The organism is Paenibacillus sp. FSL H7-0357 (assembly GCF_000758525.1).
Taxonomy (GTDB): Bacteria; Bacillota; Bacilli; order Paenibacillales; family Paenibacillaceae; genus Paenibacillus_AQ.
The window spans coordinates 2,017,698-2,133,040 of sequence record NZ_CP009241.1; the positions used below are offsets into that span (position 1 = coordinate 2,017,698).

At 50.5% G+C, this 115,343-nt stretch carries 81 protein-coding genes, 1 pseudogene and 1 other annotated feature (2 of these 83 cut by a window edge); of the genes and pseudogenes, 68 read left to right on the forward strand and 14 right to left on the reverse strand.

Features of this window, described 5'->3' with window-relative positions; genetic code table 11:
- Together H70357_RS08895 and H70357_RS35795 are read left to right on the forward strand one after the other, a co-directional pair.
- Positions 1–1,093 carry the end of a GH36-type glycosyl hydrolase domain-containing protein gene (locus tag H70357_RS08895; protein WP_038588071.1) on the forward strand. It extends 1,376 nt beyond the left edge of the window, so 1,093 of the gene's 2,469 nt are visible here — the last part of the coding sequence; its start codon lies off the left edge, out of view; it ends in the stop codon at positions 1,091–1,093.
- A gap of 102 nt (positions 1,094–1,195) precedes the next feature.
- Positions 1,196–1,435 carry a hypothetical protein gene (locus H70357_RS35795; protein ID WP_156130838.1) on the forward strand — a complete coding sequence of 80 codons (240 nt, stop codon included), beginning with the start codon at positions 1,196–1,198 and terminating at the stop codon, positions 1,433–1,435.
- A gap of 38 nt (positions 1,436–1,473) precedes the next feature.
- Here the strand turns inward: H70357_RS35795 and H70357_RS08900 are convergent, their stop codons facing one another.
- On the reverse strand, positions 1,474–2,334 hold the full coding sequence (locus H70357_RS08900) for an AraC family transcriptional regulator (protein ID WP_038588074.1): 861 nt from the start codon (positions 2,332–2,334) through the stop codon (positions 1,474–1,476).
- A gap of 447 nt (positions 2,335–2,781) precedes the next feature.
- Positions 2,782–3,912, reverse strand: a complete 1,131-nt coding sequence (locus H70357_RS08905; RefSeq protein ID WP_038588077.1) for a glycoside hydrolase family 88 protein — start codon at positions 3,910–3,912, stop codon at positions 2,782–2,784.
- Positions 3,913–4,181: 269 nt separating this feature from the next.
- On the opposite strand from H70357_RS08905, the pseudogene H70357_RS08910 reads away from it, so the two are divergent.
- The 11 genes and pseudogenes from H70357_RS08910 to H70357_RS08955 all read left to right on the forward strand — a co-directional run.
- Positions 4,182–6,851: pseudogene (locus tag H70357_RS08910) on the forward strand (endo-1,4-beta-xylanase); the annotation flags it as partial.
- Complete coding sequence (locus H70357_RS37085) at positions 6,817–7,089, forward strand: S-layer homology domain-containing protein (RefSeq protein ID WP_379145442.1); 273 nt, start codon at positions 6,817–6,819, stop codon at positions 7,087–7,089. The pseudogene H70357_RS08910 and the gene H70357_RS37085, both read left to right, overlap by 35 nt.
- A 150-nt stretch (positions 7,090–7,239) precedes the next feature.
- The gene (locus tag H70357_RS08915; protein WP_038588080.1) at positions 7,240–8,868 is read left to right on the forward strand and encodes an S-layer homology domain-containing protein; all 1,629 of its coding nucleotides are present in this window, start codon (positions 7,240–7,242) and stop codon (positions 8,866–8,868) included.
- 128 nt (positions 8,869–8,996) lie between these two features.
- Complete coding sequence (locus tag H70357_RS08920; protein ID WP_038588083.1) at positions 8,997–10,040, forward strand: LacI family DNA-binding transcriptional regulator; 1,044 nt, start codon at positions 8,997–8,999, stop codon at positions 10,038–10,040.
- Between the two features lie 79 nt (positions 10,041–10,119).
- A complete protein-coding gene (locus H70357_RS08925) occupies positions 10,120–12,534 on the forward strand; it encodes a hypothetical protein (RefSeq protein ID WP_038588085.1) in 2,415 nt (804 codons plus the stop codon).
- 240 nt (positions 12,535–12,774) lie between these two features.
- A complete protein-coding gene (locus H70357_RS34240; RefSeq protein WP_052091925.1) occupies positions 12,775–14,184 on the forward strand; it encodes an extracellular solute-binding protein in 1,410 nt (469 codons plus the stop codon).
- A gap of 34 nt (positions 14,185–14,218) precedes the next feature.
- Positions 14,219–15,196: a carbohydrate ABC transporter permease gene (locus tag H70357_RS08935; protein ID WP_052091926.1), complete on the forward strand. Its 978-nt coding sequence runs from the start codon at positions 14,219–14,221 to the stop codon at positions 15,194–15,196.
- Entirely contained in the window at positions 15,196–16,074 is an 879-nt protein-coding gene (locus tag H70357_RS08940; RefSeq protein ID WP_052091927.1) for a carbohydrate ABC transporter permease, read from the forward strand. Before H70357_RS08935 ends, H70357_RS08940 begins: the two co-directional genes overlap by 1 nt.
- 20 nt (positions 16,075–16,094) lie before the next feature.
- The gene (locus H70357_RS08945) at positions 16,095–22,508 is read left to right on the forward strand and encodes an S-layer homology domain-containing protein (RefSeq protein ID WP_038588088.1); all 6,414 of its coding nucleotides are present in this window, start codon (positions 16,095–16,097) and stop codon (positions 22,506–22,508) included.
- Between the two features lie 542 nt (positions 22,509–23,050).
- The gene (locus H70357_RS08950; protein ID WP_038588091.1) at positions 23,051–23,407 is read left to right on the forward strand and encodes a hypothetical protein; all 357 of its coding nucleotides are present in this window, start codon (positions 23,051–23,053) and stop codon (positions 23,405–23,407) included.
- 446 nt (positions 23,408–23,853) lie between these two features.
- On the forward strand, positions 23,854–24,408 hold the full coding sequence (locus H70357_RS08955; protein WP_038588093.1) for a GNAT family N-acetyltransferase: 555 nt from the start codon (positions 23,854–23,856) through the stop codon (positions 24,406–24,408).
- A 130-nt stretch (positions 24,409–24,538) separates the two neighbouring features.
- Here the strand turns inward: H70357_RS08955 and H70357_RS08960 are convergent, their stop codons facing one another.
- On the reverse strand, positions 24,539–24,814 hold the full coding sequence (locus H70357_RS08960) for a hypothetical protein (protein WP_038588096.1): 276 nt from the start codon (positions 24,812–24,814) through the stop codon (positions 24,539–24,541).
- Position 24,815: 1 nt separating this feature from the next.
- Between H70357_RS08960 and alaS the strand changes: the two genes are divergently transcribed.
- From alaS to H70357_RS09025, 13 genes are all read left to right on the forward strand, one after another.
- Complete coding sequence (gene alaS, locus H70357_RS08965; protein ID WP_038588098.1) at positions 24,816–27,449, forward strand: alanine--tRNA ligase; 2,634 nt, start codon at positions 24,816–24,818, stop codon at positions 27,447–27,449.
- Between the two features lie 393 nt (positions 27,450–27,842).
- Positions 27,843–28,118, forward strand: coding sequence for an IreB family regulatory phosphoprotein (locus tag H70357_RS08970; protein WP_036696603.1), 276 nt, complete (start codon positions 27,843–27,845; stop codon positions 28,116–28,118).
- Complete coding sequence (gene ruvX / locus H70357_RS08975) at positions 28,115–28,531, forward strand: Holliday junction resolvase RuvX (protein WP_038588101.1); 417 nt, start codon at positions 28,115–28,117, stop codon at positions 28,529–28,531. The genes H70357_RS08970 and ruvX overlap by 4 nt, the downstream gene beginning before the upstream one ends.
- Positions 28,532–28,544: 13 nt before the next feature.
- The gene (locus tag H70357_RS08980; protein WP_038588104.1) at positions 28,545–28,853 is read left to right on the forward strand and encodes a DUF1292 domain-containing protein; all 309 of its coding nucleotides are present in this window, start codon (positions 28,545–28,547) and stop codon (positions 28,851–28,853) included.
- A complete protein-coding gene (locus H70357_RS08985; protein ID WP_038588108.1) occupies positions 28,846–29,154 on the forward strand; it encodes a DUF1292 domain-containing protein in 309 nt (102 codons plus the stop codon). The genes H70357_RS08980 and H70357_RS08985 overlap by 8 nt, the downstream gene beginning before the upstream one ends.
- 172 nt (positions 29,155–29,326) lie before the next feature.
- On the forward strand, positions 29,327–30,373 hold the full coding sequence (mltG, locus tag H70357_RS08990) for an endolytic transglycosylase MltG (protein WP_231578398.1): 1,047 nt from the start codon (positions 29,327–29,329) through the stop codon (positions 30,371–30,373).
- A 130-nt stretch (positions 30,374–30,503) separates the two neighbouring features.
- Positions 30,504–31,436: a peptidase U32 family protein gene (locus H70357_RS08995; RefSeq protein WP_038588111.1), complete on the forward strand. Its 933-nt coding sequence runs from the start codon at positions 30,504–30,506 to the stop codon at positions 31,434–31,436.
- A 266-nt stretch (positions 31,437–31,702) separates the two neighbouring features.
- Positions 31,703–33,034, forward strand: a complete 1,332-nt coding sequence (locus tag H70357_RS09000) for a peptidase U32 family protein (RefSeq protein WP_038588114.1) — start codon at positions 31,703–31,705, stop codon at positions 33,032–33,034.
- Positions 33,035–33,293: 259 nt separating this feature from the next.
- Positions 33,294–35,513: a methyl-accepting chemotaxis protein gene (locus H70357_RS09005; RefSeq protein WP_038599062.1), complete on the forward strand. Its 2,220-nt coding sequence runs from the start codon at positions 33,294–33,296 to the stop codon at positions 35,511–35,513.
- A gap of 249 nt (positions 35,514–35,762) precedes the next feature.
- The gene (locus H70357_RS09010) at positions 35,763–37,646 is read left to right on the forward strand and encodes a sensor histidine kinase (RefSeq protein WP_038588116.1); all 1,884 of its coding nucleotides are present in this window, start codon (positions 35,763–35,765) and stop codon (positions 37,644–37,646) included.
- A gap of 16 nt (positions 37,647–37,662) precedes the next feature.
- Entirely contained in the window at positions 37,663–38,970 is a 1,308-nt protein-coding gene (locus H70357_RS09015) for an ABC transporter substrate-binding protein (RefSeq protein ID WP_081965748.1), read from the forward strand.
- Between the two features lie 45 nt (positions 38,971–39,015).
- A complete protein-coding gene (locus H70357_RS09020; protein WP_038588122.1) occupies positions 39,016–40,080 on the forward strand; it encodes a LacI family DNA-binding transcriptional regulator in 1,065 nt (354 codons plus the stop codon).
- Positions 40,081–40,109: 29 nt separating this feature from the next.
- Complete coding sequence (locus H70357_RS09025) at positions 40,110–40,895, forward strand: class I SAM-dependent methyltransferase (RefSeq protein ID WP_038588125.1); 786 nt, start codon at positions 40,110–40,112, stop codon at positions 40,893–40,895.
- 481 nt (positions 40,896–41,376) lie between these two features.
- Here H70357_RS09025 and H70357_RS09030 read toward each other — a convergent pair whose 3' ends face one another.
- The 3 genes from H70357_RS09030 to H70357_RS09040 are packed head-to-tail and all read right to left on the reverse strand — an operon-like array spanning position 41,377 to position 44,735.
- Entirely contained in the window at positions 41,377–42,549 is a 1,173-nt protein-coding gene (locus H70357_RS09030; protein WP_038588128.1) for a glycoside hydrolase family 130 protein, read from the reverse strand.
- Entirely contained in the window at positions 42,549–43,763 is a 1,215-nt protein-coding gene (locus H70357_RS09035; RefSeq protein WP_038588131.1) for an AGE family epimerase/isomerase, read from the reverse strand. The genes H70357_RS09030 and H70357_RS09035 overlap by 1 nt, the downstream gene beginning before the upstream one ends.
- Before the next feature lie 21 nt (positions 43,764–43,784).
- Positions 43,785–44,735 (reverse strand): glycoside hydrolase family 113, encoded by a 951-nt coding sequence (locus H70357_RS09040; RefSeq protein ID WP_038588134.1) that lies wholly within the window; start codon positions 44,733–44,735, stop codon positions 43,785–43,787.
- A gap of 278 nt (positions 44,736–45,013) precedes the next feature.
- On the opposite strand from H70357_RS09040, the gene H70357_RS09045 reads away from it, so the two are divergent.
- The 8 genes from H70357_RS09045 (at position 45,014) to H70357_RS09080 (ending at position 55,651) form a co-directional block, all read left to right on the forward strand.
- Positions 45,014–45,787 carry a response regulator transcription factor gene (locus H70357_RS09045; protein ID WP_038588137.1) on the forward strand — a complete coding sequence of 258 codons (774 nt, stop codon included), beginning with the start codon at positions 45,014–45,016 and terminating at the stop codon, positions 45,785–45,787.
- A gap of 332 nt (positions 45,788–46,119) precedes the next feature.
- Positions 46,120–47,490 (forward strand): extracellular solute-binding protein, encoded by a 1,371-nt coding sequence (locus H70357_RS09050; RefSeq protein ID WP_038588140.1) that lies wholly within the window; start codon positions 46,120–46,122, stop codon positions 47,488–47,490.
- Between the two features lie 158 nt (positions 47,491–47,648).
- A complete protein-coding gene (locus tag H70357_RS09055; protein WP_038588143.1) occupies positions 47,649–48,530 on the forward strand; it encodes a carbohydrate ABC transporter permease in 882 nt (293 codons plus the stop codon).
- A 5-nt stretch (positions 48,531–48,535) separates the two neighbouring features.
- On the forward strand, positions 48,536–49,369 hold the full coding sequence (locus tag H70357_RS09060; RefSeq protein WP_038588146.1) for a carbohydrate ABC transporter permease: 834 nt from the start codon (positions 48,536–48,538) through the stop codon (positions 49,367–49,369).
- 73 nt (positions 49,370–49,442) lie between these two features.
- On the forward strand, positions 49,443–50,465 hold the full coding sequence (locus H70357_RS09065) for a glycoside hydrolase family 130 protein (protein ID WP_038588149.1): 1,023 nt from the start codon (positions 49,443–49,445) through the stop codon (positions 50,463–50,465).
- 123 nt (positions 50,466–50,588) lie between these two features.
- Positions 50,589–51,551 carry an acetylxylan esterase gene (locus tag H70357_RS09070; protein ID WP_038588152.1) on the forward strand — a complete coding sequence of 321 codons (963 nt, stop codon included), beginning with the start codon at positions 50,589–50,591 and terminating at the stop codon, positions 51,549–51,551.
- 50 nt (positions 51,552–51,601) lie between these two features.
- Complete coding sequence (locus tag H70357_RS09075; RefSeq protein ID WP_052091929.1) at positions 51,602–53,671, forward strand: methyl-accepting chemotaxis protein; 2,070 nt, start codon at positions 51,602–51,604, stop codon at positions 53,669–53,671.
- A 174-nt stretch (positions 53,672–53,845) separates the two neighbouring features.
- Positions 53,846–55,651: a peptidoglycan D,D-transpeptidase FtsI family protein gene (locus tag H70357_RS09080; RefSeq protein WP_156130839.1), complete on the forward strand. Its 1,806-nt coding sequence runs from the start codon at positions 53,846–53,848 to the stop codon at positions 55,649–55,651.
- Here the strand turns inward: H70357_RS09080 and H70357_RS09085 are convergent.
- On the reverse strand, positions 55,612–56,805 hold the full coding sequence (locus tag H70357_RS09085) for an AI-2E family transporter (protein ID WP_038588158.1): 1,194 nt from the start codon (positions 56,803–56,805) through the stop codon (positions 55,612–55,614). The two genes, H70357_RS09080 and H70357_RS09085, sit on opposite strands and share 40 nt — an antisense overlap.
- Positions 56,806–57,061: 256 nt before the next feature.
- Here H70357_RS09085 and H70357_RS09090 point away from each other — a divergent pair, with 256 nt between their 5' ends.
- Positions 57,062–58,441 carry a polysaccharide deacetylase family protein gene (locus H70357_RS09090; protein ID WP_038588161.1) on the forward strand — a complete coding sequence of 460 codons (1,380 nt, stop codon included), beginning with the start codon at positions 57,062–57,064 and terminating at the stop codon, positions 58,439–58,441.
- Positions 58,442–58,616: 175 nt separating this feature from the next.
- Positions 58,617–59,447 (forward strand): methyltransferase domain-containing protein, encoded by an 831-nt coding sequence (locus tag H70357_RS09095; RefSeq protein WP_038588164.1) that lies wholly within the window; start codon positions 58,617–58,619, stop codon positions 59,445–59,447.
- Positions 59,448–59,576: 129 nt separating this feature from the next.
- On the opposite strand, the gene H70357_RS09100 is transcribed toward H70357_RS09095, so the two are convergent.
- Entirely contained in the window at positions 59,577–62,033 is a 2,457-nt protein-coding gene (locus H70357_RS09100; protein ID WP_052091930.1) for a pectate lyase family protein, read from the reverse strand.
- Positions 62,034–62,288: 255 nt separating this feature from the next.
- Between H70357_RS09100 and H70357_RS09105 the strand changes: the two genes are divergently transcribed.
- The gene (locus H70357_RS09105) at positions 62,289–63,167 is read left to right on the forward strand and encodes an AraC family transcriptional regulator (RefSeq protein ID WP_156130840.1); all 879 of its coding nucleotides are present in this window, start codon (positions 62,289–62,291) and stop codon (positions 63,165–63,167) included.
- A 345-nt stretch (positions 63,168–63,512) separates the two neighbouring features.
- Positions 63,513–64,790 (forward strand): IS110 family RNA-guided transposase, encoded by a 1,278-nt coding sequence (locus H70357_RS09110; protein WP_038585209.1) that lies wholly within the window; start codon positions 63,513–63,515, stop codon positions 64,788–64,790.
- A 922-nt stretch (positions 64,791–65,712) separates the two neighbouring features.
- Here H70357_RS09110 and ilvD read toward each other — a convergent pair.
- The gene (ilvD, locus tag H70357_RS09115) at positions 65,713–67,398 is read right to left on the reverse strand and encodes a dihydroxy-acid dehydratase (protein WP_038588170.1); all 1,686 of its coding nucleotides are present in this window, start codon (positions 67,396–67,398) and stop codon (positions 65,713–65,715) included.
- A gap of 547 nt (positions 67,399–67,945) precedes the next feature.
- On the opposite strand from ilvD, the gene H70357_RS09120 reads away from it, so the two are divergent.
- The 8 genes from H70357_RS09120 to H70357_RS09155 all read left to right on the forward strand — a co-directional run bounded on the left by H70357_RS09120 (position 67,946) and on the right by H70357_RS09155 (position 79,026).
- The gene (locus tag H70357_RS09120) at positions 67,946–68,899 is read left to right on the forward strand and encodes a glycoside hydrolase family 43 protein (protein WP_038588173.1); all 954 of its coding nucleotides are present in this window, start codon (positions 67,946–67,948) and stop codon (positions 68,897–68,899) included.
- Between the two features lie 449 nt (positions 68,900–69,348).
- A complete protein-coding gene (locus tag H70357_RS09125; RefSeq protein WP_038588176.1) occupies positions 69,349–71,094 on the forward strand; it encodes an extracellular solute-binding protein in 1,746 nt (581 codons plus the stop codon).
- Positions 71,095–71,105: 11 nt separating this feature from the next.
- Positions 71,106–72,005: an ABC transporter permease gene (locus H70357_RS09130; protein ID WP_038588178.1), complete on the forward strand. Its 900-nt coding sequence runs from the start codon at positions 71,106–71,108 to the stop codon at positions 72,003–72,005.
- A 15-nt stretch (positions 72,006–72,020) separates the two neighbouring features.
- Complete coding sequence (locus H70357_RS09135) at positions 72,021–72,956, forward strand: carbohydrate ABC transporter permease (RefSeq protein WP_038588181.1); 936 nt, start codon at positions 72,021–72,023, stop codon at positions 72,954–72,956.
- 55 nt (positions 72,957–73,011) lie between these two features.
- Positions 73,012–74,799, forward strand: coding sequence for a glycoside hydrolase family 2 protein (locus tag H70357_RS09140; RefSeq protein ID WP_038588184.1), 1,788 nt, complete (start codon positions 73,012–73,014; stop codon positions 74,797–74,799).
- Between the two features lie 23 nt (positions 74,800–74,822).
- Positions 74,823–76,571, forward strand: coding sequence for a glycoside hydrolase family 2 protein (locus H70357_RS09145; RefSeq protein ID WP_038588187.1), 1,749 nt, complete (start codon positions 74,823–74,825; stop codon positions 76,569–76,571).
- A gap of 37 nt (positions 76,572–76,608) precedes the next feature.
- Entirely contained in the window at positions 76,609–78,033 is a 1,425-nt protein-coding gene (locus H70357_RS09150; RefSeq protein ID WP_038588190.1) for a family 43 glycosylhydrolase, read from the forward strand.
- A 45-nt stretch (positions 78,034–78,078) separates the two neighbouring features.
- On the forward strand, positions 78,079–79,026 hold the full coding sequence (locus H70357_RS09155; RefSeq protein ID WP_038588192.1) for an ArsR/SmtB family transcription factor: 948 nt from the start codon (positions 78,079–78,081) through the stop codon (positions 79,024–79,026).
- 201 nt (positions 79,027–79,227) lie between these two features.
- Here the strand turns inward: H70357_RS09155 and H70357_RS09160 are convergent, their stop codons facing one another.
- The gene (locus H70357_RS09160; RefSeq protein WP_038588195.1) at positions 79,228–80,268 is read right to left on the reverse strand and encodes an acyltransferase family protein; all 1,041 of its coding nucleotides are present in this window, start codon (positions 80,266–80,268) and stop codon (positions 79,228–79,230) included.
- A 193-nt stretch (positions 80,269–80,461) separates the two neighbouring features.
- Here H70357_RS09160 and H70357_RS09165 point away from each other — a divergent pair, with 193 nt between their 5' ends.
- The 4 genes from H70357_RS09165 to mgrA all read left to right on the forward strand — a co-directional run bounded on the left by H70357_RS09165 (position 80,462) and on the right by mgrA (position 83,917).
- The gene (locus tag H70357_RS09165) at positions 80,462–81,202 is read left to right on the forward strand and encodes an alpha/beta fold hydrolase (RefSeq protein WP_038588198.1); all 741 of its coding nucleotides are present in this window, start codon (positions 80,462–80,464) and stop codon (positions 81,200–81,202) included.
- A 41-nt stretch (positions 81,203–81,243) separates the two neighbouring features.
- Positions 81,244–82,011 (forward strand): HAD family hydrolase, encoded by a 768-nt coding sequence (locus tag H70357_RS09170; protein ID WP_331281755.1) that lies wholly within the window; start codon positions 81,244–81,246, stop codon positions 82,009–82,011.
- Between the two features lie 34 nt (positions 82,012–82,045).
- Positions 82,046–82,783, forward strand: coding sequence for an NAD-dependent protein deacylase (locus tag H70357_RS09175; RefSeq protein ID WP_038588204.1), 738 nt, complete (start codon positions 82,046–82,048; stop codon positions 82,781–82,783).
- A 129-nt stretch (positions 82,784–82,912) separates the two neighbouring features.
- A complete protein-coding gene (gene mgrA / locus H70357_RS09180) occupies positions 82,913–83,917 on the forward strand; it encodes an L-glyceraldehyde 3-phosphate reductase (RefSeq protein ID WP_038588207.1) in 1,005 nt (334 codons plus the stop codon).
- A gap of 587 nt (positions 83,918–84,504) precedes the next feature.
- Here the strand turns inward: mgrA and H70357_RS09185 are convergent.
- Entirely contained in the window at positions 84,505–85,371 is an 867-nt protein-coding gene (locus H70357_RS09185; RefSeq protein WP_038588210.1) for an AraC family transcriptional regulator, read from the reverse strand.
- Positions 85,372–85,593: 222 nt separating this feature from the next.
- On the opposite strand from H70357_RS09185, the gene H70357_RS09190 reads away from it, so the two are divergent.
- The 13 genes from H70357_RS09190 (at position 85,594) to pulA (ending at position 103,668) form a co-directional block, all read left to right on the forward strand.
- The gene (locus H70357_RS09190) at positions 85,594–86,772 is read left to right on the forward strand and encodes a galactokinase (protein WP_038588214.1); all 1,179 of its coding nucleotides are present in this window, start codon (positions 85,594–85,596) and stop codon (positions 86,770–86,772) included.
- Position 86,773: 1 nt separating this feature from the next.
- Positions 86,774–87,763 carry a UDP-glucose 4-epimerase GalE gene (galE, locus tag H70357_RS09195; RefSeq protein WP_038588217.1) on the forward strand — a complete coding sequence of 330 codons (990 nt, stop codon included), beginning with the start codon at positions 86,774–86,776 and terminating at the stop codon, positions 87,761–87,763.
- Positions 87,764–87,859: 96 nt separating this feature from the next.
- Positions 87,860–89,440 (forward strand): UDP-glucose--hexose-1-phosphate uridylyltransferase, encoded by a 1,581-nt coding sequence (locus H70357_RS09200; protein WP_038588220.1) that lies wholly within the window; start codon positions 87,860–87,862, stop codon positions 89,438–89,440.
- 171 nt (positions 89,441–89,611) lie between these two features.
- Positions 89,612–90,775, forward strand: coding sequence for an iron-containing alcohol dehydrogenase (locus H70357_RS09205; protein ID WP_038588224.1), 1,164 nt, complete (start codon positions 89,612–89,614; stop codon positions 90,773–90,775).
- Positions 90,776–91,006: 231 nt separating this feature from the next.
- On the forward strand, positions 91,007–91,543 hold the full coding sequence (locus tag H70357_RS09210; protein WP_038588227.1) for an NfeD family membrane protein: 537 nt from the start codon (positions 91,007–91,009) through the stop codon (positions 91,541–91,543).
- The gene (locus tag H70357_RS09215) at positions 91,543–93,120 is read left to right on the forward strand and encodes a flotillin lipid rafts scaffold protein FloT (RefSeq protein WP_052091932.1); all 1,578 of its coding nucleotides are present in this window, start codon (positions 91,543–91,545) and stop codon (positions 93,118–93,120) included. The genes H70357_RS09210 and H70357_RS09215 overlap by 1 nt, the downstream gene beginning before the upstream one ends.
- A 74-nt stretch (positions 93,121–93,194) precedes the next feature.
- On the forward strand, positions 93,195–93,905 hold the full coding sequence (locus H70357_RS09220) for an ABC transporter ATP-binding protein (protein ID WP_038588230.1): 711 nt from the start codon (positions 93,195–93,197) through the stop codon (positions 93,903–93,905).
- Positions 93,898–95,511: a hypothetical protein gene (locus H70357_RS09225; protein WP_038588233.1), complete on the forward strand. Its 1,614-nt coding sequence runs from the start codon at positions 93,898–93,900 to the stop codon at positions 95,509–95,511. The genes H70357_RS09220 and H70357_RS09225 overlap by 8 nt, the downstream gene beginning before the upstream one ends.
- Before the next feature lie 124 nt (positions 95,512–95,635).
- The gene (gene glcT, locus H70357_RS09230) at positions 95,636–96,508 is read left to right on the forward strand and encodes a glucose PTS transporter transcription antiterminator GlcT (protein ID WP_038588235.1); all 873 of its coding nucleotides are present in this window, start codon (positions 95,636–95,638) and stop codon (positions 96,506–96,508) included.
- 251 nt (positions 96,509–96,759) lie between these two features.
- On the forward strand, positions 96,760–98,814 hold the full coding sequence (gene ptsG, locus H70357_RS09235) for a glucose-specific PTS transporter subunit IIBC (protein WP_038588237.1): 2,055 nt from the start codon (positions 96,760–96,762) through the stop codon (positions 98,812–98,814).
- A gap of 98 nt (positions 98,815–98,912) precedes the next feature.
- Positions 98,913–99,188, forward strand: coding sequence for an HPr family phosphocarrier protein (locus tag H70357_RS09240; protein WP_038599075.1), 276 nt, complete (start codon positions 98,913–98,915; stop codon positions 99,186–99,188).
- Entirely contained in the window at positions 99,181–100,893 is a 1,713-nt protein-coding gene (gene ptsP, locus H70357_RS09245; protein ID WP_038588239.1) for a phosphoenolpyruvate--protein phosphotransferase, read from the forward strand. The genes H70357_RS09240 and ptsP overlap by 8 nt, the downstream gene beginning before the upstream one ends.
- A gap of 381 nt (positions 100,894–101,274) precedes the next feature.
- Positions 101,275–103,668, forward strand: a complete 2,394-nt coding sequence (gene pulA, locus H70357_RS09250; protein ID WP_038599078.1) for a type I pullulanase — start codon at positions 101,275–101,277, stop codon at positions 103,666–103,668.
- Between the two features lie 108 nt (positions 103,669–103,776).
- Here the strand turns inward: pulA and H70357_RS09255 are convergent, their stop codons facing one another.
- A complete protein-coding gene (locus H70357_RS09255) occupies positions 103,777–105,378 on the reverse strand; it encodes a sensor domain-containing diguanylate cyclase (protein ID WP_038588241.1) in 1,602 nt (533 codons plus the stop codon).
- Between the two features lie 608 nt (positions 105,379–105,986).
- Positions 105,987–106,275, forward strand: a binding site (T-box leader).
- A gap of 57 nt (positions 106,276–106,332) precedes the next feature.
- Here H70357_RS09255 and pheS point away from each other — a divergent pair.
- The 3 genes from pheS (at position 106,333) to zapA (ending at position 112,246) form a co-directional block, all read left to right on the forward strand.
- The gene (pheS, locus tag H70357_RS09260; protein ID WP_038588242.1) at positions 106,333–107,367 is read left to right on the forward strand and encodes a phenylalanine--tRNA ligase subunit alpha; all 1,035 of its coding nucleotides are present in this window, start codon (positions 106,333–106,335) and stop codon (positions 107,365–107,367) included.
- Positions 107,368–107,428: 61 nt separating this feature from the next.
- Positions 107,429–109,873 carry a phenylalanine--tRNA ligase subunit beta gene (gene pheT, locus H70357_RS09265; protein WP_038588244.1) on the forward strand — a complete coding sequence of 815 codons (2,445 nt, stop codon included), beginning with the start codon at positions 107,429–107,431 and terminating at the stop codon, positions 109,871–109,873.
- 201 nt (positions 109,874–110,074) lie between these two features.
- A complete protein-coding gene (zapA, locus tag H70357_RS09270; protein ID WP_038588247.1) occupies positions 110,075–112,246 on the forward strand; it encodes a cell division protein ZapA in 2,172 nt (723 codons plus the stop codon).
- 202 nt (positions 112,247–112,448) lie between these two features.
- Here the strand turns inward: zapA and H70357_RS09275 are convergent, their stop codons facing one another.
- Positions 112,449–112,841 carry a cupredoxin domain-containing protein gene (locus H70357_RS09275; RefSeq protein WP_038588250.1) on the reverse strand — a complete coding sequence of 131 codons (393 nt, stop codon included), beginning with the start codon at positions 112,839–112,841 and terminating at the stop codon, positions 112,449–112,451.
- Between the two features lie 298 nt (positions 112,842–113,139).
- Between H70357_RS09275 and H70357_RS09280 the strand changes: the two genes are divergently transcribed.
- Entirely contained in the window at positions 113,140–114,210 is a 1,071-nt protein-coding gene (locus tag H70357_RS09280) for a GGDEF domain-containing protein (RefSeq protein WP_052091934.1), read from the forward strand.
- Positions 114,211–114,293: 83 nt separating this feature from the next.
- Here the strand turns inward: H70357_RS09280 and H70357_RS09285 are convergent, their stop codons facing one another.
- Entirely contained in the window at positions 114,294–114,641 is a 348-nt protein-coding gene (locus tag H70357_RS09285) for a phage holin family protein (RefSeq protein WP_038588253.1), read from the reverse strand.
- A 140-nt stretch (positions 114,642–114,781) separates the two neighbouring features.
- On the opposite strand from H70357_RS09285, the gene H70357_RS09290 reads away from it, so the two are divergent.
- Positions 114,782–115,343, forward strand: the beginning of a protein-coding gene (locus tag H70357_RS09290) for an endonuclease MutS2 (protein ID WP_038588256.1). It continues 1,808 nt past the right edge of the window; 562 of the gene's 2,370 nt are visible here — the first part of the coding sequence; its start codon is at positions 114,782–114,784; its stop codon lies off the right edge, out of view.

A 115,343-nucleotide genomic window follows, 5' to 3' on the forward strand; every position in this document is an offset into this window, starting at 1 on the left:
CGGAGATGCCGCTTTTCTGGAGGCCAAACTGCCTTATTATGACGGCGGCGAAGGCACGGTATATGAGCATTTGAAGGCAGCGATTGATTTTACGGCGTCGAAGCTGGGGCCTAACGGCTTCCCGCTGATGCTGCGCTCGGACTGGAACGACCAGCTGTTCCGCGTATGCCGTGAGGGGCGGGGCGAGAGTATCTGGACGGCGATGCAGCTTGGAACGGTGCTGCTGCGTATGGTTGATCTTGCGGCCGCCGCCGGCCATCCGGAGCATGCCGCTCAGTATGAAGCCATGTATGAGGCGCAGCGTAAACGGGTCAACAGCATCGGCTGGGACGGGCAATGGTTCCGGCGGGCCATTATGGACGACGGCCGGTTCCTCGGCAGCGATGAACACGACGAAGCCAAAATCTGGCTCAATGCCCAGACCTGGGCCACGTTGTCCGGCATGGCGGACGAGGATAAGGGGCTGCGGGCGATGGACAGCGTCCGCGACATGCTGGACACGGAGCTCGGCATCAAAAAAATCCATCCTTCCATCACCAGCTTTCCTGATCCTGCCGATCCTTTGACCAATTACAACAAGGGGACGGGGGAGAACGGAGCCGTATTCTGCCACGCTAACACTTGGGCTATTATAGCTGAATGTATGCTGGGCCGGGGAGATTTGGCCTACAAATATTACCGCCAGCTGCTGCCGAATGTGGCTATGGATAAGGCTGGCTTATGGCGGTACAAAGCAGAGCCTTACGTCTATGCCTCCAACCTGTTCGGGCCGGAGTCTGACAAGTTCGGCCTCGCCAACGTGTCCTGGCTAACCGGAACGGCTGCATGGATGTATGTCGCCGCCACCCAGTATATTCTGGGGGTGAAGCCGGTGATGAACGGCTTGTCCATCGACCCCTGCATTCCCGCAGATTGGGAAGGTTTTACGGTGAAGCGGCGCTTCAGAGGCTGTGTCTATGACATCACCGTTACGAACGTAAGCAAGGTCTGCAAAGGCGTCAAACAAATCACCGTTGACGGAGAACGGGTGGAGGGCAACGTCCTGCCGCCGTACCCTGGACGCTCGTCCGTCAAGGTTGAAGTTATTCTGTAGCAGCCGCTGGTCTTCTCTAGCAGCAGGGGGATGCCGCTGTGGTTGATCTTTTCGGTTCCAATCTGGGCATTGTATTAGCGCTGAGGTCTGAGGAGCCGTTATTTGTGGAAAAGAGGCATGGCGTGCAGCGTCGCGGACTGGAAAGACGTTATTTCGCCGGAGAGCAGCAAACAGCGTGTGAAAAGTGATTATAACGTCACTGGTGCCCGCAAGCACCGGAAATGTGCCGAATATCTGCAAATAACGGCTCTGGTGTCCGAATCAGCTAGAGCAGGCGAAAATCGCCCCTTAGTGAAATGGTTGCTCATCACTTCCATTTTACCAAGGGGCGATTTTTTGTGATTATTAAGAGATTGTGTGATCCAGCCTATGGTAGGGCTTCAGCGGATGCTCTTTCTATATTGGTCTGGTGAAATTCCTTTGATCTTTTTGAACATCTGGCTGAAATATGACGGGGAAAGATCGCCCACCTCCACAGCAATCTCCTGAATGGATTTACCGGTATTGGCCAACAGCATGCAAGCCTCTCTTACACGCCGCTGAATCAAGTATTCGGACAGGGTGATGCCGGCATGTTGCTTGAACAAATGTGAAATGTGGTAAGGCGACAGATGCAAACTGGCAGCCAGCGTTTCGAGGCTGAAGGGCTGCTTGTAATGTTCGTCCAGCCAGTCGGTAATCCGTTCGACATGTGAGCCTCCACGCGTCTGGATGGGATTGTCTTCGGTTTGGACACCGGACACTTGTTTTTGAAGCAAACGCATCAGCTGAAGCATCAGGAATCCGGTATCTTCTTCTTTGTTTGCGGCAGAATCATTTACGGAATGATGTAATTCCTCCAGCAAATCCAGAATCGGAGTATTATTCATGGCGTAGAAAACCGGCCTCTGCAGAGTGCCCTTCCACATGTTCCGGAAAAACTTCTCCAGGAAAGGAAAAGCGGTAAGATAATGCTCCAGAAAACTGGGGTCAAAGGTCAGATTGGTCCGAATATAAGAACGGTTGGGGGCCGGAGGAACCATCACTTGGTGCAACTGATAGGGCTGGAACCAAACCAGCGTATGATCCTGAATGGGGTAGGTCTGATTCTCCACCATGATTTCTCCATGACCGTTATATATGTACAATATTTCAATTCCCCTGTGCGCGTGAAACCAATGGGATTCCTCATCTTCATATTTATACTTGTACATCAATAGACCGGGTTCAAGCCCTTTGGGCGTATGATCGTTCCTGTTCATGAAACGCTCCCTTGCAACCATTTTTACTTACAGTATAAATAGCAGGCGATGAAAAATAAAATATATAAATTGAATTTAAGGATTTCCCATTTTGGCGAGGACGTAACTACGGTGAATATTTGGACTTCCGGCCGCTGTTGTCGTAAGAATTTCTTGATTTAACTCGCTATATGCGGTGGAAATCCGGTGACTGGTTATGCTTCCGAAGCGAGCTTTCCTACGGAAAGCTTTCAGGCGGTCGCTATCGCTCCTACAGTTCCAAAATCCCCCTCCGCTACTTTTGCCTTTTTTTGTGTAGTTATTAAGTTCATTCTATATAGTTTAATAAAAGCGTCAGCAATCCATATTGCACATCAAACCGGCAGAGCTCCGATGGGGAGCCTGCCGGTTTGCGATTACATATACGGTTGTAAGGTTGATTTATCTTATCCGGTGCCCAAATTCACTTTAACGTTCGTACCAATATCCCGGAATTCCTTGCTCCAGCCGCAGCAGCGCTTCCAGGAAAAAATAGTCGCCCCAGATCATGAAATTATCGGGAGACGAATTTCCCCTGACGGAATAGGAACCATGCCTCAGAAAACCTTCCTCAGTCTGACTGCCTTGTGTGAAATAGCGGTTCACCAGGGAATCTATAGATTTGTGGACCGCTTCGTCAAGGAATGCCCGATCCGGATCATCTTCCGGCAAGTGTTCAAGCAGCTCAAGGATACCGCACACAAAGATAGCGGAAGCCGAGCTGTCGCGGGGTGTGTCCTGCTCTTGCGGAGCATCGAAATCCCAGTACGCAACATGATCCTCCGGGAGCTGCTCCAGAAAATAACGGGCAAGCCGTTTTGAGGTATCCAGGAAATAAGGTTCTTTGAGATGGCGGTAAGCTAAGGCAAAGCCATACACACCCCACGCCTGTCCCCGCGACCAAGTGGAACCGTCTTGAAAACCCTGTTCAGTTCCTCCGCGGATGGCATTTCCAGTTACCTGATCAAAATAAAAAGTATGGTAGGAAGAGTCATCTCCCCTCACCAGAAACCGGCGGCTTTTCTCAGCCTGAATGCTGGCGCAGTCGGCATAGCTGCGGTCCCCGGTCTGGTCAGTAGCCCAATAGAGCAGGGGGAGATTCATCAGGCAGTCAATGATAATCCGGCCCCCGTTGGCATCATCGCCTTCTGGTCCCCAGGCTTGAAACAGCTGCGGGGCAGACCGCCAGCGTTTCATCAGAATATCGGCAGCCTGCAGCGCCAGCAGACGGGAATCTTCATCCTTATCGACAATCCAGCGGGCCTTCGCGGACAACGAATATAAAAAGCCGATGTCATGATGATCGAGTCCCTGTTCAGCCTCCAAGCGTTTTTTGAGAGAGTCCACACTTTTGATGGCTGCAGCATGAATCTCCGGGTCCTTGCTGTATTCGTAGCTCAGCCATAATATCCCGGACCAGAATCCTTCCGTCCAGCTGGTATGGTCAGTTAAATGATATTTGCCGTCCCCAAGGCTTACGATGGGAAATTGGTCTCCAAAGCGCTTGATGTTAAGACGGGTGGTGGCCAACGTTTGTTCAATCGCCGATTTCCAGTTCATAATAACCTCCATAGTATCGCTCAATTGTTCTTATGTTTATTATAAGCCAATCATTTTGTTGATTTGTTGTGCAAGTTCTTAGGTAAGTTGCGGATTAAGCGCAATTCAAATGATATATAAAAAGTACGGTACAATCTTTAATTTAGAGTAAGACGCACTTTTTGCATTATGCTACGATTTGGAGTGAGAAAGGGGGCGGCTTTCCATAGTTGTAAGCGCTTAACTTGTCTAACCCAAATTCATACAGAGGAGTGCAACGCATGAGTAAAATGATTAAACAGGTCTTCTCGTTAGTACTGGCGGCGAGTCTGCTTATTCCGTTAGGCTGTCTTGCTCCGGTTGCGCAAGCTGCAACACCGAAACTGGAAGTAACGAAAACGGTTTATCACGAAACCTTTGCGGCCGGTGCAGGCAAAGCTGTTCAATCCGGAGGTGCCAGCCTGACGGCTGTCACCGGCAAGTCTTTTGCAGGCAATGCAGACGGAGCGGCATTATACGTAAGCAACAGAGTAAACAACTGGGACGCGGCTGATTTCAAATTCAGCGACCTCGGCCTGGAAAACGGAAAAACCTACACGGTGACTTCAATTGTTTATGTGGATGCAAATGTGAATCTGCCCACCGGCGCGAGTGCAGCACTTCAAACTGTGAACAGCTATGGGAATTATGCGGAAGTGAATTTTGAAGCGGGCAAAGCCGTCACCCTGACTAAGGAATTTACCGTCGATACAAGCAAAGATCAGGCCTTGCGCATGAACTCCAACAAAGCAGGAGCCGAGGTTTCTTTCTATATCGGAGACCTCCTTATCACCGAGAAAATCGCTTCGGACGGTGGAGAAGAGCCGCCTAGAGAACCGGCTTTACCGTTCACTGCCATCACCTTTGAGGATCAGACTACCGGCGGTTTTGGAGGCAGAGCCGGGACTGAGAAGCTGACTCTTACAGATACAGAGAATCATACCGAGGGTGGTTCCTTTGCCTTGAAAGTAGAGGGCAGAACAGCTACGTGGCATGGGCCGTCCTTGCGTGTGGAGAAGTATGTGGACCAGGGCAGCGAATATAACATTTCGGCCTGGGTCAAGCTGATCGAACCCGCAAGCTCGCAGCTGCAGCTGTCCACGCAGACCGGGAATGGAAGCAGCGCGAATTATGTGGCTCTATCCCCCAAAACAATCAGTGCCAGCGACGGTTGGGTTAAATTTGAGGGGAGCTACCGTTATAACAGTGTGGGCGGCGAATATTTAACCATCTATGTTGAAAGCGCCAATAACGCAGCAGCATCTTTCTATATCGACGACATCCATTTTGAGAAAACAAGCACAGGTCCAATCGCCATACAAAAGGACCTGATTCCTGTAAAGACTGCCTATCAAAATGATTTTTTGATCGGCAACGCGATAACAGCCGAGGATCTGGAAGGCCTGCGGCTGGAGCTGCTTAAAATGCATCACAATGTCGCTACCGCAGGAAACGCGATGAAACCGGATGCGCTGCAGCCGGCGAAGGGCAATTTTACCTTTGACGCTGCGGATTCCATGGTTGCTAAGGTACGGTCTGAAGGGATGTTGATGCATGGGCATGTGCTGGTATGGCATCAGCAATCCCCCGTGTGGATGAATACGACAAAGGATGCGGAAGGTAATAGCCTTCCCTTGGGGCGGGACGAAGCGCTCGCAAATCTGCACACCCATATTAAAACGGTCGTGGAACATTTCGGTGACAAGGTGATCTCTTGGGATGTCGTGAACGAAGCGATGAGCGATAATCCGGGTAATCCGGCAGATTTGGAAACCTCGCTGCGTGAATCCCCTTGGAAGAGTTCCATTGGCGCAGATTATGTGGAGCAGGCCTTCCTGGCGGCAAGAGAAGTGCTGGACCAACATCCAGATTGGAATATCAAGCTGTACTACAACGATTACAACGAAGATAACCAGAATAAAGCGGCAGCCATTTATAACATGGTCAAAGCTATCAATGATAGGTATGCGCTTACACATCCGGGGAAACGCCTCATCGACGGCGTCGGCATGCAGGGGCACTACAGTGTCAACACCAATCCCGAAAACGTAAAGCTGTCGCTGGAGAAGTTTATTTCCTTAGGCGTAGAAGTAAGCATCACCGAGCTTGATATTCAGGCTGGGAGCAACAATCAGCTTTCCGAGAAGCTTGCGAATGCCCAGGGCTATTTATACGCGCAATTGATGGAGCTCTTCAAAACTCACGCCGCAAATATAGAGCGCGTTACCTTCTGGGGCTTGGACGACCATACGAGCTGGAGAGCTTCTGCTAATCCGTTATTATTCGATAAGAACCTGCAGGCCAAGCCGGCTTACTACGGGGTTATCAACCCCGGTAAATTTATGGAGGAGCATAAACCTGATTCTACCGGCGCAAACCAATCCACCGCTGTTTATGCTTCACCTGTAGTTGACGGGACGGTTGATGCTGTCTGGAGCAAGGCGGCGGAGTTGCCGGTAAATCGGTACCAGATGGCGTGGCAGGGCGCGACCGGAGTGGCCAAAACCCTCTGGGATGATCAAAATCTGTATGTTTTGATTCAGGTCAGCGACGCGCAGCTGGACAAGAGCAGTAAGAACGTATGGGAACAGGATTCCGTCGAAATCTTCCTGGATGAAAACAATGGGAAGACGACGTTCTATCAAGACGATGACGGACAGTTCAGAGTCAACTTTGACAACGGGACTTCCTTCAATCCGGCTGGGATCGCTGGCGGATTCGAATCATCAACCAAGGTTACCGGAACAAACTACACAGTAGAAGTGAAGATTCCGTTTAAAAAAATCTCAGCAAGCAACGACAAAAAGATCGGTTTCGACGTACAGATCAATGACGCCAAAGACGGGGCCCGGCAAAGTGCTGCCGCATGGAATGATACAACCGGCAATGGATATCAGGACACCTCTGTTTACGGTGTGCTTACGCTTACGGGTAAACCTGGCCAATCGAACGAGGGCGGCAACAGTAACAATAACAACAGTAATAACAGTAACAGTAGCAACGGATCAACTCCACAGACCGGAAACGTATGCCCGAGACAGCCTGGCGGATCTGGTGAAATTCGGAATTGTGAGCGGCAAAGACGGCAAGCTTGCACCGGACGATACGCTCACCCGCGCTGAAGCGGCAGTTATTGTGTACCGCATTTGGAATCTGTAACCTGTATTTACAGCTTTCAGCCTAAACAGCCAGCCGCCGGAAAATTTCCGGTGACTGGCTGTTTTTTGCTGTGATTTACCAGTATTTCATCAATGAATATAGATTCTATCTTTGATACAATTCTAAAATTGATGTCATAGGAGGAATCACGTGAAGGCCATATTAGGTAGATTCATAATAGCGGCAGCCGCTGTCATTTGCTCGACAAGCATGTTTTGTCAGCATATATTGGCCGATGGGCGGCTGCCTTTTGATGATATAAACACAAGCTATGCCCAAAAAGAGATCATAGATTTATATAATAAAAAGCTTATTACAGGAACCTCGTTGACGAGTTTCTCACCAGCAAAGTCTATGACCAGAGCAGAATTTATTACTGTGCTGGAACGTTTGCTAAAGCTTGATCCAGTGGCTAGTCCAGTAACCGCTTTTACAGATGTAGTAATGAATGAATGGTATTACGGTCCGATTCAGGCGGCTGTTCAGCTGAACCTGGCAAGTGGTACCTCGGAGACTACCTTTGCACCTAAGAGAGCTGTTACAAGACAAGAGGCAGCTGTTTGGATGGCTGGTGCATTGCAACAAACGAACGGCAAATCCACTAATCTGACAGTATATAAGGATAGTAATCGTATTGCTGCTTGGGCTGGTAATTCTGTTGCTGCCGTTAGTAAGCTAGGATTAATGAAGGGCGATGAAACAGGATATTTTCGTCCAACGGATGCAATTACCAGGCAGGAAGTAACTGTACTTATTTATCGGGTGCTGCAAAATAAAAGCTGGGCCACAGAGCTTGAGAACGAGCCAAAAAAACATATTGTTATTGGCTGGCAGTATGGACAAACAACCGCAGAGTATAAGAGCACTATTCTGAAATCGAATGTGAACATCTTATCTCCACGGTGGTACTTTGTAGGGGGAACTGGGATTGTAACGGATTCAACAGAAATCTCGCTTGTTTCGTGGGCAAAGACGAAGGACAAAGAAATTTGGGCGATGGTCGGTAACCGGTCCGATCAAGAAGCTACTCATCTAATGTTATCTAGCATAACAGCAAGAAATACTGCAATAATCCAATTAGCAGCGATGGTAAGTAAATATGGCATTGATGGGCTAAATATAGATTTTGAGAATATAAAGGCATCGGATCGAAAATATTTGACAGCTTTTATTGCTTTATTAGCAGAAAGATTGCATGGCGTTAATGCTACGTTGTCTATAGATGTATCGCCTGATCTTGGTACGGATTGGACAGAGGCATTTGACTACGCTGCGCTTGGGGAACAAGTGGATTATGTAGTAATGATGGGCTACGATGAGCATTACGGTGGAAGTGTCAATCCAGGCTCTAATGCTTCGCTACCCTATATCACAAACGCACTCGAAACCTTGCTAAAGGTTGTATCAAATGACAAGGTCATATTGGCACTGCCATTCTATAACCGGGACTGGATGTTAAAGCAAAATGGAACAGTTTCATCCTCCGAATTCATTACGTTCACTGAGCAAAATCAGAGGATCAATACCTATTCGATGAAACCGCTATGGAATGAATCATTGGCTCAATATGTTGCCGGCTATACGAACAATGTTATGCAACACATGATTTGGATTGAGGACGGGCGCTCGTTAATTGCCAAATATCATTTTGCTGTTACTAAAAATTTAGCGGGAGTGGCCTACTGGTACATAGGCGGGGAAAGTCCGGATATTTGGACAAGCATGAGTAATGCGGAGAAATATTACGGTTATTCCTTCTTAAACAATACAACCCCTTGATTCATCTAGGGGTTTAGACTTGACGGAAATCTCTTGCCTACTGATAGTTTCGTATGGTATATTCTAGGTGTCATTTAACAATCTAAACGTTTAACATAATGTTTGCGGCATAGAATAGGAGAATTACAATGAGCAAAACCAGCATTAAGCATATCGCTGCTAAAGCCAATGTTTCGATTGCTACAGTCTCCTATGTGCTTAATGGTACCCGCAATGTCCGTCCAGAGACGCGTCAGCGAGTAGTTGAAGCCATTGAGGAGCTGAATTACAAACCTAACGATATTGCCAAGAGCCTCAAGCTCAACCGTACGAATACGATCGGTGTTATCGCAGAGGATGTGACGGTGTTTAATGCACCCGAGATTATCGATGGCATCAATGATTTTGGCGATCGGCATGATCTGCATATTTTGCTGGTCAATCTTCGTCTAAATAAACGTATCGGCCGTAATTTTGCTGATATAGAGGCATACCGGAAGTACGCCTCCAATGCCGTGTCCGAGCTGCTCAGCAAGCAGGTGGACGGGATTATCTATATCGGTGTACATACCCGTGACTTAACCGGACTAATCGATGCAGACGACAAACCTATTGTATATACCTATGGTTATACACGGGACGACATTTCCATACATTATAACGACGAGCAGGCTTCGTATGAGGCTATGTCCCATCTGGTCGCGAAGGGTCATAGCAGAATCGCGGTCATTAGCGGGCTGATGGATTCCATTCCGTCCAGACAGCGGCTGAACGGTTATTATCGGGCGATTACTGACTTTGAACTGCCCTTTGATCCTTTATTGATCAAGATGGGGGATTGGGAGCGGGAATCCGGATATCGCCTGACCGGCGAGCTGTTATCTCTGCCGGAGCCGCCGACGGCTATCCTCTCTATGAATGATGTTATGGTGGTAGGGGTATTGCAGGCAGCCGACGAAAGAGGCGTTAAGGTTCCGGAGGACTTGTCGGTGATTGGCTTCGATAACCGGGAATTCAGCGATTATCTGCGCCCGCGGATTACGACGATGGAACTTCCGCTGCACGAAATGGGCTATCAGGCCATAGAGAGCTTGTACAATGTGATCAATGGGAATGAATCTGCGCCCCTGATTATGCCGGAATGCCGGTTAATCGAGCGGGACTCTGTAGCTGCTGTAAACGATGTGAGATAAAGCCGATGTCTCACATCATATTTTTTTCATTTATCTAAACGTTTAGATTATAAAGCAGGACGCGAAAGAGGTGATGGCGATGATGTTTCTCAGCAATGCAAAATACAGAATGGAGCTTAGTGCCCGGGGAGCCATGCAGTCCCTGGTGATGCAGGAAGATCCCGCCGCAATGAACTGGGTGGTTGATCCCGCTTATCTGCAACAGGCAGGGTACGAAGACGAGGATAAGCTGTTCGGGGAATGGACGCTCGAACTGAATGGGAAGATCATACACAGTGTGGATCTTAAGCCGAGGGTGATCCAGGAGGGAGAGCATCGCGCTACTGTTGAGTTTGATGCTTTTCCGGTAACGATCCGCTTCGTGTACACACTGGAGGAGGAGCGCTTCAGGTGGAGCATCGAATTGTCCAACCGCTCCGCACAAGCTGTACGGATTAACGGGCTGCATGTATGGTTCTCGCTGGCCTATATCATGTTCAGGGATGAGAACGTGCTGCGGAATATGCGTGAATCGTGTGCAGTGTTCACTCATCTGGGCGGAGACTTCACCAAGTTCGCCGCTATCAGGCGCAGCAATGAGGCGCCGCACTTGGGTATTTATCAGACTGGGGGCAGAACAGTCACGGCAGGCTCCTATTGCCGTTATAGTAACCGCTTTCTTGAGCAGGTATCCCCTTCCTTGGACGGCTTGCTGTATCATCGGCTGTCGCTGGTGGAGGATGGGGCTTCAATGCCCGACTCAGCAGCTGCGGATTGGATCTATGGTAACGCTTACCATACACTGGATCTGGAGCCCGGGCAGACTTCCAGCTGGGAGTATGTATTTCTCCCTTGCCAGGATCAGGATGATTTCTACCGCCAGGGAGCCGCGTTTGGCCACCCGCACTGGAGCTATACGTCTGTGCTGACACAGGGCGGAATCTTCCAAGCTGAGGTTGGGATAACGCAGGAACAGTCTATACGTGAAATCTGCCTATTCAGCGCTCCACCGGGAACGGAGGAGCTCCGCCGCGAAGACATTACAGATCAGGCGATTCCGGTAATAGGAGAAAATGGCAGGTACACACTTACGCTGCTTCGTCCGGCGCCCGGTGAGCATAAGCTGGAGCTGGTGCTTGAAGACGGACGCAGCGACATCCTGGTGTGGAACGTGCTGGAGCCGATCGACATTATGCTGGAGAAACGGGCAGAATGGCTGGTAGCCCATAGCTATGGAAGCGCAGATGGAGTGGAACGCCCCTACGCGTTCCGTCCCTTGTCCAATCAGGGAGAATCACTTGGCAAGCTGACCTTCCTGCTGATGAAGAACAGCATGTCGGCTGCAGTGCCGGAACAGGTTGCGAAGGCCGAGGCTGCTGCAGTGCTGGATATGAAGCTCCATTGGTTCGAGGAGGGCGATTTCACTCGGCCGCGCCCCTTGTATGGAGGGTTCTACCGGATTTATGATCTGGATTATATTGCGCATGTTTTCTACCTGCTGTCGAGAATGGATGCTGCGCTGCTGAGGCTGCATCCGCCACGGCTTTATCTGGAGTGGGCTGCCGAAGTGATATGCCTGCGTCTGAACCCGGACTGCCATTCCAGGCAGCGAGAGAAGGACGAGGCAGGGCTGAACGGCATTTTCACTCTATATATTCGGGATTTGCTGCAGGCACTTGAGGAGGAGGGACTTGCGGAATGGCAGGGGCAATTGCAGCAGTTATGGGAGCGGTTCGGCCGGAATCTGCAGACAGAAGTACAGCAATACGGCGGGGCAATTACAGAGCACTTCTATGATAACGCAGGGTTCGGACCTACCTGTGAAACGCTGTGCCATCTTGGGAATCTGGACGAAGCGGAACGTTACGGACAGCTGATTCTGGCGAACATCGGGTTCAGTAATGACTACAGGGTTCAGAACCCGGACCGCTGGTGGGAAGCCCTCTCTTCCATGATCCATTCCTTATGGGGGGGATTGGTGTCCGGCTCGGCCCGGGTTGCCTACGAGCATTTGGGCAATCCCGAATATTTGGAGGCGGCTTACCGTTCTACAATGGCCGTGTTCAATTGTTATGACTGGAATGTGCGCTCCACTCCGCGCCGCCTGCAGCCGGGAGAGGCGGCCTCAACTTACAGTGTGGCTGCACCTAATCTGAATATGCCGGAGCTGTCGAGGAACAGGTTTGGACAGTCGGTATTTGTAGCAAGCAGTGATCCGTTATTCGCTTCGCTGTTCTCCACTGTATCCGGAGATGATTGGGACATGGGTGAAGAACTGGTTGCCTACTTATTAGGCTTTGGGACAACCGCCTATCTCTATAGAGACAGCAGCGGCAAGCTGCGTTGTGTTAATGGTTATGTTACCGAGGAGACGGACGGCTGGACAATTACGAGTTATGCAGCGTACCCTTCCAGATACCTGCTGCTTGAAGACAAGGTGGGTTTCCGCTCCGGGCAAGGCCGGCTGCAGCGCCAAGTAAGACTTCAGGGCGGCGTCTTCAGCGCTTGTCCATAATCGCCGGCAGGAGCGGCAGAATGGGACAGGCTACTTAACGGACAAAACCCGTGAAGCTTTTAGATTAAACGTTTAACTTAGTATAATCGAAATAAATATAGGTGAACTTGGAAAATCGACATTAGGTAAAGGAGCAGCGAAGGGGAAGGCCAAGTCTTCTCCGCAGTTGCGCAGAATACCTAAATGAAAAACTCACAAGTTCATTTTATATAGATTTAAAAGAAAAGGGAGGCAACAAACATGAAGTTTGGTAAACGCACTCTGGTTCTATCACTGGCATTAACAATGGTCTTCGCTTCACTGGCCGGCTGTTCGGGGAATGGAGAGAAAAACACGGGCAACACTGCCGCCAAAGCCACAGAAAAAGCCGCGAATGATAAGGGAGGTACGTCCGGCAAGGATATCACGCTTGAACTGTTGTATTGGGGCGATGACGCGCAGAAGAAGCTGGTGGAAGAGGCTGCAGAGAAATATACAGCTGACACTGGAGTTAAGATCAATGCGCAAGTGCTGCCGGCGGACGGAACCTTTGATACTTTCATTCAGACCCGCCTAGCCTCCGATCAATTGCCGGATATCAGCTACATGGGCGAGGGGGATATTCAGAAGTACAATGAAATGGGCATTCTCGAAGACATTAGTGATTTGCTTGCTGATGGTTCAATACCGGAGAAATTGGCAGCGATTACAATCCATTCTCCGGAGCAAAAAGTTATCGGTGTCGGCCTCTCCAACCAACTGGAGCTGCTGTACTACAGTAAAGCAAAGTTCGATGCTGCGGGCATCGCCTATCCGCCATCCAAGGTTGAGGATGCCTGGGATTGGGACACCTTCGTGAGCAATGCCAAGAAGCTGACCACTGATACCAAAGGCAAAACGGCCGCAGATGAGGGGTTCAACGCTTCATTGACAGAGAATTACGGCATCGGGTTTACCGCGGGACGTGAGTTCCATCACTTCTGGGCAGCCAATGCGAACGGAGGCGGTATTGTATCCCCGGACGGCAAGGAGTTTCTGTGGGATTCGCCCAAATCGGTTGAGGGTATCCAGAAGCTGGCCGATCTTATCAACAAGGACAAGGTAGCCTCGCCCTTCAATTATTCATGGACTACCGGCGCCGGTTCGGTCATTGATGCGCTGAGCGGCGGCTATGCGATGGCGGTCAGCGGCTCGTGGGATTTGGCTAACATCAAAGGCAATGATGATATCGGTGTCGGCGTGTTGCCAAAGATGGAACAAGCCGTAACGATGAACGCAGGTGCTCCACTGGTAGTTTACAATACGTCCAAGCATATTGAGGAAGCTAAGAAATTCTACGCTTACATGGTTAACCCGGAGAATGCCCTGGATCTGCTCAAGAGCGGAGCATGGCTGCCTAACCAAGCCGACTGGTACACCGACCCTGCCCTCATTGAGAAGTGGACTGCCGATCTTCCGGCAAGTGCCAAAGAAACGATTCTCAGTTATTCCACAACCAAGGATTCCATTGCACAGTGGCCTGCTTATTATGTTCCGGCCTATCTTAAGATGAATACAGAATACGAGAAATCCATCGACAAGGCGCTGACCGGTCAGAAGAGTGTCAAGGACATCTACGATGAGATTATGCCAACGATTAAGAAACTGTGGGAAAGCGGAAAAGTTTCGTAATTAAAGCTTATTTTCAAAGAGAGGGCTATGGCTTATGAATCCAGAGAGCAAGACCGGTACGGCACCCAACTATGTTAAAAAGCCTGCCAAAGGCGCCACCAAGGAAGCGGTAGCCGGATATTTATTTGCAGCACCCGCGATTATCGGCTTTTTGGTGCTGACCCTGTATCCGATGTTAGCCAGCTTGTTCTACAGCTTTCACAAAATCACGGTGATGAGCGGCGGGCAGGTGATGGAATGGATCGGGCTGGACAACTTCAGATATATTTTCAGCAATCCAAGCTCCGAGTTCAAAAAATCGATCACGGTCACCCTGATTTACGCTTTTATCAACGTAGCGCTTGTTATTGCCTTCTGTCTGTTGGTCGCGCTCTTGCTGAACCGCAAGTTTCTCGGCAGAAATATGCTGCGGGCGGTCTTCTTCCTGCCCTCAGTCATTCCGATGCTGGCGACCACGATTGTCTGGCAGATGCTGCTGCAGAATCAGGCCAAGGGCGGTTTGGTCAACTGGCTGCTGCTGCAGCTGGGTATAGCGCCTTTAGACTTCCTGACAGACCCTGTGCGGATCTTCGAGACGTTGTTTATTATGAGCTTGTGGACATGCGGGGGCACGATTGTTGTCTTCATTGCTACCTTGCAGGACGTTCCCGGTGAACTGCTGGAGGCGATCGAGATGGACGGGGGCAATGCCTGGCACAAGTTCCAGAAGGTCACCTACCCGACGATCAAGCCAGTACTCTTTTTCCAATTGATTATGTGCATGATGACCTCTATCCAGATTTATACCCAGAGTGTGGTGTTGTCCAGAAACGGTGCACCGGACCGGATGACTTATTTCATCAACGTTATGATTTATGATCATTCCTTTGTGCAGGTGGGGATGCGCGGGCTGGCGTCTGCCGAGGCTTGGGTCGTCTTCCTGATCACATTGGTCATTACGGTTATTTTGTTCTATTTCCAGGGCGCGCTCAAGAAGGATGATTCGATGGGCAAAAGAAAGAGGGTGAGATAATGGCTGTATCTGCGACTGTAAAATATTCAAGTCTTAAGAGAGCAAAGAACAAAACAAAAGCGGTGAACGTCATACTCATCCTACTCTCTTGCCTGCTCGCTTTGGTATTTGCCTTTCCGCTTTATTGGCTGCTGCGCGGCGCATTCGTTAACCATTCAGAGATTCTGGCGCGCCCGCCAGTATTTATCCCCAGTGAGCCGGGCTTTGATAATTTCCGGCTGGGGCTTGAGCGCATCCAGTTTCTGCGGCAGCTCTGGAACTCAGTCTCAATTGTGGTGCCTTATGTAATCGGAACAGTGCTGACCACGAGTTTTGCCGGTTATGCTTTTGCCAAGCTGCGGTTCCCGCTGCGCGGGATGTGGTTCGTGCTCGTAATCAGCACCATGATGCTGCCAAGCGCTGTAACCCTGCTGCCGCAATATTCCCTGTATACCTCCTTGGGACTGGCCGGCAAGCCAGCACTTATTATTCCCGCATTTTTCTGCGCAGGCGGCAATGCATACTTTGTCTTTTTGCTCCGGCAATTTTTCACGACCATTCCGCTTGAACTCAGTGAAGCGGCTAAGATTGACGGTGCGGGTTATTTCCGCATTTACTCCCGCATCATGCTGCCGCTCATTCGTCCGGCAATGATTGTTGTGGCCCTGTTCAGCTTCATCAACTGCTGGAATGAATTTTTCTATACGATGATTTATTTGAAGACAGAAGCGGATTATACACTGCCAATGGGTTTGTATATTGTGAACGGAATGCGCATTCCGAACTATGAACAGGTTATGGCGCTCGCTCTGATCGTTACGGCTCCCTGCCTGGTGTTCTTCCTGATTGGCAACAAATATTTTGTGGAAGGTATTGCGTTGACAGGAATCAAGGGATAAAAAGGAGGAGACAACAAGTTATGAGAAAGACTAAGCGGTCAGGGAAGGCTTGTGTGGCAGCGCTTTGCGCTGCCGTAGTCCTAAATGGCGGGATCGTCCCGGCATCGGCGAATTATACGACAGATTTCGATCATAAGGGTGTAGGAACCGATTACGGGAAACCGGAGTGGAAAGTGGGTAACATCACTACCCCGGAAGGAATTGATTTCAGCAAAGCTACCGTCGGGGAAATGATGCAGACGATTGAGGATTTTGACTTTGATGCCTTTAAGAAAGATAATGCCGATCTGCCCTGGCTGGATTCATTGCTCGTGAACGAAGGCGTGATTCCTGATGATAATGGGAATGATGATGCCAGCGCCAATACATTGTTCAGCAGGGGCAGCGCCCTGTACATGAAGACACAGGACAACTCGAAGCTGGGTTTTGCCGGGAGTGTGTATTATGCGGATACGTTGAACCAGGATGTTATGTATACGCTCTCTCTTTCGACGGGAGAGGTTACGGAGGATCAGTCTGCCCGGAAAAATTATCCCAGCCACGAGAACCAAACCTACCGTAGCGGGGAACTGGAGATTAACCAGCGCAAATTTATTACGAATGATAACAGTGCAGTAACACTGCTGGAATTCAAGAATCCCACGGCAAGCGACATCCAGTTGACACTGAAGGTCAAATCTCCGTTTGTATCCAGGGCAGAAGGGGAGGAGTTGATCGGTGACCGGGTAGCGGCTCCGCTGATGATCGGGAAGTCCGGCCAAAAAGTTGTGAAAGCGATGTCATATGTGGATGTTCATCTTAGCGGAACCGGACTTACTCCTGCCGGGAATGAGCTGGTCAGAGAGATTACCGTTCCTGCGGGCGGGACGCTTGACCAGAAGGTGGTTATGGGCTGGCTCGCGGATGAAATTCCCGGCTCCAAGACGCAGTATGAGGAGTTCAAGTCTGCGCCCGGCAACAATGAGGCCTTTTCCACCCAGGTGAAGGAGTACAACGAGTGGTGGGCGGATAATATCCCGTACATTGATGTCCCTGATGAAAATGTGAAAAAAGTGCTCTATTACCGTTGGTGGTGTAACCGCTTTAATATCCTGGATGCCAACATTCCCGGCAATGACTGGCAGTTCCCGATGAATATGGAGGGTGTGCTTGGCTACAACAACGGTATCACGGTCAGCGTGCCGTGGGCGCTGCAGGATCTGAAATGGCTCCGTGATCCGTCCTATGCCTATGGGACCTGGCTGGCGCAGGGCGAATATTCCGAGAACAAGAATTACAAGAACAACCCCGGGCGGCCCAATATCTGGACCTGGGATATGATGCAGAACAGCTCGCAGGTAGGCTGGGAAGCATACAAAATCTATGGTGGCGGTTCGGAAATCCTGAAGAAATTCGCTGATTTCTCAGCCAATGACGTGACCGGCACACTGGCTCATTTCAAGGGCAATGATCCGAATCTCGTCTATTATAACCACGGCCCGATGACTGGAAATGACGGTGACACCGTCTCCATGCACTGGAACGGCAACGGCAACAATGCCCGCCTGGACGGCTCTGCGACTACTTATGGCAATGCAGTGGCCACAGCCCAAATGTATAAACAGCTGGGGGATACGGCGAATGAGACCCGGATGAATGAAACTGCCGGGAAGATTCAGAGTACAATTTTGAACGATATGTGGTTCGACGGTAAGGATTTTGACGGAGACGGCAAAGCGGATACGAACGGTGAAGGCAGCTTTTTGCATAAAAAGGTTGTCGGTAAAGAGGATGTGTTCAACCCGTGGCGCGATAACAACATGTTCGTCTTCAACTTCGGCGTTGTGCCGACAGAAGGACAGGAGGGCTTTCAGGCTAAATATTTGACCCAGCTGACCGATTACGCGGATCCTGATTATTATCCGATCTTTCCGTTCTTCACAGCGGATCAGAACAGCATTATGAAACGGGTGGAGGATTTCAAGAATGGCAAGACGGATGCCTTCGGCACCGACCAGTTCGCCTGGTGCAACTTCGGCAACTACATTAATACTGTCCGTGCTTCCTTGCGCCATTACCCTGTGGACAATATTAACAGTGATACTTACAAGACGTTGTTCGACTGGGGTGCATGGCTGCATACGGTGGAGACGGGCAATACGGATCACCTCGATTCCAATGAATTCTTCTGGCTGGAGGACTATTTCTTCGGAACGCCGTGGACAAAGGAGAATCCTCCGAACCCGAGCGGCAAAATGGTGCGGGCTTGGATTCACCACGATACGCTGGGCATGATGAATTACACCGTACTGGAGGATATGGCAGGTCTTCAGCCGAGAACGGACGACAAGATCGAGCTGTGGCCGATCAATGTCGCATATGACCATTTTGCGGTAGACAATGTGCGGTATCATGATGCGGATCTGTCGATCGTCTGGCAGGACCCTAAGGTATATACCGGGGACAAAAAATTGCCTTATCAAGACATTCCGTCCGGCTTCTCGCTGTTCATAAACGGTGAGCTTGTGATGACCACGAATGAAATGTCACATATTATTTATGATACGGCGACTGGCAAGGTGGAAATGCCTAAGGGTGATGTTGCCGGAGCGGTTGGTGACAATTCTAAGACGCAAGTGTTGTTTGAAAAAGGCAGCGCTACCCCTCTAGCCAAGGCTGATGATACTTCACTGGCAACGAATGCAAAAACGGTGGATATGTTCAACAAGGCAGGCGTTGATATTGTCAATGGTGGTGAGAATCTGGCCGCTGCTGCCGGAACGACGATCGAATCGACTTATATCGAGAGCGGTTCAAGTATTAAAAGCTTGGCGGACGGCTCGACGATAGCTTCTATTGACCACACGTCCAACACAGCTCTGTTCGGCGGTACGCCGAATCCTGCCGATACGGTCACGTTCAATTTTGACGCCACCAAGCCCGTAGACAATGTGAAGGTCTATTTCTACAATAACCGTCTCCTGGATGGCTACGGTACACCGCAGACGTTCGGTGTCGAGTATCTGGAGGCGGACGGCATAACCTGGAAGCCGGTGAAAGGGCAATTCCGATACCCGGATGTTGTGGCCTCCAACTATAACAATGTGGAGTTCGAGAAGGTTAATACGACAGCGATTCGTGTCAGTGTGACCCATGCACTCGAACTTGCAACAGGGATCAAAGAAATTCAAATCTACAATAACGGCCTGACGGTTACGCCAGCAGTAAATCAGGCACCGAAGGTAACGGTAGATACCCCGGTAAGAGTGCAGCAGGATGAACTGCTGGCTGTGGTTCCCCAAATTTACGATGACGGTCTGCCTGGCGGCAAGCTGACCTATCAATGGGAGAAAATATCCGGTGATGGCGAGGTCGAAGAGGGTGCGCTCGATCAGGCTGTTTTGAAAGCCACCTTCAAGACTGTAGGTGAATATAAGTATCAGTTGACCGTCAGTGATGGAGACAAGCAAACGGTCATAGAAGTTCCTGTGTCCGTGTTCATAGCAACGGCTGAACTGGCCGATATGGTTGCGAAATTCGCAGACCGGGATTCGGCGCAAGGGAAAATTGTCCGGAATTCCGGCGACTTCACACCGGAATCCTGGCAGCAACTGCAGACCGCATTAACTGCGGCTAAAACATTACTGAGCAAAGGCAACTACACTCTGGATGAAGTAAAGGCTACTACCGACCAATTGCGTATAGCCGTTAGTACTCTCGGCTACAGAAATGCGGCGCTGCTGGCTGTGCCGAGCGCTTCATACACCTCGGCCTGGGAGTCGGTGTATGCGGTTAACGACGGATATATTCCGCTTTTCTCTACTGGTTTAGGTGATAATACAATAGAAACACAGTACGGCAACTGGGGCGGATCAGGGGACAATCAATGGCTGCAATATACCTGGAAGCAGAAGGTAAGCCTCTCCGGCAGCTCGATATATTTCTTCGATGACGGCGGCGGCGTGCAGGTACCAGCTGATTACAGCCTTGACTATTGGGATGAGGCAGCCGGTAAATTTGTCCCTGTCACCAACCTGAGTGAGAAGGGCAAGGAGAAGGACAAATTTAACGATGTAACCTTTGATAAGGTGGAAACGGATAAGCTGCGGCTGACGCTGGTTAAACAATCTGCTAGTGTTTTCACGGGAGTCAAGGAATGGCGCGCGATCTCGGCCAAGCCGGAGGGAGAAACGCCCGATCCGGGCACATTCGGCAAAATTGTAAGCATAGAGCAGGTTGCCGTAAATACGACGATAGGGGTAGTTCCTGCACTGCCGTCCAAAGTATTGGTAACTTATGCGAATGGGAATAAGGGCATGGCAGATGTGCAGTGGGAGGATATTCCGCTTAACAAGCTTACGATTGCTACAGACTTCATGATTTCCGGCAAGGTTGCCGGAACAGAGCTATCAGCAAGCTGCCGTATATTTGTGAAGTATGACAAGACAAGATTGAAGACTGCTATTGATACGGCTGCAGATCCGGCGGTGAATGAAGAGAACTATACCGCTGCGCCGGGGCAGTGGGAGACGCTTCATGCCGCATTGGCAACGGCTCAAGCTGTGTACGAGAACGGGGCTTCGACCGAAGGTGACATTAATGCTGCTTATACAGCTTTAAAAGCGGCCTTTGAAGCGCTGCAGCCGGTGGAAGGCCGCAATGCGCTGATCAGCGGAATCACGATTCCCGGCGGCATTGTCGATCAGGTAGCGAAAGAAATCATCGTGCCGGAGACGACTACGCTGACAGAATTGAAGGAAGGGCTGCAAGTTCCGGCAGGCGTAACCTTTGCCGTATATGGAAGTGACGGCATAACCGTTGCAACGGAGCTCCAGACCGGATACAAGGTGACCGTAACGGCTGTGGACAAAACGACGAACCGGACGTATACACTGACGTTGGCTTTCGTAACTCCGCCGGTGATCACGACTGGTCTTGAGGCGAAGCTGAAGGAAGTGCTGGAGCTGGAACAGGGGCTGTATACACCGGACAGCTGGACGGCGCTCCAGAAGGCTGTAGCCGCTGCGGCTGCGCTGCTGGAGAGCGGAACGGCTGACCAGGCGGGAATCGACGCCGCGTTAAGCAGGCTTGCGGCGGCGGTTGCCGGTCTGCAGCGGCTTCCGGCGGCAACGCCATCAGCAACGCCGCTGCCTTCGGCGACACCGACACCTACGCCGGGAAATCCGGCATCCGGGTCCGAGACATATGTTCCGACGCCGAAGCCTTCGCCAAGCGCGGCGCCGACAGCAGCACCTGCTGCCGTAAGCATAGGCAGCATTGTGCTGCATCCGGTGGCCGGAGCTGACGGAACGGTCAAGACAGTGCTGACAGCCGGGAATATTGAAGCTGCAGCCAAGGGAATAACAGACGGCAGGTTGACAGTATCCATTAAAGCGGCGGCAGGCGTGAAGCAGCTTTCAGTTGAGCTTCCATTGCAAGCGCTCATGGGAGCACAAGCTGTGCGCACAGTCAAGATTGAGACTGGAGCGGCGGACATTCTATTGAACGAGAGTTTCCTGAAAGTCTATGCCGACGGGAAGAGTAATAAGCTTGAGATTTCTGTCAGCGCTATAGATCCGGCAGGCTTACCGCTGCAGGCAAGCGCGCTGCTGGGAGTGAATGTGCTCAGCGATTTCGGACTGAGTGTTGACGGGACTGCTGTTCCGGCCTCCGTACTGAAGGCGAAGGGCGTCAAGCTCGCGTTGCCGTACACGTTGAAGCCGGGGGAGAACCCGAACAAGGTAGTGGCCTATTATCTCAATGATAAGCGCGAGCTGGAAATTGTGAAGAGCGGCAAATACAACGCCGCTGCCGGGAGACTGGAATTCAATCTCAACCGGAGCGGAAGTTACGCAATACGCTACTCGAATGTTTCATTTAAGGATATTGCAACTGCAGCCTGGGCAGTGGACAGCATCGAAGCACTCGCGGCCAGAGGAGCTATCCAAGGAACAAATGCGGATAACTTTAATCCCTCAGGCAACGTCACCCGTGCAGAGTTCATCAAGATCCTGATGAATGCGTTCGACCTGGTTGATGAGTCAGTCGTAAGCACATTTACAGATGTGAAGCAGGGTGCCTGGTATGCCGGAGCGGTTGCCAGCGCCCAGAAGCTGGGCATTGTTAAGGGGAAGCCGGACGGCACCTTCGGACTGAATGAGGAGATTACCCGTGAGGAAATGGCCGTCATGCTGCATCGTCTGACACAGCTTGCAAGCGTTTCGTTGAGCGGTGCGGCGAATGCCGGTGTCAATGCTAATATCAGTAACAATGCTGCCCCTGTGTCATTTTCTGATCTTGATCAAGTGTCATCCTACGCGGCTGATGCCGTGGAAGACATGAGCAAGAGCGGAGTGATTGGCGGAATGCCGGACGGCAAGTTTGCCCCGGACAGCCAGGCCACAAGAGCTCAAGCAGCAACAGTTATCTTCAGGCTGCTTGGGCAAGCTCAATAACGGGCATAGGGAACCCATAATGCAGTTGCTAGAATACGAGGACTCAAGCGTCCAATGAACTATGAACTAAAACTCGAAGTCGGGTAGTTCCCCCTACCCATAATTTATTAAACCAAAGCAGCCAATGACCAAAAAGACAGACCAGGGATTCTCCATTAACGGAAGAATCGCTGGTCTGTTATCTTTTTATGGTCTCTTTTTAATAACAGGACTGTCTCGTTTCTCAAAAAATCCACTTATGGGACGGTCCGCTTTAGCCTTTAATATGGTCGAGACGACAGGATTTGAACCTGCTGCCTCTTACTCCCGAAGTATGGGGCGGGGGTCTTTTGGTGTGTTATGGGGTCTTGTATAGTGTTAACCAGAGTAAATATAAAGCTTATATTGCTGCTGAGAACTAAGATGTGTTATTCAGTATTATCGGCGTTACTACATAATTACTACATGTACTACATTGGGATTATCAGTCTTTTGCTATATCATGACGTTGTATCCGTGTATCCGAATTCAGGGTATAATATTGAACAAAGGAGTTGATGAGCATGTATCTGGAATTAAAGGATAAGAGCGGTAAAGTGTATCGTTCTTTTATGAATGACCGTCAGAAGCCTGTAATTGTAATCAATGACACAGAATATGAAGTGTTCGAATTAATCCAGTCTCAGGACAACTCAGATGCTCTTTCGGCTGCGCAAATTGCTGAGCTTGATGCTGATCCTGAAATTGCAGAAATGATCCGAGAGTCCAAACGGGATATTATGCATGGTTCAATAATTTCTTCTAAGCAAATCGGTCAGGAAAGTTGTTTCCGTCAAAAACTTATAAAGACACTTACTATATTCGTATTGATCGTTATATCGTTTCCTATGAGCCATCTGAGGATGGCTCTACATACATAATTACTGCCTTTAAGCATGGAAGAGAGAATAGGAACCATTGACACCAACAGCAATACTTCAAATGTAGTGCTATTTTACTATGGGCGCGAAAGGTTGCTTTCTTTGAAAATATTTTAGTATTGTGAATTCATTTGTAGAATTTATAAGCTATATAAAATGAACTAAATAAGTACAAAAAAGGGCAAAAGTAGCGGAGGGGAAATTTGGAACTGTAGGAGCGATAGCGACCGCCTTTGTCACCGGATTTTCACCGCATATAGCGGGTACAATCAAGAAATTCTTACGACAACAACGGCCGGAAGTCCAAATATTCACCGTAGTTACGTCCTCAAACAAATGGGTAAATATTACATTAAATCTATATATTAGAGAAATATTTGGAGTGGGTTAATTTGGGCATTTGTATAACATAGAAGTGTTATTTTAATATAGAGGTGATTTTTACAATGGCTAGGACTAATCAGTTAACCATACATACGCTCACTCAAGGCGATAGACGACTTGTATCTCAGCTTTTTAAATCTTCAATTTCAGATGCCTTCGAAAAGGAGGGACTGGGGCATTTGCAGGAGGACATTCAACATGAAGTTGACAATAAAAAACAAATGGTTGATGCCTTTCTGAACCCGGCGAATACGGATATATACTTCCTTGTTGCCAAAATAGATGGGACGGTTGTCGGCACGATTTCATTTGCACCCTGCGACGAGGATATTCGCTCATGCACCGGAAATCAACTTGATGATGTGGGAGAGCTAGGAAGCTTATACGTTTTGCCAAGCTATCAGGGTCTCGGTGTAGGCTCGACGTTGATTAAGGAACTGATGGCATATCTAAGAAAGCAAGGGATTGAGCAGTTTTGCCTGGACAGTGGCTACCAACGTGCGCAGGCAAAATGGCTGCAGAAATTTGGCAAGCCGTATAAGGTGGTTAAGGATTATTGGGGACCGGATTCGGTTCACATGGTTTGGTTATGCAAAGTCAGCGATTATACAATATAGACTGGGAAGTTTCCATCAGCCGTTTGCCCTCCGAGATTGACAGATTTAGGGGCGCTGGCTATACTTGAAATGTCAAAATGCAAATCGGATAAAACGTTGATGAAATGAAGTACGCCGGAGCATGGCTCCCTCAGAGAACGGATTCCGTTACGATTACAATCGTAATGGCTGCGAGAATCCGGAAGACAGACCGGCGGAAAGCTGATTTCGGAGTGCGGGGACAATCCCGCCGGGGGGCGCCCGTTAACAGCCGCGACAAGGCGATCGCCAGCAGTTGTCCCATGCATATGGGCAGGGCGATAACCAGGGTGGTACCGCGATAATAATCGTCCCTGAATTCATTCAGGGGCGTTTTTGTGCATTCCGGCAGAAGTGCCGAATTAATGATAAGACGGGAGCTGTACATGATGAAAGCAAGTGAAATCCGTTCCAAATGGCTGCAGTTTTTTGAGAGTAAAGGCCACAAAATCGAGCCCAGCGCATCGCTGGTGCCCCATAATGACCCTTCGTTACTGTGGATTAACGCCGGTATGGCGCCGCTGAAGGCTTACTTCGATGGCCGGGAGATTCCTGAGAATCCCCGCCTGGCCAACTCGCAGAAATGTATCCGCACCAATGATATTGAGAATGTGGGCAAGACGCGCCGCCACCACACGTTCTTTGAAATGCTGGGGAACTTCTCCATCGGCGACTACTTTAAAGAAGAAGCGATCACCTGGGCTTGGGAGTTCCTGACCGGCAAGGAATGGATCGGCTTTGATCCGGAGCGCATTTCCGTGACGGTGTACGCCGAGGATGAAGAAGCCTTCAAGCTGTGGAATGAAAAGGTAGGACTGCCTGCAGAACGCATCATTAAGCTGGGAGATGAGAACTTCTGGGATATCGGCGAAGGCCCATGTGGACCTTGCTCAGAGATCTTCTACGACCGCGGTGAAGCTTACGGCAACGACATGAGTGATCCGGAAATGTATCCGGGCGGGGAAAATGAGCGTTGGCTCGAAGTGTGGAACCTGGTGTTCTCACAGTTCAACCATAACAAGGACGGCAGCTATACACCGCTTCCGAATAAGAATATCGATACCGGAGCGGGTCTGGAGCGTCTGGCTTCCATCCTGCAGGATGTCGATTCCAACTTCGACACGGATCTGTTCCAGCCGGTAATCCAGAAGACGGCGAAGCTGGCCAAAGTTACCTATAAAGACAACTTGGAGCAGGATATCGCACTTAAGGTGATTGCTGACCATATCCGTACCGTTACTTTTGCAGTAGGCGACGGAGTGCTTCCTTCCAATGAAGGACGCGGTTATATTATCCGCCGTTTGCTCCGCCGTGCGGTCCGTTACGGCAAGACGCTGGGTCTGGATCGTCCGTTCCTGTATGAGCTGACGGAAACCGTCGGTGAGGTTATGGGTGTGTACTATCCATCCATTGTAGACAACCGGGAGTATATCGCTAAAATCATCCGTACGGAAGAGGAGCGTTTCCACGAAACCTTGTCCGACGGTCTGGCCATTCTTGGCGAGCTTACCGCCAAAGCAAAGACGGAAGGCCTTGCTGCCATCGCTGGAGCAGATGCCTTCAAACTTTATGATACGTACGGCTTCCCGTTTGACCTTACGGAAGATTTTGCTTCCGAGCAAGGACTTACTGTTGACCGTGAAGGCTTTGATGCCGCGATGCAGGAACAGCGTGACCGGGCCAGAGCTGCCCGCCAGGATGGAGCCAGCATGAAGATTCAGGGCGGCGCGCTTGCTGAGCTGACGGTTAAAAGTGAATTTGTTGGTTATAATGACTCCGTAACAGAGTCAAAAATACTTGCTATTGTTGTCGGCGGTGAACTTGTCGATACAGCCGGTGAAGGTACCGAGTGCCAGGTGATTTTGGAATCAACACCGTTCTACGCCGAAAGCGGCGGACAGGTCAGTGACACCGGCCTGCTTACCGGAGGCTCTGTCACTGCCAAGGTAACCGGATTGTTCAAAGCACCGCATGGCCAGCATGTTCATCTGGTTACTGTTGAAGCCGGGGAGCTGAAGGTAGGCGAGAGTATCCGCGCGGAAGTAAACCGCGAGCAGCGCGAGGATATCGTGAAGAACCATACGGCAACCCACTTGCTGCATAAAGCGCTCAAGGAAGTATTGGGCGGCCATGTGAACCAAGCCGGGTCTTTAGTAGAAGGCGCACGTTTGCGTTTTGACTTCTCGCATTTCGGCGCAATTACGCCGGAGGAGCTGAGTGATATTGAGCATCGCGTAAATGCTCAAATCTGGCGCGGCCTGGATGTCGTGATCGAGAGCAAGCCAATTGAAGAAGCAAAAGCAATGGGGGCAATGGCCCTATTCGGTGAGAAGTACGGCAATGTGGTACGTGTCGTTCAGGTGGGTGACTACAGTCTTGAACTGTGCGGCGGCTGCCATGTGTCCAACACCTCGCAAATTGGAATCTTCAAGCTGGTCAGCGAGAGCGGCATCGGCTCCGGCGTACGCCGGATTGAAGCTGTTACCGGCCGTTATGCTTATGAGTTCACGGAGAGCCAGCTTGATCTGCTGAAGCAGTCAGCAGGCTTGCTGAAATCCTCCCTGAATGATGTGCCGAAGCGGATTGACGCGCTGCATGCCCAGGTTCGTGAGCTTTCCCGCGAGAATGAGTCACTGCAATCCAAGCTGAGCGCTACCTTTGCGGCAGAGCTGACAAGCAGCGTGAAGACAGTGGGCGGCGGTACACAGCTGCTGGCTGTTGCTGTTCAAGCCGGCAATATGGATGCCCTGCGCTCCACGGCCGATGAATTGAAATCCAAGCTGCCTGATGCTGTACTTGTGCTGGGTGCAGCGATGGACGATAAGGTCAACTTTGTAGTCGCAGTACCTCAGGAGCTGGTGAAGAAAGGCTTCCATGCCGGCAAGCTGGTCAAAGAGGTTGCTGCGGTATGCGGCGGCGGCGGCGGTGGACGGCCGGATATGGCCCAAGCCGGCGGTAAAGATGCCTCCAAGCTTGGCGAAGCACTCGTTAAGGCTGAAGAGCTGGTAGCTGCACTGGCGTAAACATCAGGCTACAGGGGTTCCCAAGGTAGCTGTCAACTAACATTAAGGCAGATCAGCCCTAGGCTGATACGCTGCCTGCGAACAAGGTAAAAGCATGTGAGACAGAGAAGCAGCGGTACTGAGTGCTCCATATCAGTGCCGCTGCTTTATTCAAAAAAATAAAAAGTTTTGAATTTTTGCGAATATTCGCCTTTCATGGTATTCTGCAATAGCTTAAAAGCCAAAAAAATCTATATTAATGTAGATAAAATGCCAAAAAAAGCGTTATTATTGTGGCAGGATTTCCTCGTTGGGGCATGAATATGTTATGATGAAGGCAGCAAGTAAGCTGTACAGCAGCAACTTTGCGAAGCTGCCCTTTTAGGGTGATTTTGCAGAAGGAAGGTGTCACAAATGGACTCCATGGACAAAACGGTTAAATTCAATGTGAAGGGCGATGAAAAGGAAGCTTCTCCTCAGGAAATCTTGCTCGCCGTATACGACGCGCTCGTGGAGAAAGAATATCATCCGATCAATCAGATCGTTGGATATCTTCTTTCCGGAGATCCGGCTTACATTCCGCGCCATAACAATGCGAGAAGTTTGGTCCGGAGGAAAGAACGTGATGAGCTGATTGAGGAACTGGTCCGTTTCTACCTTGCCAATCATCGGGTGGATCAGCCGAAATGAAGAAGCTGGGTCTGGATTACGGCGACCGTAGAATCGGAGTCGCCACAAGCGATATTTTCGGATGGACAGCCCAGGCTCTAGAGACGATTGAGCGCCGCGGAAACGGGAATGAGTTCGAACGGATCCGCGAACTGGTGAAAGAGCACGAAATTGGAGAAATTGTGGTTGGGCTTCCGAAAAATATGAATGGCTCAGTTGGACCGCGTGGTGAAATCTGTATAGAATTCGCCGGCCAGCTGCGGGAACAACTCGAATTACCCGTACACCTTTGGGATGAGCGTCTGACGACAGTATCCGCTGAGCGGGTGCTGATTGAAGGAGACGTCAGCCGGAAGAAACGCAAAGGGATTGTGGACAAAATGGCCGCAGCCTTGATTTTGCAAAATTTTTTGGATGCTAACAGTAAAAGGTGAGGGGTGCGCGGATATGACAAACGAGCAGATCGGCCAAGAAGAAGAACCGGAAATTATCTATATTCCCGATGAGGAAGGTAATGAAGAGGAATTTGAGGTCATCATGAAGTTTGAAGTCGACGGTTCGGATGCAAAGTATATGATGGTGGTTCCACTCGATTCCGAGGATGAAGAGAGCGATGAGGTGTATGCGTTCCGTTACGAGGAAGATGGTGACGACCTGCAGCTCTTCATGATCGAGAATGACGAAGAATGGGCCATTGTTGAAGAGACTTTCAATACTTTGGTAGACGAATTGGACGGAGGAGCCGAGAATGACTGATTTTTCCGCCGAACAAGCGGTATGGACATCTAAGCTCAAAGAAGTATACGGAGAAACAGTGGAACTGGAAGACGAGCAGGGTAAATCTTCCGTTTACGATATTATTGCCGAGTTTGAAGTCGGTGACCGCGCATATGCGGTGCTGACCGGTTCCGGAAAAGACGCGGAGCAGGAGATTCTGCGGATTGTAGTTTCGCCTGACGGTCTTCCGGAGCTGGAGAGCATCGTTGACGATGAAGAGTGGGAAGATATTTCCGAGCTGTACGATGAGCTGACTTTTCCCGCAGAGGACACGGAATAAGCATCTTTATCTGTATGCAACATTATGTTGAGCATGAAGAGGGCGGAATTTTCCGCGCTCTTTTTGCTTGATATACGACCATAAAAGGTTGATGCAGCGTTCTCATGAAATTTATGTTGAATTTAAGACAATACAATTTTATACTTTATAGTCGGAAAGTGAGGAGTCACATTTGAAAGCCGCAATCCGCGCTGTGCTCATTATTATCCTTTTGCTGGCATTGGCAGGAGGGGGAGGAGCATGGTATATCTGGAATGGCATGCAGCCGGTAGAGCCTGCAGGGCCAGCCGTCACGTTTACGATAGAGAAGGGCATGGGGAGTGCGGAAATCGCCAGCCTGCTCGAAGATAACGGCATTATACGTAACGGAATGTTCTTTAGGGGATATCTGAAATGGGTCAAAGAAGGGTCAAGCTTCAAGGCAGGCACCTATACGGCAAGTCCAGGGGACACCTATGATGAGCTGATTGCCCGGCTGAATGCCGGGGATGTGGTGAAGGAAGATACGGTGGTGTTCACCATTCCCGAAGGATTCACGGCGAAGCAGATAGCTGAGAAGCTTGCAGAGGCTTGGAACCAGCCGGCTGATGTGTTTCTGAAAATGATGAACTCGGGGGCGGGGCTGACTGCGGTAAATACGCTGAAGATTCCCGAGGACGCTAGTTTACGGCACCGGCTTGAGGGCTATTTGTTCCCGGAAACGTATGAGCTGGCCAAGGACAGTACACCGCAAGAGGTTGTTGAAGCCATGCTGGAGCAGTTGACGAAGAAGCTGGACAGTATTCCGGACTGGCAGGCGCAGCTTGCGGAGCGCGGATTGTCGCTGCATGAACTGCTGACCGTAGCTTCTCTCGTGGAGCGGGAGGTAGTTGTGGACGAAGAACGTCCGCTTGTAGCCGGTGTTATTTATAACAGGCTGAAAAAAGGCCAGAACCTGGAGATCGACGCAACTGTCCAGTATCTGCTGGACAAGCAGAAGGAAAGACTGCTGAATAAGGACCTGAAGGTCGAAAGCCCGTACAATACGTACCGGAACCCGGGTCTTCCACCTGGCCCTATCGGAAGTCCAGGCCTTGCATCGATTCAGGCTGCGCTTGCGCCGAAAGCCTCAGAGTACTATTTCTATGTGACCAAAAAAGACGGCACGCAGGGACATCTGTTTGGCAAGACCTACAAGGAACATTTAGCCAATATCAAAAAAAGTGAACAAAATCAGTAGGAAACCTGTAAAATGAGAACTGTTGCCGTTCCAGGAATTCCAGTAGGCGTTTTAGGGTTTGAGGGGGAATTCTCCCTCTATTTTAAATAAATGATGATGAGCTGGGCGGATGAATTTAGGAGGAATCAACATGAATAACAAACCGGAGCTGCTGGCAACGGCGGCTTCCTTGGAAGAAGCGCGTGTATTGCTGGATGCCGGGGCAGATGCGCTCCTCATCGGGGATGACCGTTTCGGCATGCGACTTGCCGGACATTTCTCGCTGGAGGACACAGCGGCTGTCGTTAGTCTGGCTCACGGCAAAGGCCGCAAGGTCTATGCCGGTCTTGGCGGGCTGATGACGAACCGTCTGCTGGATGAGCTTCCTGCTTATGTGAAGGCGATCGGTGAGCTTGGCGTTGACGGCATTGAATTCGGAGATCCAGCGGTGCTGGCGGCTGTGAAGCAGGAAGCGCCGGGCATGAAGCTTCACTGGAATGCGGAAATGACCTCGACCAATTATGCCACAGCGAACTATTGGGGCCGCAAGGGAGCATCGCGGGTCGTTCTGGCCCGTGAATTGAATATGGATGAGATGACCGATATGGTGCCGCTGCTGGAGATCGAAGCCCAGGTACACGTCCACGGGATGACGAATATATATCATTCCAAACGCAAGCTGGTAGAGAGCTATATGTCGCATCAAGGCCGTCCGAGTGAAGGCGGAAGCCTTGGCAAGGAGCGCGGCTTATTCCTGATTGAAGCAGAGCGCCAGAATGAGAAGTTTCCGATTTATGAAGATGTCAACGGGACACATATTATGAGTTCCGACGATATTTGCATTCTGGAGGATCTTCATCTGCTGCTGGGTGCCGGAGTACACAGCCTGAAGATTGAAGGGCTGCTGAAGCCCGCTGCCTACAATGCCGCTGTAGTTAAGGCTTACCGCCATGCGATAGACCTCTACACCGCTGATCCGGCAGGTTATGCGTTCCAGGAGGAATGGATGGACGGAATCCGGGCGCTGCAGGACCCTGAGCGTGAACTGACATTCGGCTTTTTCTACAAGGAACAGGTATATTAAAATATAAATAATGCAATGATTTGCTGATTTTAAAATGAACTTAATGCCTAACCTTAAAGATAGAGTAACGGAGGGAAGGTTTGGAACTGTAGGAGCGATAGCGTACGCCTTTAGGTTTGGATTTCTACCGTGGCTAACGGTTCAAATCAGGAAATCCAAACCTAACAGCGGCCGGAAGTCCAAACACTTACCGCAGTTGCGTTCATATCTAAAAGGAAGATTTTCAGGTTTATTTATACAGCAAAGATATGGAGGGGAGAACAGGAATGGGAACCATGACAAAGCCTAAGTTTAAGGGCAAACGTTACCGTCTGGACAAACCGGAGCTCCTTGCTCCGGCGGGTAATCTGGAGAAATTGAAATTCGCCGTGCATTATGGTGCGGATGCAGTATATATTGGAGGCCAGAAATACGGCCTGCGCTCCGGAGCGGATAACTTCAGCTTTGAAGAAATGCGTGAGGGCGTGGAATTCGCCAAGAAATACGGGGCCAAGGTATTTGTTGCCACCAATATCTATGCCCATAACGAAGATATCGCCGGGATTGAAGAATACCTGCGCAATCTATATGAAGCCGGGATTGCCGCCATTATTGTAGCGGATCCGGCCATCGTCGATACCGCGCGCCGCCTGGTGCCGGGCCTTGAGGTGCATCTCAGTACCCAGCAGTCCACACTGAACTGGCAGGCTGTCTCTTTCTGGAAAGAGGAAGGTCTGCCGCGTGTAGTACTGGGCCGTGAGACCAGCCTTGAAGAGATTGCCGAGATCAAAGCACATGTGGACATCGAGATCGAGAGCTTTATCCACGGAGCCATGTGCTCCTCGTATTCCGGTCGCTGCGTGCTGTCGAATCACTTCACGGACCGTGACTCTAACCGCGGCGGCTGCTGCCAGTCGTGCCGCTGGAAATACGATCTGTTCGAAGATGCCCGTCCGGAAGGTGCCTGGGTATCTGAGGAAGAGCAGGCTGAAGCCCTTTCGTCCCCGCAGCGTCTTGAGCCCGGTGTAACCCAGCTTCCACTACATCAGCCGGAGGATAACCAGTTCTCGATGGGCTCCAAGGATTTGTGCATGCTGGAGAGCATTCCTGAACTGATTGAGGCGGGCATTGACAGCTTCAAAATTGAAGGCCGGATGAAGTCGATTCACTATGTGGCGACTGTAGTCAACGCCTACCGCAAGGCCATTGATGCTTACATGGCCGATCCGGAAGGTTATGAGCTGAAGCCGGAGTGGCTGGAAGAGCTGCAAAAAGCGGCAAACCGTCCGCTGAACACCGGATTTTTCTACGATACCCCGGATCATGAGGATCATATCTATGAGCCGGAGGAAAAAGCGGCTCCTTATGATTTTGCCGGACTGGTGCTGGAGTATGATGCCGAAAGCGGCATGGCTCTAATTCAGCAGCGCAACAACTTCAAGCCGGGGCAGGAAGTGGAGTTCTTCGGCCCGGACAACACCTTCTTCAAGCAGACCGTCGGAGAGCTGTGGGATGAAGAAGGCAACCGGCTTGACGTTGCCCGCCACCCGCTTCAGCGTGTCCGCATGAAGGTAGACCAGCCGGTAGCTTATTTCGATATGATGCGGAAGAGAAAATAATTTTATTATTTATTTACAAGGGATGCTCTTATTTTTTTGAAGAGCATCTCTTTTTTTTGCGCTCCCGCCAAAATTCGGGATATTCTTAGGAAATATAAAATATTCTCTGGGAATTTGTAAAGAAAACTAAGAAAAAAGACCCAATATGCCGATATATATTCCGTGAACGCTTACATACATCTTCTAAACTAATTGGTAGGTGATGGTAATGGGGGCTCCCGAGCGTGAAAAAAGAGGAGAACAGCAGAAAGGGAGAAGGATGAGAGTGGGGAAGAACAAGAAGAAACCGGTGACAGTACAAAAAGCAGAGACAAACCGCACAAGTGAAACACAGACAGCAAGCAAAAGTAAGGTCAAGAAAGTGCGCGACAAGGTAACCCTTAAGGGGGTACTACATACTTCGGTGCGTCAGGTGAAAAGGGTCAACCCGCTGAAATCAGTTGGTGTCAAGCTGTTTTTGATTTTCTTGTCTTCAATTGTTATTGTGGTACTGCTCTTGGGACTGTTGTCCTATAACAAGGCCAAGAATACGATTAAAGATAATGTATCAGAAGCTAACCGGCAGACCATTATCCAGACCTCTGATAAGCTTGATATTCTTATCAAACAGTATGAGAATCTGGCACTGCAACTGTATTTTGATTCGAAAATGCAAAGTGATTTGACGGATTTGGCTTCCGCAAGTTCCAATTATGATAAATTTGTAGCTACCGATTCAATAAGCAAGAAGCTATCCAGCCAGACGACAACGGATTCGAACATTGTAGCTATTTCACTGATTCCGCAGTCAGCGGACTATAGTGTAATTACAAGCGGCAACTCCGGACTGAAAATGGATGGAATAAGAGATCAGGATTGGTATAAGACGGTTGTAGGCCGTACTCAGGAATATGAATATTATTACTCCAAGGAAACCAAAGCATCCCAGAACTACTGGTTCTCGACGGCCATTGAAGGTGATAAAGGGAAAAATATCGCGATGGTAAGATCCCTCAAAAACATGGGTTCCAATTCAGGCTATGTAATCATGCTTGAACTGAAAAACACACTGCTGGAGGAAGCCTTCAAAACGGTTTCCCTCGGAGACGGCTCACGGATTCAGCTTGTGGACCCGGATGGTATAGTAGTCGCTTCTAATGTACCTGCTGATGATGGGGTGGCTTCAGAGCTAGCCTTCATCAAGGAGAGCAAGAGCAACAACGCAAGTCAGGAAGCCAGTGATGCCGACGGCAAGGATGTGCTGGCAGTGTATAATCCCTTGACCAAGGCTGACTGGAAGCTGACCGGAGTGGTGCCTACCGGCGAGCTGGTGAAGGCAGCACGTCCGATTCTGTTCACGACTTATCTGGCGGCGCTTGCCGCAGCCGCGCTCGCGGTAGTGCTAGGGTTCTGGATGGTCCAGATGATCGCCAAACCGCTGGCACGCCTGAAGGATCTTATGGTTGAAGGTTCAAAAGGTGACCTGAGCGTGCGTACCGAATACGTATCTAAGGATGAGATCGGCGAACTGTCGGCCTCCTTCAATACAATGATGGAACGGATTACAGAACTGGTTGCACAGACAACGGACACAGCCCGTGAAGTGCTGGATACTGCTGGTGAGCTTGGTGAAGCTTCCCGCAAGACTGCCATTTCCGCGAAGGAAATTGCCGCTGCTACGGAAGAGATCGCCGGTGGTGCAGGAAGTTTGGCTTTGGAAGCTGAACGCGGCAATGAACTGACGGATCTGATCGCTACGCAGATGCAGAGCGTTATCGCTGCCAATGCCGAGATGGATGAGGCGGCCCGTGGTGTCGGTGAAGCCAGCGGACACGGAGCGAAGCAACTGGAAGAGCTGCTGAAGCAGACAGGCCGTACCGGAGAGATGACAACCGCACTGGTGGATCGTGTCAACGATTTGAAAGAAACGGTATTCTCTGTAATCAAAGTGCTTGATGTGATGAAGAACATTACACAGCAGACAAACATTCTCTCATTGAATGCAACCATTGAAGCAGCAAGAGCGGGCGAAGCAGGCCGCGGATTTATGGTCGTGGCTGGGGAAGTCCGGCAGCTGGCGGATCAATCCAAGCAGTCCATTGCCCTTGTAGCCGGGATTACCGATAAAATCATGGCTGAAATGAACGAGACAGTAACTGTGCTGTCCGAAGTTGCACCGCTCTTCAAGCAGCAGATGAGTTCGGTGAAGAGCACAAGCGATATCTTCGTATCGGTTAAGGGACAGATGGAGGATTTCATTACAAGCCTCGAATCAGTGACCGGAGCCATTGGAAGCCTCAATCATTCCCAAGGTGTCCTGTCGGATGCCATGGGCAACGTAAGTGCGGTAGCGCAGCAATCCTCGGCCACTTCGGAAGAGGTAGCCTCACTCAGCAGCGAGCAGCAGAACGTGAGCGATCACCTCGTTTCGCTGTCAGGCAAGCTGGAGAGCGTTTCAACTCAGCTGAAGGATAAGCTGGCGCTGTTTACCATCAAATAAATCATTAGAGTTACGCAGGTTTTTGAGCCGATAAGGCCGTTTCTTCCACAGGAAGAAGCGGCCTTATTCCGCTTTAACAGGTTTCAATGCTTTGGCAAAGGGCTATGGAAACAATCTTTGAAGTTAACTTGGAACTTTGCGTGCTATCTTCTTGTACAACCACACACTAACACGTATAATGATTTTGTTAGGCAAATTGTTATGAATATAAGAAAAGTTAGGTAAACGCCATTGAAGGAGAAGGGCCGTATGAAGGGTAAACGCAAATACAACTGGTGGTCCTTTATCGGGGATATGAGCATGGAACGCAAGCTACTCCTCGTCTTTCTGATTATCATTACACTCCCGCTTTCTTTTATCAGTGTAATCAGCTTCAAGAGCTACTCCAAGTCCATCGAGTATAATACCATTGCTTATTCAGAAAAGCTGATTGATCAAATGATGGACGGGATTGATGACTACATAGAGGATATGAAACGAATCTCATCCATGCCCGCTTATGTAAACGATATCAAGCAGAACCTGCTGCGCTCGAACCGTTATTATGAGCAGAAGCAGGGCATGACGGGCGAGACGGACAGTTCTTCGATTGCACCCGGTGATTTTGATCTTTTGCTGTCTATACAGCGGGGGATCGAAGGAAATATATCCTTCATCAACAATATCAAACGGGGCACGAATTCCGTGTATATTTTTGACGGCTATGGCAACGGTTATTATTCGGCCAAAGACGGAGGCGTCCGGTTGGATCTGAAGCAAAGCTACAAGTTCTGGAGCGAGCAGGCCAAGTATTCCAGCGGGGAAGCACTGCTTTTCGGCACTCAGGCATACACAAGCAATCTGCAAAGCACCCGTTATGCGTTTACGGTTGTTCGTAAAATTGTCGACGGCCTGTGGAATCCAATCGGACTGATCGCGGTGGATGCCAATATCAGCAACATGGAAAACCAAGTTGCCGAACTGGATAAGGTTACGCACGGCAAGTCATTAATTGTGGATGAGAACGGAAAAGTTGTGTATGACAGCGATCAGAAGCTGCTGACGACGGATATTTCACACACGTTGCTGTACCGTAAGGCGCAGGGCAGCGCCGGGAGCTTCTACGATACGGTGTCCGGCAGGGATAGGCTGAATATATATTCAAGCTCCTCCAAGACCAATTGGAAGGTGATTATCTCCATTCCGGTCGATGAGTTGACCCGTGATGTGAAGCTGACCCGCAATGTGACCTTTGCTGCAACGCTGATTATCATTGTGCTGGCGCTGATTATTTCGATTATTTTATCCTTTGCTTTGACCAAACCGTTGACTCAATTGATTCAGCTAATGAAAAAAGTGCAGAACGGCGATCTTGATGTCACCTTCCGAGTCAAACGCCGGGATGAAATTGGCCTGCTGGGTCACCAGTTCAACCGGATGCTTGCTCGGATCAGGCAGCTGATCGAGGATATCTACCGGATTGAAGAGCAGAAGAAGGAGGCGGAGCTACAGGCGCTGCAGAGCCAGATCAATCCTCACTTCATCTATAACACACTGGAGTCTATACGCATGACTGCAGAGCTTAATGACGATGTGGAAGCCGCCGACATGATCTCCATACTGGGCAAGCTGCTGCGTTACAGCACGAGTGAATTAACCGGCAAAACGACGATGAAGCAGGAACTGCTATATGTGCGCAACTACGTAGAGCTGCTGGGCAGCCGTTATCCCGGACGTTTCCTGCTGGAGATCGATGTCCCGGAGGAGCTTAACGAATACTCCATCATTAAGCTGGTCTTCCAGCCGATCATAGAGAACGCTGCTTATCACGGATTGGATGACAGCAAGCCGCAGATGCATCTCAGCATTAAATGTGAGATTACGGAGCATAAGCTGCTGTTTCATATCAGCGATGACGGCTGCGGTATGGATCAGGACACGCTGGACAAGCTCAATGACAGTCTGAAACGCGAGACACCTCGAAAGAAAAGCATCAATGGAGGAATCGGTATGAAAAATGTGCACCAGCGTGTACAGCTGCATTATGGTGCGGGTTACGGCATTGAAGTGTTCAGTGAGGCCGGGAAAGGGACGGATGTAATCTTATCCCTGCCACTGCTGGAGCCAAGCGAACGGACGGATGGCGAGAGCTAAGAGAGGGGGGAACACCTTGAAGAGGATTAAAATGCATTGGCCTGTACAAACGGTGCTGCTGGTTCTGCTGCTGCTGTCAGCGGGTTGCGAGAATCGCAGCAACAGCAAGGAGCCTGCTGCATCAGCTGCCGTAAACGGGGGCGCATCCAGTTTATCAGGCACGATTGTCATGCTGACGAATCGAATCGATCTGATTGAGAATGGAACCTTCAAAGGATATGCCGACCAGTTTAAAAAGAAGTATCCGGAAGCTAATGTGGAATTCGAAGGCTTGTCCAATTATGCGAGCGACATTCTCGTCCGATTATCGACCAAGGACGCCGGGGATGTTCTGCTGCTGCCTGTTAATTTGCCGGCGAAAGAGCTTGAGCTTTTTTTTGAGCCGCTGGATAATGAAATGTCCGCCCAGGAAAGATTCACCACATTCGCTACTTACGGTGGCAAGAGGTACGGATTATCTACAGGTACGACAACCAGTGGAATCGTCTATAACAAGCGGGCTTTCGAGCAGGCGGGCATTACGCAAATTCCGCAGACCCTTGAACAATTCTACGCAGCCTGCGCCAAGCTGAAGGCGGCGGGAATTACCCCCGTCTACTTAAATTACGGAGCCGTCTGGCCGCTGCGGGAATGGGGAAATAATATGGTCAATTTTATGACCGGTGATCCCGAATACATGAACAACATGGTTCATGAGGACAGCCCGTGGCAGATTGATAATGCATGGGGGCAATCTCTGTCCATTGCCAGAACGATAATAGACAGGGGTTATGTGGAGGACGAGCTGTTCTCAAACAATTGGGAGATTTCCAAGACCAAGCTGGCGAAGGGGGAGGTCGGCATGTATCTGCTCGGAAACTGGACGATCCGCCAGGTGCTGGATGCCGGTGCTTCTGAAGGGGATATCGGATTCTTCCCGTTTCCGTATGATAATAGCAGTGAACATTATGCTCCGCTCAATCCGGACTGGTTCATTGGAGTCAGCAAATTCAGCAAGCATAAGGAGCTTTCCATGGCCTGGGTAGAGTATTTTGTAAAAGAGACCTCTTACACGGCTGACTGGGGCTTCCTGCCTCCTGAGGGAGCTGCAGAGCCTTCTATGGAGCCATTCCGCGAGTTTCTCTCCTACAATCCCCGGTTGGTTGAGGCTACGGTGCAAAGTGATGCCTTCATAGAGATGGCGAACCGGGCGAAGCTGTCGTTCTGGTCAGGAGATTATATTCAGGAGCTGCTTGCCGCGCCGGATTTACAGCAGTCTTTTGACATGTTGAATGAGAAGTGGAAGGAAGCGCGTCAGGGGCAGCAGGCTTCTCCGCAGCCATAAACGGGAATTGTTTTATAAATCAAGATTATTTTGGAGGGTTTTCATATGGCTAAAAAGGTTACCATGCAGAAAATTGCCGATCATCTCGGTGTATCCAAGTTTGTCGTCTCCAAATCGCTTTCAGGCAAGGGCGGCGTCAACGAAACAACCAGAGAGCGGGTAATCCAGGCTGCTTCACAGCTTGGCTATTTCACACAGAAGAATGCATACGTGCAAAATATAAAACGTTCCTCCCAGGGCTCAGGGAGCGACCGGAATAAGCAGTCGGTGCTGGTGCTGATGCCCAATATCCGTTCACAGACTCAGGATTCCCTCTATTGGGGCAAAATTGTTGACGGTATCGCACTTGCACTGGATCAGGAAGGCCTCGGAATGGTGATTGTTTCCGAGCACCGTGCAGATAATTTCGTCAATATTTTGAACCCGAACGGTCTTCTCGGCCTGCTTGGGGTAGGACAGATTTCTACCTCGCTGCTGCTGGAGGTGCACCGTATCGGACTGCCGATGGTGCTGATTGATCATGAAGATCCGCTAATTCCGAGTGATACAGTATTCGCCAACAATACTGATTCCATGAACCGGCTGAGCAACCACCTGATGGCAACTGGGCATAAGCTGCTGCATTTTATCGGTAATATCCGCTACTCGCGCAGCTTCCGGGACCGCTGGATCGGCTTCCGCAGCGCCCTGGAAGAGAGTGAATTGAAGCCCCCTGCCGGTGATGACGAGATGCTTCAGCTGGAAGGTATGGATGACGCAATCATTCAAGAGCAGTTTAACCAATGGATGGCGAAGCGGAAAAAAGCCAAAACCATGCCGACTGCGCTAGTCTGCGCCAATGATTTCATCGCGCTCACAGTCAGCGAGGCGCTGAAGGAAGAAGGCTTCTCCATACCAGGCGATATCTCGGTTACGGGATTTGACAACATCGAGGATGCAACAAGAGGTGTTCCGCCGCTTACTACTGTGCATGTACCCAAGGAGGCAATGGGCCGGGCGGCAGTGGAGAAGCTGCTGAACCGGATTCATAATCCGTCAGCACCTCTGGAGAAGATTCTGATCGCTGCGGATATCGTCCACCGGGATTCAGCGGCCGGACCGCAGAGCTAGGGAATGCGATGAAGACAGGAGGAGATGGAATGAACCAGACGTTAGCAGATCCGACAGAACACCCGGATTGGAGACTGCCGCATTCATTTGAATGGTATGCCGGACTGGGAGGGGCGACGGGGAAATATACGTACCCCTGGAATTCCACGATCACGGGGCCCGATGCGGAGGCGATGTTCGCCGAGGAGGTTGCAGGGCTGGTGCCAGGGCAAAGAGTGCTCGATATCGGCTGCGGCCACGGGGATTTTACGATTCGCTGGAGTCCTGTGGTGAAGCAAATTGTCGGGCTGGATGTCACTGCTGATTTTATTGAATCGGCCAACAACAGAGCCCTCTCCAATGTTTCTTTTGTTACGGCCAATACCAAGCACAAGCTTCCCTTCGAAGACGGACAATTTGATTGTGCTTACAACCGTAAAGGCCCGACCTCCGCATACTCCGATCTTACGAGAATCCTCACTAAAGGCGGGAGGCTGCTTGCTCTCCATCCCGGCGACCGTTTGTCGCCAGAGCTGTCCAGGCTCTTTCCCGGGCTGTTTGCACCTCAGCCGGAAGGAACTCCGGTACTGGACAAGATCAATCAACGGCTCGAGGCAAGCGGATTTACAAGCGCTGAAATCGAGATTGTTACGAGTGAGCAGTATTTTCATGAGCCGCTGGATATTGTGCGGTTGCGCTGTTTTGGCCAGACACCTGCGGTTCACGAAATGGTGTTGCAATGTATGCCTGAGATCAGCCGGATCTTCAATCAGCACCAGTCATCCCAAGGGTTGCAGGCAACCTTGGATAATTACATCGTTCGCGCAGCGGTGTAAGTTGGCACTAAGTCTGCTCAAATCTCAAAAAACAGGAAAAAATGCAAGTATAGTTTCTCTTTTTGCGCTGTTCCGCCACCTGTATAATTTGGCCTGAAACCAAGAGAGGTTATTGGGGCAATTTAGAAGGCATCATCAGCACCTGTAGCTTTAATTGCATTCCCTGCAACTATTCAAGGCATAAGCAGATTATTTCTAGAAATAATTGCATTTCATGCAGTTAAAAATAATGAATTCACCCATTCAAGCCGAAATATCCCAACATAAATGTACAGAATGCAACTATACTCGCGGTGGCAGTGGAATTTACGTTTTTAAGTGTACGAAGTACAATTAAGTCGCATTGAGAGTGGTGAATTCGGCCAAAAAGCCATACGGTCATTACGCTTGCCGGTTCTTACCTCAGCCCATATAAATATAAAAAAAGAGTCAGCCAGGAGATCAACCCGGCGGACCCTTTTTACGTATGAAGTGTAGGCAATTATAGCTGCAAGTTACGGTCGATCAATGCGATGCGCTGTTGTACGCAGGCATAGGAACGGAGCGGATCTTCCGGTGTATTCAGCACATAGTCGAGCATTTGGTCAACTGTAGTGGTAGCTACATGAATGCGGGTGTCGGAGGATGCGTAGTAAATATAGATTTCTCCGTTATCGCGGGCAATAACACCATTGCAAAACACTACGTTGGATACGTCGCCGACACGTTCTTCACCGTCTGGAGCGATGAAATGGCCGCCTGGAGCATGGGTAACTTTGTTCGGCTCATTCAGGTCCGACAGGAAAGCATAAAGCACGTACCGCAGTCCTGCTGCTGTATTGCGCACGCCATGGGCGATGTGCAGCCAGCCGCGCGGAGTTTTGATTGGAGCCGGGCCTTGGCCGTTTTTCACTTCCTTGATGGTGTGATAATAGCGCTGGTCCATAATGGACTCGCTGGTAATTACGGCGTTTTCGATTGTATCGGACAATCCCCAGCCGATGCCGCCGCCGGAACCGGCGTCGATGAAGCCATCCTGCGGACGGGTGTAGAAGGCATATTTGCCATCCACAAATTCAGGATGCAGCACGACATTGCGCTGCTGGGCGGAACCGGTCTTCAGGTCAGCCAGACGTTCCCAGGTCTTCAGATCCTTGGTACGGGTGATTCCGCACTGGGCTACAGCACTGGAGAGGTCGCCGTGCGGTGCATCCGGATCTTTACGCTCGGTGCAGAACAAGCCATAGATCCAGCCATCTGCATGTTTAACCAGACGCATGTCGTAGACATTGATATCCGGGTCTTCTGTTTCAGGCAACACTACCGGATGGTCCCAGAAGCGGAAGCCGTCTACACCGCTGTCGCTTTCGGCTACGGCGAAGAAGGATTTGCGGTCATTGCCCTCAACGCGGGCTACGATATAGAACTTGCCATCCAATTCAATGGCGCCCGGGTTGAAGATGCCGTTAACGCCGATTCTTTCAGCAAAATAAGGATTGGTTGCCGGATTATAATCATAACGCCAGATCAGCGGGGCATGCTCCGCGGTGAGCAGCGGATATTGATAACGGTCATAAGTCCCGTTGCCGTAAGGCACCTTCTCATTTTTGCGTCCGATCAGGGCTTCATAACGTGCCGTTAATTGCTCTTTGCGTTCTTCGAATAAAGTTGTCATTAGATATTCTCCTTTATAGTTGATTTAAGACGTTCGATCATCTCGAAGCAGGCTCTGCTGTTATGATAAGGACATTTCCAGGCACTGACTTTCGGCTCATGCGCGAGCGGCTGCAGCTTCTCGTCAACACCCCAGTACCATTCGCCATACTTGCGGTCCACTAAATAGCTGTCAATAAAGTTCCAGGCACCTTCGGCAGCATTCAGGAACCGCTGATTCCCTGTCAGCTGATAGGCATTGTAGAAGCCGACAACAGCTTCAGCCTGCGGCCACCAGTCCTTATCCTTGCTCAGCAGCCCGCTGCCTTCGGCCTCATTCCAGATGCCTCCGTCGCTGGCGATGCCTTCTTCAAGCGCAGCTTCCGCCATGGTCAGGGCAACTGTGCGCACGCGCTGGAGCAGCTTCTCATCGCCAAGCACCTCTGCGGCTTCCACCAGCAGCCAGCTGCCTTCGATATCATGGCCGTAGGAGACGAGCTCAGATTTCACATGCCACTCCTCATCCAGGAACAGGTGGAAATGCTTGCCTTCCGCGTCAATGATATGATCAAGCATCATTTCGATCAGCCCGGCCAGCTTAACCTTCAGCTCCTCGGATTTCCATACACGGTACAGGCCGGTATAACCCTCCAGCACATGCAGATGCGTATTCATCGACTTCTTCTCATTCATATCCTTGGCGCTTAGCGACAGATCATCCGTTACATGCCATTCACGCGACAGTGCTTCGATATATCCTTTATAAAGCGGATCATAACCGTGCTTTTCCAAGAGACGGAACAGCTCAACCGCTTGTTCCAAGGCTTGCGAATTTCCCGTAGCATGATGGAACTCGGCTAGCGCGTAGATGGCAAAAGCCTGGCCGTATACTTGCTTTTTCGGCTGGGAAGGTGCACCTAAAGCATCTACCATCCAGTAAAATCCACCGTATTCCTTATCTGTGAAATGCTCCAGCAGGTAGCTGTAGGCACGTTCAGCCATGGACAGGTATTCAGCTTTGCGGTACATGCGGTAAGCACTCGCAAACGTCCAGAGAATCCGTGCATTAAGCACAAGGCTTTTCTCTGCGCCTTCGACAACATTCAACTGGTTATCAATTTCGCCAACAAAGCCGCCGTGTTGTTCATCCAGCGTGTGTTCCATCCAGAAGCCGAGAATATTGTCCTGCAACTCCGCTTCCAGCTTCTTTAGCCAATCTTCGGGTGAGTTCTTCATTTTTCTGGTCCACTCCCATCGTTAGTTATTGATTTTGGAGCCATAATACGCTTTGATGACACCTGCTGCCGACTTCCCGTACATGCAGTAATCATCATTGTCTGCCGCCTCTTCAAGCGGGTAGAGGTGTGCAGGCCAATCCCATAACATAAAGCCCCGTACCCATTCACGGCTTTCGCAGCTGCCGAACATCGCCTGGTAGAACCGGCGTTGCTCTTCTTCGCTGGGTTCACCTTGTAACGTCCAGTCATTGGGGATAGCGGCGCTCCCGGTACGGCTGGGACAACCGGCTTCCATAAAGAAGAACGGTTTGTTGTGTGACTTCACCACCGCTTCAATCCGCTCAAGCTGGGCCTCCCAGTCCTGTTCCGGATAATATCCGCTGGAGGAGATCACATCGAGGTCATCCCACCAGGTCACGTTATCCTCCTGGTATTTGTCGCAATTGTAGGTAATGATCCCGTGGTAGACCTTGCGTACCTCAGCGATCAGGGCCCGCCATTCGGCTTCGCGCCGGTCGGTCTGAACCAGCTCACAGCCGATGCAGAACATTTCGCAACCGCTTTCTTCAGCGATCGCAGCATAATGCAGGATAAAGTCAGTATAAGAGCGGAACCACTCCGACCATTTGGGCTCGCAGGGAACATCCTTGTCGAAAAAGTTAATATGAGCGCGCCAAGTGCCGTCTGCACAATTGACAATCGGCTTCAGGCAGACCTTTAAAGTGAGCTCTTTGGCCTTGCGGATCGCCCGGACTACTTCTTCGTCGGTGACTGTCGGCTTCTCCCAGTACGGAATTTCCGTAGATTGCGGAGTGGCCTGAATGGCGCTGAAGGCAATTGCGGTCCAGTTCGCACCCGTAACCGATTTCATAAGCCCCATCGAAGCTTCGGCTGCTTCAGTAGTCCAGGTTCCGCGTCTGCCCATAAAGCCCCAGGTGACACCTCCGACATATTCATTAAGCAGTGACATTTGGAAACCTCGCTTTACTTGGAAGAATAGATAAAATAATGCTAACAAATAATAATTTTTTTTGTTGTGTTGTTATTATAATATTGTTATTTATTAATAACAACAATACAATTTAGTTATATACCTTTTTGTGTTTGATTTCAAGGGGGAATTAATTAAAGTAAACTGAAGACTATAAAAGAGCAACACAACACATTTTCTAACCGGCTAATGAGGCATATAATTGAAATGGTAGCGCAATCATTCGTAACGGATTTACAATTGGAGGCGGTTTCGAATTGATTAAGGTCATGATTGCGGACGATGAGGAAGTAATACGACGCGGGCTGGAGAAGATTACTTCCCGCATGGACTTGGAAGTGGAGGTCATTGGCTCATACGGCAATGGACAGGAGGCTTGGGGGCATCTTTCCAAGCTGGCCCCTGAGGATATTGATCTCCTGATTACGGACATCAAGATGCCGAGGATGGACGGCTTCAAGCTGATAGAAGAGGCCAGGGGCCATATGAAAAATTTATCCATCGCTGTGCTGAGCGGATTTAGCGAGTTTGACTATGCCCGGAGGGCCATGCGTCACGGCGTACTGGATTACCTGCTTAAGCCGATAGAGAAGGCACAATTGTACGAGCTGCTGAAGCGGGTGGAGGAGAACAAGGAACTGAAGATTGCCGTACCTGAACAGGAGAATCCTCCAGCTCAGGCTCCCGAGGGCGGAGAGCATTATGTGGTTGAACAGACCAAAAGCATTCTGGAGAAGGAATACGGCCAAAATTTTGAGCTGGAGCGTCTGGCAGAGACCGTTGGCATGAACGCAAGTTATATCAGCCGCCTGTTTAAGTTCAAGACCGGCCAGACGATAACGGATTATCTTATCGGTATTCGTATCGCGAAAGCCAAGGAGCTGCTGATTGGACAGCCTGATCTCAAAAACTATGAAATTGCCGAAAGGGTCGGTTACAGCGATCCTGTATATTTTAACAAGCTGTTCAAGAAAATGTGCGGAATGACACCAAAGGATTACAAAAGCGGATGCAGGACTCCGAAAAGCTAGCATCCGGCACCAAGTAATCTGCTCTTTAATAGGAAATGATTCGTGAAAAGGGGGGCGAAAGCCCTCCTTTTCAGGTTGTTTAATATAAGGTAGATAACAAATTTAAATTTAGAAAAACAAAAATAACAAATTGAAGACCAGAAAAAACAATTGAAACCATCGTTTTGGTTCTGGAAACGATTTATAATATATTTGTAAGCGATACCATCATTCTTTTCATAACGATTGCAGACAAAACACGAATTAACGGTGATTTATCTCAATCATGAGTGATATAGAGTGTTAGTATTTTGTTATCTAGAATCGTGAATAAAAGAGAGGGGTCAAAAGCAATGAAGAAAAGCAAAGTAATGGCTGGTTTAATGGGACTTACGCTAATGGCTGGCTTGTTCACAGGCTGTTCATCGAACAACAACGCGGAGAATGAAACAGCGAACAATAAAGGAAACGCCGGAACCAACACGGAGGCTACTGCTGCTCCTGAAGGTGATGCCGCCAAGGACATCAAAGGCGAAATCACTGTGATTACACAAAGAACGGATATTGTTGATACCGTATTCAAAGATTACGCAGCAAAATTCAATGAGAAATATCCGGACGTAAAAGTGAACTTTGAAGCACTTTCCAGCTATGAGGATCAAATCAAAATCCGTATGAGCACCGACGATTACGGTGACGTGCTGCTGCTGCCTACAAGCGTAGCGATCAAGGATCTGCCGGACTTTTTCGAGCCGCTGGGCCAAATGTCCGACCTTGAACAGAAATATACAGGGCTTGAAGAACGTTCGGTAGACGGAGTTTCCTACGGTGTTCCAATCACTGTTAACTTCTCCGGCGTAATTTACAACAAACAAGTATTTAAAGATGCGGGCATTACGGAAACACCGAGAACGATGGACCAGTTCATGACGGCTCTGCAGAGCATCAAAGATAAAACCGAGGCTGTTCCGCTGTACACGAACTATGCAGCCGGTTGGACATTGACTCAATGGGAAGCGGATTTGGCTACCGTTGCCGGCAACCGCGATTATGTGAATATCGCTCAAGTAGCTTCCGATGACAACTTCGTTAAGGGACAACCTCACTATGACCTGTACAAAGTACTGTACGATGCAGCTAAGAACGGCTTGATTGAAGAAGATCCTACAACAACAGACTGGGAATCTTCCAAGGCTGACCTGGCTAACGGAAAAATCGGTACCATGATGCTCGGATCCTGGGCGATCGGCCAAATTAAAGGAGTGGCTACAAATCCTGACGATGTAGGCTTCATGCCATTCCCTACCAATGCCGAGAAGGTTCTGGTTCCGCTGTCTGATGACTACAACCTGGGTGTCAGCGTTCACAGTAAAAATAAAGAAGCAGCAAGAGCCTGGTTGGACTGGTTCATTAATGAATCCGGCTATCCGACTACTGAAGGCGGCGGCATGAGCCCGGTTAAGGGTGCTGAGCTTCCTGAAATCCTCAAACAATTTGAAGGCACGGAAGTAACCTTTGATACACTGGCTCCTGCTAAAGCTGGAGAAGAAGGCTGGGTTGATGCCATCGACAAGGAAGCTCAAATTGGCCTCTGGCAGCCTGACTTCAAGAAAGTGATCATTGAAGCGGCTATCGGTAACCGCAAAGATTCCTATGACGATATCATGAAAGATCTGAACGATAAATGGAAAGAAGCAAGAGCAAAAGTTACCGCTGCAAAGTAAGTGCCGGTGACTGCTATAACATTTTAACTTGATAAAACGCAGGGTGAAGAAAGATTCAAGAGAACGGGAAGATGCTCAAAGAGGCATTTTCCCCTTCACTTTTGCGGCCTGGAGCTGGATTTGGAGTAAAAAGCATTTGTTCTTAGGAGGTGTGGAGAGTGCCCAAATTGTCTAACTTGAGTTATAAAAATCAGCGGATTTTGATTATTTTTCTATTTTCGTTGGTTCCGCTTCTTTTACTGTTAACCTTCTCGTATTTACCGGTGTTCAAGATGTTCCAGTACAGCTTCACGAGCTGGGATGGACTCAGCAAGAAGATGGAATATGTAGGGCTCGAAAACTATAAGACCATCTTCACCAAACCGGAGTATTTTTCCGTATTTAAAGTCAGTTTGTATTACTTCTTTGCTACCTTTGTCCAAATGGGACTGGCGCTGTATTTTGCCACCATTCTAAGCTTTAATGTCCGGATGAAAAATTGGTTCAAGGGAATTCTGTTCTTCCCGACACTGCTTAACGGTGTGGCTATCGGTTTTATCTTCCTGTTCTTCTTCAAGCCGGAAGGGACTCTCAATACACTGCTTGATTTGTTGGGACTTGGAGCCTGGCAGCAGAAATGGCTGCTAAATCCTCATCTGATCAATATTTCCCTTGCTTTTGCCTCCGTCTGGAGATACATGGGAATGAACTTTATCATCTTCCTTGGAGCGATTTCCTCGATCGGAAGTGATATTTATGAAGCTTCGGAAATTGACGGCGCCAACCGCTGGCACCAGTTCAGACATATTATTATTCCGAGCATCAAACGTATATTGCAGCTCAATCTGATTCTCGCGGTAAGCGGAGCGATCGGTGTCTTCGAAATTCCGTATGTCATGACCGGCGGGTCCAATGGCAGCAGCACGTTTGTCATCCAGACCGTCGATGTGGCCTTCAAATACAGCAAGCTTGGCCTTGCTTCCGCAATGGCCGTATTGCTTCTGGGCATAGTTATACTTGTTACCATTTTACAGCGTGTTCTGATCAAGGAGGAGAAGTAAGAGCTATGCATACTTTTAAATATACCGCTGCTTCTTTCTTCAAATACCTCACCTTACTGTTAGGAGCGCTGGTGGCACTTATTCCAATCGTTGTCGTCCTTTTCGCTTCACTAAAAACAAACGCCGAATATGCTTCGACCGGACCGCTAACACTGCCGGAAAATTGGCTGAATTTCTCGAACTACACCAAGGCCTTTGTCGACGGCAAAATGCTGCTTGGCTTCAAGAACACGATCATTATCGTGGTGATTTCAATCGCCGGTGCAACACTGACTGGTTCGATGATGGCTTATATCCTGTCCCGCTTCAAATTCAGAGGCAGCAAGCTGATGATGGGCGCCTTCCTGCTGGCTACGCTGATTCCGGGTGTGACGACTCAGGTGGCTACATTCCAGATCATCAACTCCCTGGAGCTGTTCAATACCCGCTGGGCGCCGATTTTGATGTACCTGGGTACAGATATTATCGCCGTTTACATCTTCATGCAGTTTCTGGATTCGATTTCGGAGTCGCTTGATGAGTCTGCGATGCTGGATGGGGCTTCGTATTGGACAATTTACTGGCGGATTATATTGCCGCTGCTGAGTCCTGCCATCGTAACGGTCATTATCGTAAAGGGCGTAAATATCTACAATGACTTTTACACCCCATTCCTGTACATGCCAAAAAGTGACCTGCAGGTCGTCTCGACTGCGCTGTTTAAATTTAAAGGCCCGTACGGTTCGCAGTGGGAGGTTATCTGCGCCGCGATCATGATTGCGATTATCCCGACACTGGTCGCTTTCGTCTCTTTGCAAAAATATATTTATAACGGGTTTGCTCAAGGTTCTGTAAAATAGTTACAGGTAGATTCAACACATTACATTTAAGAACTGCAGCAGGGCTGCAGTACCTTTGGAGGGAGACTTAACTATGAAAGAAGTAAAGTTGATTGGAAATGGTTTGCCGAATATCCCATGGCAGGACAGACCTGCAGGAAACGAAAACCCGGTCTGGAGACATAATGACAACCCGGTAATTAAGCGCAATCCGGCTAAAGGGGTTGCACGGATTTTTAACAGTGCGGTTGTTGCTTATGATGGCAGCTTTCTCGGTGTATTCCGCGTAGAGGACAACACGACCCGTCCACATCTGCGGATGGGCTACAGTGTTGACGGTCTGGACTGGAAAATCGACGATCAGCCGATTCAATTCATTGATGAAGAAGGCAATCCGTACATGCCGCGTTATGCCTACGATCCTCGTCTGGTGAAAGTCGAAGATACCTATTACATCATCTGGTGTACGGATTTCTACGGCGCGGCTATCGGTGTAGCGAAAACCCAGGACTTCAAAACCTTCATCAGCCTGGAAAATCCGTTCCTGCCGTTCAACCGTAACGGCGTGCTGTTCCCTAAAAAAATCAACGGCAATTTCGTGATGCTCTCCCGTCCGAGCGACAGCGGACATACCCCGTTCGGGGATGTGTTCCTGAGCGAAAGCCCTGACTTCGTCTACTGGGGCAAACACCGCCATGTGATGACCAAAGGCGGTCAAGGCTGGTGGCAGAGCACCAAAATTGGCGGCGGCCCTGCTCCGATTGAAACTTCCGAAGGCTGGCTGATGTTCTACCATGGCGTAACCGGAACCTGCAACGGTCTGGTATACAGCATGGGCGCAGTTATTCTGGATAAAGATGAGCCGTCGAGAGTGAAATACCGCTCCAAGAACTTCGTCCTGACACCGGAAGAATGGTACGAAGAAAGAGGTTTCGTGAACAACGTGCTCTTCCCTTGCGCTACGCTGAATGATGCCGAAACCGGCCGCATCGCGATCTATTACGGCGCTGCAGATACTTATGTAGGCGTTGCTTACACGACTGTTCAGGAAATCGTTAATTATGTGATTGATACCCATGAGGAAGTCGGCGATGACGCGGGCTTGGGCAAGATCTAATACAGGCGGCAAAAAGATAAGCAGGAGCCTCTGAGGCTTCTGCTTGATTGTTAATTAACGGGGTGAAGGCAATCGCCGCCCCATTTACCAAGATTTCACACCACCTTAAGGAGAAGATGATAAGTGACCAATGAACGATCCCTGTCCCAATTAAAAGCCTACGGGGGCAGCAGCCCGAAGCCGGAGGATTTCGACCTATTCTGGGAACGGGCGCTAAACGACCTTAACGCCCAGCCGCTTGATTATGAACTTGTGCCTGCGGAATTTACCAGCGAGCTGGCGGAATGTTTCCATCTCTATTTTACCGGCGTAGGCGGAGCAAGAGTGCACTGCAAATATGTAAGACCGAAGAAGGCGGCGCAAGGAAAGGGGCCGGGCGTTGTCATGTTCCACGGCTACTCCTGCGACAGCGGGGACTGGATGGAGAAGGTCACTTATGCCGCTCACGGAATCAGCGTGCTGGCGATGGACTGCCGGGGACAGGGCGGGCCGTCCGAAGACAATCTTACGGTGCAGGGCACCACGATCCGCGGCCATATTATCCGCGGTATTGATGATCCCAATCCCGACAACCTTTATTACCGCAACGTATTTCTGGATACCGCCCAGACGGCGCGTATTCTGATGGCGATGCCTGAAGTTGACCCGGCGCGGGTTGGCGCCTTCGGCCTGTCGCAAGGCGGCGGACTTACTGTAGCCTGCGCATCGCTTGAACCGCGCATTGCTATAGCTGTGCCGGTCTATCCGTTCCTGTCCGATTACAAACGGGCCTGGGAAACGAATATCACAACCTCGGCGTATGAGGAGATCAACTACTATTTCCGCTTTTTTGATCCGCATCATTTGCGCGAGGACGAGATTTTCAACCGGCTGGGTTATATTGATATTCAGAATTTGGCGGACCGGATCCAGGCTAAAGTGCTGTGGGTGACCGGTTTGGCGGATACAATCTGTCCTCCTTCAACACAATTTGCTGCATACAATAAAATCACAGCATCAAAAGACCTCATGGTTTATTATGAATACGGTCATGAGTATCTTCCATATCTTGCTGATCGGACGCTTCAGACGTTCATGACCTTGTAACGGGTGTAATCCTCCCTGCAAGAAAACAGTAGATTTGGCGGTGAATTTTTTTGAGCAAGCAAGCAAAAGGCAGTAAAGGGTTCCTAACCCGGCTGCATCCCTCCAAGTCGCTGGGGATGCGGCTATTTCTCGTGTTCTTCATCGCCACGATGGGAATTGTCCTGTCCCTCGGATATACCTCGTATTCCGTAGCCAGACAAACGATCGAGAACAACGCGCTGTCCTCCAATGAGCAGACGGTCCTACAAACGGCAGAGAAGCTGGACGTAATATTGCTGCGGTTTGAAGACAGCCTGGGACAGCTTTTTTACAACAAGGATATTCAGAATGCAGTAACGCAAGGTAATCAGTCTCCTGCAAACTTCGGGCAACCTCAGGAGCAGTCTAAAGTGATCACCGGGGAGCTGGAACATTGGCTCTCTGCAGTAAGCGGGATTCAAGCCGTGTACCTTGTACCGTTAAATGCCAGTCTCCCTATCTCTGCAACGGGAACGACTGACAGCGCCTTTGTGGAGGAGATCCGCGCATCCTCCTGGTTCAAGCAGCTGCAGGAGAAACCGCAGAGCTTATGGATTACGCAGGCATTGAAGCAAGGGGACCAGTCGGGAGTGCTGCATTTCGCCAAATCCATCGCGGGGGATGCCGGCGGCACCGGCTACATCGCTGTCTGCGATATCAAGACTACAGAACTGGAGAACCATCTCAGCAAAGTCAATCTGGGAATGGACTCCTACATTCAATTGCTAACGGACAAAGACGAGCTGATTGCCTCTTCACAGCACCAGGAGGCAGATACGTATTTGCGGCTGGGCGGAACGCTGCTGAAAGGCGTTAATCAAACCTCAGGCTCGCTGCCGACCAAGGATGAGGAAGGCGAATCCATTCTTGCGGTATACGGCACACTGGAGAGCTCCGGCTGGAAAGTACTCGGGGTGGTGCCTGCTGAGAATCTGATCAAGGATGCCGCGCGTATTCTTAACACTACGTACATAGCGGTTGGCGCAGCCGCAGTAATTGCCATTATGATCGGCTTGTGGATGGTAAGGATGGTATCGAGGCCGCTATCAAAGCTGAGGCACTTGATGTTTCAGGGAGCCGAAGGCGATCTGCGTGTGCGGACCAAGATCACTTCCCGCGACGAGATCGGCCAGTTGTCGAGCTCCTTTAATGCAATGATGGAGCGGATTACAGAGCTGGTTATCCATACCAACGAGACCGCCCGCGAAGTGCTGGAGACCGCCGATGCACTAGGCAGTGCATCACGCAAGACGGCTGCTGCGGCAATGGATATTGCTGCGGCGACCGAAGAGATTGCCGGCGGTGCTGGCAATCTGGCTCTGGAAGCGGACCGCGGAAATGAAATGACGGCGGCAATCTCCGGGCAGATGGATATGGTTTTTGCTGCCGCCCATGAGATGGAAAGCACGGCGCATAGTGTAGGACAAGCTAGTGAAGAAGGCGTTGTGAAGTTAAAGGAATTGCTGGGCAGAACACAAACGACAGGCGAAATGACCCATCATCTTGTGGTGAAAGTCAATGAATTGAAGGAAACTGCTTCTTCGGTGATTAAAGTGCTTGAGGTTATGCAGAATATTACGCAGCAGACTAATATCCTGTCACTAAATGCTACGATTGAAGCGGCAAGAGCGGGGGAAGCCGGCCAGGGCTTTATGGTCGTGGCCGATGAAATCCGCCAATTGGCTGACCAATCCAAACGTTCCATTACGGTTGTAGCTGAGATTACCGACAAGATCATGAACGATATGAATGAGACTGTGGCTGCGTTATCGGATGTAGCTCCGCTGTTCAATGAACAGGTGACTTCTGTCCGCAATACCAGCGACATCTTCGTATCCGTACAGGAACAGATGAATCATTTCATCGACCGGCTGGAATCTGTCTCTTCATCGGTCGACGGACTTAACCAGTCACAACGAGTGCTGTCAGAGACGATTGGCAATGTAAGCTCCTTCGCGGAGGAATCATCAGCTGCCTCCGAGGAGGTTGCTTCCTTAAGCGGTGAGCAGCAGAATGTGAGCGATTATCTGGTTGAACTTTCCGGCAAGCTGGAACATGCTTCAAGCATGCTTAAGGAAAGACTGTCCAAATTCAGTGTCTAACCGTCTGCATGCAAAAAAGCAATGCATCCATTACACCGCTCCACCCATTTACGGGTAGAGCGGTTTTTTTCCATACCTTGAACCGTCCAATGTAATAAATCAGCAAGGTGGGCATAATAGATCCCAGGAACAACGCAGTTGGCTGATTCGCACATACATTCAGGAGGAATGGCATTGCATAAGGTAATCCATAAACGTATATTCTGGGGCCTGCTTATTTTGTCGGCACTGCTTGCAGTCCTCATTCTAAGGCTGGCATGGGTTCAACTGCTGCTTAAGAATCAGCCGGTCCCCGGTGCGGAATATTCTCTTGCCCGGATGGCCGAGATTCAGAGTGAGCGGGAGACCGTGCTGGACAGCGGGCGTGGCCGGCTCTATGACCGGAGAGGAAATCCGCTTGCCGGTGAAACCGTTTGGGCGGCAGCCTTTTTTCCGCAGGAAGAACAACCTGCTGCTGCCATTAGCCCGGGAGCGGAAGCGGGAATGGAACCTCAACGTCGTCTTGCCGCGATCCTCGGAGTCCCGTATGAGCAGCTGCAGAGCAGAATCTCCGGAGTGAAGGAGCCGTTTCTATGGCCCTCTGCCACAACCAAGACCCCCCAGGCACTGACACCGCAGCAGGCACAAGAAGTGGAGCATTTGGGTCTTGGCGGGGTCAGAGTCCTGCCGTTCTCCCGCAGATATGAGAATGAAGCGTCAGGACGGCAATGGCTGGGGTATATGTCGGAGGCTTCCAAGACGAAGGCGAAGGACTCTCCCACAGGACTAAGAACTCCACTGACCGGAACGGATGGGCTGGAGAAAACCCTGGAACCGCTGCTTCAAGGTGTTGGTCACACAGAGGCATATGCCCAGGTGGATGCGCATGGCAACCGGCTTCCGGGCAGCCCTATAAAAGTGAAGGCGCCAGGGAATCCCTATTACCCCTTGTCGATCTATACGACGATTGATAAGCAGCTTCAAGCAGGAATTGAGCAGCTGGTTACGGAGGCGGGATTGAAAGAGGGAGCTGTGGTAGTGCTGGATACCAAAAATGGTGATATACAGGCGATGGTGTCTCTGCCCTTTTATAATCCAGGGCATATTTCGCCTGAAGGCGGGGAGTGGAATAACCGGGCACTGCAGGCAGCCGCACCCGGCTCCATCTTTAAGATTGTAACGGCCGCAGCCGCGCTGGAGGCCGGGATCACCTCGCCGGACGAGAAGTTCTATTGCTCGGGGCATTATGACAAATACGGTCTGTCCTGCCAGAACGGCAAAGGACACGGTTCCCTCACGCTGGCGCAAGGGTTCGCCGTGTCCTGCAATACAGTATTTGCTTCCCTCGCCGAGCGGCTGAGCGGCGCGCAGCTTCAGGCCACCGCACTGGCGCTTGGCCTAGGAAGAGATGTAGGCTGGCAAGCGAAGGACACGCTTGGCCTGCCACTGCTCCGGCCGCTCGCCGGGGAGCAGCAAGGAACGATCTTTACGACCCTGCTGCCGGATGACGGCGGAGCAAGGGTGCAGACAGCCATTGGCCAGCGGGATGTAAGAGTGACGCCGCTGCAGGCGGCCAATCTTGTCGTCACGCTGCTGCATGGCGGCAAGGTCAGAGCACCGCGCATTCTGCAGCGGGTCGCGTTCAGAAACGGCCAGACGCTTAAGGAGCTGCCGGGACACCTGGCTCCGGCTTCCGCCGGAGAAATCTCGGAGTCGACGGCCAGGCTGCTGTTGTCCTGGATGCGGCTGGTCGTCACAGAGGGAACCGGCAGACGCCTGCAAGAAGCACATTGGCCGCTGGCCGGCAAATCGGGTACGGCCCAGACCCTAGTGAAGGGAGCACCGCGCAACAATCAGTGGTTTATCGGCTACGGTCCGGTTGACCATCCACGGTATGCCGTATCCATCGCTGTGGAGAATGTGGCCCCCGGCAGTGCCCATACGGCAACTAAGCTGTTTGGTCAGGTATTCGACTTGTTGGCCGCGTCTTCGGGAGCTTGAAAGGGTTCTGTTTCACCGGTGACGGATCCTCCGGCAGTCGAAGGTTCGGCTGCTGCGAACGGTGAAACGATAAATTCCTCCTGTGGCAGGTAGATCCAGCGCTGGAGATAACCCTGCTGAATCAGCTCTTTGATCAGAATAAGCAGGATCGGAGACAGGATCAGTCCGGCTACGCCAAAGGCGGACATGGAGAAGAGTACAAAGGACAACATCAGAAACGCTGAGGATACGCCGATCGAATTGCCGGTAATCTTCGGCTCCAGCAGCTGGCGCACAATCAGCACAACCGCCAGCAGGACGAGCAGTCCGATCGCAAGCGAAGTGTTGCCCACGATAAACAAATAAATGATCCAGGGAATCAGAATCGTCGATACCCCAAGCAGCGGCAGCACATCAAATACAGCGCATACCAGCGCCATGGTGATCTCATTTCCCGTTCTCAGTATGAACAGACCGGCCAGCACAATAACGAAAGTGATGCTGATCAAGATCAGCTGGGCTTTGAGATAGGAACCGATGGCTTTAAAAACGTTCCCTTGGACGAAAGCGAAAGCCGTCTTAAAGGTCTTGGGCATTTTATCATGAGCGATCTTGCGCCAGTCCTTGATCTCCATGCTGAGGAAAAAAGCGAGAATAATGGCAACGCCGAAATTACCCATAAAGGAGGAGAAAGAGCCAAGCACACCGACCATATACTTAAAGAAGCTGACCATCCACTTGGAAAGAATGTTGGTGGCATCGGTGAAATAGCCATTTAATTTCGTTGTAAGATCAGGCGGCAGCGCATCAATCTTATGCTGCAGATAAGTGGTGGTTTCTTTAAAATGCATTTGAAGCATCTTTGTGTATTCAGGTAAGCTATCCGAGAATTGAATGGCTTTTGTCGCAATGAGCAGTCCTGCACCGAACAAGACGCCCAGCAGAATAATCAGAAACAGCAGTACGGAAATTGCGGAGGCGAACGGTTTGCCCATTCCCTTGCGGTTCAGGAAGCGGGCCAGCGGCTCGATCAGCAGGAATACAAAAAAAGACAGGAATACCGGTGCGGCCAGTTGATACAGCTTGCTGAAACCTAGCATTACGAGATACACCGTCAGCACCACCAAACCAATATCAAAGAAGGTGCGCCAATATTTTTTGTACAGCGGCAGCATAAGTATAAACGACTCCTTTTTCAGATTACTTTTTTAGAAAATTTGACAATTTAGACTCCAATTCATTGTACACGATTTTAATAAAAAAGCGTCTTTTTCTTTGGTACCTGTGTTAAAATAGGGGGTAACGTTTTTTCGTGGGATTCTGCTCACCTAAAAACCGCGAGGCATATTATACTCTACTTGGCCGTACCCGAATATCTGCTTGCAGACGTAAGACGAGCCAAAGTCAACTCTGGAAAAGCGGTGAATATACATGCAGACTTTGCTGCTCTGGTTATTTTACATCTCGACCTTTTATGCGTTCATTCCTGGAATGATCAGCCGGATCTTCGGTTACCGCGTATTCCGTAAAGGGATTGGGCGCTCCGAATTTGCACTGACCTTTGATGATGGTCCCGATCCGCACTATACACCACTTTTACTGGATCTGCTTAAACGTTATGATGCCAAGGCGACTTTCTTTGTAGTCGGGGCGCATGCCGAAGAGAATCCGGAACTTATTAAGCGTATGCATGATGAGGGACATCTTATCGGCATTCATAATTATGTGCACAAGAGCAACTGGGTGATGCGTCCCGCTACTGTCAGGCGGCAGATTCAACGCACGGATGATATTATTTTCAGTATTACCGGGGAGCGGAGCACCTATTACCGTCCGCCGTGGGGGATAGTCAATCTGTTCGACTTCTCCAAACGCCGCCAGGTTCAAATTGTGCTCTGGTCGGCTATGTTCGGCGACTGGAAAGAGAAGCTTGGCGCAGACCGGCTGACCGAGAAGCTGATCGACAAGCTGAACCCGGGCGAAGTGATGCTGCTCCATGATTGCGGGACAACACTCGGTGCAGATCCGAAAGCGCCGGAGCATATGCTGGTTGCCCTGGAACGGATGCTCGAGGAAGCGCGGCTTCGGGGCTTGCGCAGCATCCGGATCGACCAGATGATCAAGACTGTGCAGAACTCGCCGATTCAGCGGATCTCCTACGGCAAACGGCTGATTGTCGGCCTGTGGCTGGCCTGGGAGCAAGTCTTCCAGTTCCTTTTCCGCTTAAAGACGATCTCACCGGCTGACCCGTTCCTCCATTACCGGCTGCGCAAATATCAAGGCGGCCCCGTGCAGATGGAAGGCGGCGAGGTCTTGAACAAAGGCGATAAGGTCATTGAGCTGCATATCGACAACCGGCAGCTGTTCGAGATTGGCCTGAATTCCCGCTCTTCGGCACAGCTTGCAATCCGCATGATCCGCAGGATGGAAAAGGATCTGCCGGTGCTTGCGGAGCAAATTGCCGGCGATGTGGATTTGGCCGAGGCCAAGGCGCTGTACGGTGTCAGCATGCTCAACCGCGGGCCGGAAAAATTCGGCTTCATGGTCCTGGATCTGCCGAACGGCTGGTTTGCCCGTTCCTCCAAGTTTTATTTAAGTCTTCTGCTTAGTGTTATTCATCCCTCAGGCGGTGAGAGGCTGAAAGTCCGCAGCGAGGCTCTGATCCCCAAGATGATTCTGATGCCCATTTCACAGCTCTTGGATCAGATGAATCAGCAGCGCCCGCAGAAACAAGCGAACCCGCGTGAGTGTATTCGCGAAGAAGAGTTGACCCTGGAAGCTGAACTGCCGGGAGCGACGGTTATGCATTGATTTGAGGATTCCCGAACTTTTATATAATTCGATATAGCTGGCTTAAAATGCTCCGGCAGCCGTAATTGGCTGACGGGGCATTTTTTTGTTTTTGTATAAGGAAATATGCAATGTGATAAAGAAAGGAATCACTTTAAGGACTGTCGAATATTTTGTTTTATCACGGAGGTGACATATGAAAGAGCGTAATTCTACTTACAATATTGGCAATGTTGCTCTAGGTTTTGAAGAAGAGGTTGAGCGGCTGAAAGTACAAACAATGATGGGGTGGGATAAAGAGTTTCGTAACTTACAATGGTATGGATTGCAGGATGGAATGAGCGTGTTAGAACTTGGAAGTGGTCCCAGTTTCGTTACCGAACAATTGGTTCATAGTTTGCCGGAAAGTGAGATTACAGCTTTGGAAATTGATCAAAAGCTACTGGCTGAAGCTAAAAACCGGTTACATCATATCCCTTCGTCCAAACTGCGGTTTGTACATTCTTCTGTTTATGACACCGGGCTCCCTGATCATTCCTATGATTTTGCTATTGCAAGGTTACTGTTTCTTCATTTGCATAATCCGGTGGAGGCTGCAAGAGAAATTTATCGTGTACTAAAGCCTGGGGGGAAGCTTGTCATTATCGATATTGATGACGGGATTTTTGGAGCGGTTAGCCCGGATGTGGATTTACTGCCTTCTGTGATAAAGAAGCTAGCGGATCATCAAGCTGCAAAAGGGGGCAATCGGTATATCGGCAGGGGGCTGCCACGACTCTTAGCACAGGCAGGTTATAGCGATTTAGATATGGATACTGTTATCCAGCATAGTGATCTTCATGGAATGGAAGGTTTTAAACGGCAGTTTGATATTAACCGGTTTAGGGTTTTTTACAATAAGGGAATTATCAATGAAGAAGAATATGAACAATTACAACAAGCCTCTGAGAATTTTAATAATTCCCCTGAAGCCTATGCGATGATGACCTTTGTGATGGCATGTGGTAAAAAACCAGAGGACCGCTGAACGAACGGGTAACCTTATTCTAACAAACACACCAACACGGCAGCCGTTGTACCGGCTGCCGTGTTGGTGTAACATCTGTGCAGAAGATCACACTATTTAGCGTTTATTCATAGCATCCCCGGGTACAATCTAGTCGCCAATAGGGGCAAATTTATTCTCTACAGTAATATTGGAGAACTTTGCATAGTTTAGTTGCTCAATCACATTTGCAACATCATTGCTGTCAACAGCAAATCCGACATATACCGAACCTTGCATAACGATTGTCCGCTTGCCGATCGGCGTCCATTTATTTCCGTCTATAGATCCATAAGCATAGAAAGTATCTCCCTGACGGCCAAGTTTAAGCCAATAGCCTTGCTCCACACCATTAATCTTGAACGGAATATCCGGAAGTAGTTGAATCCCGGCTTTTTCGGCAGCAGAAGGGCTGTCTAAAGTTTCGGTCAATACATCAAATTCTCCGCCCTTAAGGTTTCTTCCCGTCAGATAAGCTGACCAGGCGGTAGCTTTAAATAACTTCACCCAGGAGAGGCCTAGGGCCGTAGCAGCACTGTCTTCTTTCAAGTCATCGCGGATCATCAGTCCTGTGAAGGCATGGTTGTCAACGTCTCCAATCTTCTCCAGCTTCGCGGTAACCGCCATATCTCCGTTCATTTCTTTATACACAAAATGAAAGTCGTCTTTGGCCGCATTGTTCGCATCTGATCGTTCAAGGCTGCCTTCGCTACTTCCAAGCTTTCCGTTTCCTTTAACAGTAATCACATCGCCGGTCATGCTTCCGGAACCTTTAATGTCCGGCTTGCCGATATCTTTGGAGGTCCAGCCCTTGCCAGCCAAAGCAGAGGAGGAGGTATTGACATAGATGTTGACGGCAGTGGTTTGTGTCTCATTTCCTTTGGTATCCGTGACTCTTGCAGAGATATAGTGGGAAGCATCCTCTAGTCCCTTGATCGAATAGGTGTAAGTGTTGCCTTTCTTCACTGCATCTCCAAGATATTTAGATCCATTGTATACAGCAACTTTCTTTATTTTATGTCCGAATTTGGAAGAGGCTTTGATTTTAACTTCGATCTCTTTCCCTAAAGCAAATTGGGTATTGTTCCCTGGTGCCATGAGGCTGGCTTCGGGATTTTCGGCAACATGGTCCATATCGGCAAGACCGTTAGTATAAAGTTCAAGCCATGTATAACCGCTTTCTGTAATTGTTTTATAGGCATCCTTGATGCCCCAGATATTATTCTTCTTTTCCCACTTGTCGTCTATGCCGTTTTGATTGGTGTCAAATTGATCCTCTCTCTGTTCTTCTACGACACCAAAGGCCGAGAGGTATCCCCCAACCTCATGTTCCGTGTTGATATATCTTCCCGAGCCTTGCTCTACTTCCGCAACAATTCTTGCGTCGATAGCGCCGCGACGCGGGTAGGTAGCTCCCGCTTGTTGCAGAATGCTTCTTAGTAACGGTTGGTTAGCAGGTTTTACACCGGAATTAACGTAATCATCAAATGCTTTATTGGTAGTACCGTGATTTACCCCCGTACTGTCCGCCGAAAGATACGGCTTGCTTACTAAGTTCGTCATTTGATCACCGCTGTTGTCACCGGAAAATTTCACAGTATCAGAGGATTCATTCAGCAAACCAGTAAGCTCCCCGCTGATTCGGTTCCCCGCGATGTAGAAGCCGCCAAGCTTCTTGGATTCCCCGGCATCAATAACCCTTTGAGTCACGTTATCTCTTGTACCTGGACCGGCAATTTCGATATTGTTCATAAAATTAGTGAAGGTAAAACCCCCGCCATAAGTTCCATTAAAGCCCCAATTATAAATTACGTTGTTGGAGAACTGAACAACTGCGACATGCTCTGCATCCGCAGCACCTGCATAACCGCCGCCCAGCCTTGGGTTGCGCGAGGTGTGGTTCGCGTACAGATTGTGATGGAACGTTGTTTTATCTCCGCCTGAAATACCGCCATAGCCATGTCTTCCTTTGGTATGCCCGGACAGAGTCAGACTTTCCGAAATCATGGACCACTGGATTGTACCGTTTTCGCCTCTGTATAACGATAAGGTTTCATCCGTGTTCCAGCTGAAGGAACAATGGTCAATAAGGAAGTAGTTGTTGTCCCTGCCCCAAAGCGCATCCATTGAATCGCTGCCGCTAAATACATTGGTGGCACCCGGACGGAAAGAGATATAGCGAAGAATGATGTTTTCCGAATTGCTGATATCGGTATCCCAACCTGCAATCGTGATTCCGTTGCCTGGGGCGGTTTGCCCGGCGATGGACAGGTTTTTGATATTGTTGAGCCGCAGGGTACTTTTCAGTTCAACCGTTCCGGAAACATGAAAAACAATCGTACGCCCCTCTTTAGGTGTAGATACAATCCCATACCGAAGAGACCCTTCAATCGGTTTGTCATTGACAGCGTAATCTTTGAGGGTGGTTACGATATATACATCGCCTCCCCGGCCACCGCTGGTATAGGCGCCTCCACCTTCCGCGCCCGGAAAGGCTATAATTGAGGCACCTGTAAAAATCTTGTCTCCATCTGCCTGTCCTGAGGCATCAAGAGGCTGGATTCCCAAAAATGAAAACGCTACCGAAATACTCGTGAAAACGGCTAAAACCTTGTTGAATCTTTTACTCTTTCTGTTCATCTTTTGACGTATAACATGGATGCAGCCTTATCTTGAGGCAGTGCTCCTGTTATACTTCCTCCTTTCAGTCAAATGTTGTGGGTACGTACGTGATTTTTTGTTTCTTTTTACTGCAACAAGCAGACTACTGCTAATACTTTAAAACTTTTAGGCTGCATTTACCTGCCAAAAAGATATTATTTTGTGCCAACTATTGCTCTTGATTCTTGCGCAGATGAGCAAATCCATATTATGTTCTTAGTATTGCAGAAATTTCACTGCTTGGTATTCCGTGACGATAGGGAGGAAGACATGAATATTAAATATCAGCATCGTGACCAGGCGTTTCATTCCTTTATTTCAACCAATAACACCTATCCTCTTCATCTGCATAAGAATGTAGAGATCACGATGGTTTTGTCCGGCAAAATCAATATCAGCATCAATGGACAAGATTATGTTTTGTCAGAGGGGGACATGGCGATCATTTTTTCCAATCAACCTCATAGCTACAAAACGATAGAGAAGAACCAGATCCTGCTGATCTTTTTCGATGCTACATTTCCGGGGGAATTGTTTAATCATGTCCCGGATAACCCTGTAATCCCCAAGCATCAGATGCTTCCGGGCCTGCTGACAACCTTGTATACACTATATAAAGAACAATGTGACAATCGTTTGCTCAAGGCTTACACCTCTGTAGTACTAGGGCACGCTTTGCCATTATTGTTAATGAAAAAAGTAGACTACAAGAAAGAAGTGGATCTCATTCCCAAAATTCTCGCTTATATCGACATTCACTTTTTAGATCATATAGATCTGGATACGCTTTCAAAAGAGCTTGGCATCAGCAAATTTATTATTTCCCGCATCTTTTCTGAACAGTTCCACATCTCTTTTCGGGATTATATTAATGGACAGCGGGCAGCCTTTGCCCACATGCTGCTGTTATCAACTACCCATCCGGTCACCGATATCGCGTTTGATTCCGGATTCAACAGTTTGCGCTCATTCTATCGTGTTTTTAAAAAGGAATATGGAATAACCCCTAATGAATTCCGCCGAAAAGTATTTGAGGATTGAAAATAAGATTGTTGCCTAGGCGAATAGAATATGTGTTGAAGAAGAACATTTAAACATGAAAGTTGTTAGGCCTAAAGATGTTGAGTTCTTTATCGGTCAGGCATTTGAGAAGGATGAACTAACCCACATTCACGATACCTAGAGCGTGACTTCAAACTGGAAGAGTTCTGGGGAAGCAGGGAATTTAGTATTGAAAGTAGGGTCCCTAAAGCCTGCAGCGGGTCCGTTTATTCGTAAACATTCCTGTATACGCTAAGTTTTCAGCTTAGACAAAAACAAGAGCGCCTCGTATGATGGGGGTGTAAGGGGTCTACAGCCCTAAAAACCCATCAGGAGGCGCTTACTATGAAGTCTAACCGAAACGATAGGACAAATCAACGCATTGAACGAATTAGCATGCAGCATGCAGTGGTCGGGATCGACATCGCTAAGGATGCACACGCCGCACAGATGACCGATTTTCGCGGACGTTCGCTCACTCCCCGTCACCTGTCTTTCCCTAACACACTGGAAGGCTTTGAGAAGTTTTTGCGCTGGGTAAAGGAAGCTCAGTCGAAGCATCGGCTGACATCCCTTCTAATCGGTCTGGAGCCCACCGGCCATTACTGGTTTAACCTCGCCAATTGGCTGCTTCAGCAAGGGATCGAGGTGGTGTTGGTCAATCCAGTGACGACTCACCGCAACAAAGAGAACCGGGACAATAGTCCATCCAAGAACGACCCCAAGGATGCGCTTGTCATTGCGGACGTCGTAAGCCGTGGCTATTACACAGACTACGTTACTCAGGCAGCCGTATTCGAACGGTTAAAGACGCTCATGAGCGATAGAGAGTATTGGGTCAAACAATCGACAAGCCTGGGCAACCGGATCGTTCGCTGGATAGACCTTTACTTCCCGGAATTTCGCCAAGTCTTCCCGGACTGGACGGTGCTAAGGTCGCTGGCGTCGCTCCACGCTTGCCCTATGCCGTGTGACCTAAAGAGACTGAGCATCGACGAAGTCATTGACCATTGGCGTAAGCAAGGGATGAGACGTGCTTCTGGCGTCAGCGGCAGAGCTAAGGCGGCGGCCTTGCTGGCAGCAGCAACGCACAGTATTGGCGATACGAGGGCAACGGAAGAAGCGCGGCAAGACATCCGCCGCCTGCTTCAAACCTATGAGCACGTGGTCGCTATGCTCGGCGAAATGGATGAGGCCATCCAATCTATCTTGGCGGAGATCCCCTTGGCCGAGCAGTTGCGGAGCATCTGCGGGCTTGGAAACATGACGCTGGCAGCCATTCTGGCTTCAGCTGGCGACTTGCGCCTCTATGCGCATGGCAGGCAATTGTTGCGGCGAGCCGGCCTGAATCTGGCCGAGTGCACCTCCGGCAAATTCAAAGGACAAATCAAGCTCTCCAAACGCGGCGACAGTACGCTCCGCAAACACTTATACTGGGGGATGCTGAATCTCGTGCGGCAAAACCCCGATTTCAAGCGGTGGCATGCGCACAACCAGGCGCAGGGTATGAAGAAGCAGGCGTCGCTTTTTAAACTGATTGGCAAGCTGGCTCGTATTCTGATCGGCATGGTGCAGCGAGGGGAAACATACCGCAGTGCACTTGCAGCCCCGGTTGCCGCGTAAACCCGAACCACGAGAATTGACTTATTCGCAGGATTGTACAGCATATATGCATAAGAGAACCGAGTGCTTGAGTCCGTAAGGGCATTGACCCGTTAAGTAAACGCTATCGGTCTCCACGCCATGGACAGGTGTAACGAAGGAATGTGAGGGCGTAGACCCGTTGAGATCTGGGAGGGTGAACCTCCGTGGGCCAAGTGGAGTGTGCAGGATATCGACGATCTAAAGGCACGTCATGCGTTGCTTCTGTTCCCGCCCGCCCGCTAGCCGCTCGACGGTTCAATTTCCATCGCAAGCCAACCATCTCCACCGCTTCGTAGCGATGAAATCCTGCGAATGAGTGAGCATTCGTGAGAATCCCTCTTAATTACGAGGGAAGGACTCAGGAGACGCTATGGAGAGTAAAACCCCTGTTTATTCTCTTATGCGGACCCAGGCGACCTTATCAGCTCTGCATTCTATCTAAAAACGGCTATCAGGGAGAAATAACTGCGCTGGAGTCCGTTGTCCTCCTGTAACAGGTTAAAAACCCCAAATAAGTGCAACTCGGTCCGTTTGTGCTCAGAGCGAGGAATACACTTTCCGGACGCACACACACGCCTTCGGAAGAAGAGCGAAGTCTCTGAAACCCCGAGACGTAAGCCTCCGCAAAAAAACTACCTGTTGGTGAAATGCCTTTCTTCGCGTGTGATCAGAAAATGGTACTGTACCTATGATTACTTGGGCATACAGCAGCGGTTTTGGCGGAGAAGCGGTTTGAAGACACGCCCTAGTGAAATGAGAGGGAGAAGTGCACCTGAATCCGCCGGACGCGGACTACATACAGAAATGATCGAATCAGCTAAACAAAAGAGCAGCCCCACATACGTAGTGGGGACTGCTCTTTTTGTCTGAACTATAATTAGGCTGATGCCTTAAAGCTTGATTAGATCTTCAACACGCCGCCCTTGCTGGCGTTGGTAACAAGCTTGGAGTAGCGGGCCAGATAGCCGGTTTTGACTTTCGGCTCGAACTCTTTCCAGCCGCTGCGGCGGACTGCAAGGACTTCTTCCTCAACCAGCAGTTCGATCTTGCGGTTGTTGAGGTCCAGCTCGATGATGTCGCCATCTTCGACAAAAGCGATCGGACCGCCTTCAGCCGCCTCCGGAGAGATATGGCCGATGCTGATGCCGCGGGACGCGCCCGAGAAGCGGCCATCGGTGATCAGGCCGACCTTGGCACCAAGGCCCATGCCGACGATCTGCGAAGTCGGTGCGAGCATTTCCGGCATGCCGGGACCGCCCTTAGGTCCTTCATAACGGATAACCACGACATGGCCTTCCTTCACTTTGCCGTTTGCGATCCCTTCCAGCGCTTCTTCCTGAGAATCGAAGCAGATTGCCGGGCCTTTATGGTAGCCGCCTACAGAGGCGTCAACGGCACCGACCTTGATGATGGAACCTTCCGGTGCAAGATTTCCGTAAAGCACGGACAGACCGCCAACCTCGGAATAGGGGTTGTCCAGCGTATGAATAACCGTGGTATCTTGAATCTCATGTCCACGGACATTTTCAGCCAGCGTTTTGCCGGTAACGGTCATGCAGTCACCGAAGATGGCTCCCGGTTTCTTCAGCAGCTCGTTCAGCACGGCACTTACGCCGCCTGCCCGGTCTACATCCTCGATGAAGATATCGGAGGCCGGAGCCAGTTTGGCCAGATAAGGCACGCGGTTCGCTACTTCATTGATGCGTTCCAGCGGATAGTCGATGCCTGCTTCCTGAGCCAGTGCCAGCGTATGCAGTACGGTGTTGGTGGAGCCGCCCATCGCCATGTCCAAAGCAAAAGCGTTGTCCAGAGATTCCTGGGTCACGATGTCGCGTGGTTTGAGATCCAGCTTGATCAGCTCCATGAGCTGGGTTGCCGATTTGCGGACAAAATCTCTGCGTTCTTCCGCTACAGCCAGGATTGTACCATTGCCCGGCAGCGCCAGTCCCATCGCTTCCGCAAGGCAGTTCATCGAGTTGGCGGTGAACATGCCCGAACAGGAGCCACAGGTCGGACAGCCGAATTGTTCAAGCTCCAGCAGCTCAGCATCATTGATCTTGCCGACCTGATGGGCGCCTACGCCTTCAAATACAGAGGTAAGGGATAACTTCTTGCCTTTGCTGTCTACGCCGGCCTTCATCGGGCCGCCGCTGACGAAGATAGTCGGGATGTTGACGCGCAGTGCGCCCATCATCATGCCCGGGGTGATTTTATCACAGTTAGGAATGCAGACCATGCCGTCGAACCAGTGGGCGGAAACGACGGTTTCCAGCGAGTCGGCGATAATCTCGCGGCTTGGCAGCGAATAGCGCATACCGATATGGCCCATCGCAATTCCGTCATCTACACCGATCGTATTGAATTCGAAGGGAACGCCGCCAGCTTCACGAATGGCTTCCTTAACAATTTTGCCGAACTCCTGAAGATGCACATGACCCGGAACGATATCAATATAGGAATTGCAGACCGCGATAAACGGCTTGCCGAAATCCTCCTCTTTTACTCCGGCTGCCCGCAGGAGACTGCGGTGTGGAGCCCGGTCAAAGCCTTTTTTAATCATGTCTGAACGCATTTTCTTGGCTGCCATAATGAAATTTCCCCCCTGAAAAGTTTGTTAGCTTCAGCTTCCGTGAATGTATCCAATCTCACTACGGAAGTTTTTGCCTGGTGTCGTATAGTGTCGCATTAACGCATCACAATCCCAAAAGCTGCGTGTCTGCGGTTTATAGATAGAACGGGGTCCAGCTTCTTAAAAGAGAAGTAGGGCGAAGCCGTTTCTATAAAAAATAAGACCGATTAAGCTTAAACGGTAAGCTGCCATGAATAGCAGCCAGCCATTGTTATTAGTGAGTCTATCACAAAAGGCCTCTTTTTTCTACCGGACAATGTGAAGTTTGTCGGATGACGCAATGGGCCGAGGGGCGCAGAAAAAGCCTATCCCCGGAGGGGGAGGATTTATTTGGAAGTGCATCCAGAGGGGATTATAATCCGGAAGAAGCTGACGGACAAGCGGGATTGTATTTTCCTCCCACTCTAGACAACTTAAGGAGAGCTCAGTAAGATGGTACTTAGCTTTTTATGGGAGGTGCTGGAAGATCGGGGATTGTCCATCATATCACTGAGGAGGAAAGAAAATGTCACAGCGTACAACCTTTTTTAATCCGATTGCAGCAAGTTCAGCTGACCCGTGGGTATTCAAACATACCGATGGCTGCTACTACTTCATGTCTACCCGCTCGAAAGGTCTGGAACTCACCCAATCCAGTACTTTGACCGGTCTTGCGGAAGGCCGTAAGAAATTAATCTGGTCTCCCGAACCGGGAGGCAGCTACAGCTACAACCTGTGGGCGCCGGAGATTCATCACTTGGATAACAAATGGTATATCTACTACACCGCCAATGACGGCGGAGGCGATGAGTCGCGCCGAATCTGCGTGCTGGAGAACGAACAGTCTGATCCGATGGAAGGGGAGTGGGTGTGGAAAGGCGCGCTGCAGACACCTGTTCCTGGCTTGGATGGTACGGTGATGAGACTGCGGAATGAGCTGTATTTCCTGTATGCGGGATATGGTCATTTCCCTGAGTACGGATCAGCTGTTTACATTATGCGGATGAGCGATCCCTGGACGCTCGCAGGGGAACATCGTCTGCTCACCGCTCCAACCTTGTCTTGGGAGAAACAAGGCGGTATGGCCATTAACGAAGGCCCGGTGATCCTGCAGCGCAACGGCCGCATTTTTCTGGTATATTCGGCGAGCACAACCTGGTCTGAGGATTATGCACTGGGTATGCTCACAATGAGCGAAGCTTCTGATCCTATGGAACCGCTATCATGGGAGAAATCGATGCTGCCTGTATTTTGCAAAAGTGTGGAGAACGGGATTTATGCTACCGGACATAACAGCTTTACCCGATCACCCGATAACCGGGAGGATTGGATCGTCTATCATGCGCTTCCTGCCGCTGGAGCGGATGTAGCTTTGCGGGCAACCCGGATCCAGAAATTCGGGTGGAAGCCGGATGGAACACCGGATTTCGGGGTTCCCTATAGCGATACTCATGCCTTGACCGTCCCGTCGGGTGAGTAAAGCCTAGGATCAAACAAATATAAAATCAAGATAGAAAAGGCCATTTGTTACAGTAATATTGTAACAAATGGCCTTTTCATGCGAATTGAAGTCCAGAAAACATTTTTCCCGTAAATAACGTATTAAACGGCTGATTATCAAGCGTTACTAGGTATATCATAGGTTTTTAAAACCCTTTCGCACTCGAATAGGAGTCTGGTAGGCCGGATTATTTGTTTAATTGAGACTTAAAATATTACAAAAATATTGTTTGAAAGCGTTGACAATGAAGATCAACATCCTTATAATTCGACTTAAGATACAGAAAAACTGTATCAATCGCATGATTTTTATGTCTGATCATTTTACAGGTAAAAGGGGAGCAATCTGCATGGTGCAAAGGAGCGTGGTTTCAAACGTTGGGTTCGCCTAAGATATTGCGGGACTTATTTTATAGCGGGAGGTTAAGTATGAAGAACAATACAAAGCGTCAGTTAAGTCTTTTATTTGTATTAGTACTGATCATTTCGACTGTAACAGCATGCAGTGGCAATAAGGCAGAAGATGGGGCCGGAAATAGCAGTAACTCCAACAAAGAGAACACATCCAATGCACAAGACCCGGTTGCTTTTAAAGATATCAGCGGAGACATACGCGGCAATAAAGCGCCAACCCAGGAGCAAACCGACGAAGTGAATCATTCCTTGAATGATACATACCTCGGCGACGTTTATGATGAAGTGATTCCAAGCGATTATTCAGCTTATCCTGTTAAAGGAGACGTTGTTCTGGATGTCTGGATGCCTGCAAATTCCAATATCCCGGATATGAACAATCATGTGGTCCAAAAGCAGGTGGAGCAATTAACAGGAATCAAGGTAAATTTCATCACGCCGCCAATCGGCCAGGAAGCCGACGCCTTTACTTTGATGATTTCTTCGGGTGATCTTCCGGACATTATCATTGAGCCGGGACGTTATCCGGGCGGTCTGGAAGCGGGTGTAAATGACGGCGCTTATATCGATCTGACAGATCTGATGGAAAAAAATGCACCGAACTATACGAAATGGCGCAATTCCGATGAATCGAGAAGAAAAACTACAGTCACTGACGACGGCAAGCTGCTGGGCTTTTACGGGATCGCCCCGTATTCCGAATGGACCTGGTTTGGAACACTGATTAAGCAGGAGGCGCTGGACAAAACAGGGCTTGAAATTCCGAATACGATTGATGAATGGCATACCTTTTTGACCAAAGCAAAGGAAGCCGGCTACAAAGCACCGCTTAATTACGGATCCTCTTACGGCCAAATCTTTACCGGCATCATTAATGGTGCATATGGAGTATGGGATTGGACCTTCCTCGATAAGAACGGCAAAGTGGCCTGGGGACCGGCACAGCCGAAAGCCAAAGAGTACCTGTCGACCATGCAGCAATGGAATAAAGAAGGATTGCTTAACCCGGATTGGGCAACGGCCGACTTTAACCAAAGAATGGCAAGCGCTATTTCGGGGGACACCGCTGTGATGATGGATTCTCCGGATACGATGTGGAGCTACTGGAAAGAGCAGAGCAATATCGACTTTGTGGGAGCACTGAATCCGGTTCTGAACAAGGGGGATAAATCCGCCACTACGTACAAGAATTTTAAAAGGGCAGGGACTGAAGCTGCGATCACTACCCAAAGCGAGAATGTGGAAGCGGCAATGGCCTGGCTCGATTTCAATTTCAGCAAAAAGGGCTGGGAATTGATTAACTTTGGCGAATACGGAAAGGTACATCTGATAGATGAGACGGGAATGCCTTATTATCCGGAGGACAGTTATATCTATAAGGACCCTGAAGGTCAGCCGGTATCGACTACTTTATATAAATACCGCATGCATAGCTGGCCGAATATCCGTGATGAGCATCATGCCAACCCGCTGATCGCCACCAAAGGAAGCTACTCCGGCGATATCCGGAAATTCTGGACTGAAAATATGGATACCAGCATGGCAATGCCGCCGATTTCCTTTACCAAAGATGAAGCCTCACGGGAAGCCGAGCTTGGCAACCAGCTGTCGACACTCCGTGGAGAGTATTTTGCAAAAATCATAATGGGTGAAATGCCGGTTGATGCCTATGATAAATTTTTGAAGGAAGCTCAGAGTATGGGACTGGACGAATTTTTAAGTATCCATCAGGCAGCCTTGGATCGATATAACAAACGATAGGTGGTTGTTTCATGATCCAGAAGGATTTGAAGAAGAACTGGTTTGTCTATCTGTTGGCTGTTCCTGTAGTTGCGTGGTTTCTGATCTTCTGCTACGGGCCCATGTGGGGAGTTCTGATCGCCTTCAAGGACTTCAAGCCCTTGCTGGGGTTCAGCGAGAGCGACTGGGTAGGGTTTAAGCATTTTATTGATTTTTTCCAAGGGCCGTATTTTTGGAGAGTCGTTAAGAATACCCTGCTTTTGAATGTTTGGGGGATCGCCTTCGGATTTACCGCGCCGATTATTCTAGCTTTAATGCTGAATGAAATCCGCGGGGCCAAGTTTAAGAAAACCGTTCAAACCATTACCTATATGCCTCACTTTATTTCACTGGTGGTTGTATGCGGGATCATTCATATTTTTGCCGCAGATGAGGGGATCATTACACAAATCCTTCAATTTGTAACCGGAAAAGAGTACTCCTCACTGCTTGGCTATTCTTCTTTCTTCCGGCCGATTTATACGTTCTCCGGCATTTGGCAGAGCATCGGCTGGGACAGCATCATTTATCTCGCCGCGATGAGCTCCATTGATACTTCGTTATATGAGGCGGCTGAAATTGATGGCGTAGGACGGATAAAGAAAATGTGGCATATTACGCTGCCTCAGATCAGTCCGGTCATTATCATTCTTTTTATTTTTGCAATCGGCGGGTTAATGTCATCCGGTTACGAAAAAATTATCCTGCTGTACAATCCTCTGATCTACGATACTGCTGATGTCATTGCATCCTATGTTTACCGCCGCGGCTTAAGAGAAGCCAGTCTCAGTTATTCTACGGCCGTGGGATTAATCAGTTCGATCGTTAACTTCGGGCTGCTGTGGATGACCAATAGAATAGCCAAACGCAGATCCGAGGTCAGCTTATGGTAAGAAAGAGGGACAGCCATGAAAGATAACCTGCAGCCTAAAAAGAAAAAAATCAGGAAGCATAGATCCACAGGGGACAGAATATTCGATTTCACCCTGTATGCCTTATTAACCGCATTAACGCTGGTGTGCTTTTATCCTATCCTGCATATCTTGTTTGCTTCCGTCAGCGACCCGGGCTCCTTAGTGGCTCATAAAGGAATTTTGCTGAGACCGCTGGGATTCACTTTGGACGGCTATAAGCTGGTGTTTAAAGATAACAGTCTGATCAACGGGTACAAAAACACGATTATCTATGTAGGGTTAGGCACGTTAGTCAATATGATCATGACCATACTGGGTGCCTATGTGTTATCCAGGAGAGATTTATACTTCAAAAACTTTATCATGATCCTGATTACGATCACCATGTTTTTTGGCGGAGGGCTGATTCCCTGGTTCTTATTAATGAAGGATATCGGCTTATACAATAATTTGTGGGCCATGATTTTGCCAAGCGCTTTAAGCACATGGAACATCATTATCTTACGGACCAGCTTTCAAGCCATTCCGCAGGAATTGGAAGAAGCGGCTACGATTGACGGGGCGAGCCAGGCCCATATTCTAACGAAAGTCATTCTGCCCTTGTCCAAAGCCACACTGGCCGTAATCTTTTTATACTACCTTGTCGGGAATTGGAACTCCTGGTTTAATGCGATGGTGCTGCTAAAAGACAGAGAGCTGTTCCCGCTGCAGTTATTAATGAAGGAAATATTAGTAGCCAATGACGCAACCGCAACATCAATCGGCAGTGCGGGCGGGGTAGTCATCGACAGTGCGCAGAGCCAAACGGCTTTCCGTGAACTCGTTAAATATTGTGCGATTGTCGTTTCTACGCTTCCTATATTAATGGTATATCCATTCCTGCAAAAATACTTTGTTAAAGGGGTTTACGTAGGTTCGATCAAAGGATGAGGCAATAGACTATATAAAATGAAATAGAAATTAATAAACAGGAGTGAAGTACACCATGTTGACAGAGGCAAGCAATACACAAGTTCCGCGTCCGGAGTATCCAAGGCCCGAGTTTCTCCGCAGAGAGTGGCTGAGCTTGAACGGAGAATGGGATTTTAGTTTTGATGATGAACGGGTTGGTGAGGATGAACGATGGTACCTGGCTGGTGCTCCCGCTTTATTTACAGAAACCATCCAAGTGCCCTTTGCTTTTCAGAGCAAGCTGAGCGGCATTGAAGATCCCTCTTTTCATGATGTGGTGTGGTATAGGAGAAGCTTCGAGGTCCCGGAGGCTTGGGACGGCAAGCGGCTTGTCCTTCATTTCGGTGCAGTGGATTATTTGGCAAAAGTCTGGGTAAATGGGCAACTGGTGGCGTCACATGCAGGCGGTCATACGCCGTTTCAGGCAGATATCACACCGTCGCTGATTAAAGGAAGCAACACGATTGTGCTGCGGGCGGAAGATTTCAGCCGGGATGTAACCTTGCCGCGGGGCAAGCAATACTGGCTGGAACAGTCCGCTGCCATCTTCTATACCCGCACGACCGGAATCTGGCAGAGTGTCTGGATCGAACCGTTGTCAGCGGTACATCTGAGCAAAACTAGGCTGACGCCTGACATTGACCGCAATGAAATCCGCATCCGGACATTCCTCCAGGGGTTTAAGGCTGCCGATGAGCTTAAACTTCGCATAACGGTATCGTATAGCGGTGAAGTGATTGCGGAAGATCAATACGCGATCAGGAATGCCGAGCAGCATCGGACCCTCGGACTGGGTGATTTTACGGATCATGGTCTTGGACGCCTATGGAGCCCCGAGCATCCGAATTTGTATGACATTCAATTCGAGCTGCTTCGGAATAGCGAGGTAGTCGATGAGGCTGCGAGTTATTTCGGCATGCGCAAGGTGTCTATTGAGGACGGCAGGCTGTGCCTGAATAACCGCCCGTATTTCCAGAGACTGGTGCTGGATCAGGGATACTTCCCGGAGGGAATTCTAACCGCGCCTACGGACGAAGCCTTGAAGCGTGATGTAGAACTGGCGAAGGAAATGGGATTTAACGGAGTAAGAAAACACCAGAAGACAGAAGATCCCCGTTTCCTGTACTGGTGCGACAAGCTTGGCCTGCTCGTCTGGAGTGAAGCAGCCAATGCCTATGAATATTCTGAAGAGTATGTCCGGCGGTACACCAGCGAATGGCAGGAGATTATTGAGCGGGACTATAATCACCCAAGCATCGTGGCCTGGGTTCCGCTGAATGAGAGCTGGGGAGTTCCCAATGTCCAGATTGATACACGCCAGCAGCAGCACGGACTGGCAATGTATCATTTAACAAAATCTTTGGATGAGATGAGACCCGTTATCTATAACGATGGTTGGGAGCATATGACTACGGATCTGGTAACCATTCATGACTATGAAAGTCGCCAGGAAGTGCTGGAAAAAAGATATGCCACGGCAGAATCCGCCGTGAATGCGATGCCGGCGAACCGTAAAATATTTGTCGGCGGAGCTTCCTATCAAGGCCAGCCGATTCTTGTATCGGAGTTTGGCGGGATTGCCTTTAAGAAAAGTGACTGGGAGGGCTGGGGTTACTCGGGAGCAGAGAATGAGGAGGACTTCCTGATTAAGCTTAAGGCAGTGGTGGACCCGATGTTCACTTCACCGGTGATTCAAGGCTACTGCTATACCCAGCTGACAGATGTCGAACAGGAAATCAATGGGTTGCTCACTTACGACAGAACGCCCAAAGCGCCGCTTGAAGCCATTCGCAATATTATGATGTTTATCCATAATAAATAATATTTCACAAAAGGAGCTACACAATGGCGCATCTACCAACGCTTCCCCGTCCTGAATATCCCCGTCCCGACTTTGTCCGGACCGAGTGGATCAATCTGAACGGTCAATGGCAATTTGAGATTGATCATGGCAAAAGCGGAAAAGAACGCGGTTACCATGACAAAGGACATGATCTCTCGGGAACGATAACGGTTCCCTTCTGTCCGGAAAGCAAGCTGTCCGGCGTAGAATATACAGATTTTATGGCAGCCGTATGGTATAAACGGGAGCTTACTTTGCCGGAGAACTGGACCAATGGCAGAACGCTGCTGCATTTTGGTGCAGTTGATTACATGGCGGAGGTATGGGTTAACGGAGTCTCCGTAGGCACGCACCGCGGCGGGTACACTTCGTTCAGCTTTGATATTACCTCCAATCTGTTGCCAGGCGGAAATGTCATTTCCGTCTATGCTGAAGACGATGTCCGTTCCGGGCGCCAGCCGCGGGGCAAACAAAGTGAAATGTTCCACTCGCATGGCTGCGACTACACACGTACTACGGGGATCTGGCAGACAGTTTGGCTTGAGCAGGTGCCCGACGTTTATTTGTCGGACATGAAGGTTGTCCCTGATCCCGACAATGCTTGCGTGCATCTCGAAGTCAAGGTGCACGGAAATGTATCGGGAGGCATACTTACCGCTTCTGCTCTGTATGACAGCAGATCCGTTGGGGAGACCCGTGTCCTTGTCTCCGGACACTCCGTAAAACTTACCCTTCCGCTCTCGGAGGTTCACTTGTGGGAGGTTGGCAACGCCAGACTGTATGGCCTGAAGCTGTCCCTGCATACACAGGGCCGGGAGACCGATACCGTCGATTCTTATTTTGGCCTCAGAACCGTATTACTGGATGGAATGAAATTCCTGATCAACGGAAAACCGGTGTTTCAGCGTCTTGTGCTGGATCAGGGATTTTATCCGGAGGGGATCTATACCGCTCCAGGCGATGAGGATCTGCGCAAAGACATCGAAATCTCCATGGGACTGGGCTTTAATGGTGCGAGACTTCATGAGAAGATTTTCGAGCCGCGTTTTCTGTATTGGGCAGACCAATTAGGGTATCTGGTATGGGGAGAGCATGCGAATTGGGGGCTGAATATCACTGGAGCGGAGAGCTTGGCCCGATTCCTTCCGGAATGGCTTGAGGGCATGCAGCGGGATTACAATCATCCTGCGCTAATCGGCTGGTGTCCTTTTAACGAGACTTGGGACAGAGACGGCACCAAGCAAAATAACGATGTGCTGCGGATTGTATACGAGGTTACGAAACGAATGGACCCGACGCGTCCTGTAATTGATACAAGCGGCAATTTCCATGTGGTGACGGATATTTTTGATCTGCATGATTATGATCAGAACCCGCAGACATTCCGGGAAAGATATGAACCGATGAAGGATGGCGGAGAAGTGTTCAATACCTTCCCGGACCGGCAAACGTATGAAGGCCAGCCTTATTTCATCAGCGAGTACGGCGGAATTTGGTGGAATCCGCAGCAGAAAGACGAGAAGTCCTGGGGTTATGGGGACCGGCCGGCAACTGAAGAAGCTTTTATTGAACGCTACGAGGGACTGACCCAGGTTCTGCTGGATCATCCGATGATGTTCGGCTTCTGCTATACCCAGCTATATGACGTGGAGCAGGAAGTGAACGGCCTGTATACCTATGACCGGCAGCCGAAATTTGATCCCGAATTGATTCGCCGCATCAATTCGCGTAAGGCAGCCATCGAAGAGTAGAGCCTTCTAACATCATCCGAAAGGAACGTGAAGGGTTATGAAGGGAAATGTCCGCAATAAGTGGCTGCTGGCCATAGGCGTACTCCTTATTCTTCCAATGGGTCAGGAGACATATGCCGTCCCCAGCCATAACAACTTCTACAACGTAGTCATGCAGGATGGAGCGGACCCGTGGGTTTATAAGCATACAGACGGGTTCTACTATTTCACCAAAACAACCGGCGGCAATGTTACCCTCTGGAAGTCCGCCCAGCTGACTACGATAGATGCTGCTCCCACTAAGGTTGTGAATACAGGCGGCAGCGGCATATGGGCACCTGAGCTGCATTATATTAACGGGGCCTGGTACATCTACTACGCGATGGACGACGGAGACAATGTGAACCACCGGATGTATGTCATGGAGAATACCTCCGCCGATCCGACAACGGGAACCTGGCAGTTTAAGGGCCGGATCACAGATGCGGCCGACAAATGGGCTATAGACGGCACTGTGCTGCAAGTGAATGGCGAGCTGTATTTTATCTGGTCGGGCTGGGAGGGCGATGTCAATGTGCGGCAAAATCTCTACATTGCCCATATGAGCAATCCTTGGACGATTGATTCCGGCCGCGTAGAGATTTCAAGACCCACCCATAGCTGGGAAACCAACCATTCCCCGCATGTAAATGAAGGCCCGCAGGTGATAGTGCGCGGGGGTGTCATCAGTCTGGTCTATTCGGCAAGCGGAAGCTGGACCGATGATTACTGTCTGGGACTGATCACAGCGGACACATCCAGTGATCTAATGAATCCCGCATCATGGGTTAAACGCAGCCAGCCTATATTCAGTTCAGCAAACGGACTTTACGGGCCGGGGCATCATTCGTTTACTACATCTGTAGACGGCACGGAGGACTGGATCGTCTACCATGTCGCCAAATCCAGGGGAGCCGGATGGAACCGCGAGGTTCGCACGCAGCCCTTCAGCTGGAATGCCGACCAGACGCCTAATCTCGGTGCTCCCGCAGATCCTGATCACCCGATTGCTTTGCCCTCCGGCGAAGCCCCTCATTTCCGTTATGAAGGGGAAGAGGGGATATTTGGTGGAGAGGCTTATGCCTCAGCCAGTCGCAAGGGCTCGGGAGGTCTTAAAGCGGGTCATCTGGATACAGCGGCGAGCTACGTGGAATTTTCAGTTCGGGCGGCATCTGCAGGCGAATATATTCTTTTGGCCCGGACGGCGAACGGAACGGCTGGCTGGAATTGGTCCAATCTTCAGCTTAGTGTCAATTCAGGACCTTCCAGCCCGTTTTACATCACCAATAAAGGCTGGGAGAACTGGGGGCTGTCCACAGCCCGGGTACAACTGAAGGCAGGACAGAATAAGATCCGGTTTGCGAAAGGCGAAGGATACGGAGAAATTGATTTCATTGATATCAAACCTGTGAACAGCAGACTTAATTGTTTTTCAATTCATTAAGAAGTAAGATAAGTATAATGATTAGGAAATAAGGAGAGCTGAATTGTGCTGGAACTTAGCTTAAATGACCCGGACAAACTGGTCACGGTGACCCATGCCTTATCCACCCGTTCCAGGGTTGATATTCTTCGGCTCTTAAACTCTAAAAACTTAAATATTATCGAAATAGCCGAGAAGCTGAAGCTTCCGGTTTCGACGGTTGCGAGCAATATCAAAGTATTGGAAGCAGCTGAGTTAATTCATACAGAATTAGTTCCGGCCTCCCGCGGGGCGATGAAAGTCTGCAGCAGGAATTACGATGATCTCCACATTGCCTTGAATCTGAAAGAGCCAATGCCGACGGGAGTAACCCATGTCTATGAAGTAGAGATGCCGATCGGCCATTACAGCGATTGTGAGGTATCTCCTACATGCGGGATGGCGAATAGCGAGGGCCTTATTATTAAAGAAGATGAACCGTCGAGCTTTTATCACCCCAAACATGTCAACGCACAGCTGATCTGGCTCCGCAAAGGGTTCCTGGAATATTTGCTGCCTATGGATATCCCCTCCGGAGCGCGGATTGAATCGCTTGAGCTGTCTATGGAGATGTGTTCCGAAGCTCCGAATTATGATCAGAACTGGCCTTCGAACATATCCGTATGGGTGAATGGTTCAGAGATCGGCATGTGGACCAGTCCCGGTGATTTCGGTGACCGGCGCGGCAAACTGAATCCGAATTGGTGGTGGGATGGATCCACACAATACGGGTTTCTCAAGACCTGGCGTGTTGACCATGAAAAGACGACACTCGATATGGAGAAGGTGTCGGGTATTACCTTAGATGATCTTCTGATTAACCGGAGCCCTAAATTGCGGCTGCGCATTGGAATCAACCCCGATGCTGTTCATCAGGGCGGGTTGAACCTGTTTGGCCGCCAATTTGGAGATTACGAACAACATATAATAATGCATGTGAAATATACGATGGAGCAGGATGAAGCAAACCTGTAGCTCTATCTACTCTCCATCATCAAGGGGGTGTCTTAAAAGCCGTGAATGAATTGGCTTTTAAGACACCCCCTTTTATTGTTGCGAAAGATCATAGGTAAAAGCTTGAGTGGACGTTCCGCGAATGTTCACTATTCAATAAGGAAATAACAGCTGTGCGTATCGTTAGAAGACGGAGCTTGCTTCCTCTATAGCACGCTAGAGTCAGGGTGTGCGGCGCAGGGCGGTCCGCTGCAGGGTGATCATCCAGTCGACAGAAGGCTCGACAATCGGGTGAAGCAGACGTTTTACCCCGGGCTGGGCCAGCAGCACCGTAGAGAGGATTGCGCAGAGCAGCAGAAGAGTTGTCCCGGCGGCGTTGCCGATATAGGCGTAGACTCCGGAAATGGCGGCCAAACGTACGATAAAGCCATGCAGCAGAAAGACATAGAGTGTGCGGCGGCCCCAGTCAGTCATACGGCTAACTTGGTAAGGCACCCAGCCCAGAAAAGCCAGGGAAGCGGTGATTTGCAGAGCGTAGACTGCCAGCCGGTACAGACCCGCATACCATTCGCCTGCCCCAAGCTGCATATAAGTCATGCTTCCGTACAGCCAGCCCATTGGAAACCCGGAGCCCAGTACTGCCAGGAGGGCAAAAATGAGGACAGAGAATGCGGCTGCGGCAATTTTGACATACTTCTGAACCCATTTGGCAAAGGTACTGAATGAAAAATGATAGCCGATTACGAAGAAGGGTAAATATACGAAGGTGCGGCTGATGCTGAACCAGACCCCGTCAAGCTGCAAATATCCGACGGCCACTCCCGCCGCTACGGCGAAGGCGATTTGTGCCGCTCGGGACCATTTGCCCATCCCCAGCATCAGGAGACGCCAGCAGGCATGACTGGCCAGGAACCATAGGAGCAGATAAGGGGCGAAGAAGGAATGATGGATATTGGATACATGGAAGAGGGAAACGTCCAGTGCTGAGTATAGGCTTTGAAAAATAAGATATTGCATTGCGATCTGCAGCAGCACCTTGCGGCCTGCGGACCCGGTGAGGCTCTTTCTGGCGAAATAGCCTGTTACGAGCACGAAGAGCGGCATATGAAAGCTGAAGATCCACAGATAAAGACTGTGCATTCCATCCATGCGGCTAATTAAAGGTTCAATGGCGTTGCCTACAAATACGGTAACAATAAGCATGAAACGCAGGTTAAGGAAAAAAGTTTCTCCGCGCGTTTCCAGCGTGTTTTCCCTGGTCATGACCTAACCTCCAAATTATGCACTGTGGAAATTACTTTAATTTTAAAATACAAGATTTTCGAAGAATAAATTGTGAAATACATCACAATGGTAAGCGCTATCATTAGACTCAATTGTGGCGATGTGTTGAAGGTTGTTTGATTTACTTGATTCCTCTATAATTTTTGTATGCAGTACCCGGGAGTGAACACTATTGAAAAAAAAAATCACCAGACGCAGCATCCTCATAGCACTGCTTTTGTTTTTAATTGTGGCGGGGTTGCTCTTGTGGAAATACTTAACCCCTTATACTCCGGCAGAGAAGGCCGAGTCTGCGCTAGTGTCCGCCGGAGGTGTGTCTGTTGAGCAGAACGACAACTGGATCTCTTTCGAGCCCACGGTCATTCTGGGGACGGCAGTGATTTTTTACCCCGGTGCATTGGTGGAAGCGGAGGCTTATGCCCCGCTGGCCAAACGGATTGCCGCTGCCGGGCATCCATTCTATATAGCCCGGATGCCGCTGAATCTCGCGGTCATCAAGGGCGATGCCGCAGATGAAATCATCCGCGTGCATCCCAAGCAGTCATTTGTGCTCGGCGGTCATTCGCTGGGCGGTGTGATGGCGTCCCGTTATGCGTCAGAGCATCCGGATCAGCTGAAGGGTGTTTTTTTTCTCGCTTCCTATCCAGATGAGAAAGGTAGTCTGAAGGACACTACATTGTCCGTATTATCCCTGCTTGGTACGGAGGATGAGGTTGTTGACAGGGACAAATACAACGAGGGACGTTCCTATCTGCCGGGCAATACGGTATATTTCTCGATTATGGGTGGAAATCATGCCCAGTTTGGAAGTTATGGGCCACAAAAAGGTGACGGTACAGCAACGATTACCGAGGATGATCAGCAGGCCCGTACAGCACGAACGATGCTGGACTGGATGGGGAATCTGCGGTAGCGGGCTAGTCATCATGGCTATAGATAGATGAGAGGAGACGTATGATGCCACTGCTGCATGTAAAGGATCTCTCCGTGCCTTGCCAAGGCATATTGTTTGACAAGGATGGAACACTGCTCGACCTGCTCGCCACTTGGGGGAGCTGGGCGGAGGAGGTGCTGCTAGGTCTCGGCAATGAGCTTGCCCTTATCGGCACCGGATCGCATGTTGATCTGTCCAAGGTGCTTGGCACATCTCATAATGCTGAAGGTAAGGTAATAGGCTATGATCCCGCCGGACCTCTCTCTATGGCAACTACGGAAGAGAGTTATGGCATTCTCGCGTGGCAGCTGTACACTGCCGGAGTTCCCTGGAATGAAGCGCTGGTCCGTGTGAAGGCCATTGCCAAGGATGCGATGAATGGAATGCGCGGACGCCGCACAATCGGGCCTCTGCCGGACCTCCTGCCATTCTTGCAGCAATGTGCCGATGCTTCCTTACAGCTGGGTGTAGTTACATCCGATGGTGACAAGACCACAGGTGAGCAGCTGGACTTACTTGGAATAACCGGTTACTTCCATACTATTGTCACGAGGGACCGGGTTTCGAATGGCAAGCCGGATCCTGAGATGGCCGAAACCGCTTGCCGGGAACTGGGCCTGCTGCCGGAGCAGACTGTTATTATCGGTGACAGCAATGCGGATATGCAGCTCGGAAAAGGTGCAGGCTTGCGTCTATCGGTCGGCATTTCTCCTGCCGGAGCGGCTGGACATCTGCAGGATGCCGACATCGTCGTTCCCGGCTTTCATGAGCTCCGCATTACCTGCTAACAAATAACTCGTAGAAAGGGTGCGTGTGCAGACTATGGATTCATTGCAAACTTTGGCTTCCTGGATCAAGGACAGCGGAAACATCGTTTTTTTTGGAGGAGCCGGAACATCCACGGAGAGCGGTATTCCGGACTTCCGCTCAGCGGCGGGTTTATACCAGACTGAGCATAACTCGCCTTATCCGCCCGAGGTGATGCTAAGCCGCAGTTTTTTTATGTCCTCGCCGGACATTTTTTTTGATTTCTACCGCAGCAAAATGATTCACCCGGAGGCAGAGCCAAACGGTGCCCATTTATTGCTGGCAGAGCTGGAGCGACAAGGCAAACTGAAAGCGGTCATTACGCAAAATATTGACGGGCTGCACCAGCTGGCCGGCAGCCGTGTGGTGCTGGAGCTGCATGGCTCTATCCACCGCAATCATTGTATGGGCTGCAACCGTTATTACGGTCTGGAGCAGGTGATTCAGTCTGCTGAACGGGCGCCCCTCTGCCCGGAATGCGGCGGCATCATCAAGCCGGATGTTGTGCTCTATGAGGAACAGCTGGATCATGATGTGCTGGTTGGGGCGGTCGCAGCAATTGCGGCTGCGGACTTGCTTATTATCGGCGGCACTTCGCTGACCGTTCAGCCTGCAGCCAGCCTCGTCACCTACTTCCGGGGGCGGCATACGGTGCTGCTGAACCGTGACCCGACACCGTATGACCATAGGGCGGATCTGATAATTACCGACCGGATCGGGAAAGTGATGGGAGCCGTTCAGGACCAGCTCTGAGAATCTTATAGATCTCACATCCTGTGCGTATCACTGCAGGCGATTTCAGCATTAGAAGATTACAACGGCCGCCAGTGGTTTAAAATAGGGTAATGTGACAACTGAGGATACGAGAGGCAGGGATAAGCAATGGTATATGTGGCTAGCGATGAACGGTATGAAGTTATGCAATACAACCGCTCTGGCAGATCGGGACTGAAGCTTCCGGCGATATCACTGGGACTCTGGCATAACTTTGGCGGGATCGACACTTATGAGAATGGCCGGGAGATGATTACCCGTTCGTTTGATCTCGGCATTACCCATTTTGATCTGGCCAATAATTATGGCCCGCCCGCAGGCTCGGCAGAGGAACTGTTCGGCAAGGTGCTCGCCCGTGACCTTTCCCCCTACCGTGATGAGATGGTGATTTCTACTAAGGCGGGATATTATATGTGGCCAGGACCCTATGGGGAATGGGGTTCACGCAAATATATGCTGTCCAGTCTGGATCAGAGCCTGAAACGGCTGGGTCTGGACTATGTCGACATTTTCTATTCTCACCGTCCAGACCCGGAGACACCGCTGGAAGAAACGATGGGCGCGCTGGATTATGCCGTGCGGTCAGGCAAAGCGCTATATATCGGATTATCCAACTATACGGCGGAGCAGACCGTAGAGGCGGTCAGCATTCTGAAGGGTCTCGGCACTCCGCTTCTGATTCATCAGCCGCGGTATTCGATGCTGGACCGCTGGATCGAAGGTGGACTGCAGGATGTGCTGGAAGAGAACGGTATTGGCAGCATTGCGTTTACTCCGCTGGCCCAGGGCCTGCTGACCAATAAATATTTGAATGGTATCCCTGAGGATTCAAGAGCGGCCGGTCCATCCACCGCGCTGAATGAAAGCCGGATTACACCGGAGGTGCAGCGCAAGATCCGCGCCCTTAACCAGATGGCTGTCGCTCGCGGCCAAAGTCTGGCCCAGTTTGCGCTTCTCTGGACACTTCGCGGCGGCAAAGTGACCTCTGCACTGATTGGCGCAAGCCGGGTGAGCCAGATCGAAGAGAACATCGCCGCGTTGTCCCATGCGGACTTTACCCAGGAGGAGCTGGATCGGATCGAGACCATCCTCAAAACAGAGAGTGATGTGTAAGCTTCGCATCCACTACATTTATGGCCTCCATATGCATCCCGTTTAGGGGCCTATTGCTGCACAGCCCGCTTCCTGACCGGAAGACGGGCTGTTGCTGTAGTTGGACAATTAGGAATAGGGCATAACCTGGGAAAGGGATAGGACATAACATAGGGAATAGAGGGGGGGTGAAGTGGGGTGTGAATCGGACTGAGGGGACGTTATTTCAGGGAGAAACATCCAAAACTTACACAAACGGACCGTATAGCCGTTTTTCTATCTGAAAAGTGGCAGAACACGCGCAATATTGGAAAATAAGCCTCTGAGGTCCGAATTTGTGTAAAAGACAGGTGGATCAGCGTAATAGTGGCTATGGAGTCCGTTTGCAGCATGTTATCTCCGGAGGGACACGGGGTTAACTAATCAGCCTGATACCGTGTGGCAGCGCATCACACAATAAGGTGAGAGGGTTCAGCGCGGGCCACGGCAAGGTGCAGAGAATTCAGCAGGGTTGCCGGGTGGACTGAGATCAACGCGGCTATCGCGAGCCGCAGTGTCTTATTGGGTTCGGGATGGTGTACAGAATTCTGGCCTCAATAACATAGATCTTAAGGCTGCTGCTTCTCCCCGGGTCTGGACGTTGAGATGCGGTAAGCGGTTGGGGACTGGGCACAGAAGCGTTTGAATTGGCGGGAGAAATACAAGGCATCCGTCAGTCCAACGGATGCTGCAACCTGCTCTACGGATAATTCTGGACGTTCCCGCAGCAGCTGGCGCGATTTCTCGATGCGCAGCTTAAGCAGATAGGTCACGGGCGAGAGACCGGTCTCCTGCTTGAAGATCCGCGACAGGTAAGCGCGGTTATAGCCGAGGCTGCCGCACATTTGCTCAATCGAGACCGGGTGAGCATATTGGGAAGCCATATAGTGGATCATCTGCTTCACGGTGCGCTTGACCTGTGATTCCGCCCCCGACAGCCTGGAGGAGGAGATATGCCGCTCAGCGGCTTCTCCGACGATCAGATATAGATAGCCGAGTGAAGTCAGGTGGGCGCTCTCCTTATTGGCGTAGAACGCCTGCATCATCCCGGCCATCGCGGCGGGGATGACGCTGCCTTCGGCGGTGGAGAGCACTGGCTTCTGCGGAGTAAAGCCGGTCTGCAGCACAAGCGCGTCGGCTTCCGCGCCGGTGAAAGCGGCCCAGCGGTAGCGCCAGGGCCGCTTCTCGTCCGAGAGATAGCTGACCAGCTGGCCGGGATGGATCAGGAAGCAGTCGCCTTGTCCCAGCTCATATTTGCGCTGCTCGGTGCGGAAGGTCCCGGAGCCGGATTCAATGAAGTGAAGCAGGTAATAATCATAGATTTTGGGACCGGCCTGATGCAGCGGCAAGGTCTGGCTTTCGCCGGCAAACAGTACATGCAGATTTTGCTTATCATAATAGACGGGATTTGACCCTACGGAATAAGTATGTTCCACGAAGAAGCTTCCTTTCTGGAGTTAACGCTGTCACCGCTTTGGAAACGGGTAATCGCTGGAAATGCCCGTCCTCCGATTATAACACGGAAGTCACATTTATCCATGCATTGCACACATGATTGCATTATCAGGGCAAGTCTGATTTTATTATAATATAACCATGAAGGCAGCAAGACTGATTCCAAGTTGAAGCAAGAGCAGCGAAAGGATGGAGTGGCACTAATGAGCATACAGGAACTTAACAGCAAATTTATTGAGAAGTACGGGGAGAGTACTGAAGAGGCACGCGTCTTCTACGCACCGGGCCGTGTCAATCTTATTGGAGAGCATCTGGATTACAATGGGGGTTATGTACTGCCGGCAGCGCTGGAATTCGGCACAACACTGATTGTACGCCCGCGCAGCGACGGCAAGGTTCAATTCGCATCGACGAATCTTCCTTACGAAGCTTCCATGGACTACAACGAAATCGGCAAGGCCAAAACAGGGGAATGGATCGATTATCCGATTGGCGTCATGGTGGAATTGGCGAAGAAGGATCTTCCGGTTTCCGGCGGCTACGACCTCTTGTTCCACGGTGATATTCCGAACGGTTCGGGCCTTTCTTCCTCCGCTTCCATTGAGGTGGTTACCGGCTTCGCGTTCCTGACACTGCTGGGTGGGGATACGGATACAGTAGAAATTGCGCTGCTGTCCCAGCGTGCGGAGAACCAGTATGTCGGCGTAAACTCCGGAATTATGGACCAGTTTGCCGTAGCCAACGGCAAGCGTGATCACGCGATTCTGCTGATGTGCGATACGCTGGAGTACAACCTGATTCCATTTGTGACCGGCGCCTACAAGCTGGTGATCGGCAACACGAACAAGAAGAGAGGTCTCGTGGATTCCAAATACAATGAACGCCGCAGCCAGTGCGACGAAGCATTGTCCACTCTGAAGCAGGAGGTTCCTTCCCTGTCTTACCTGGCAGAGCTAAAACCTCAGCAATTTGAAATCCATCAGCACAAAATTACAGATGAAACAGTCAGACGCCGAGCCCGCCATGTAGTGGAAGAGAACCAGCGTGTGCTTGACTCGGTTGAAGTACTGAAGAACAATGACCTGAAGCAGTTTGGTCAATATATGAATGACTCCCATGTCTCGCTTCGCGATCTGTATGAAGTAAGCTGCGAGGAGCTGGACATTATGGTTGAAGAAGCACAGCGGATTCCCGGAACCCTTGGCTCACGGATGACCGGTGCGGGATTCGGCGGATGTACGGTATCACTGGTGCATGAGGATGATGTCGAACGCTTTATCCGTGAAGTCGGTGAAGCCTATACCACCAGATCCGGTCTGGTAGGCGAATTCTACGTATGCGGTATCGGCAATGGTGTGGAAGAATTGAAAGGAGTGAAGTAAGATGGCGATTTTGGTAACAGGTGGAGCGGGGTATATCGGTTCTCATACAGTAGCTGAGCTGCTGGAGCGGGGCGAGGAAGTTGTGGTTATCGACAATTTGCTGACAGGCCACCGTGAGGCGCTGCTGGGCGGCAAGCTGTATGAAGGTGACCTGCGGGACAAGGTGCTGCTGGCCAAGCTGTTTTCGGAGAACAAGATTGAAGCGGTGATCCATTTTGCCGCAAGCTCGCTGGTGGGCGAGAGCATGAAGGACCCGGTCAAATACTATGACAACAACGTATATGGTACACAGTGTCTGCTGGAAGCGATGCAGCATGCAGGTGTGGACAAAATCGTCTTCTCCTCCACGGCCGCAACTTACGGCGAACCGGAAAAGGTGCCGATCGAGGAAACTGACCGCACAGAGCCGGCGAATGTGTACGGTGAAACCAAACTGACGATGGAACGCATGATGGCCTGGTTTGACAAGGTGCTCGGCATCAAATACGTGGCGTTGCGCTACTTCAATGCTGCAGGGGCACATGCCAGCGGCAAGATTGGCGAAGACCACCGTCCGGAGAGCCATCTGATTCCGCTGGTGCTGCAAACCGCGTTGAAGCAGCGGGAGAGCATTGCTGTCTTCGGCGAAGACTATCCGACCGAAGACGGAACCTGCGTCCGCGACTACATCCATGTCAGCGATTTGGCTGACGCCCATGTCCGGGCGGTCAACTATCTGCGCAGCGGCAGTGCAAGCAATATCTTCAACCTTGGCAACGGCCTCGGCTTCTCGGTCAAACAAGTGATCGAAACCGCCAAGAAGGTGACCGGGCTGGACATTCCGGTTGTCATTCAAGAGCGCCGCGCCGGTGATCCTGCTGTGCTGGTAGCTTCTTCTGACAAAGCCCGTTCCATTCTCGGCTGGACTCCGCAGCATGCGGACCTTGAGGATATTATTCAGAGCGCCTGGAACTGGCATTCAGCGAATCCGCAAGGATACGGAGAAGAATAACTCCTGGCTGTCCGGGGGAGTATGGCATTCTATTGAACCAGCTGCCCCCCAAAAAGGACACAGACAACTTGCTACACCACATTAAGGAGAATTTAAATGCCTAACGATATTAATACCGCTCCGGCCGGAGAGAAGGCGCTGCATGCCATCGAACAGCTTGTGCTGTTTGCGCTGCACCAGGAGCTGATCCAGCCTGCCGATGTTGACTATAGCCGCAATGAACTGCTGGACCAGTTCGGCTTCAGTGAGCCGTATGCCCTTGAATTCAGTGAAACACCGCTTGAGAGCCCGCAGGGACCGCTGGACATTCTGATCGATTATGGCTTCGAAATCGGACTGATTCCGGAGAATACCGATACGTACCGTGATCTGCTGGATGCGAAGATTATGGGACTGCTGATGGCACGGCCATCTGAAGTCAATGCCCAATTCTATAGCCTCTCGGCGGAGAAGGGCATTGAGGCGGCAACCGACCGCTTTTACAAATTAAGTATTGATTCCAACTATATCCGCATGGACCGGATTTCGAAGAATGTGTTCTGGCTGCAGGAATCACCATACGGGGATATCGAAATGACGATTAACCTGTCCAAGCCCGAGAAGAACCCGAAGGAAATCGCCATGGCCCGGCTGCTCCCTCCGCCGGTCTATCCGAAATGCCTGCTTTGCCGCGAAAATGTGGGTTATGCCGGACGGTTGAATCACCCGCCGCGCCAGAATCTGCGTGTAATTCCGCTGAAGCTGAACAATGAGAAATGGTTCTTACAGTACTCGCCGTATGTGTACTACAACGAGCATTGCATCGTGTTCCATCACGATCATGTGCCGATGAAGCTGACCAAGGAGTCGCTGAAGCGTCTGCTCAGCTTTGTGGAAGCTTTCCCGCATTATTTCATTGGCTCGAACGCCGATCTGCCGATTGTCGGCGGGTCGATTCTGACCCATGATCATTTCCAGGGCGGGCGCCATACCTTCCCGATCCAGAAAGCACCGAAAGAGCAGACGTTCACCCATGCCTCCTACCCGGGTGTCAGCCTCAGCATCGTGAAGTGGCCGATGTCGGTCCTGCGTTTGCATGGAGTAGACCCTGCAGTGCTGCTGGAATGCGGCAACGATCTCTATGAGGCCTGGAAATCCTACAGCGATCCTGAGGCTGAGGTATTAGCTTTCAGCGAAGTTGACGGTGTGGAAACCCCGCATAATACCGTTACTCCAATCGTGCGGCGAGCGGAAGACGGCGGCTTCGAGCTGGATCTGGTGCTGCGCAACAACCGGACCAGCGGGGAATTCCCCGAAGGGATATTCCACCCGCACCGGGAGATGCACCATATCAAGAAGGAGAACATCGGCCTGATTGAGGTTATGGGTCTGGCTATTCTGCCGGGACGACTGAAGGAAGAGCTGGATGCTATCGCAGGCGTGCTTGCCGGAGATCTCCCGCTACTGGCTGCCGTGAAGAGTGAAGCTGATCACGCGCTTGCACAGCATGCCTCGTGGATACAAGAGCTGGCCGAACGTTTTGGCACAGGTCACAACCACGAAGAAGCTGTCAAAATCGTGCAGAATGAGGTCGGTATCAAGTTCACCCATATTCTGGAGCATGCCGGGGTCTACAAACGGACACCGGAAGGACAAGCCGCTTTCCGCCGGTTTGTGCAGAGCTTCGGAGCCCTATAAACAACTGAATGTTAGTATTAATGTCCCCGGCCATGCAGGTTTGGGGGCTTTTCTTATACAGTTCGTTCAGCTTGGCGTGATACGGGGAGACGCTGTGATTTGAATGACGCACGCCGGAGGTCTATAATATGAAATTGCATCACATTCATCAACTAATGGAGGTTTACCCATATGCGCAAGTTTGAATTTTATAATCCTACCAAGCTGGTTTTTGGACAAGGAACATTGCAGGCTTTGAAGACCGAAGTCCCGAAATACGGTAAGAACGTATTGCTGATGTACGGCGGCGGCAGCATCAAACGCAGCGGTTTGTACGATAATGTGCTGGCTGAGCTGAATTCCATCGGGGCTGTCGTGACCGAACTGGCCGGAGTCGAGCCGAACCCGCGTCTGTCCACTGTACATAAAGGTGTGGCATTGTGCCGGGAGCACAACATTGAGCTGATCCTTGCCGTAGGCGGGGGCAGCGTACTGGACTGTGCCAAGGCAGTTGCGGTAGGCGCGAAATATGAAGGGGATATGTGGGACTTTGTGGAACGCAAGGCTGCTCCGCAAGCCGCGCTGCCGCTGGGCACAGTGCTGACGATGGCGGCTACCGGTTCCGAGATGAACAACGGATCTGTCATCAGCAACGAAGTCACCCAGGAAAAAATGGGCTGGGGCAGCGTGCATGCCTTCCCGGCATTTTCCATCCTTGATCCCGAGAACACCTTCACTTTGCCGCGTGACCAGACTGTCTACGGCATGGTGGATATCATGTCGCATGTTCTGGAGCATTATTTCCATACCGACGGAAACACGCCTGTACAGGACGGTTTCTGTGAGACGCTGCTGCGCACCGTTATTGAAACGGCACCGAAGCTGATCGGGGACCTGAACAATTACGAGCTGCGTGAAACGATTATGTACTGCGGCACAATGGCTCTGAACGGCATGGTCAGCATGGGCTTCGCCGGAGACTGGGCAACACACAACATCGAGCATGCCGTATCAGCAGTCTACGATATCCCGCATGGCGGCGGTTTGGCTATTCTCTTCCCGCAATGGATGAAGTACAACCTCAGTACGAACCCTGCCCGCTTCCGCCAGCTGGCCGTGAACGTATTCGGCATTGATCCGTCCGGCAAAAGCGATGAAGAAGCCGGTCTTGAAGGCATTGAAGCACTGCGCCGCTTCTGGGATTCCATCGGTGCGCCGAAGACCTTGGGCGACTATGATATCAATGACAGCGAAATCGGAAATATGGCCGACAAAGCGGTGCGTTTCGGACCGTTCGGTAATTTCCGCAAGCTGGAGCGTGAGGATGTCGTAAAAATTTATACAATGGCGCTGTAAGAACGCCATCATAAAGGGGCTGCAGAACTGCAGCTCCGGGCAGGAAATCAAGTCGTTCCCGGTAATGGGGACGGCTTTTTTGCATAAACTGTTGGCATAGGCCGGTTTGGGTTCAAGGCTGCTTCCACGATACAATATTGAGATAATCATCCAAGTTTGTGAAACCAAGGACATGGTTTGAACGTTTATACTAGTATGACAGTCCGGAACTATAGACGGGAGGAGAAAATAATGCAAACGCTGTATTTGGGCTGTTTGGCGCTCGGCGTCATTTTTGCCGTAGTCAGCGTAGTTGTGGGAGATCTGATCGGCAATGTTTTGGATGGGATATTTGATGTAGCTTCCTTTGATTTCCTGAACCCTGCTGTGCTGGCCGGGGGAGTCACCGTATTTGGCGGAGCAGGCATTCTGCTCACGCGTTACAGCAGGCTGGAAGATGGCGCTGTTCTTGCCTTGTCCTTGCTGATCGCAGCCTTTATGGGGGTGGTTCTTTACTTGGGAGTCGTCAAACCGATGGACAAAAGCGAGATGTCAAACGGGTTCTCCATGAGCGAGCTGCCTGGCAAGATCGGAGAAATTACCGTTCCTATTCCGGCACAGGGCTATGGCGAAATCATGGTGAAGTTTGGCGCAGGCAACAGCCTGCATACGGCAGCCAGCTTTGAGCAGCTTTCCCTCCCGGCCGGGATTAAGGTTGTAGTGGTAGAGGTCCGGGAAGGTGTTGCGCTGGTAACTGAATTTGAAGAGAGAAAAGGAGTGGATTCTTAATGTTAGGCTTAGACATTCCAGATTATTTGTTTATTCCTATTGTAGTTGTAGCGGTTCTGCTGGTGCTTGGGATTGCGTTCTGGGCACGTTACAAGACGGTCGGACCAGATGAAGGAATGATTGTCACCGGTTCCTTTCTCGGCAGCAATCATATCTCAGATGATGGCTCGGGCCGTAAAATCAAGATAGTCCGCGGGGGCGGGGCGTTCATTCTGCCTGTCTTCCAGAAGGCCGAGTTCATGTCTCTGCTTTCGCATAAGCTCGATGTGACGACACCGGAGGTATACACTGAGCAAGGGGTGCCGGTTATCGCCGATGGTGTGGCTATTATCAAGGTAGGCAGTTCTACCGAAGATGTGGCAACGGCAGCCGAACAGTTCATGGGCAAGCCGATAGAAGGGCTGAAGAGCGAGGCGCAGGAAGTGCTTGAAGGGCATCTGCGGGCGATTCTCGGCTCAATGACTGTGGAAGAGGTTTACCGCAACCGTGACCGGTTTGCCCAGGAGGTTCAGGGTGTAGCAGCGCGCGATCTTAAGAAGATGGGACTGCAGATTGTCTCCTTCACCATCAAAGATGTGCGCGACAAGCACGGATACTTGGAAGCTCTAGGTAAACCGCGGATTGCTGCAGTGAAGCGGGATGCAGAAATCGCCGAAGCGGAAGCGCTGCGGGATGCGCGGATCCAGAAGGCAAACGCCGAGGAGCAAGGGCAGAAGGCTGAACTGCTGCGGGATACGAACATCGCCGAAGCCTCCAAGGACAATCAGCTGAAGGTTGCAGCCTTTAAACGTGATCAGGATACAGCCAAGGCGGAAGCCGATCAGGCTTATCACATCCAGGAGGCGCGCGCCAAGCAGACGGTGGTGGAAGAGCAGATGAAGGTCGAACTGGTTCGCAAGGAACGCGAGATAGACCTGCAGTCCAAAGAAATACAGGTGCGCGAGAAGCAGTACGATGCGGAAGTGAAGAAGAAAGCGGAAGCCGACCGCTACGCAGTGGAACAGGCGGCAGAAGCCGATAAGGCCAAGCGGATGCGTGAAGCCGATGCCTTGCAGTACAGCATTGAGACCCAGGCGAAGGCAACATCCGAGCAGAAACGCCTGGAAGGCCAGGCAACAGCCGACGCAGAGCTGGCTAAAGGTAAAGCGGAGTCCGAAGTTATCCGCCTGCGTGGTCTCGCAGAAGCAGAAGCCAAAGAGAAGCTGGCCGAAGCGTTCCAGAAATTCGGCGAAGCTGCCGTGCTCGACATCATCGTGAAGATGCTGCCTGAATTGGCCGGTAAAATTGCCGAGCCGCTGGCATCCATCGACAAGCTCACTGTGGTGGATACGGGCAATGGTGAAGGAGCGGCGCGGGTCAGCAATTATGTGACCCAGCTGATGTCGACGGCACCGGAAATGCTGAAGAGTGTCTCGGGAATTGATGTAGAGGCATTGATTAAAGGTTTGACTAAAGGAAAAACGGGAACTCCGGACCACAGACCGGCAGTATCGGTTGCACCTGCGGTACCGGTAGTACCTGCAGTACCTACAGTACCGGCAGTGCCAGTGGTTCCAACTGATAAACTTGAAGGATAATGCGGGATAACTCAAGGTATGACAGGCGCATTGCCTGTCATACCTTGAATTTTATGGAGAGTGGGGAACTTCGTATGGAGCTGCTCTTGGATAACATCCGTAAGAGCTTCGGAGATAAACAAGTGCTCAAAGGCATTGACTACACTTTTGAAAAAGGCAAGATTTACGGTCTGCTGGGCCGCAACGGTGCCGGTAAAACCTCGCTGTTCAACTGCTTGAGCGGGGAGATTGGAATGGACAGCGGCGGGGCTTTTTTACGGGAAAACGAAGTAAGCAGTCCGCTTCGCGAGGCGGATATCGGGTATGTGTTTTCTTTGCCCATCCTGCCGGAATTTCTTACAGGCTATGAGTTTGTGAAATTCTATATGGATATCAACCGCGACAAGATTGAACCTGGCAAAAGCATCGAAGACTATTTCGACATTATCCGGATTGAGCAGGAGGACCGCCACCGGCTGATCAAAGGGTATTCTCATGGCATGAAGAACAAGATCCAAATGCTCTGCTTTATCATTACGCGTCCGCCCTTGATATTGCTGGACGAACCATTGACTTCTTTTGACGTTGTGGTGGCACTGGAGATCAAGAAGCTGCTGCGGGAGATGAAGCAGGATCATATCATTATTTTCTCCACCCATATTTTGCAGCTTGCAGCCGACTTGTGCGACGAACTCGTTATCCTGAATAACGGGACACTCCAGGAGATTCCTGCCGACACTCTGCACAGCCCGGAATTCGAGGAGAGAATCATAACCTTGCTAAAGGATGAGGGCAGCAATGATTAAGACGCTGAACACCATACTGGATATCAGGGGCGCATCCGGGGCGAACCGGCTGATCTATTATCTCCAGCGGTTGCCGGTAATTGGGAAGATGGCAAAGAATGACTTGTATTCCCGGACAGGACTCAAAAAGACGCTGACTGTAATCGTGCTTATTCTGAAGATAATATGGGGCTTTCTGACCAAATTCGCTTATTTGGGAATTGTAGTCTATTGGCCGGTGATCACAATCGGCAAGGAACTGCCGCCTGCTGAACAGTATCAGCTCTATCTGCAAGTGCTGGTCATAATCAGTTGTGTCGTAGCCGCAGTTTCAAATGCGGTCATCCTGGAACCGAAGCGGGACAAATATATTTGTGTGAAGCTGATGCGGCTGCCTGCTGATCAGTACATGCACGCTACTCTGTCGCTTCGGACCTTCAGTTTCTTTGTTTATTATATACCGGCCATGTGCCTCTTCGCTTCATTGCTGCAGGTCCCGGTCTGGCAGGGAGTGCTGCTTGCCCTGCTGTTAACTGCCTGGCGCTTGGGAAGTGAGGCGCTGCATTTATGGCTCTTCGACCGTACGGACATTGTGCTTGTCAAAAAAACAGGGTGGGTGTGGACCGTCATAGGCGTGGGATTTCCGCTTGCCTATGCTCTGCTGTATGCAGAAGTGTCCTTCGTGGACAGCGCTATGTTGTTCAACCTGCCGGCGGGTTTAGCCATTGCGGCTATAGGAGTGGTTGCCGCCGTTTATATTGCGCGTTATCCCCGTTACCGCAGTGCGGTTGATGCCGTGACCAAAATAGACGATCCGCTGCTGGATATGGGGCGTATGATGAAGGAATCGAGAGTGAAGGATGTCGAGACGAAAGAAAAGGATTTTTCAGCGGAACAGCTGAGTCCCGGTCAATTTCAGGAGAAAAGCGGCTATGCTTACCTGAATGCGATCTTTTTCTCCCGGCATAAACGTTTTTTAATACAGCCGATTCAGCGGCGGCTGCTCATCATTGGCGTGTTGTTCGCAGCCGGATTGCTGTCGATGATGGTCTCACCGGCAATGTTTACCAAGATGTCACATTTTTTAATCGGCAGCCTTTCTTATTTTGTATTTATTATGAATTTTACCTCGATCGGTGAGAAGGTCTGCAAAGCCATGTTTTACAACTGCGACATTAGTCTGCTGCGGTATGGATTCTACCGGGAACGGACGGCGGTGCTGAGCAATTTCCGGATTCGCCTGCTGAGAATAACCGCTCTGAATTTGATTCCGGCCGGAGCTATTTGTATAGCTGTGAATCTGCTCATTCTGCTTTCGGATGAAACCTGGGGGATTGCGGATGCAGCTGGTTTTTGCGGGGCTATCCTCGGCTTATCCCTGTTCTTCTCCGTGCATCACTTGTTCATGTATTATATTTTCCAGCCTTACAGCACAGAGCTGAATTTGAAGAATCCATTCTTCACCATTGTCAACAGTATTGTGTTGGCTGCAACCATTGTGTGCCTCCGCTTGGAGAGCACTCCGGCTTATTTTGCGGGAATGGTACTGCTGACCACGGTAGCCTACATGACCATCGCCTTATTCCTGGTCTATAAATACTCGGGCAGAACCTTCCGGGTAAAATGATCCAGCCTCTTCCACATCTGAAATCTTGATGTTATGGCGGTAGCCAAGTATAATCTACACATGCTGTCAAGTTATGCAGCTGCCGCAGCGGCAAAGGTATTCAGAATTCAAAGAGGTGTAAGCAGTGAGCAGCATAACAGTGGCTAAGGTACTCAATAACAATGTGATTATTGCCGAGCATCCCCAATACGCCGAGGTTGTGGTGATCGGAAAGGGCATAGGCTTTAACCGGAAAATGCGTGATCGGATCAGTCTGTCTTCCGTGGAGAAGATGTTTATTCTCCGCAGCCAGGAGGAGCAGGAGCAATACAAGCAGCTCGTTCCGCAGGTGGACGAGAAGCTGATCGAGGTAGTTCAGGAGATTGTATTGCATATCATGCAGAGCAGCCGCCAACCGCTGAATGAACATATTCATATTGCACTCACTGACCATATTTCATTTGCCATCCGCCGTCATGAACAAGATATCGCCATACATAATCCGTTTCTGTACGAAACCAGGGAAATTTACCCTGAGGAATACAGTCTGGCCGAATATGCAGTCGGGCGGATCAATCAGGCGATGGGGGTAACGTTGCCTTTTGATGAGATCGGTTTTGTCGCTTTGCATATTGTAAGCGCATTGAGCAACCGTCATATCTCCGAGGTGAAGCAGCATTCCGTGCTGATCGGTGATCTCGTGGGGCTGGTGGAGGATAATCTGAGTTATCATGTTCCGCGGGATTCCCTGGATTATTCCCGGCTGGTCACCCACCTGCGTTTTGTTCTGGAAAGACTGCGCCGTGGTGAGAGTGTGCGGGAGACTTCTTCTCTTGACGGGTTAATGAAGCGCGAATATCCTGAAATGTACATGCTGGCCTGGAAGCTGACTAAGGTCATTGAGCAGCGGGTGCGTATTCCGGTATATCCGGCTGAAGTGAGCTACCTGACTATTCATCTGCAGCGTCTGGCCCAGAAGAAAGAGGATGAAGAGGATATGGAGCAGCATGAGGGTTGAAATGAACCCCTTACAAAAACATGCTTGCAACTTCAAAAAATCGGTGCTACAATGTTCCCTGTTCCAATAAAACAGAATACCTACGTGTAACTGATACGATCAGGCATGAGTGATTTACAGTATTTTGGTTGTCAGGCCCCAAGCTGGGGCAATCTAACCTTAGTGTTAGAGAGACAAACCTTAATGCTGTGTTGCTCATGCCTTTTTTGGTTTCCTGTTTGTGCGAAATTACTATTAAGGAAGTGGCCTAAATGTTCAAAAAGTTGTTTGGCGTTTTGCAAAGAGTCGGTAAAGCGCTTATGCTTCCTGTAGCCATCCTGCCTGCGGCGGGCTTGCTGCTCGGGATCGGCAACATGCTGGTTAACCCGGATTTCCTCCAATACGTACCGGCACTGGAAAACAGCGGGGTTCAGGCCGTTGCCAACGTTTTGATGAACTCGGGACAGATTGTTTTTGATAACCTGTCACTCTTGTTTGCGGTCGGGGTAGCCATCGGTCTTGCCGGTGGTGAAGGGGTTGCCGGTCTTGCGGCAATCATCGGTTTCCTCGTCATGAATGTAACCATGGGAACGGTACTGGGCATTAACGCTTATGTATTGACCTGGAAGGATTTCTCCTATTCCAGTGTCTTGGGAATACCGACGCTGCAGACAGGGGTTTTCGGCGGTATCCTGGTCGGGATACTGGCCGCGTCGATGTACAAGCGGTTCTTCCGCATAGAATTGCCGTCGTATCTCGGTTTCTTTGCGGGTAAACGGTTTGTGCCGATTATGACGGCAGTAACCTCCCTGATTCTTGGTCTTGTATTGACGGCTGTTTGGCCGCCGATCCAGCACGGCCTGAACTATGTGTCGCAAAGCATGATCAACACGAACTTGACGCTGTCGGCCTTTATCTTCGGTGTCATTGAGCGTTCACTGATTCCTTTCGGCTTGCATCACATTTTCTATTCGCCGTTCTGGTATGAGTTCGGAAGTTATGTCGATAAAGCCGGCGAACTGGTACGCGGGGATCAGCGGATCTTCATGCAGCAGCTGCGCGACGGGGTGGATTTCACAGCGGGTACATTTACAACAGGTAAATATCCGTTCATGATGTTCGGTCTGCCGGCAGCGGCACTGGCGATCTACCATGAAGCCAAACCTGAGAACAAAAAGATTGTCGGCAGCTTGATGGTTTCTGCAGCCCTTACTTCTTTCCTGACAGGGATTACAGAGCCGCTGGAATTCTCATTCCTGTTCGTAGCTCCGCTTCTGTTCGCAGTGCATGCTGTCTTTGCAGGTCTTTCCTTTATGACTATGCAAATCCTTCATGTTAAGATCGGAATGACCTTCTCCGGCGGTTTTATCGACTATGTGCTGTTCGGTATTATCCCGAACCGTACTGCGTGGTGGCTGGTTATCCCGGTAGGTCTGGTTATTGCCGTGATTTACTACTTTGGATTCCGCTATGTCATCCGGAAGTTCAATCTGAAAACTCCGGGCCGTGAAGATGCATCCGATGATTCGGAAGACGTCAACACGGGGAATGTATCTACAAGCGGTGATGATCTGCCGCGCAACATTTTGTCCGCACTGGGCGGCAAAGAAAACATCACCCATCTGGACGCCTGCATCACCCGCCTCCGCGTCGAGGTTAAGGATAAGGCAGGCGTAGATAAGAACCGGCTGAAGAAGCTGGGTGCTTCCGGTGTGCTTGAGGTTGGTAATAACGTTCAGGCGATCTTTGGTACACGTTCAGATACAATCAAGTCACAGATACAGGATGTCATGAACGGCAGAATACCAGCTGCTTCAGCCGCACCGCAGCCTGAGCTTGAGAAGCAGGTCGGTGAAGAAGGCGCAGCAATTATTCCTGAGGACATCGTGTCCCCGGTAAATGGCGAGCTGCTTGATATTACGCAGGTTCCAGATGCTGTCTTCTCCCAGAAGATGACGGGTGACGGCTTCGCCTTCCTGTCAGATGACGGCAAGATTGCTTCACCGGTATACGGTAAAGTGTTCAATGTATTCCCGAGCAAGCATGCCATCGGGATTATGTCCGACGGCGGCAAGGAAGTGCTCGTGCATATTGGTGTTAATACTGTAAAGCTTAAAGGCCAAGGCTTCACAATTCTTGTAGAAGAAGGCGACCTGGTAGCTGCAGGACAGCCGATTATGGAAGTGGATCTGGAATACGTGAAAGCCCATGCGCCTTCCGTTATTTCACCGGTCATCTTCTCCAATCTGCCTGAAGGGTCGACGGTTACCTTGAAGAAGCCGGGTAAAGTGGCTGTAGGCGATAAAGACATCATCAGCATTCAGTAAAATGTGCATTGGCATGGCGCTTCCCTTATAATGAAGGGGAGCGCGGCCTTCACATAAGACAAACATTCAAATTAACAGAAAGCGAGTTGGATATTATCATGCAAAAAACATTCAGAATTATTGACGAAGACGGAATTCACGCACGCCCAGCAACAGCGCTGGTAAATACAGCAACAAAGTTTAAAGGCACAGAAGCATTCGCGGAAGCCAAAGGTAAAAAAGTAACACTTAAATCCATTCTCGGCGTATTGTCTTTGGGTCTTGAAGCTGGCGATACCTTGAGTCTGATTACTGAAGGCAGTGAAGAAGCGGAAGCACTGAGCGCACTGCAAGATGTGATGATTAAAGAAGGGCTGGGAGAGCTTCATGAATAAAATTTCAGGAATCGCGGCTTCAGCAGGTATTGCCGTAGCCCGTGCATTTATCCTGGAACATCCGGATTATACAATCACGAAGACTGCTGTAAGCGATGTGGAAGCCGAGATTGCCAAACTGGAGAGCGCCCTGGAGAAATCCAAGGGCGAGCTGCAGGGCATTAAGGAGCGCACGCTCGCTGAATTGGGCGAGAAGAAGGCGGAGATTTTCGAATCCCATCTGCTGATTCTTGAAGACCCCGAACTCATCAGTCCCGTAATGGATAAAATCCGCGAGGAATCGGTTAATGCGGACTATGCCCTAAATGAAGTTGCCACTCAGTTTATCGAAATGTTCGAAAATATGAAAAGTGCTTACCTGCAGGAACGTGCCGCTGATATGCGCGATGTAACCAAACGCATCCTGAACCACCTGCTGGGTATTCACTATGTAAGTCCTGCGGAAATCAATGAAGAGGTTATCGTCATTGCCCTGGATTTGACTCCATCCGACACGGCGCAGCTTAATCGTAAATACGTGAAGGGCTTCACGACGAATATCGGCGGACGCACCTCGCACTCGGCCATCATGGCCCGGTCCCTGGAAATTCCGGCGGTAGTCGGCACCAAGAATGTACTGTCTGAAGTCAAGGCGGGAGATCTGGTGATTGTCGACGGTTTGAGCGGAGATGTTCTAATCAACCCGAGCGATGCTGAAGTCGCCGAATATAAAGCTAAACAGGAAGCCTATGATCTGCAAATTGCCGAGTGGAAAAAACTCCGCGATGAGCCGACCGTATCGGCTGACGGCAAACATGTAGAACTAGCTGCCAACATCGGCACACCTAATGATGTGAACGGTGTGATCGAGAACGGCGGCGAAGGTGTAGGTCTGTACCGCACCGAGTTCCTGTACATGGGCCGAGACAAGCTGCCTTCCGAAGAAATTCAGTACAATGCTTACCGCACTGTGCTTGAGAACATGAACGGCAAGCCGGTTGTTGTGCGCACACTGGATATCGGCGGCGACAAGGAGCTGCCTTACCTGGATCTGCCGAAGGAAATGAACCCGTTCCTTGGATTCCGTGCGATCCGCCTGTGTCTGGACCGTCAGGATATTTTCCGCACCCAGCTGCGCGCTTTGCTTAGAGCAAGTGCTCACGGTGACCTGCGCATCATGTTCCCGATGATCGCTACGCTCGGCGAATTCCGTGCAGCCCGCGATCTGCTGCTGGAAGAAAAGGCTAAGCTGCGCGAAGAAGGCAAGGAAGTATCGGACAACATTCAGTTGGGCATCATGGTAGAAATTCCATCAACGGCGGTTCTGGCTGACCAGTTCGCCAAAGAAGTGGATTTCTTCAGTATCGGTACCAACGATCTTATTCAATATACGATGGCTGCCGACCGTATGAATGAACGGGTATCCTACCTGTATCAGCCATACAATCCGGCGATCCTGCGTCTGGTCAAAATCGTTATCGACGCAGCCCATGCCGAAGGCAAATGGACCGGCATGTGCGGCGAAATGGCCGGCGACAGCACAGCGATTCCGCTGCTGCTCGGTCTGGGCCTCGATGAGTTCAGCATGAGCGCAACCTCCATCCTGCCTGCACGCAGCCAGATTTCTAAGCTGTCCGCTGCAGATATGAAGGAAATGGCTGCTAAAGCACTTCAGCTTGGCACCGCCGAGGAAGTTGCTGCACTTGTGCAGAGCAGCGTGAAGTAAATTCGCAAAGCTTTCTTGCATTATCCGTTTAGGCAATTCACTCTTCCAACTACTACTGCCGGCCTCCTCTATAGGAGGCCGTTTTTTTGTTGTCAGCGGCAGTACATCATCTTTTGTTCGTGCTGTCATTTATAAGGACAAGCTCAAATACCTGGGCGCAGCAGCCGATAATAGAATGTGGGCACATAAAACGGGTGGAACCCAAACCTGTGAACATAGTGTTACATATTATATTATGATTCAAAAGAAAGACAGTACTCTATAGACTTCGCTTGCAGATCTGTGCAAGTATTAATTTCTTCCATAGTGGAAATAGTTGGATTTAAGTGAAGTAAACCGTTATCCGGCAATATGGCGGAGAACAGGGGGATGGTGGAATACATGAATAGCAATTATATAAATACAGAGACAATAATAGAGACTTATGAAGGCAAAGACCTTGGACTAACCTACACTGCAGGCTGCAGCCAGTTTAAAGTATGGGCCCCGACGGCCTTTACCGTATCGGTTGTATTGTACGAGACCGGCGGGACCGGCGCAGATGTATCAGCCGTTTATTCCAAAGACAGTGGAGTGATTATCCCCATGCAGCGCCAGGACGGCGGTGTTTGGCAGGCGCAGCTTACCGGAGATCTGAAAGGCAAATATTATATGTACCGCACCGTATTTGCCGACGGCAGTATAAGGGAGGCCGCCGATCCCTATGCAACCGCTGTTTCGGCGAACGGGGTGAGGTCGGCGATTGTGGATTTGCGTGAGACCGATCCGCCCTCCTGGGCAGAGGACCGTTCACCCCAGTTGCAACATCCCGCAGATGCGGTAATTTATGAGCTGCATGTACGGGATTTCTCCGCCCATGAGAGCTCTGGCATGTTGCATAAGGGGAAGTTCAAAGCTTTTACGGAAACCGGATTACGTGATTCTGCAGGGAATGCACTGGGGATTGATCATTTGGCTGAACTGGGGATTACCCACGTGCATCTAATGCCGGTATTCGATTTCCAGACGGTAAACGAACTGAATGCAAATGGTCTGGACACCGAAGCGGGACATTACAGCGAATATAACTGGGGTTATGATCCACAGCATTATAATGTACCCGAAGGGTCCTACAGTACCAACCCGGCTGAACCCGGGACCCGGATCCGTGAATTCAAAGAAATGGTGCAGGCACTGCACAGCCGAGGCATTTCGGTCATTATGGATGTGGTGTACAACCATACGTATTCTGTTGAGAAGGGGCCATTCGAGCCGCTGGTGCCGGAGTATTTCTACCGTCATGATTATTTGGGTAGACTGTCCAACGGTTCGGGCGTCGGCAACGAAATTGCCACAGAGCGGCCTATGGTGCGCAAATATATTAAGGACTCCTTGTTATACTGGGCTTCGGAGTATCATATCGACGGGTTCCGCTTTGATCTGATGGGTCTGATGGACAGCGTAACCATGCGCGAAATTACGGAAGAGCTGCGCCTTGCCATTAATCCGAATCTGCTGATCTACGGGGAGCCGTGGACAGGAGGGGACTCTCCACTGGCGGACAAAACGCTGAAGGGTGTGCAGCGGGGCAAAGGTTATGCCGTGTTCAATGACAACTTCCGCGCGGCAATAAAAGGCGACAGCGATGGTTGGGGCAAAGGCTTCGCAACCGGTGAATACGGCAAAGAAGGCTCAGTGGCGTCGGGAATAAAAGGAGCGATTCATGAATTTACCGACTCGCCTGTCGAAACGGTGAATTATGTAACCGCTCATGATAACTTGAATCTGTGGGATAAGGTGCTTGCTTCCCAAGGCCAGCGCCAGGCGGCGGATCTGCCTGAACTGGAGAACGGAAGATTGAAGGGCGGCGGTGAGGTCGAAAAGGCGGTCGCTAAAGCAAATCCGTACTTCGCAATCGACCCGCAGGATGTTCTTGACAATGAAACTGTGCGCCGATCCCTGCTGGCTAACGGGATCATTTTAACCTCCCAGGGCATTCCTTTTCTGCATGCCGGAGATGAAATGCTGCGCAGCAAATACGGGGATCATAACAGCTACCGTTCCCCTGATGTGGTCAATGCGATCCGCTGGGATAACAAAGAGACATTTATGCCTGTCTTTCAATATTATAAAGGGCTTATTGAGCTGCGGCGCAAGCATCCGGCCTTCCGTCTGCATGGACGGCAGGAGATCGAGCGCTCACTGGAGTTCCTGCGCTGTGAAGACGGCGTCGTCGCTTATCAGCTGAAGGATAATGCAGGCGGTGATGTCTGGAACAATATCGTTGTTATTTTCAACGCCAATAGGGGGCCTGTTACTCAGCAGCTGCCTGAGACAGGCGGCTGCTGGAACATTGTGGTAGATCATTCCGGTGCCGGTACAGAAGCCTTCCGTATTGCTACAGATCATGCAGTAGAGCTTGAAGGACTGTCGATGATGGTACTGTATGATGTCTACGGCGAGCCTGCACCGCGGGCAAAGATCATTGAGGTTCATTATGACCGCCCCGACGGCGATTACCGCGGCTGGAATCTTTGGGTGTGGGGTACAGGCATCCAGGATGGGCAGTGCGATTTCCGGCAGATGGAGGATGGACGTGCGGTAGCACGGATCGAAGTGGTGCCGGGAACAGAGTCGGTTGGATATATTTTGCGGCTGAATGACTGGGAAGAGAAGGGTAGCGGAGACCGCTTTATTGACTGCTCCGGCAATGAAGCGCTGCTTAAGGTAGTGGTGCAAGACCGCAGCAGTGCAAGCAGCGGCGATGGAGATAATCCGCTTCAGTTAAGCAGCTGAAGTTAAGCTATAGATTAAACAGATAGCCACTCAGCTGATAAAGGCTGTTCCAGCATCGCCGCCGTTTGGGCAGTGATTCCGGAACAGCCTGTTTTGCTGCCTGTTTCTTTATTTATGCTTGTCTGAATGTTCTTCATCCACAAGCTTATTGTATAGATTGGCTTCGTTGCCGCCGCTGTTTTTGGAGCGGTACATCGCCAGGTCGGCGGCGCGGAGCAGTTCGTTGATACTGCCGCCATGCTGCGGATATAGGGCTACGCCGATGCTGGCGGAAGTATGAAAGCTGGAGCCTTGGTTGACAGACCAGGATTTGTTGAACAGCTGAAGTAAACGGTCCAGCATTTCGTTCAGCATCTCTGGATTGGTAAAGCGGTGAAGCACGACGGCGAACTCATCGCCGCCGATGCGGAACGCCTGACCGAATCCTTTAACCGTCTGCTGCAGCTCACGGGAGAGCAACTGCAGGAATTCATCTCCGGCCAAGTGGCCAAGGGTATCATTAAGCTGCTTGAACCTGTCGCAGTCGAGCAGCGCAACTGCTATTTCCTGTCTGCGGTCCTCAGGCTGATTAATCAGGTTCTCCATGTACATTTTAAAATGGGCTCTATTGGGGATTGCTGTTAAATGATCATAGAAGGCCAGCTTGTGGAGCCGTTCCTCATGTTGCTTGCGCTGGGTGATCTCACGAGAGATAAGCATATACTGCGCGGGAAAAGCATGGCTGCCGGTGATCGGTGAGATTTTCGTTTCCAGCCACACCCAGTGGCCTTTTGCCGAACGCATGCGCAGCTCCGAAATTCGTGGAGTCCCCTGAACCACACTCTTCAGCTTCGCCCAGGAGATTTCAGCTTCGCGGATATAGTTGGAAAGAGGAACATCTTTGTCCGGCACGTAGCCAAGCACGCTGGAATGGGAAGGTGAGGCGTACAGGATCATACCGTTTGGATCGGTCAAAATAATGAAGTCAGATATGGTCTCACCGATCAGCTGGTATAGGGATTGATCTTCCTGCATCTCACTTTGCAGCGAAACTACTCTGCGGCAGAGATAAATAATAACGAGCATTAGCAGGAACAAGATCAGCGAGTAGGCCGCGAACAGGGTGCTTTTTCTCTCACGGAACTCTTGGGTAATCTGCTGTCCGTAGTTATCGATCAGGTTCTCGGATTGATCCAGGCTGCTGCGGACCTCACTCAGCCGGGTGTTGATCATGATAGCTGAGTACGTATCCGGGTTCCAATTGCTTTCCATACGCCGGGAGATCAGTTTCTGCCCGGTATTCTTCCAGCTTTCAAAAGCGTCTTCGAAGCTCAGCAGCTCGTTTCTCAGCTGGGAGAGCAGCCGATTGCTCTGTGTCATCCTCTTTTCCGGATGATTCATAGCGTTGATGTTGTAGCTGACCATGCCCAGCCGCTGCTTCACCTGGGCATTATTGTCATGAAACTCCTGAGACAGCAGGCCGCGCTGTTCACGCGTAATGTTCCGGTTCATCACCGTGTGCAGCGCAAGGGCAGCCTGATGAAGATCCCGGTCGGCATTCAGAATCAGCTCTGAATTTTGGTAGACATCGCTGTACAGTGAATCTGAAAGCCGGTTAATTGTGTGGTTCAGATACAGCAGAGAAGCGGTGCTGATGCCCGCCAGAATAACGGAGATAGCGACAAATAAAAGGATTAATCTGCGTGTGTTTTTGATTTTGTATAAAGCCACTGTCATCCTCTCCCCGCATAAAACTTTGAGAAATCTCTTTGATAGTAGATGATACCTATGCGGAACTAATCCCAGCTGCGGGTAATTGGCCGCAGGGACAACGAGAGAGTGTCTTTCAAATAGTCATAGAAACATAGTGCTTCCAGTACGATTAGGGATCCTTCTCATCAGTATGTAGGACGTCCTGCTTAGGGCATCCGGGCCGAGAATGGAATATAAGAGGTTGATCCGAGCCTGAAATGCCCAAAATCCCCTGCCAGCCGACCGTTCGGGTCATCAAGCGATCCGGTAAGCCGGGGAGGAGATGGGGATCTTGATATAATTAGCATCAGATTTAAACATTATGTATAGTACAGGCTTATTCATACTCCAACCCCTGAGTCCTATTACCCAAGTTTTCTACAAACGATACTCCCTTTCTGTGCTAAGTAACTAAAATATCATAGCTGCCGCTCCCGTCCACTATATTAAAGGTTAGCAGGTTCGTTCCCGGCGAGTTTAGGGATTAATTCCTCTGAATTTGTCGGCTTGTCAAAACGACATTTTGTGCATATAATGAATAGACATATCTTCTGAGTAAGAAGATGCAGTTTCCCAGCAACATCATAATAAATGCAGTGATGGAGAAGAGTACGCAGTGCCTGGCTTACAGGGAGGAAACGCCGCAGATTGAGAGCGTTTCTAGGAGAGCAGAGCTGCCGAAGTTCACTCCGGAGCAGTTCCCTGAATTCACTTCAAGATCTTTTTGAAGGAAGACAGTAGGGGAAACCGGCCGCAGACCGTTATTTCTGTTAAAGTGAGGCATGTCTTTACCGCACCGAAAGAGGGAATACAGCTCTTAAGGGAAGTGGTACGGCAGCCTAACAAGGGTGGTACCACGGTCTTTTCGTCCCTTACCGGGAGGAAAGGCCTTTTTTTGTTGACAATATGATGATTAAGGGGGCAGTACACGCCATGAAAGAGAAGCTGGAAGCGTTGAAGGTTGAGGCATTGGCTAAGCTGCAGGAAGTAACAGATCCGCAGGTTCTGAATGACTTACGCGTGAAGTATCTGGGCAAAAAAGGCGAATTAACCGAGGTTCTGCGGGGAATGGGAGGGCTTAGCGCGGAAGAGCGTCCGGTAATCGGCCAGGTGGCGAATCTGGTGCGCAGCGCGATAGAAGATATTATCGGCTCCAAGCAGGAGGCATTCCAGCAGCAGGAAACGCTGAACCGCCTGCGGGCAGAGAAAGTCGATGTTACGCTGCCGGGCCGCGGGTTGCCGCAAGGCGGAATTCATCCGCTAACCCGGGTGGTGCAGGAGATTGAAGATATCTTCATCGGCATGGGCTACCGGGTAGCAGAAGGCCCTGAAGTAGAGACGGATTACTATAACTTCGAGGCGCTTAATCTGCCGAAGAACCATCCGGCACGCGATATGCAGGATTCCTTCTATTTGACGGATGATCTCCTGATGCGTACGCAGACCTCTCCGGTGCAGATCCGCACCATGCAGGCAATGCAGGGTGAAACACCGGTCAAAATCATCTGTCCGGGCAAAGTGTTCCGCCGCGATGATGATGACGCCACCCACTCCTTCCAGTTCCATCAGATCGAAGGTCTGGTCATTGGACGGGGAATCCGCATGAGTGACTTGAAGGGTACATTGCAGCAGTTCATGAAAGAAATGTTCGGCCCGAGTGCGGGGATCCGTCTTCGTCCGAGCTTCTTCCCATTCACCGAGCCTAGCGTTGAAGTTGATGTCAGCTGCTTCAAATGCGGCGGAGACGGCTGCCGGCTGTGCAAACAGAGCGGCTGGCTGGAAATCCTCGGTGCTGGCATGGTGCATCCGAATGTACTCAGAATGGGCGGATACGACCCTGAGGAGTATAGCGGCTTCGCCTTCGGCGTAGGTGCGGAGCGGATTGCCATGTTGAAATACGGCATCGACGACATCCGTTATTTCTATACCAATGATATGGGCTTCGTGAAGCAGTTCAAGGGCATTTAGATTTTTGACGGGTGAGCGGGCTGGTAGATAAATACATCTGAAATAAAGGAAGTGAGCGGACATGAAAGTATCAACCGGATGGCTGGCTGATTATATATCGTTAGAGGGAGTAACCGCTGAAGAGCTGGCGGACAAAATCACCACTGCAGGCATCGAGATTGACGGTGTCGAGCGCCGTAACAAGGGGCTTTCCGGGATTGTAACCGGATATGTGAAATCGAAAGAAAAACATCCCGACGCCGATAAGCTGAACGTGTGTATCGTGGATGCAGGACAGGGCGAGGATCTGCAGATCGTATGCGGAGCAAAGAATGTCGAAGCGGGACAAAAGGTACCTGTAGCCTTGGTAGGCGCGAAGCTTCCGGGTCTGGACATCAAAAAAGCCAAGCTGCGCGGCGTATTGTCGCAAGGCATGATCTGCTCGGCCAAGGAGCTTGGGCTGAATGACAAGCTGCTGCCGAAAGAACTGCAGGAAGGCATTCTTGTTCTGCCTGAGAATACCGAGATCGGCCAGGATATCCTGAAGGTTCTGGGCCTGAATGATGAAATTCTTGAATTCGATCTGACACCGAACCGCTCCGATTGCCTAAGCATGATTGGCGCGGCCTATGAGGTAAGCGCGATTCTTGGCCGGGATCTGAAGCTGCCTGATCCAGCAGCGGATCTGGTAGAGACCGGGGGCAAGGCATCCGACTCTATTTCTGTAAAAATCGAGAATGACGAATACTGTTCCCGCTATGCAGTTCGCTATATTACCGGAGTGAAGCCTGCTGCTTCTCCGCTCTGGATTCAGAACCGGCTGATGGCTGCAGGTGTCCGTCCGATCAATAACATCGTGGATATCACTAACTACGTCATGCTGGAATACGGACAGCCGCTGCATGCCTTTGACAGTGACAAGGTGGAAGGCGGCGTGCTTGGCGTCCGCTTTGCGCAGGAAGGCGAGGTTCTGACTACGCTCGACGGGCAAGAACGCAAGCTGGAGCCGCAAATGCTTGTGATCGCCGATGGGGCAAAAGCCGTAGCGCTTGCCGGAGTGATGGGCGGACTGGCAACGGAAGTAACTGGAGAAACAGTGAATCTGGTGCTGGAATCGGCCAAATTCGACGGTGGAACGGTCCGTAAGGCTTCACGCCAGTTCGGCCTCCGCTCTGAAGCATCATTGCGCTTCGAGAAAGAAGTGGATCCGAATGCCGTAATTCCGGCATTGGACCGGGCGGCAGCGCTGATTGCGCGTTATGCCGGGGGTTCAGTGCATGAAGGCATTGTTCAGGCAGGAGGAGACTCTGTACAGGAGAAGGTTCTGACCTTGTCGCTGGAGAAGTTGAACAACTATCTCGGCACGGAGCTGTCGCTGCTGGAAGTGAAGACATTGTTTGGCCGTCTGCATTTCAAATGCGGCGATGCCTCCCAGGGAGTCGTTGAAGTTCAGGTGCCAACCAGACGCGGCGACATCAGCTATGATGTGGATCTCATTGAAGAGATTGCCCGTTTGTATGGCTATGACAATATCCCGACAACCCTGATGGAAGGTATTACCACTCCTGGAGCACTCACTAGACAGCAGTTCCTGCGCCGCGAGCTGCGCCGCCTGCTGTCCCTTGGCGGATATCAGGAGGTCATGGGTTATTCCTTCATTCAGCCGGAGCAGAGCAAATGGTTCCCTGCGCTTGCGGAAGGTCAACTTTCTGTGAAGCTTGCCATGCCGATGAGCGAGGAACGCAGCGTGCTGCGTACCAGCCTCATTCCGCAGCTGCTGGATATTGCCCTCTACAATACCAACCGCCGGCAAAGCGATCTGGCGCTGTTCGAAATCGGCAATGTCTTCTTCACCGATGAAGAGCAGCTCACCCGCCAGCCGCGTGAGCTGCCGGTGCTGGGACTGCTGCTGAGCGGAAGCCGCGCAGCCAAACAGTGGAATGTGACGGCAGAGCCTGTCGATTTCTTCGATCTTAAGGGCGCGCTGGAAACCGTGTTTGCCCATCTGGGACTTACCGGACGCGTAGTCTACGAAGCTGATGCCCCGCAAGACTATCATCCGGGCCGTTCCGCTTCGGTGTATCTGCTGGGAGATGAAGGGCGCGTGAAGATCGGAACAATCGGCCAGCTTCATCCTGAACTGCAGCGCAAGCTTGATCTGGAGGATACCTATGTAGCTGAGATCCTGCTGAAGCCGCTCTATGAGTCCGCACGGGCTAATCTGCAGTACAGTGAACTGCAGCGCTTCCCGGGAATGGAACGGGATATTGCAGTCGTTGTGGATTCGGAAGTTCCGGCAGGCCATCTGCTGGCATCCATCCGTGAGAACGGAGGAACACTCCTGCAGAATGTGCAGGTATTCGACGTGTACACCGGCGGCAAAATGGAAAGCGGGAAGAAGAGCGTAGCGATCTCGCTGCTCTACCGTCATACGGAACATACACTGACCGACGAGGAAGTTGGGGAAGTGCATGATAAGGTTGTTTCCGCACTTCAGCAAACTTTTGGTGCGGAATTAAGAAAGTAGCAGGAATTGTGCAAAGCCGCAGCGAATCCATTTAGAACCAGAGATTCGCTGCGGCTTTTTTCTAATAAGTTTAAGGTTCGGCGGATATGGACTAAATCAATATAATGAAGACGTTTTTTTGCCAAATGTTTAAGAATAACGCTACAATAGAAGCAGGGATAGCAACTTAGAATCCGCACACATACAAAGGAGGGCACAACTGTGGCTATGGACCGGACTCGTGTCGCCGTGGAGATATATGGAACTTCCTATAAACTTGTCGGAAGCAGCACTGAATATATGAAGCAGGTTGCCCGTTATGTGGACGAGCACATGCGCGCAATTTCCAAATCACATTCCAGACTGGATACACCGCGGATTGCGGTGCTTGCAGCCGTACATATGGCAGAGCAGGCCATCCAGGTTCAGGACTTTAAGAATGAGCTGAATATGCTGACCGGCGAGCGCACGGAGCTGCGCGTGGAGGTATCACGTCTCCTCGAAGTACAGCGGGAGCGGCAGGAGGAATTCGAACGGCTGGATGCTGCGGCCAAAGAAGATGCAGCACGGCTGATTGCCGCCGCTGAAGAGGAACGCAAACGGCATTTGGAGATACAGGAACAGGAGCGCAAGGTTCATGCCGAGCAGCTGCTTGAAGCAGGGAAGACGGCCGCTGCGGACCGGGATAAGCTGGCTGAAGAGCTTCAGGCCCGCGAGGTGGAACTGAAGGCGCTGCGGGATACGAATGAGAATGAGCAGGCTGCTGCCCGCGAGAGTCACCGGCAGGAGCTGGACCGGCTTGAAGCTGCACGTCTGGAGCAGCTGGAAGTACTGAAAGCGGCGCATGCGCAGGAGCTGGAGCTTCTCCGCGAGACACTGTCCAAGGAGAAAGCGGAAACGCTGTCGGCTCTCCAGCAGGAACTGGCCGAGACCCGGGAGTCGCTGGGAAGCGAGGTTGTGGAGATCCGCACTTCGCTGAGCAAGGAACTGGCGGATACCAAATCCGCGCTGGACAAAGAACTCAGCACTGAAAGAGAAGCGCTGCAGAAAGAGCTTGCCAAGAATAAGGAGCTGCGGCAGTCACAGGGTACCCAAGAGCACCGGCATAAGCAGCAGCTCGGAGAGCTGGAGAAGCAGCTTAGCGAGCTGCGCGGCGGAACCGGGCAGCTTCAGTCCAGGCTGAGAGCGGCGGAAGCGGGGCTGAAGGGTGAACGTGATGCCCGTACGACGCTTCTGGCGCAATATGAAGCGGTTCTAAGCCGGGAGGAGCAGCTTTCTGAAGAGCTGCGCTCCGCTACGGAGCAGGGAACACTGCTGAATGGGGAGCTGGAAGAGCTGCGCCAGCGTTATGAGCAGGTACAGCGCGAAGCCGTAGAACTCAGAGAATCGCTGCAGGCAACAACCGATACCTTGAGCCACACCAAGAAGGAGCTGCGGTCTGCCGCCGAATTGGGAGAGCTGCTCAGCGATGAGCTGGAAGGACTACGCCAGCGGTATGAGCTGGCACAGCAAGAATCCTCAGAGCTGCGCAAGTCGCTGCAGGGAACCAAGGACAGTTTGCTGAACGTACAGGCGGAGCTTACCCGTACAGCAGAAGAAGCCGGGAACTGGCAGGAGCTTGCGGACAAGCATATGGAGGATATCAGCGAGCTGGAGATGAACCTTCTGGAAGCCGAAGAGAAGTCAGCAGGACTGCAGCGTGAGATTGATACGCTCCGCGGCCAGGCAGACGGAATGGTACAGCAGCTGGACCGTGAGGCCCAACTGCGTGCAGAAGCGGAAATGGAGAGCGCAGCACAGCGCGAAGCTGCAGCGGAAGCCCGCAAGGAACTTTCGGCGCTGCGCGGGCGTTATGAGGAACTCATTGCGCAGTATGATGATGTTCTGCAGGACGGCGAGCAGCTTCGCGAAAGATACGAGCTGCTGGAAGCCGAAAGCGAAGAGTCCACACGGCGTCTCGAGGAGCTCTACGAAGCCAGCCGTGAAGCTGCCGTAACCGCAGCGGAGCAGCAGGAAGTGCTGAAGGAAGCGCGGGAGTACGAGGCATCCTGGAAGCATAAATATGAAGAACTTCAGCAGCGTCAGCAGCAGTGGAGCGAAGCGGAAGCCACTCTGCGCGAGGAAATCGAGATCTGGCAGCAGCAGGCCGGAGAAGCCGAAGCCGAGGCTGAATCCATGAACCGGGAGCGCAGCGAAGTGCAGCAGCAGCTCGCAGAAATCGGTGAGAGCTACGAGCTCGTGCAGGGCCAGCTTCGTTTGGTGCAGGCGCAGTTCGAACTGCGGCAAGGTGAGCTGGATAAGCTCTCTCAGGAGCATCGCAATCTCCAAGGGGAATATGCCAAGCTGCAAAGTGAATATAATGAATGGATTCAACTGATCGAACAGGATAGTTGAATGGCGGACGCAAGATAAAGACGGGGCCCGGGCAGTGAATTCTGCCTGGGCCCCGTCTTTATCTAAATATAAGAATTTATATGCTTCACGCTATAAATTATCCTTCTATTTCTCGCTGAAACGGATACCGTCCTTTTGAGGACGGCGAAGCCGTTTCCACTTGTTAGATATCAAGTTGGCATCTGCGGATAACTGTATGCTATTATTCCACGATAATCTTGGCGCTCATCGAGCTGTGCCCGGAGCCGCACATGATTGCACAGGTCATTTCAAAGGTTCCTGCTTCCTCTGGAACAATGACGCGGGAAGAATCCTTGGCGGTTAATTGAAGCTCCAGCTCAGGAACAAGAATTCCGTGATTGCCGCTTTCGTTCTTAAAGGTGATCTCCACCGGCACGCCTTTTTTTAAATGATATTCCTCCTGGTCAAAGCTGTAATTCGTAGCAGAAATGATGAGTTCATCCTCCGGCTTGATGCCGGAAGCGGCAGTGCCATTATTGCTGGTGGAGCCGGCTTGCTTGCCGTTGCCGCCACTACAGGCCGATAGTATAAGAACAAATGCGATGGACAGCAGCATAGCTGATCTTTGGATCATCTTCATCCTCCTATAACTATATTTTGATACCGTTCGGTGACAATAGCATAGCTTACTTTTAAGCGGAAGTCTTGGATAAACTTTTCAAAACTGTTGAAAAACAATCAGGCTCAAAATTTCGTCTAAAAATATGTCCGAAGTTTGTCGAAAAATGCAAATAAATGATGCAAAAATAAATTAAATTTATTATAATGAAAGCTATTATATTAACGGTTAGAAGTAGGGGATATACATCAATTTAGCTAATGATACGTTGAACGCGGAGATATGGCACCGGAGAATATTAAGCGGGTATTGGGTGCTGGTAATTTTCATGCTGGCTGCCCAGCTCATCTTTATGTTGTCAACCCATATGCCTGAAGTCAAGACGGTGCTGATTCCGAGCAAGGGGCACCTATTTATAGGATGTAATATAATGATTGTGATCGCGATGATACTCGCCGAAATGTGGTTGCGCACTACCTTGCAATATCACAAGCAGGCTGTTGTTGTTTGCGGGTTTATTGTGTCCTATTTGATGTATTTCGTCTTGGAGCCGTTTGTTGACGGTGCACAAATGACCCTGATGATGCCAATTATGATTGCGCTTGTTTATTTCGATCAAAGACTGCTGCACGGATTGGGACTGATTAGCTTACTGTTTTATGCCGGTGTTTATTTGGGGCTGGAACGGCCGTTGCTGGACAAGCCGGTGCTGGAGTTTCTGATGGTAGAGTGCGTGTTTATTGTGTTCGTTGTAATGGCTCAGGCCGTAATTGTCCGGGCACGTGAAGCCCGTGAGCATCTGGAGCAGCTGACCATATCCGAACAGGAACTTATGGTCGAGCGGGCAATTTCCGATAAGATGCTGAAGATTGATGCACTTACCGGTCTTTACAATCACAAGTCATTTCATGAATATCTGGACTCGCTGCTGGAGCAGTGTGAAAGCAACGGGCTGCGGCTGCAGCTGGCGCTGTTTGATATTGATAACTTCAAGCAGGTGAATGATACTTATGGACACTGGGTCGGAGACCTTGTGCTGAAGGAGGTTGCGGCCAAGATGGGCAGCCTGATCAGCTTAAATGATTTTTCGGCGAGGTATGGCGGTGAGGAATTCGCAGTGATCTTCACGGATAAAAGCTTTCACGATGCTTATGCCGCTGCAGAGAAGATGCGGATAAATATCGCCCAGATGGAGCATCCCTATGCCGGGGACAAGCCGATTACGGTCAGCATCGGGTTATGTGATTACCAGCTCGGAGACGGCAAAGAGCGGCTGTTCCGCAAGACAGACAATGCCTTGTACAAAGCCAAGCGGAGCGGAAAGAATACTGTGGTTACCGCATCTGTAGCCCATGACGATGATCCGGTCATGTCCTATGCGTAAGTTACTATAATAAACCCCCTAATTCCGTTATAATCCGGAAATAGGGGGTTTCGTTGTCTGCAGAGCCTCTGCTGGCCGTTACGTTATTTTCCCGCTTCGAACGGAGTGGATACCGGCAGAAACAGGTCGATAATCCCTATGACGAGTGCTGCCAGAAGTGCGCCAAGGATGGAGACGCTGACACCGCTCACGACAAACTGGGCGATCCAGATGACTAACGCGCTGACGATAAAGCCGACGATTCCGCGGCCGAAGGGCGTTGTTTTTTTGCCGAAGATGCCCTCAATAACCCAGCCAAGCAGAGCGATCACCAGGGCAAGGACAAGCGCACTCCAGAAACCGCCGATCGTAAACTGCGGGACAATCCAGCCGACAACCAGCAGCACGATGGCTGCAACGATGAAACGGACGACATGACCCAAAAATTTCACTGAACTAACCTCCTTTGCCTTCGTTTCAAGGATATGTGCAGTTGTTATTGTGACCTGAATCGCCGATTCTATGCCTAAATAGCGCAAATGGGCCGAATTAGGTATAATGTAAACATCTATGAAGGGAGCTGTGACAGTAATTGGACGACAAGATTTTGCATACGCTTGAATATCGCAAGATTTTAAATAAATTGATGCAATATACGCAAACTCCGATGGGACGGCTGGCGGCGGAAGACCTGAAGCCCTCCAGTGATTTTGAAGGGGTGAAGAAACTGCTGCAGGCCACGGATGAGGCGGCTAACGTTGACCGGTTGAAGGGTATTCCTTCTTTCCGCGGGGTCAGCGATATTCGACCTGCGCTGAAACGCGCCTCCATCGGCGGCATGCTGGGAACGACGGAGCTGCTGTCGGTTGGCAATACCATTGGCGGAGCCCGCCGGGTCAAGCGGTTTCTTGCGGCCATGCATGAGGATGAGAAGATCCATTCTCTGTTTGCCTTAAGCGATCTGCTCTCGGAGCAGAAGCATGTAGAGGATGACATCCGGGCCTGCATTGATGAGAATGCGGATGTGCTCGATTCGGCAAGCCATGAGCTTGCCACGATCCGCAGGGAGCTGCGCGGAGGGGAGACGAGAATCCGTGAAAAGCTGGATTCAATGATCCGTTCCTCCTCAGTGGCCAAGATGCTGCAGGATCAGC

What these genes read in the sequence shown, in the direction of transcription:
- H70357_RS09110 (WP_038585209.1), top strand. Translation starts at nt 63,513, where the DNA reads ATGAAGTCTAACCGAAACGATAGGACAAATCAACGCATTGAACGAATT.
- galE (WP_038588217.1), top strand. Translation starts at nt 86,774, where the DNA reads ATGGCGATTTTGGTAACAGGTGGAGCGGGGTATATCGGTTCTCATACA.
- H70357_RS34240 (WP_052091925.1), top strand. Translation starts at nt 12,775, where the DNA reads ATGAAGTTTGGTAAACGCACTCTGGTTCTATCACTGGCATTAACAATG.
- H70357_RS09065 (WP_038588149.1), top strand. Translation starts at nt 49,443, where the DNA reads ATGAAAGAAGTAAAGTTGATTGGAAATGGTTTGCCGAATATCCCATGG.
- H70357_RS09020 (WP_038588122.1), top strand. Translation starts at nt 39,016, where the DNA reads ATGGCTAAAAAGGTTACCATGCAGAAAATTGCCGATCATCTCGGTGTA.
- H70357_RS08900 (WP_038588074.1), bottom strand. Translation starts at nt 2,334, where the DNA reads ATGAACAGGAACGATCATACGCCCAAAGGGCTTGAACCCGGTCTATTG.
- H70357_RS09150 (WP_038588190.1), top strand. Translation starts at nt 76,609, where the DNA reads ATGAAGGGAAATGTCCGCAATAAGTGGCTGCTGGCCATAGGCGTACTC.
- H70357_RS09005 (WP_038599062.1), top strand. Translation starts at nt 33,294, where the DNA reads ATGAGAGTGGGGAAGAACAAGAAGAAACCGGTGACAGTACAAAAAGCA.
- H70357_RS09200 (WP_038588220.1), top strand. Translation starts at nt 87,860, where the DNA reads ATGCCTAACGATATTAATACCGCTCCGGCCGGAGAGAAGGCGCTGCAT.
- H70357_RS09090 (WP_038588161.1), top strand. Translation starts at nt 57,062, where the DNA reads ATGCAGACTTTGCTGCTCTGGTTATTTTACATCTCGACCTTTTATGCG.
- H70357_RS09190 (WP_038588214.1), top strand. Translation starts at nt 85,594, where the DNA reads ATGAGCATACAGGAACTTAACAGCAAATTTATTGAGAAGTACGGGGAG.
- H70357_RS09215 (WP_052091932.1), top strand. Translation starts at nt 91,543, where the DNA reads ATGTTAGGCTTAGACATTCCAGATTATTTGTTTATTCCTATTGTAGTT.
- H70357_RS09225 (WP_038588233.1), top strand. Translation starts at nt 93,898, where the DNA reads ATGATTAAGACGCTGAACACCATACTGGATATCAGGGGCGCATCCGGG.
- H70357_RS08955 (WP_038588093.1), top strand. Translation starts at nt 23,854, where the DNA reads ATGGCTAGGACTAATCAGTTAACCATACATACGCTCACTCAAGGCGAT.
- H70357_RS09030 (WP_038588128.1), bottom strand. Translation starts at nt 42,549, where the DNA reads ATGACAACTTTATTCGAAGAACGCAAAGAGCAATTAACGGCACGTTAT.
- H70357_RS09220 (WP_038588230.1), top strand. Translation starts at nt 93,195, where the DNA reads ATGGAGCTGCTCTTGGATAACATCCGTAAGAGCTTCGGAGATAAACAA.
- H70357_RS09125 (WP_038588176.1), top strand. Translation starts at nt 69,349, where the DNA reads ATGAAGAACAATACAAAGCGTCAGTTAAGTCTTTTATTTGTATTAGTA.
- H70357_RS09120 (WP_038588173.1), top strand. Translation starts at nt 67,946, where the DNA reads ATGTCACAGCGTACAACCTTTTTTAATCCGATTGCAGCAAGTTCAGCT.
- H70357_RS09050 (WP_038588140.1), top strand. Translation starts at nt 46,120, where the DNA reads ATGAAGAAAAGCAAAGTAATGGCTGGTTTAATGGGACTTACGCTAATG.
- H70357_RS09205 (WP_038588224.1), top strand. Translation starts at nt 89,612, where the DNA reads ATGCGCAAGTTTGAATTTTATAATCCTACCAAGCTGGTTTTTGGACAA.
- H70357_RS08995 (WP_038588111.1), top strand. Translation starts at nt 30,504, where the DNA reads ATGAATAACAAACCGGAGCTGCTGGCAACGGCGGCTTCCTTGGAAGAA.
- H70357_RS09135 (WP_038588181.1), top strand. Translation starts at nt 72,021, where the DNA reads ATGAAAGATAACCTGCAGCCTAAAAAGAAAAAAATCAGGAAGCATAGA.
- H70357_RS08950 (WP_038588091.1), top strand. Translation starts at nt 23,051, where the DNA reads ATGTATCTGGAATTAAAGGATAAGAGCGGTAAAGTGTATCGTTCTTTT.
- H70357_RS09210 (WP_038588227.1), top strand. Translation starts at nt 91,007, where the DNA reads ATGCAAACGCTGTATTTGGGCTGTTTGGCGCTCGGCGTCATTTTTGCC.
- ilvD (WP_038588170.1), bottom strand. Translation starts at nt 67,398, where the DNA reads ATGGCAGCCAAGAAAATGCGTTCAGACATGATTAAAAAAGGCTTTGAC.
- H70357_RS09160 (WP_038588195.1), bottom strand. Translation starts at nt 80,268, where the DNA reads ATGACCAGGGAAAACACGCTGGAAACGCGCGGAGAAACTTTTTTCCTT.
- H70357_RS09145 (WP_038588187.1), top strand. Translation starts at nt 74,823, where the DNA reads ATGGCGCATCTACCAACGCTTCCCCGTCCTGAATATCCCCGTCCCGAC.
- alaS (WP_038588098.1), top strand. Translation starts at nt 24,816, where the DNA reads ATGAAAGCAAGTGAAATCCGTTCCAAATGGCTGCAGTTTTTTGAGAGT.
- H70357_RS09130 (WP_038588178.1), top strand. Translation starts at nt 71,106, where the DNA reads ATGATCCAGAAGGATTTGAAGAAGAACTGGTTTGTCTATCTGTTGGCT.
- H70357_RS08925 (WP_038588085.1), top strand. Translation starts at nt 10,120, where the DNA reads ATGATGTTTCTCAGCAATGCAAAATACAGAATGGAGCTTAGTGCCCGG.
- H70357_RS08920 (WP_038588083.1), top strand. Translation starts at nt 8,997, where the DNA reads ATGAGCAAAACCAGCATTAAGCATATCGCTGCTAAAGCCAATGTTTCG.
- H70357_RS09060 (WP_038588146.1), top strand. Translation starts at nt 48,536, where the DNA reads ATGCATACTTTTAAATATACCGCTGCTTCTTTCTTCAAATACCTCACC.
- H70357_RS09095 (WP_038588164.1), top strand. Translation starts at nt 58,617, where the DNA reads ATGAAAGAGCGTAATTCTACTTACAATATTGGCAATGTTGCTCTAGGT.
- H70357_RS09040 (WP_038588134.1), bottom strand. Translation starts at nt 44,735, where the DNA reads ATGTCACTGCTTAATGAATATGTCGGAGGTGTCACCTGGGGCTTTATG.
- H70357_RS08905 (WP_038588077.1), bottom strand. Translation starts at nt 3,912, where the DNA reads ATGAACTGGAAATCGGCGATTGAACAAACGTTGGCCACCACCCGTCTT.
- ruvX (WP_038588101.1), top strand. Translation starts at nt 28,115, where the DNA reads ATGAAGAAGCTGGGTCTGGATTACGGCGACCGTAGAATCGGAGTCGCC.
- H70357_RS08945 (WP_038588088.1), top strand. Translation starts at nt 16,095, where the DNA reads ATGAGAAAGACTAAGCGGTCAGGGAAGGCTTGTGTGGCAGCGCTTTGC.
- H70357_RS09140 (WP_038588184.1), top strand. Translation starts at nt 73,012, where the DNA reads ATGTTGACAGAGGCAAGCAATACACAAGTTCCGCGTCCGGAGTATCCA.
- H70357_RS09035 (WP_038588131.1), bottom strand. Translation starts at nt 43,763, where the DNA reads ATGAAGAACTCACCCGAAGATTGGCTAAAGAAGCTGGAAGCGGAGTTG.
- H70357_RS37085 (WP_379145442.1), top strand. Translation starts at nt 6,817, where the DNA reads ATGGATATCAGGACACCTCTGTTTACGGTGTGCTTACGCTTACGGGTA.
- H70357_RS08960 (WP_038588096.1), bottom strand. Translation starts at nt 24,814, where the DNA reads ATGTACAGCTCCCGTCTTATCATTAATTCGGCACTTCTGCCGGAATGC.
- ptsG (WP_038588237.1), top strand. Translation starts at nt 96,760, where the DNA reads ATGTTCAAAAAGTTGTTTGGCGTTTTGCAAAGAGTCGGTAAAGCGCTT.
- H70357_RS09275 (WP_038588250.1), bottom strand. Translation starts at nt 112,841, where the DNA reads ATGATCCAAAGATCAGCTATGCTGCTGTCCATCGCATTTGTTCTTATA.
- H70357_RS08940 (WP_052091927.1), top strand. Translation starts at nt 15,196, where the DNA reads ATGGCTGTATCTGCGACTGTAAAATATTCAAGTCTTAAGAGAGCAAAG.
- H70357_RS08935 (WP_052091926.1), top strand. Translation starts at nt 14,219, where the DNA reads ATGAATCCAGAGAGCAAGACCGGTACGGCACCCAACTATGTTAAAAAG.
- pheS (WP_038588242.1), top strand. Translation starts at nt 106,333, where the DNA reads ATGAAAGAGAAGCTGGAAGCGTTGAAGGTTGAGGCATTGGCTAAGCTG.
- H70357_RS09170 (WP_331281755.1), top strand. Translation starts at nt 81,244, where the DNA reads ATGATGCCACTGCTGCATGTAAAGGATCTCTCCGTGCCTTGCCAAGGC.
- H70357_RS09240 (WP_038599075.1), top strand. Translation starts at nt 98,913, where the DNA reads ATGCAAAAAACATTCAGAATTATTGACGAAGACGGAATTCACGCACGC.
- H70357_RS09010 (WP_038588116.1), top strand. Translation starts at nt 35,763, where the DNA reads ATGAAGGGTAAACGCAAATACAACTGGTGGTCCTTTATCGGGGATATG.
- H70357_RS09000 (WP_038588114.1), top strand. Translation starts at nt 31,703, where the DNA reads ATGGGAACCATGACAAAGCCTAAGTTTAAGGGCAAACGTTACCGTCTG.
- H70357_RS09175 (WP_038588204.1), top strand. Translation starts at nt 82,046, where the DNA reads ATGGATTCATTGCAAACTTTGGCTTCCTGGATCAAGGACAGCGGAAAC.
- H70357_RS09025 (WP_038588125.1), top strand. Translation starts at nt 40,110, where the DNA reads ATGAACCAGACGTTAGCAGATCCGACAGAACACCCGGATTGGAGACTG.
- mgrA (WP_038588207.1), top strand. Translation starts at nt 82,913, where the DNA reads ATGGTATATGTGGCTAGCGATGAACGGTATGAAGTTATGCAATACAAC.
- ptsP (WP_038588239.1), top strand. Translation starts at nt 99,181, where the DNA reads ATGAATAAAATTTCAGGAATCGCGGCTTCAGCAGGTATTGCCGTAGCC.
- H70357_RS08980 (WP_038588104.1), top strand. Translation starts at nt 28,545, where the DNA reads ATGACAAACGAGCAGATCGGCCAAGAAGAAGAACCGGAAATTATCTAT.
- H70357_RS08970 (WP_036696603.1), top strand. Translation starts at nt 27,843, where the DNA reads ATGGACTCCATGGACAAAACGGTTAAATTCAATGTGAAGGGCGATGAA.
- pheT (WP_038588244.1), top strand. Translation starts at nt 107,429, where the DNA reads ATGAAAGTATCAACCGGATGGCTGGCTGATTATATATCGTTAGAGGGA.
- pulA (WP_038599078.1), top strand. Translation starts at nt 101,275, where the DNA reads ATGAATAGCAATTATATAAATACAGAGACAATAATAGAGACTTATGAA.
- H70357_RS09085 (WP_038588158.1), bottom strand. Translation starts at nt 56,805, where the DNA reads ATGCTGCCGCTGTACAAAAAATATTGGCGCACCTTCTTTGATATTGGT.
- H70357_RS08985 (WP_038588108.1), top strand. Translation starts at nt 28,846, where the DNA reads ATGACTGATTTTTCCGCCGAACAAGCGGTATGGACATCTAAGCTCAAA.